At 74.1% G+C, this 109,453-nt stretch carries 109 protein-coding genes, 3 tRNA genes and 1 riboswitch (2 of these 113 running past the window's edge); of the genes, 65 read left to right on the top strand and 47 right to left on the bottom strand.

All coding sequences use genetic code 11. The annotated features are described in order from the left end of the window. The 9 genes from BDZ31_RS18845 to BDZ31_RS18805 form a co-directional block, all read left to right on the top strand. Nucleotides 1-3,723, top strand: partial view of a DNA polymerase III subunit alpha gene (locus tag BDZ31_RS18845; RefSeq protein ID WP_183344000.1) — the 3' portion only. The gene continues 246 nt to the left of window position 1, outside the view; the window shows 3,723 of its 3,969 coding nt (coding positions 247-3,969); the start codon falls outside the window, past its left edge; the stop codon is at nt 3,721-3,723. Between the two features lie 89 nt (nt 3,724-3,812). Continuing rightward, on the top strand, nt 3,813-4,310 hold the full coding sequence (locus BDZ31_RS18840; RefSeq protein WP_221243173.1) for a cytochrome c: 498 nt from the start codon (nt 3,813-3,815) through the stop codon (nt 4,308-4,310). Between the two features lie 140 nt (nt 4,311-4,450). Then, nucleotides 4,451-4,798, top strand: coding sequence for a TraR/DksA C4-type zinc finger protein (locus tag BDZ31_RS18835; protein ID WP_183343998.1), 348 nt, complete (start codon nt 4,451-4,453; stop codon nt 4,796-4,798). Nucleotides 4,799-5,212: 414 nt separating this feature from the next. Then, entirely contained in the window at nt 5,213-5,776 is a 564-nt protein-coding gene (locus BDZ31_RS18830) for an RNA polymerase sigma factor (protein ID WP_183343996.1), read from the top strand. Then, complete coding sequence (locus BDZ31_RS18825; RefSeq protein WP_183343994.1) at nt 5,773-7,236, top strand: hypothetical protein; 1,464 nt, start codon at nt 5,773-5,775, stop codon at nt 7,234-7,236. Before BDZ31_RS18830 ends, BDZ31_RS18825 begins: the two co-directional genes overlap by 4 nt. A gap of 47 nt (nt 7,237-7,283) precedes the next feature. After that, a riboswitch (cyclic di-AMP (ydaO/yuaA leader) is annotated at nt 7,284-7,425 on the top strand. Between the two features lie 6 nt (nt 7,426-7,431). Beyond that, nucleotides 7,432-7,695 (top strand): hypothetical protein, encoded by a 264-nt coding sequence (locus BDZ31_RS18820; RefSeq protein WP_183343992.1) that lies wholly within the window; start codon nt 7,432-7,434, stop codon nt 7,693-7,695. Nucleotides 7,696-7,887: 192 nt separating this feature from the next. Next, nucleotides 7,888-8,436 (top strand): carboxymuconolactone decarboxylase family protein, encoded by a 549-nt coding sequence (locus BDZ31_RS18815; protein ID WP_246345486.1) that lies wholly within the window; start codon nt 7,888-7,890, stop codon nt 8,434-8,436. 32 nt (nt 8,437-8,468) lie between these two features. After that, nucleotides 8,469-8,882 carry a winged helix-turn-helix transcriptional regulator gene (locus BDZ31_RS18810; RefSeq protein ID WP_183343988.1) on the top strand — a complete coding sequence of 138 codons (414 nt, stop codon included), beginning with the start codon at nt 8,469-8,471 and terminating at the stop codon, nt 8,880-8,882. Nucleotides 8,883-8,929: 47 nt separating this feature from the next. Continuing rightward, nucleotides 8,930-10,273, top strand: a complete 1,344-nt coding sequence (locus BDZ31_RS18805; protein ID WP_183343985.1) for a glutamine synthetase family protein — start codon at nt 8,930-8,932, stop codon at nt 10,271-10,273. Here the strand turns inward: BDZ31_RS18805 and BDZ31_RS18800 are convergent. Then, nucleotides 10,270-12,429: an MMPL family transporter gene (locus BDZ31_RS18800; RefSeq protein ID WP_343075638.1), complete on the bottom strand. Its 2,160-nt coding sequence runs from the start codon at nt 12,427-12,429 to the stop codon at nt 10,270-10,272. The two genes, BDZ31_RS18805 and BDZ31_RS18800, sit on opposite strands and share 4 nt — an antisense overlap. Before the next feature lie 200 nt (nt 12,430-12,629). After that, nucleotides 12,630-14,024, bottom strand: coding sequence for an FAD-dependent oxidoreductase (locus BDZ31_RS18795; RefSeq protein WP_183343983.1), 1,395 nt, complete (start codon nt 14,022-14,024; stop codon nt 12,630-12,632). 242 nt (nt 14,025-14,266) lie between these two features. Here BDZ31_RS18795 and BDZ31_RS18790 point away from each other — a divergent pair, with 242 nt between their 5' ends. Further along, nucleotides 14,267-14,560 carry a hypothetical protein gene (locus tag BDZ31_RS18790; protein ID WP_183343981.1) on the top strand — a complete coding sequence of 98 codons (294 nt, stop codon included), beginning with the start codon at nt 14,267-14,269 and terminating at the stop codon, nt 14,558-14,560. Here BDZ31_RS18790 and BDZ31_RS18785 read toward each other — a convergent pair. After that, a complete protein-coding gene (locus BDZ31_RS18785; protein ID WP_183343979.1) occupies nt 14,535-15,200 on the bottom strand; it encodes a TetR/AcrR family transcriptional regulator in 666 nt (221 codons plus the stop codon). The genes BDZ31_RS18790 and BDZ31_RS18785 overlap by 26 nt on opposite strands. A gap of 20 nt (nt 15,201-15,220) precedes the next feature. On the opposite strand from BDZ31_RS18785, the gene BDZ31_RS18780 reads away from it, so the two are divergent. After that, nucleotides 15,221-15,661, top strand: a complete 441-nt coding sequence (locus BDZ31_RS18780; RefSeq protein ID WP_183343977.1) for a hypothetical protein — start codon at nt 15,221-15,223, stop codon at nt 15,659-15,661. A gap of 75 nt (nt 15,662-15,736) precedes the next feature. Here the strand turns inward: BDZ31_RS18780 and BDZ31_RS18775 are convergent, their stop codons facing one another. Next, nucleotides 15,737-16,108, bottom strand: coding sequence for a PIN domain-containing protein (locus tag BDZ31_RS18775; RefSeq protein WP_183343975.1), 372 nt, complete (start codon nt 16,106-16,108; stop codon nt 15,737-15,739). A gap of 6 nt (nt 16,109-16,114) precedes the next feature. Then, nucleotides 16,115-18,115 (bottom strand): thioredoxin domain-containing protein, encoded by a 2,001-nt coding sequence (locus BDZ31_RS18770; protein ID WP_183343973.1) that lies wholly within the window; start codon nt 18,113-18,115, stop codon nt 16,115-16,117. A gap of 75 nt (nt 18,116-18,190) precedes the next feature. Here BDZ31_RS18770 and BDZ31_RS18765 point away from each other — a divergent pair, with 75 nt between their 5' ends. Next, entirely contained in the window at nt 18,191-18,583 is a 393-nt protein-coding gene (locus tag BDZ31_RS18765) for a Rid family detoxifying hydrolase (protein WP_183343971.1), read from the top strand. A 10-nt stretch (nt 18,584-18,593) separates the two neighbouring features. Beyond that, a complete protein-coding gene (gene ilvA, locus BDZ31_RS18760) occupies nt 18,594-19,823 on the top strand; it encodes a threonine ammonia-lyase (protein WP_183343968.1) in 1,230 nt (409 codons plus the stop codon). A gap of 58 nt (nt 19,824-19,881) precedes the next feature. On the opposite strand, the gene BDZ31_RS18755 is transcribed toward ilvA, so the two are convergent. Continuing rightward, nucleotides 19,882-20,625 carry a gamma-glutamyl-gamma-aminobutyrate hydrolase family protein gene (locus tag BDZ31_RS18755; protein ID WP_183343966.1) on the bottom strand — a complete coding sequence of 248 codons (744 nt, stop codon included), beginning with the start codon at nt 20,623-20,625 and terminating at the stop codon, nt 19,882-19,884. A gap of 149 nt (nt 20,626-20,774) precedes the next feature. On the opposite strand from BDZ31_RS18755, the gene BDZ31_RS18750 reads away from it, so the two are divergent. Continuing rightward, the gene (locus BDZ31_RS18750; RefSeq protein WP_183343964.1) at nt 20,775-22,424 is read left to right on the top strand and encodes a GMC family oxidoreductase; all 1,650 of its coding nucleotides are present in this window, start codon (nt 20,775-20,777) and stop codon (nt 22,422-22,424) included. Between the two features lie 23 nt (nt 22,425-22,447). On the opposite strand, the gene BDZ31_RS18745 is transcribed toward BDZ31_RS18750, so the two are convergent. Then, nucleotides 22,448-23,956 (bottom strand): acetate--CoA ligase, encoded by a 1,509-nt coding sequence (locus BDZ31_RS18745; RefSeq protein ID WP_183343962.1) that lies wholly within the window; start codon nt 23,954-23,956, stop codon nt 22,448-22,450. Nucleotides 23,957-24,136: 180 nt separating this feature from the next. Here BDZ31_RS18745 and BDZ31_RS18740 point away from each other — a divergent pair, with 180 nt between their 5' ends. From BDZ31_RS18740 to BDZ31_RS18720, 5 genes are all read left to right on the top strand, one after another. Beyond that, a complete protein-coding gene (locus tag BDZ31_RS18740) occupies nt 24,137-25,831 on the top strand; it encodes a methyl-accepting chemotaxis protein (protein ID WP_343075630.1) in 1,695 nt (564 codons plus the stop codon). Nucleotides 25,832-25,969: 138 nt separating this feature from the next. Next, a complete protein-coding gene (locus BDZ31_RS18735) occupies nt 25,970-27,172 on the top strand; it encodes an acyl-CoA dehydrogenase family protein (protein ID WP_183343960.1) in 1,203 nt (400 codons plus the stop codon). 183 nt (nt 27,173-27,355) lie between these two features. Beyond that, nucleotides 27,356-29,455 carry a methyl-accepting chemotaxis protein gene (locus BDZ31_RS26090; protein ID WP_183343958.1) on the top strand — a complete coding sequence of 700 codons (2,100 nt, stop codon included), beginning with the start codon at nt 27,356-27,358 and terminating at the stop codon, nt 29,453-29,455. 192 nt (nt 29,456-29,647) lie between these two features. Further along, nucleotides 29,648-31,732, top strand: coding sequence for a HAMP domain-containing methyl-accepting chemotaxis protein (locus BDZ31_RS18725; protein WP_183343956.1), 2,085 nt, complete (start codon nt 29,648-29,650; stop codon nt 31,730-31,732). A 140-nt stretch (nt 31,733-31,872) separates the two neighbouring features. Continuing rightward, nucleotides 31,873-32,250, top strand: coding sequence for a hypothetical protein (locus BDZ31_RS18720; RefSeq protein ID WP_183343954.1), 378 nt, complete (start codon nt 31,873-31,875; stop codon nt 32,248-32,250). A 12-nt stretch (nt 32,251-32,262) separates the two neighbouring features. On the opposite strand, the gene BDZ31_RS18715 is transcribed toward BDZ31_RS18720, so the two are convergent. Together BDZ31_RS18715 and BDZ31_RS18710 are read right to left on the bottom strand one after the other, a co-directional pair. After that, entirely contained in the window at nt 32,263-32,520 is a 258-nt protein-coding gene (locus BDZ31_RS18715; protein WP_183343952.1) for a hypothetical protein, read from the bottom strand. Between the two features lie 5 nt (nt 32,521-32,525). Next, entirely contained in the window at nt 32,526-32,999 is a 474-nt protein-coding gene (locus BDZ31_RS18710) for a hypothetical protein (protein WP_183343950.1), read from the bottom strand. An 83-nt stretch (nt 33,000-33,082) separates the two neighbouring features. On the opposite strand from BDZ31_RS18710, the gene BDZ31_RS18705 reads away from it, so the two are divergent. The 3 genes from BDZ31_RS18705 to BDZ31_RS18695 all read left to right on the top strand — a co-directional run bounded on the left by BDZ31_RS18705 (nt 33,083) and on the right by BDZ31_RS18695 (nt 37,216). Continuing rightward, the gene (locus tag BDZ31_RS18705; RefSeq protein WP_221243171.1) at nt 33,083-34,120 is read left to right on the top strand and encodes an agmatine deiminase family protein; all 1,038 of its coding nucleotides are present in this window, start codon (nt 33,083-33,085) and stop codon (nt 34,118-34,120) included. A 63-nt stretch (nt 34,121-34,183) separates the two neighbouring features. Continuing rightward, the gene (locus BDZ31_RS18700) at nt 34,184-35,098 is read left to right on the top strand and encodes an HpcH/HpaI aldolase/citrate lyase family protein (protein WP_246345484.1); all 915 of its coding nucleotides are present in this window, start codon (nt 34,184-34,186) and stop codon (nt 35,096-35,098) included. 174 nt (nt 35,099-35,272) lie between these two features. Continuing rightward, nucleotides 35,273-37,216, top strand: coding sequence for a PKD domain-containing protein (locus tag BDZ31_RS18695; protein WP_183343946.1), 1,944 nt, complete (start codon nt 35,273-35,275; stop codon nt 37,214-37,216). Between the two features lie 106 nt (nt 37,217-37,322). Here BDZ31_RS18695 and BDZ31_RS18690 read toward each other — a convergent pair whose 3' ends face one another. After that, a complete protein-coding gene (locus tag BDZ31_RS18690; protein ID WP_183343945.1) occupies nt 37,323-38,369 on the bottom strand; it encodes an aldolase/citrate lyase family protein in 1,047 nt (348 codons plus the stop codon). 123 nt (nt 38,370-38,492) lie between these two features. Here BDZ31_RS18690 and BDZ31_RS18685 point away from each other — a divergent pair, with 123 nt between their 5' ends. Continuing rightward, a complete protein-coding gene (locus BDZ31_RS18685) occupies nt 38,493-39,023 on the top strand; it encodes a MaoC family dehydratase (protein WP_183343944.1) in 531 nt (176 codons plus the stop codon). 83 nt (nt 39,024-39,106) lie between these two features. Further along, complete coding sequence (locus BDZ31_RS18680; RefSeq protein ID WP_183343943.1) at nt 39,107-40,954, top strand: phosphoenolpyruvate carboxykinase (GTP); 1,848 nt, start codon at nt 39,107-39,109, stop codon at nt 40,952-40,954. Between the two features lie 100 nt (nt 40,955-41,054). Here the strand turns inward: BDZ31_RS18680 and BDZ31_RS18675 are convergent, their stop codons facing one another. Beyond that, nucleotides 41,055-41,774, bottom strand: a complete 720-nt coding sequence (locus BDZ31_RS18675; RefSeq protein ID WP_183343942.1) for a TetR/AcrR family transcriptional regulator — start codon at nt 41,772-41,774, stop codon at nt 41,055-41,057. Between the two features lie 79 nt (nt 41,775-41,853). Here BDZ31_RS18675 and BDZ31_RS18670 point away from each other — a divergent pair, with 79 nt between their 5' ends. Next, on the top strand, nt 41,854-42,588 hold the full coding sequence (locus BDZ31_RS18670; RefSeq protein WP_221243169.1) for a DUF5701 family protein: 735 nt from the start codon (nt 41,854-41,856) through the stop codon (nt 42,586-42,588). A gap of 1 nt (nt 42,589) precedes the next feature. On the opposite strand, the gene BDZ31_RS18665 is transcribed toward BDZ31_RS18670, so the two are convergent. Both BDZ31_RS18665 and BDZ31_RS18660 read right to left on the bottom strand, forming a co-directional pair. Further along, nucleotides 42,590-42,970: an FKBP-type peptidyl-prolyl cis-trans isomerase gene (locus BDZ31_RS18665; protein WP_183343941.1), complete on the bottom strand. Its 381-nt coding sequence runs from the start codon at nt 42,968-42,970 to the stop codon at nt 42,590-42,592. 44 nt (nt 42,971-43,014) lie between these two features. Beyond that, a complete protein-coding gene (locus BDZ31_RS18660; protein ID WP_183343940.1) occupies nt 43,015-43,587 on the bottom strand; it encodes a hypothetical protein in 573 nt (190 codons plus the stop codon). Between the two features lie 62 nt (nt 43,588-43,649). Here BDZ31_RS18660 and mobA point away from each other — a divergent pair, with 62 nt between their 5' ends. Next, nucleotides 43,650-44,255 (top strand): molybdenum cofactor guanylyltransferase, encoded by a 606-nt coding sequence (gene mobA, locus BDZ31_RS18655; protein ID WP_183343939.1) that lies wholly within the window; start codon nt 43,650-43,652, stop codon nt 44,253-44,255. On the opposite strand, the gene BDZ31_RS18650 is transcribed toward mobA, so the two are convergent. After that, a complete protein-coding gene (locus BDZ31_RS18650) occupies nt 44,206-45,336 on the bottom strand; it encodes a flippase-like domain-containing protein (protein WP_183343937.1) in 1,131 nt (376 codons plus the stop codon). The genes mobA and BDZ31_RS18650 overlap by 50 nt on opposite strands. A 73-nt stretch (nt 45,337-45,409) precedes the next feature. Here BDZ31_RS18650 and BDZ31_RS18645 point away from each other — a divergent pair, with 73 nt between their 5' ends. Continuing rightward, on the top strand, nt 45,410-46,429 hold the full coding sequence (locus tag BDZ31_RS18645; protein ID WP_183343935.1) for a thioredoxin domain-containing protein: 1,020 nt from the start codon (nt 45,410-45,412) through the stop codon (nt 46,427-46,429). Between the two features lie 21 nt (nt 46,430-46,450). Here the strand turns inward: BDZ31_RS18645 and moaA are convergent, their stop codons facing one another. The 4 genes from moaA to BDZ31_RS18625 form a co-directional block, all read right to left on the bottom strand. Continuing rightward, on the bottom strand, nt 46,451-47,443 hold the full coding sequence (moaA, locus tag BDZ31_RS18640; protein ID WP_183343933.1) for a GTP 3',8-cyclase MoaA: 993 nt from the start codon (nt 47,441-47,443) through the stop codon (nt 46,451-46,453). 47 nt (nt 47,444-47,490) lie between these two features. Continuing rightward, the gene (locus BDZ31_RS18635; protein ID WP_183343931.1) at nt 47,491-48,366 is read right to left on the bottom strand and encodes an alpha/beta fold hydrolase; all 876 of its coding nucleotides are present in this window, start codon (nt 48,364-48,366) and stop codon (nt 47,491-47,493) included. A gap of 96 nt (nt 48,367-48,462) precedes the next feature. Beyond that, nucleotides 48,463-48,624 carry a hypothetical protein gene (locus tag BDZ31_RS18630; protein WP_183343929.1) on the bottom strand — a complete coding sequence of 54 codons (162 nt, stop codon included), beginning with the start codon at nt 48,622-48,624 and terminating at the stop codon, nt 48,463-48,465. 59 nt (nt 48,625-48,683) lie between these two features. Then, nucleotides 48,684-50,033 carry a glycerophosphodiester phosphodiesterase family protein gene (locus tag BDZ31_RS18625; RefSeq protein WP_183343926.1) on the bottom strand — a complete coding sequence of 450 codons (1,350 nt, stop codon included), beginning with the start codon at nt 50,031-50,033 and terminating at the stop codon, nt 48,684-48,686. A gap of 208 nt (nt 50,034-50,241) precedes the next feature. Here BDZ31_RS18625 and BDZ31_RS18620 point away from each other — a divergent pair, with 208 nt between their 5' ends. Beyond that, nucleotides 50,242-52,248, top strand: a complete 2,007-nt coding sequence (locus tag BDZ31_RS18620; RefSeq protein ID WP_183343924.1) for an HtaA domain-containing protein — start codon at nt 50,242-50,244, stop codon at nt 52,246-52,248. A gap of 80 nt (nt 52,249-52,328) precedes the next feature. Here the strand turns inward: BDZ31_RS18620 and BDZ31_RS18615 are convergent, their stop codons facing one another. Together BDZ31_RS18615 and BDZ31_RS18610 are read right to left on the bottom strand one after the other, a co-directional pair. Continuing rightward, nucleotides 52,329-53,294: a GTP-binding protein gene (locus tag BDZ31_RS18615; RefSeq protein ID WP_183343922.1), complete on the bottom strand. Its 966-nt coding sequence runs from the start codon at nt 53,292-53,294 to the stop codon at nt 52,329-52,331. 10 nt (nt 53,295-53,304) lie between these two features. Next, a complete protein-coding gene (locus BDZ31_RS18610) occupies nt 53,305-55,344 on the bottom strand; it encodes a protein meaA (RefSeq protein WP_183343920.1) in 2,040 nt (679 codons plus the stop codon). Nucleotides 55,345-55,413: 69 nt separating this feature from the next. On the opposite strand from BDZ31_RS18610, the gene BDZ31_RS18605 reads away from it, so the two are divergent. Both BDZ31_RS18605 and BDZ31_RS18600 read left to right on the top strand, forming a co-directional pair. After that, nucleotides 55,414-56,286 (top strand): MBL fold metallo-hydrolase, encoded by an 873-nt coding sequence (locus BDZ31_RS18605; protein WP_183343918.1) that lies wholly within the window; start codon nt 55,414-55,416, stop codon nt 56,284-56,286. Between the two features lie 12 nt (nt 56,287-56,298). Continuing rightward, nucleotides 56,299-56,586, top strand: coding sequence for an ATP-dependent Clp protease adaptor ClpS (locus tag BDZ31_RS18600; protein WP_183343916.1), 288 nt, complete (start codon nt 56,299-56,301; stop codon nt 56,584-56,586). Nucleotides 56,587-56,600: 14 nt separating this feature from the next. Here the strand turns inward: BDZ31_RS18600 and BDZ31_RS18595 are convergent, their stop codons facing one another. Next, nucleotides 56,601-57,746 carry a calcium-binding protein gene (locus BDZ31_RS18595; RefSeq protein ID WP_221243168.1) on the bottom strand — a complete coding sequence of 382 codons (1,146 nt, stop codon included), beginning with the start codon at nt 57,744-57,746 and terminating at the stop codon, nt 56,601-56,603. Nucleotides 57,747-57,905: 159 nt separating this feature from the next. Further along, a complete protein-coding gene (locus tag BDZ31_RS18590; protein ID WP_183343914.1) occupies nt 57,906-58,817 on the bottom strand; it encodes an acyl-CoA desaturase in 912 nt (303 codons plus the stop codon). An 85-nt stretch (nt 58,818-58,902) separates the two neighbouring features. Between BDZ31_RS18590 and BDZ31_RS18585 the strand changes: the two genes are divergently transcribed. Both BDZ31_RS18585 and BDZ31_RS18580 read left to right on the top strand, forming a co-directional pair. Beyond that, a complete protein-coding gene (locus tag BDZ31_RS18585; RefSeq protein ID WP_183343912.1) occupies nt 58,903-60,084 on the top strand; it encodes a PucR family transcriptional regulator in 1,182 nt (393 codons plus the stop codon). Nucleotides 60,085-60,154: 70 nt separating this feature from the next. After that, nucleotides 60,155-61,666 carry an adenylate/guanylate cyclase domain-containing protein gene (locus BDZ31_RS18580; protein WP_183343910.1) on the top strand — a complete coding sequence of 504 codons (1,512 nt, stop codon included), beginning with the start codon at nt 60,155-60,157 and terminating at the stop codon, nt 61,664-61,666. Nucleotides 61,667-61,830: 164 nt separating this feature from the next. Here BDZ31_RS18580 and BDZ31_RS18575 read toward each other — a convergent pair whose 3' ends face one another. From BDZ31_RS18575 to ygfZ, 8 genes are all read right to left on the bottom strand, one after another. Next, nucleotides 61,831-62,193 carry a hypothetical protein gene (locus BDZ31_RS18575; RefSeq protein WP_183343909.1) on the bottom strand — a complete coding sequence of 121 codons (363 nt, stop codon included), beginning with the start codon at nt 62,191-62,193 and terminating at the stop codon, nt 61,831-61,833. 20 nt (nt 62,194-62,213) lie between these two features. Next, nucleotides 62,214-63,470 carry a crotonyl-CoA carboxylase/reductase gene (gene ccrA / locus BDZ31_RS18570; protein ID WP_183343907.1) on the bottom strand — a complete coding sequence of 419 codons (1,257 nt, stop codon included), beginning with the start codon at nt 63,468-63,470 and terminating at the stop codon, nt 62,214-62,216. 84 nt (nt 63,471-63,554) lie between these two features. Beyond that, nucleotides 63,555-64,529: a magnesium transporter CorA family protein gene (locus BDZ31_RS18565; RefSeq protein ID WP_183343905.1), complete on the bottom strand. Its 975-nt coding sequence runs from the start codon at nt 64,527-64,529 to the stop codon at nt 63,555-63,557. Nucleotides 64,530-64,585: 56 nt separating this feature from the next. Then, nucleotides 64,586-66,151: an MFS transporter gene (locus BDZ31_RS18560; protein ID WP_183343902.1), complete on the bottom strand. Its 1,566-nt coding sequence runs from the start codon at nt 66,149-66,151 to the stop codon at nt 64,586-64,588. Beyond that, nucleotides 66,148-66,636, bottom strand: a complete 489-nt coding sequence (locus tag BDZ31_RS18555) for a MarR family transcriptional regulator (protein WP_221243167.1) — start codon at nt 66,634-66,636, stop codon at nt 66,148-66,150. The genes BDZ31_RS18560 and BDZ31_RS18555 overlap by 4 nt, the downstream gene beginning before the upstream one ends. 176 nt (nt 66,637-66,812) lie before the next feature. After that, nucleotides 66,813-67,238, bottom strand: coding sequence for a hypothetical protein (locus BDZ31_RS18550; protein WP_183343900.1), 426 nt, complete (start codon nt 67,236-67,238; stop codon nt 66,813-66,815). A 326-nt stretch (nt 67,239-67,564) separates the two neighbouring features. Beyond that, a complete protein-coding gene (locus BDZ31_RS18545) occupies nt 67,565-67,804 on the bottom strand; it encodes a hypothetical protein (protein WP_183343898.1) in 240 nt (79 codons plus the stop codon). A 128-nt stretch (nt 67,805-67,932) separates the two neighbouring features. Beyond that, nucleotides 67,933-68,880, bottom strand: a complete 948-nt coding sequence (gene ygfZ / locus BDZ31_RS18540) for a CAF17-like 4Fe-4S cluster assembly/insertion protein YgfZ (RefSeq protein ID WP_183343895.1) — start codon at nt 68,878-68,880, stop codon at nt 67,933-67,935. A 61-nt stretch (nt 68,881-68,941) separates the two neighbouring features. On the opposite strand from ygfZ, the gene BDZ31_RS18535 reads away from it, so the two are divergent. Genes BDZ31_RS18535 through BDZ31_RS18520 form a run of 4 tightly spaced genes read left to right on the top strand, consistent with a single transcriptional unit; the run spans nt 68,942 to nt 72,095 of the window. After that, entirely contained in the window at nt 68,942-69,631 is a 690-nt protein-coding gene (locus BDZ31_RS18535; RefSeq protein ID WP_183343893.1) for a metal-dependent transcriptional regulator, read from the top strand. Next, nucleotides 69,628-70,932, top strand: coding sequence for an Nramp family divalent metal transporter (locus tag BDZ31_RS18530; protein ID WP_183343891.1), 1,305 nt, complete (start codon nt 69,628-69,630; stop codon nt 70,930-70,932). Before BDZ31_RS18535 ends, BDZ31_RS18530 begins: the two co-directional genes overlap by 4 nt. Nucleotides 70,933-70,943: 11 nt before the next feature. After that, nucleotides 70,944-71,306 carry a hypothetical protein gene (locus tag BDZ31_RS18525; RefSeq protein ID WP_183343889.1) on the top strand — a complete coding sequence of 121 codons (363 nt, stop codon included), beginning with the start codon at nt 70,944-70,946 and terminating at the stop codon, nt 71,304-71,306. 57 nt (nt 71,307-71,363) lie between these two features. After that, a complete protein-coding gene (locus BDZ31_RS18520) occupies nt 71,364-72,095 on the top strand; it encodes an SDR family NAD(P)-dependent oxidoreductase (RefSeq protein WP_343075629.1) in 732 nt (243 codons plus the stop codon). Between the two features lie 131 nt (nt 72,096-72,226). On the opposite strand, the gene BDZ31_RS18515 is transcribed toward BDZ31_RS18520, so the two are convergent. Further along, nucleotides 72,227-72,877, bottom strand: a complete 651-nt coding sequence (locus tag BDZ31_RS18515; RefSeq protein WP_183343884.1) for a hypothetical protein — start codon at nt 72,875-72,877, stop codon at nt 72,227-72,229. Between the two features lie 231 nt (nt 72,878-73,108). Here BDZ31_RS18515 and BDZ31_RS18510 point away from each other — a divergent pair, with 231 nt between their 5' ends. The 15 genes from BDZ31_RS18510 to BDZ31_RS18440 all read left to right on the top strand — a co-directional run bounded on the left by BDZ31_RS18510 (nt 73,109) and on the right by BDZ31_RS18440 (nt 86,241). Then, a complete protein-coding gene (locus tag BDZ31_RS18510; protein WP_183343882.1) occupies nt 73,109-74,176 on the top strand; it encodes a Gfo/Idh/MocA family protein in 1,068 nt (355 codons plus the stop codon). A 24-nt stretch (nt 74,177-74,200) separates the two neighbouring features. Then, nucleotides 74,201-76,450 carry a 5-amino-6-(D-ribitylamino)uracil--L-tyrosine 4-hydroxyphenyl transferase CofH gene (cofH, locus tag BDZ31_RS18505; RefSeq protein WP_183343880.1) on the top strand — a complete coding sequence of 750 codons (2,250 nt, stop codon included), beginning with the start codon at nt 74,201-74,203 and terminating at the stop codon, nt 76,448-76,450. Between the two features lie 73 nt (nt 76,451-76,523). Beyond that, nucleotides 76,524-76,790 (top strand): hypothetical protein, encoded by a 267-nt coding sequence (locus tag BDZ31_RS18500; protein ID WP_183343878.1) that lies wholly within the window; start codon nt 76,524-76,526, stop codon nt 76,788-76,790. After that, complete coding sequence (locus BDZ31_RS18495) at nt 76,739-77,962, top strand: GAF domain-containing sensor histidine kinase (protein WP_183343876.1); 1,224 nt, start codon at nt 76,739-76,741, stop codon at nt 77,960-77,962. Before BDZ31_RS18500 ends, BDZ31_RS18495 begins: the two co-directional genes overlap by 52 nt. After that, nucleotides 77,959-78,591 carry a response regulator transcription factor gene (locus BDZ31_RS18490; protein WP_183343874.1) on the top strand — a complete coding sequence of 211 codons (633 nt, stop codon included), beginning with the start codon at nt 77,959-77,961 and terminating at the stop codon, nt 78,589-78,591. Before BDZ31_RS18495 ends, BDZ31_RS18490 begins: the two co-directional genes overlap by 4 nt. 203 nt (nt 78,592-78,794) lie before the next feature. After that, a complete protein-coding gene (locus BDZ31_RS18485; RefSeq protein WP_183343872.1) occupies nt 78,795-79,658 on the top strand; it encodes an acyltransferase domain-containing protein in 864 nt (287 codons plus the stop codon). Then, on the top strand, nt 79,651-80,670 hold the full coding sequence (locus tag BDZ31_RS18480) for a beta-ketoacyl-ACP synthase 3 (RefSeq protein ID WP_183343870.1): 1,020 nt from the start codon (nt 79,651-79,653) through the stop codon (nt 80,668-80,670). Before BDZ31_RS18485 ends, BDZ31_RS18480 begins: the two co-directional genes overlap by 8 nt. After that, nucleotides 80,652-81,404: a 3-oxoacyl-ACP reductase FabG gene (gene fabG, locus BDZ31_RS18475; RefSeq protein ID WP_183343868.1), complete on the top strand. Its 753-nt coding sequence runs from the start codon at nt 80,652-80,654 to the stop codon at nt 81,402-81,404. The genes BDZ31_RS18480 and fabG overlap by 19 nt, the downstream gene beginning before the upstream one ends. A 30-nt stretch (nt 81,405-81,434) precedes the next feature. Continuing rightward, nucleotides 81,435-81,680 (top strand): acyl carrier protein, encoded by a 246-nt coding sequence (locus BDZ31_RS18470; protein ID WP_183343865.1) that lies wholly within the window; start codon nt 81,435-81,437, stop codon nt 81,678-81,680. After that, on the top strand, nt 81,680-82,885 hold the full coding sequence (locus tag BDZ31_RS18465; RefSeq protein WP_183343862.1) for a beta-ketoacyl-[acyl-carrier-protein] synthase family protein: 1,206 nt from the start codon (nt 81,680-81,682) through the stop codon (nt 82,883-82,885). Before BDZ31_RS18470 ends, BDZ31_RS18465 begins: the two co-directional genes overlap by 1 nt. After that, the gene (locus BDZ31_RS18460; RefSeq protein ID WP_183343860.1) at nt 82,882-84,321 is read left to right on the top strand and encodes an acyl-CoA carboxylase subunit beta; all 1,440 of its coding nucleotides are present in this window, start codon (nt 82,882-82,884) and stop codon (nt 84,319-84,321) included. Before BDZ31_RS18465 ends, BDZ31_RS18460 begins: the two co-directional genes overlap by 4 nt. Continuing rightward, nucleotides 84,318-85,145, top strand: coding sequence for an enoyl-ACP reductase FabI (gene fabI / locus BDZ31_RS18455; protein WP_183343858.1), 828 nt, complete (start codon nt 84,318-84,320; stop codon nt 85,143-85,145). Before BDZ31_RS18460 ends, fabI begins: the two co-directional genes overlap by 4 nt. A 45-nt stretch (nt 85,146-85,190) precedes the next feature. Further along, nucleotides 85,191-85,409, top strand: a complete 219-nt coding sequence (locus tag BDZ31_RS18450; RefSeq protein ID WP_183343856.1) for an AbrB/MazE/SpoVT family DNA-binding domain-containing protein — start codon at nt 85,191-85,193, stop codon at nt 85,407-85,409. Continuing rightward, nucleotides 85,406-85,801 (top strand): PIN domain-containing protein, encoded by a 396-nt coding sequence (locus tag BDZ31_RS18445; RefSeq protein WP_183343853.1) that lies wholly within the window; start codon nt 85,406-85,408, stop codon nt 85,799-85,801. Before BDZ31_RS18450 ends, BDZ31_RS18445 begins: the two co-directional genes overlap by 4 nt. 77 nt (nt 85,802-85,878) lie before the next feature. Continuing rightward, nucleotides 85,879-86,241 carry a nuclear transport factor 2 family protein gene (locus BDZ31_RS18440; RefSeq protein WP_183343851.1) on the top strand — a complete coding sequence of 121 codons (363 nt, stop codon included), beginning with the start codon at nt 85,879-85,881 and terminating at the stop codon, nt 86,239-86,241. 92 nt (nt 86,242-86,333) lie between these two features. On the opposite strand, the gene BDZ31_RS18435 is transcribed toward BDZ31_RS18440, so the two are convergent. From BDZ31_RS18435 to npdG, 5 genes are all read right to left on the bottom strand, one after another. After that, nucleotides 86,334-87,326 carry a hypothetical protein gene (locus BDZ31_RS18435; RefSeq protein WP_183343849.1) on the bottom strand — a complete coding sequence of 331 codons (993 nt, stop codon included), beginning with the start codon at nt 87,324-87,326 and terminating at the stop codon, nt 86,334-86,336. A gap of 142 nt (nt 87,327-87,468) precedes the next feature. After that, complete coding sequence (gene cofE, locus BDZ31_RS18430; RefSeq protein WP_183343846.1) at nt 87,469-88,233, bottom strand: coenzyme F420-0:L-glutamate ligase; 765 nt, start codon at nt 88,231-88,233, stop codon at nt 87,469-87,471. A gap of 6 nt (nt 88,234-88,239) precedes the next feature. Continuing rightward, on the bottom strand, nt 88,240-88,911 hold the full coding sequence (gene cofC / locus BDZ31_RS18425; protein WP_183343844.1) for a 2-phospho-L-lactate guanylyltransferase: 672 nt from the start codon (nt 88,909-88,911) through the stop codon (nt 88,240-88,242). Between the two features lie 37 nt (nt 88,912-88,948). Next, nucleotides 88,949-89,905, bottom strand: a complete 957-nt coding sequence (gene cofD, locus BDZ31_RS18420) for a 2-phospho-L-lactate transferase (RefSeq protein WP_183343842.1) — start codon at nt 89,903-89,905, stop codon at nt 88,949-88,951. Continuing rightward, complete coding sequence (gene npdG / locus BDZ31_RS18415) at nt 89,896-90,582, bottom strand: NADPH-dependent F420 reductase (RefSeq protein WP_183343840.1); 687 nt, start codon at nt 90,580-90,582, stop codon at nt 89,896-89,898. Before npdG ends, cofD begins: the two co-directional genes overlap by 10 nt. Nucleotides 90,583-90,672: 90 nt before the next feature. Between npdG and BDZ31_RS18410 the strand changes: the two genes are divergently transcribed. After that, nucleotides 90,673-91,614, top strand: coding sequence for a hydroxymethylglutaryl-CoA lyase (locus tag BDZ31_RS18410; RefSeq protein ID WP_183343838.1), 942 nt, complete (start codon nt 90,673-90,675; stop codon nt 91,612-91,614). A gap of 73 nt (nt 91,615-91,687) precedes the next feature. Further along, entirely contained in the window at nt 91,688-92,920 is a 1,233-nt protein-coding gene (locus BDZ31_RS26085) for a prolyl oligopeptidase family serine peptidase (protein WP_183343836.1), read from the top strand. Nucleotides 92,921-92,972: 52 nt separating this feature from the next. On the opposite strand, the gene BDZ31_RS18400 is transcribed toward BDZ31_RS26085, so the two are convergent. Both BDZ31_RS18400 and BDZ31_RS18395 read right to left on the bottom strand, forming a co-directional pair. Next, nucleotides 92,973-93,752 (bottom strand): enoyl-CoA hydratase/isomerase family protein, encoded by a 780-nt coding sequence (locus BDZ31_RS18400; protein ID WP_183343834.1) that lies wholly within the window; start codon nt 93,750-93,752, stop codon nt 92,973-92,975. A gap of 10 nt (nt 93,753-93,762) precedes the next feature. After that, nucleotides 93,763-94,251, bottom strand: a complete 489-nt coding sequence (locus BDZ31_RS18395; RefSeq protein ID WP_183343832.1) for a DUF1707 SHOCT-like domain-containing protein — start codon at nt 94,249-94,251, stop codon at nt 93,763-93,765. A gap of 105 nt (nt 94,252-94,356) precedes the next feature. On the opposite strand from BDZ31_RS18395, the gene BDZ31_RS18390 reads away from it, so the two are divergent. Further along, nucleotides 94,357-95,808 (top strand): hypothetical protein, encoded by a 1,452-nt coding sequence (locus BDZ31_RS18390; protein ID WP_183343830.1) that lies wholly within the window; start codon nt 94,357-94,359, stop codon nt 95,806-95,808. A gap of 213 nt (nt 95,809-96,021) precedes the next feature. Next, a complete protein-coding gene (locus BDZ31_RS18385; protein ID WP_183343828.1) occupies nt 96,022-96,600 on the top strand; it encodes a hypothetical protein in 579 nt (192 codons plus the stop codon). Between the two features lie 60 nt (nt 96,601-96,660). On the opposite strand, the gene BDZ31_RS18380 is transcribed toward BDZ31_RS18385, so the two are convergent. Continuing rightward, nucleotides 96,661-98,061 (bottom strand): hypothetical protein, encoded by a 1,401-nt coding sequence (locus BDZ31_RS18380; protein WP_183343826.1) that lies wholly within the window; start codon nt 98,059-98,061, stop codon nt 96,661-96,663. A gap of 123 nt (nt 98,062-98,184) precedes the next feature. Between BDZ31_RS18380 and BDZ31_RS18375 the strand changes: the two genes are divergently transcribed. Beyond that, on the top strand, nt 98,185-98,994 hold the full coding sequence (locus BDZ31_RS18375) for an inositol monophosphatase family protein (RefSeq protein WP_221243165.1): 810 nt from the start codon (nt 98,185-98,187) through the stop codon (nt 98,992-98,994). Nucleotides 98,995-99,012: 18 nt separating this feature from the next. Here BDZ31_RS18375 and BDZ31_RS18370 read toward each other — a convergent pair whose 3' ends face one another. Continuing rightward, the gene (locus BDZ31_RS18370; protein ID WP_183343822.1) at nt 99,013-99,411 is read right to left on the bottom strand and encodes a PPOX class F420-dependent oxidoreductase; all 399 of its coding nucleotides are present in this window, start codon (nt 99,409-99,411) and stop codon (nt 99,013-99,015) included. An 81-nt stretch (nt 99,412-99,492) separates the two neighbouring features. On the opposite strand from BDZ31_RS18370, the gene BDZ31_RS18365 reads away from it, so the two are divergent. Beyond that, nucleotides 99,493-99,575: transfer RNA gene (locus tag BDZ31_RS18365), tRNA-Leu, on the top strand. Between the two features lie 166 nt (nt 99,576-99,741). Next, the gene (locus tag BDZ31_RS18360; protein ID WP_183343820.1) at nt 99,742-100,836 is read left to right on the top strand and encodes a hypothetical protein; all 1,095 of its coding nucleotides are present in this window, start codon (nt 99,742-99,744) and stop codon (nt 100,834-100,836) included. Nucleotides 100,837-101,089: 253 nt separating this feature from the next. Here the strand turns inward: BDZ31_RS18360 and BDZ31_RS18355 are convergent, their stop codons facing one another. Next, complete coding sequence (locus tag BDZ31_RS18355) at nt 101,090-102,487, bottom strand: aldehyde dehydrogenase family protein (protein WP_183343818.1); 1,398 nt, start codon at nt 102,485-102,487, stop codon at nt 101,090-101,092. A 160-nt stretch (nt 102,488-102,647) separates the two neighbouring features. Here BDZ31_RS18355 and BDZ31_RS18350 point away from each other — a divergent pair, with 160 nt between their 5' ends. Further along, nucleotides 102,648-103,595, top strand: coding sequence for a quinone oxidoreductase family protein (locus BDZ31_RS18350; protein ID WP_183343816.1), 948 nt, complete (start codon nt 102,648-102,650; stop codon nt 103,593-103,595). 4 nt (nt 103,596-103,599) lie between these two features. On the opposite strand, the gene BDZ31_RS18345 is transcribed toward BDZ31_RS18350, so the two are convergent. Further along, on the bottom strand, nt 103,600-104,154 hold the full coding sequence (locus tag BDZ31_RS18345) for a hypothetical protein (protein WP_183343814.1): 555 nt from the start codon (nt 104,152-104,154) through the stop codon (nt 103,600-103,602). Nucleotides 104,155-104,201: 47 nt separating this feature from the next. On the opposite strand from BDZ31_RS18345, the gene BDZ31_RS18340 reads away from it, so the two are divergent. Both BDZ31_RS18340 and BDZ31_RS18335 read left to right on the top strand, forming a co-directional pair. Further along, nucleotides 104,202-104,288: transfer RNA gene (locus tag BDZ31_RS18340), tRNA-Leu, on the top strand. A 78-nt stretch (nt 104,289-104,366) separates the two neighbouring features. After that, nucleotides 104,367-104,705, top strand: a complete 339-nt coding sequence (locus BDZ31_RS18335) for an ArsR/SmtB family transcription factor (RefSeq protein ID WP_183343812.1) — start codon at nt 104,367-104,369, stop codon at nt 104,703-104,705. Nucleotides 104,706-104,861: 156 nt separating this feature from the next. Here BDZ31_RS18335 and BDZ31_RS18330 read toward each other — a convergent pair. From BDZ31_RS18330 to BDZ31_RS18315, 4 genes are all read right to left on the bottom strand, one after another. Further along, nucleotides 104,862-104,932 (bottom strand) — tRNA-Trp (locus BDZ31_RS18330). A 9-nt stretch (nt 104,933-104,941) separates the two neighbouring features. Further along, nucleotides 104,942-105,190: a helix-turn-helix domain-containing protein gene (locus BDZ31_RS18325; protein WP_183343810.1), complete on the bottom strand. Its 249-nt coding sequence runs from the start codon at nt 105,188-105,190 to the stop codon at nt 104,942-104,944. A gap of 31 nt (nt 105,191-105,221) precedes the next feature. Continuing rightward, nucleotides 105,222-105,464 carry a helix-turn-helix transcriptional regulator gene (locus tag BDZ31_RS18320; RefSeq protein WP_183343808.1) on the bottom strand — a complete coding sequence of 81 codons (243 nt, stop codon included), beginning with the start codon at nt 105,462-105,464 and terminating at the stop codon, nt 105,222-105,224. 276 nt (nt 105,465-105,740) lie between these two features. After that, nucleotides 105,741-105,953, bottom strand: coding sequence for a hypothetical protein (locus BDZ31_RS18315; protein ID WP_183343807.1), 213 nt, complete (start codon nt 105,951-105,953; stop codon nt 105,741-105,743). Between the two features lie 187 nt (nt 105,954-106,140). On the opposite strand from BDZ31_RS18315, the gene BDZ31_RS18310 reads away from it, so the two are divergent. The 4 genes from BDZ31_RS18310 to BDZ31_RS18295 all read left to right on the top strand — a co-directional run bounded on the left by BDZ31_RS18310 (nt 106,141) and on the right by BDZ31_RS18295 (nt 109,156). Continuing rightward, entirely contained in the window at nt 106,141-106,875 is a 735-nt protein-coding gene (locus tag BDZ31_RS18310) for a PadR family transcriptional regulator (RefSeq protein ID WP_183343806.1), read from the top strand. 110 nt (nt 106,876-106,985) lie between these two features. Beyond that, nucleotides 106,986-107,714 (top strand): N-acetylmuramoyl-L-alanine amidase, encoded by a 729-nt coding sequence (locus tag BDZ31_RS18305; RefSeq protein ID WP_183343805.1) that lies wholly within the window; start codon nt 106,986-106,988, stop codon nt 107,712-107,714. Between the two features lie 73 nt (nt 107,715-107,787). After that, nucleotides 107,788-108,138 (top strand): MmcQ/YjbR family DNA-binding protein, encoded by a 351-nt coding sequence (locus BDZ31_RS18300; RefSeq protein WP_183343804.1) that lies wholly within the window; start codon nt 107,788-107,790, stop codon nt 108,136-108,138. Nucleotides 108,139-108,304: 166 nt separating this feature from the next. Next, on the top strand, nt 108,305-109,156 hold the full coding sequence (locus tag BDZ31_RS18295) for an SDR family NAD(P)-dependent oxidoreductase (RefSeq protein ID WP_343075628.1): 852 nt from the start codon (nt 108,305-108,307) through the stop codon (nt 109,154-109,156). A 65-nt stretch (nt 109,157-109,221) separates the two neighbouring features. Here the strand turns inward: BDZ31_RS18295 and BDZ31_RS18290 are convergent, their stop codons facing one another. Then, nucleotides 109,222-109,453, bottom strand: the end of a protein-coding gene (locus BDZ31_RS18290) for a hypothetical protein (RefSeq protein WP_183343803.1). It continues 380 nt past the right edge of the window; only the last 232 of its 612 coding nucleotides appear in the window; its start codon lies off the right edge, out of view; the stop codon is at nt 109,222-109,224.

Genomic DNA, 109,453 nt, shown 5'->3' with positions numbered 1-109,453 from the left:
GACGAGCGCGGATGGCGCAGCCTCTGCCGGCTCCTCACGCTCGCCCATGCGCACACGCGCGGGGACGAGCCGCCCGTGCGCACACACGGGCGGGAGCCGGGAGACCTCTCGCGCGCTGAGGGGAGCGCGAGGAGGGGGCGCACGGGGGACCCGGGAGCGGGGACGCTCGCTCCCGGGGTGCGCCTGGACGGGGAGGAGGGGTCGCTCCTCTCGGTCCCGAGCGGCACGCGCCCGGCCGGGGGGCGTCCGACCAGGCGGGAGGACCCGCTCGTCGCGGCCGCGCTGCCCGGTCCCCGCACCGGCTCGGCCCCGCGGATCCGCACCCGCCAGGCGACCCAGCCGTTCGTCTCGCTCGACCAGGTCGCCGCCCACGCGGAGGGGCTCGTCTGCCTCAGCGGCTGCGCGAGCCACGGCGTCCACGACCTCGACGGCCTGCGCTTCCTGCGCGCCGCCTTCGGCCGCGACAACCTCTACGTCGAGCTGCAGCGGCCCTACCTGCGCGACGACCGCGCCCGCAACCGCCGCCTCGCCGGTCTCGCGCGCGAGCTGGAGCTGCGTTGCGTGGCGACCGGCAACGTCCACGCCCACGCGCGCTCGCGCGGGCCGTTGCAGGACGCGCTCGTCGCGGTCCGCCTGCACACGACGCTCGACGCCTCCGAGCCCGGGCGCCGCGGCAACTTCAGCCACGTGCTCGCCTCGCCGCGGGCGATGGCGGCCCGCTTCGCCGCCGACCATCCCGACGCCGTCGCCGAGACGGCGCGGCTGGCCGACCGGCTGCGCTTCGACCTGACCCAGGGGCTCGGCTACCGCTATCCCGGCTCCGAGGACGAGACCGCGACCCGCAGACTGGCCGAGCTGTGCGGCGAGCGCCTCGCCGAGCGCTACGCGACCGTCGGCGCCGCCCACCGCGCGGAGGCGCGAGCGCGCCTGGAGCAGGAGCTGCGGATCATCGACAAGCTCGGCCTCGCCGGCTTCTTCCTGCTCCACCGCGACATGCTCGAGCTGGCGCGCGAGGTCGCCGTCGAGGTGCGCGGCCACGACACCGCCCGCGCGCTGCTGCCGCCGGGGCGGGGGCGCGGCTCCTCGGTCTCCTCGATCGTCTGCTACCTGACCGGCCTCTCGCACGTCGACCCGGTCGCCAACGACCTCTTCATCGGCCGCTTCCTGAACGAGGACCTGCAGGCGCTGCCGGACATCGACCTCGACTTCCCGCGCGACGTGCGCGCGGCGTTGATACCGCGCATCCACCAGGTCTTCGGCGCGGAGAAGTCGGCGCTGGTCGCCGCCTTCCCGACCTACCGCGCGCGCGGCGCGATCCGCGAGCTGGGCAAGGCGCTCGGCCTGCCGCCGGGCGAGATCGAGCGGGTCGCGCGCGGCTCGGAGGGCTGGTCGGCGCGCGACGTCGCCAGAGACGTCGCCTCCGCGCTCGGCGAGCGGCGGCTCGCGAGCGGCCGCTGGGCGTGGCTGGCGCGGCTGGCGGAGGAGGCGCACGGTCTGCCGCGCCACCTCTCCCAGCACTCGGGCGGGATGGTCGTCGCGACGCGTCCGCTGAACGAGTGCTGCCCGATCGTGCCGGCCGCGATGGAGGGTCGCCAGATGGTGCAGTGGGACAAGGACTCCTGCGCCGACGCCGGCTTCCTCAAGATCGACCTGCTCGGCCTCGGGATGCTGTCGGCGGTCGAGCGGGCGGTCGAGGCGATCGCGCGGACGCGCGGCGAGCGGATCGACCTCTCGCGGATCGACTACGACGACAGGCCGACCTACGAGGCGATCCAGAACGCGGAGACGACCGGCGTCTTCCAGATCGAGAGCCGCGCGCAGATGGCGTCGCTGCGGCGCACGCGGCCGTCGAACTTGCAGGAGCTGACGATCCAGGTCGCGATCGTGCGGCCGGGGCCGATCCAGGGCGGCGCGGTCAACCCCTACATCGATCGCCTCCAGCGCAAGCGCGCCGACCCCGACTACGAGATCCCCTACGAGCATCCGTCGCTGGTCGGGCCGCTGAGAGAGACGCTCGGGACGATCATCTTCCAGGACCAGGTGATCGAGGTCGCGATGGCCTTCGCCGGCTTCTCCCCCGGGGAGGCCGAGGGGCTGCGGCGGGCGATGAGCCGCAAGCGCTCCGAGGCGGCGATCGAGGCCCACCACCGCAGATTCGTCGCGGGCGCGATCGCCCGCCACGGCGTCAGCCCGGAGCTGGCCGAGCGCGTCTTCCAGATGGTCCGCGGCTTCTCCGGCTTCGGCTTCCCGAAGGCCCATGGCGCCGCCTTCGGCCTGCTCGCCTACCAGTCGACCTGGCTGCGCGTCCACTACCCGCAGGAGTTCCTCTGCGCGCTGCTGAACGAGCAGCCGATGGGCTTCTACCCGCCCGACGCGCTCGTCCACGAGGCGCAGCGGCGCGGGATCGAGGTGCTGCCGCCGGAGGTCAACGCGAGCGAGGTCGAGTGCACGATCGAGCTGCCGCCGGCGCCGGCCGCCGGCGTCGAGGGCCTGCTGGCGGAGCGTCCGCCCGGCGCCGACGGCCTCGTCGTCGCCGACGGCCTCCGCTTCGCCCCCTCCGCCGACACTCGTTCCCCGGACCCCTTCGCGGCGCCCAGCACCGCACCACCCGCCGCCCCACCGCCCGCCGCGACGCCCGCCGCCGCGCCGCCCGCCGCCCCACCGCCCGCCGCGACGCCCTCCGCCGAGGCCGCGCCGTCCGCTGCGCCGCCCGCCGCGACGCCCTCCGCCGAGGCCGCGCCGTCCGCCGCGCCGCCCGCCGCGACGCCCTCCGCCGAGGCCGCGCCGTCCGCCGCCGGCAGCACGGGCGAGCGTGCCGCGGCGCCGCGTCCGACCGTCCCCGCCGGGGCCGCGGTCGCGCCGCGCGTGCGGATCGGGCTCGGCTACGTGCGCGGCGTCCAGGCCCACGACGCCGAGGCGCTCGTCGCAGCCCGCCACGCCGTCGGCGGCCGCTTCGCCGACCTCGGCGACCTCGCCGCCCACGCGGGCGCCGGCCGTCCGGCGCTGGAGGCGCTCGCCTGGTCGGGCGCCTGCGACGCGCTCGCCGGCGGCGACCGCCGCACCGCGCTGTGGCGGCTCGGCGTCGCGGTGCCGGGGCGGCCGGTGCCGGGCGGGACCCAGCTGGCGCTGCCGCTGGAGCTGCCGTCCTCGCCGCGGCTGAACCCGCTGACCGCCTGGGACGGGATGCTCGCCGACTACGACGCGACCGGCATGACCGTCACGACCCATCCGCTCAGACTGCTGCGCCCGAGCCTCCCGCGGACGGTCGTCAGCAGCCGCGAGCTGGCGTCGCTTCCGCACGGGGCGCGCGTGAAGGTCGGCGGGATGGTCGTCGCCCGCCAGCGGCCCGGCACCGCCTCCGGGATCGTCTTCCTGCTGATCGAGGACGAGCACGGGACGGTCAACCTCGTCGTGCGGCCGGAGCTGTACGAGCGCAGCCGCCTGACCGTCCGCACCGAGCCGCTCGTGCTCGCGGAGGGCGTGCTCGAGCGCCATCCGGCCGCGGGCGGCGGCATCAGCGTCCTGCTCGACCGCATCGGCCCGCTCGAGGTGCCCGACGGACGGATGGGCAAGGTCATCGCCAAGGACTTCTCGCCGCTCGACGAGGCCGAGCGCCACGCGATCGAGGTCGAGCGCGCGGCCGCCGGCGCGGGCGGTGGCCGCAGCGACTTCCGCGCCGTCGCGCCGGAGGTCATGAACTTCGGCCGCGGGCGCTCCCGCTGACCGGCCGCCGCCGGCCGCCGTGCCGGTGGTCGCCGACGTGACAGTTCACCCTTCCATTCCGTGGTGCGGAGCGGATAGGGTCGCTTTCCATGCTCGCAACGGCGGCGTTCATCGCATTCTGGGTCATCGTCGGACTGGTGCTTTTCCTGCTCGCGCTGCGAGGCGGACCGCGCGGCATGCGCGCGACGCTGCAGTCGCAGAGCCGCGCCGGGAACCGCACCGCGCTGATCGGCTTCTCGGTCTTCTACATCGCGGTCGGGGTCGCGGTCCCGGTGCTGCTCGGCATCGGCAACAGCGACAGCGCGGACGCCCACATAAACGGCCAGACGGTCCAGCTCACCCAGCAGGAGAGAGAGGGCCGCGAGCTGTTCGGCGCGAACTGCGCCAACTGCCACACGCTCGCGGCCGCCAGAGCCTCCGGCCAGGTCGGCCCGAGCCTCGACGTGCTCAGACCGCCGGCCGAGCTGACCTACGACGCGATCGTCAGAGGGCGCCAGCGCGGCGGCGGCACGATGCCCGCCCGCCTGCTCGAAGGCTCCCAGGCCGAAGCCGTCGCCGCCTTCGTCGCCGCGACCGCCGGCCGCTGACCCGGTAGCGGGCGCGTCCGCGCGAACAGCCCGTCGCCGCAGCCCTTCCGGTAGCGGGCCGTCCGCGCGAGCAGCTCGTCGCCGCGACCGCCGGCCGCGGCCTCCGGTAGCGGGCGCGTCCGCGCGGGTAGCACCAGGCCATGGACACCGCGCATGCCCGTGAGCTGCTGGCGCGCGAGCGCGCCCGCGTCGAGCGCGATCTCGCCGCTCTCGCGGAAGGCGACGGCCAAGCCGAAGAGCTGGCGCACTACGACCAGCACCTGGGCGACGTCGGCACCGAGACCTTCGAGCGCGAGCGTGACGAGGGGATCGCCGAGCGGCTGCGCGCGGAGCTGGCCGCGATCGAGCGCGCCGAGCGGCGGATCGAGGACGGCAGCTACGGCCGCTCGATCGAGAGCGGCGCGCCGATCCCCGACGCCCGCCTCGAAGCGATCCCGTGGGCCGAGCGCACCGTCGAGGAGCAGGCCGCCCGCGACCGCCGCGGCTGACCGCCCGACGCGCCCCAGCCGAGCCTCCGCACCCACTCACCGCGCACTCAGCCGCGCATGTCTCCGCCGCGCCGCGTGCACTCATCCACCGCGGGTCGCGCATCTCACCACCGCGTGCCGCACTTTTCGCCGCCGCGCCGCGCGCACTCATCCACCGCGGGTCGCGCATCTCACCACCGCGTGCCGCGCATGTCGCCGCCGCGCCGCGCGCACTCATCCACCGCGCGCCGCGCATCTCACCACCGCGTGCCCCGCATGTCGCCGCCGCGCCGCACGCGCAGCCACTGCGCCCGCGCATCTCGACTGCCGCGCCAGGGACCTCGACCACCGCGTCATGTCATGACACGGCCGGCCGTGTCATGACATGACGTCGTCGCCGTCACAGCGACCGCCGCTCGCGCCATGTATGTGGTGATGGGGACGAACGACCGACGCGACGACGCGCAGCTGCTGGCGGCGGCGGCCGGGGGAGACCGCGCCGCCTTCTCGGCCTTCTACCGTCGCCACCTCGGCGCGGTCCTCGCCGCACTGCTGCGCGAGACGCGCGACCGCGAGCTCGCTGCCGACCTCGCGGCGGAGGTCTTCGCGACGGTGCTGCTGGCCGCCGACGCCTACCGCCCCGAGCATCCGACCGCATTGCCGTGGCTGTGCGGGATCGCGCGCAACAAGGCGCGCGAGTCGCGCCGCCGCGGGCGCGCGCAGGACCGGGCCCGGCGGCGGCTCGGCATCCCGCGCGAGGCGATCGCGGAGGACGACCTCGACCGCGTCGACGAGCTCGCCGCCCACGACGGACGGCTGCTCGCGCTGCTCGACGAGCTGCCCGAGCAGCAGCGGGCGGCACTGCGAGCCCGCGTGATCGACGAGCGCGACTACGCGGAGATCGCGCGCGAGCAGGGCAGCTCCGAGGCCGCGGTGCGCCAGCGCGTCAGCCGCGCTCTCGCGTGGCTGCGCACCCAGACGACCACGGAGCGACGATGAGCGGCTACTTCGAGCGTATCGAGCACCACCTGCTGGACGCGGTCGAGCGCCCCGCCGCCACGCGCGAGCGGCTCCACGCTCCCTGCGGTCACGCGACGCACGAACCCACGGCCTCCGACTCCGGCACCGCCGGCGTCCGCGCGACCGCGCGTGCCACCCGCGCTCGCACCGCCGCCGCCCGCGCCGCCCGCACCGCCGCCGCGCGTGCCACCCGCGCTCGCACCGCCGCCGCCCGCGCCGCCCGCACCGCCGCCGCGCGCGCCACCCGCGCCCGCCCCGCTCGCGCCCGCGCGACCGGCCGCCCGGCCCGCACGCGGGTCGCGACCGCGACCGGCCTCGTCGCGCTCGTCGCGATCGCGGCGGTCGCCGCGCTGTGGGGCGGCGGCGCTCCGCCGGAGGAGCACGCCGCGCGCGACCGGCCGGGCACGCTGCCCGCGCTGCTCGGCGTGCTGCGACGCGACCAGCGCGCCGGCGACGCCCCGCCGCGCGTGGTCGCTGCGGCGCGAGCGGCGGCGCGGAGGGCGGACCCGCCATATCGGGGCACCGTCGAGGCGGCCGCCGTCCGCCGCGTCGCCGCGATCCCCGCGGCCGGCGGCCACCGCGTGTACCTCGCGCCTGTGCAGCCGGCGGCGGGCACGGCGGGCACCGGCGGCGATTCCGCCTCCGACGACGGCGAGGCGGCCGGCGCGACGGCAGCAGCCGACCGGTCGGCTGCGTCCCCGACGGCCGCGCTCGTGATCCTCACCGACGCCCGCGACCGGCCGGTCCAGTACCCGTACGGCGTGACCCGGACGGCTCTGGGCGACGGGCGCGCCTGGTACGTCGCGTGGGGCCTGCGCGCCGGGCCCGGCGACCACGACGACCGCGACGACCGCGACGACGGCGGCCGGATGCGCTCGCTCCAGGTGCAGCTGGTCCCGGACGGGGTCGCCTCCGTCGCATACCGCTACCCGGCGGAGCGGTACGGTCCGAGCCGCTCGCCGGAGCGCACCGTGCGGGTCACCGTCACGGGCAACGCCGCCGCCACGGTGCTGCGCGGATCGCTCGCGAGCCGCTACCCGGGGGAGGCGGTCCTGCGCGACGGCGCGGGCGAGGTCGTCGACCGGGCCGTCCCGGTCGTCCGCGGCCGCGGCCCCGTCGCGCCCGCAGCGGTCTGCCGCGGCGCCGAGCTGCCGGCGAGACCGAGCGGCAGACCGCGGATAGGCATCGGCGCGGTGACGCTGCGCGAGCTCTGCGAGCAGGCCGGCCTCCCGCAGCGGGCATACCGCCGCGACAGCGACTACGTGCTCGCGCTCTTCGCCGACGGGACCGTCGTCGGAGCGCCCCGCGGCGACGCGATCAGCTCCGTCTGGCACATGGAGCCGGGCGGCAGCTTCCCGCCGTCGTTCACCGACCTGCTGCCGCCCGCGAAGAAGCTCGGGCACTACCCGGCACGGCCTTCCGACCGCCGCTCTCCATAAGATCGACTGAATGCCGGCAAAAAGCCGCAGCCCGTTGGTAGGATCGCCACGTCACGCCGCTGAATTCCCGTCTGCCGCGCGGGAAGCGGGGGACCCACGACATCGGGGCGAATCGCGCGAGGTGCGCGTAGCGCCGCTCTTTCGGCGCGAGCCCGTCAGCTAACCCCGTAAGCCCGAGAAAGAGGATCGAACCAGATGCCAACCGCACAGGCTCCGCCGCGACGCGGCCAAGCCGACTCACAGCAGGGCGAGCGCCGTACGATCGTCATCAGGGGCCAGGTCGCGCCGCCCCCGACGCGCCGCCACGACTACGAGTACGAGACCCGCGCCCGGCGTCATCGCCCCCGCAGCGCGAGCGACCGCCTCGTCGGCAGCCGCCCCGACCGCGCCGCGATGTGGGCGGTGCTGATGGGCGTCTTCCTGATCGCCGTCGCGATCATCACCGCCTCGGGCGCCTGACGGCCGCGCACCGAGAGCGCATACCTGGCGCACATCAAACCGTGATCCGCGGTTTAGGTGGCGACCGTATAAGGAGCTGCACCCGATCGCTCCAACCGAGCACGCTCCCCCTCACAGTGTCGCGCCGGGTGCCTCTCCAAGCACCGCCCGGCGCGCCCTCCGGACGCCCCTGGTGATGCCATGAAGACGCCGATGAGCCGGTTCCAGATCCACGACGAGCTGACCGCCCCGGAAGCCTCGGTCCCGATCCTCAAGGGCGCGCTCGCCACCGGCGGGCAGCTGCCCAACTTCGTCGGCGCGCTGGCCGGCTCGCCGGCCGCCCTGCGCGGCTACGCCCGCTTCCGCTCAGAGCTGCGCCACGGCCATCTCGACCCGGCGACACAGGAGCGGATCGCGCTCGCGGTCGCCGAGCACCACGGCTCGGAGCCGGGCGTCGCGATGCATGCGCGCACCGCCCGCGCCGCCGGGCTGGGCCTCGACGAGGTCGCGCTCGCACGCGAGTTCTCCTCCGCAGACCCGCGCGAGGAGGCGCTGCTCCAGTACCTGCGGGCGCTCGTCGTCGAGGGCAGGCCGCCGATGCACCTGCACGAGGCGGCTCGCGAGGCCGGCTGGGGAGACGAGGAGATCCTCGAGGCGATCGCCGTCGTCGCGCTGGAGTCGCTGGCGGCGATGGTGAACGTCGCCGGCGAGGTGCCGGTCGACGGCTCGGTCGAGGGCACGCGCACGCTCGCCGCCGCCTGACGCAGCGCCCGAAACGCCGTACCATCGATCGCATGGCGGTCGAGCACGAGCAGCGATCCGCGGCGCGCCGTGCGCCGAGCGCGGCGGCTGCCGAGCCGGCGGCCGCCGTGCCCGCGGCCGCCTGCTGCCCTCAGTACCACGAGGCGATCGAGTTCCTCGGCAAGCGCTGGACCGGCGCGATCGTGCGGGTGCTGATGCACCGCTCGCCGCTGCGCTTCACCGAGATCGCCCACGCCGTCCCGCAGCTGTCGGACCGGCTGCTGTCGGAGCGGATGAAGGAGCTGGAGGCGCGCGGCGTCGTCGTGCGCACGGAGCTGCCGGGGCGCCCGCCGCGGGTCGAGTACGCGCTGACCCCGATGGGCCGCGAGCTGGAGCCGGCGCTCGGCGCGCTGGAGGCGTGGGCGCAGCGCTGGCTGCCCCCCTGTGGCGACGAGCGCGCGGAGTAAGCTCCGTGGCCCGTCGCAACGCCGATCCCGCACCAGGAGCCCCGACCATGACCGACGCCGCCACGCCGCTGACGCCCGACGACGTGCTGCGTCTCGTCCAAGAACGCGACATCCGCTTCATCCGGCTCTGGTTCACCGACATCCTGGGACAGCTGAAGGCGTTCTCGATCAACTCCAGCGAGCTGCCGGACGCCTTCGAGGGCGGGATGGGCTTCGACGGCTCCTCGATCACCGGCTTCAATGCGGTCGAGGAGTCGGACATGATCGCGATGCCCGACGCGAGCACCTTCGCCGTGCTTCCGTGGCGGCCGGAGGAGCAGGGCGTCGCGCGCATGTTCTGCGACATCCAGACCCCGGAGCAGACCCCGTACGAGGGCGATCCCCGCCACGTCCTGCGGCGCGCGCTCGAGCGCGCGAAGGCGCTCGGCTTCGACGACTTCATGGTCGGCCCCGAGCTGGAGTTCTTCTACTTCAAGGACACGAAGGACCCGACGCCGCTCGACGAGGGCGGCTACTTCGACCTGACGACGCTCGACGCCGGCTCCGACCTGCGCCGCGAGACGGTTCTCGCGCTCGAGCAGCTCGGCATCCACGTCGAGTACACCCACCACGAGGTCGGCCCCTCCCAGCACGAGATCGACATGCGCTACGCCTCGGCGCTGAAGATGGCCGACGACTGCATGACCTACCGCATCACGGTCAAGGAGTACGCGCGCAAGTACGGCCTCCACGCGAGCTTCATGCCGAAGCCGCTGTTCGGCGAGAACGGCTCGGGCATGCACACCCACCTGTCGCTCTTCAAGGACGGCAAGAACGCCTTCTACGACGCCAACGACCAGTACTACCTGTCCGACGTCGGCAAGGCGTTCATCGCCGGCCAGCTGCGCCACTCGCGCGAGATGAGCGCGATCTTCGCCCAGTGGGTCAACTCCTACAAGCGGCTCGTCCCCGGCTACGAGGCGCCGACCTACCTCGCCTGGTCGCGCCGCAACCGCTCGGCGCTCGTGCGCGTGCCGATGTACCACCCCGGCAAGGAGCAGACGACGCGGATGGAGCTGCGCTGCCCCGACCCCGCCTGCAATCCGTACCTGACCTTCGCGGTGCTGCTGCAGGCCGGCCTGGAGGGGATCGAGCACGGCTACGAGCTGCCGGAGCCGATGGAGAAGAACCTCTACCACCTCGCGCCCGACGAGCGGCGCCGGCTCGGCATCGAGCAGCTGCCCGAGACGCTCGGCGAGGCGATCGAGCTGACGGCCGACTCCGAGCTGGTGCTGCGCACGCTCGGCGAGCACATGTTCAACCGCTTCGTCGAGATCAAGCGGCAGGAGTGGGACGACTACCGCGTGCAGGTCACGCAGTGGGAGCTCGACCGCTACCTGCCGATCCTCTAGGCCGCGCCGCCGGAGCCTGAGCCGGCCGTCTCGGCCGCGGCCGGCTCCGGACCCTCCTCGCGCTCGTCGTCGGGCCGCGCGGCGCGGTGAGCGAGCGCCGACGGCCACCAGACGCGGTCGCCGACGTCGAGCGCCAGCGCCGGCACGAGGATCGAGCGCACGACGAAGGTGTCGAGCAGGACGCCGATCGCGATCGTGAAGCCGATCTCGGTCAGCACGACGAGCGGCAGCACCGCCAGCGTCGAGAAGGTGCCGGCGAGCACGATCCCGGCCGAGGTGATGACCGCGCCGGTGACCGCCAGCCCGCGCACGACGCCGAGCCGCGTCCCGTGGGCGTGCGCCTCCTCGCGCACCCGCGCCATCAGGAAGATGTTGTAGTCGACCCCGAGCGCGACCAGGAAGATGAACGCGAACAGCGGCAGCGCCGGGTCGATCCCGTCGAAGCCGAACACCTCCATGAAGAAGAAGGCGCCGATCCCCAGCGCGGCGGCGTAGGAGAGGATCACCGTCGCCATCAGGAGCAGCGGCAGCAGCAGCGCGCGCAGCACGGCGGCGAGGATCAGGAAGACGACGACGAGCACGATCGGGACGATCAGGCGGTTGTCGCGCGCGGTCGACACGCGCAGGTCGCGCTCCTCGGCCGTGGGCCCGCCGACGAGCACCGCGTCGCCGCCGGCGGCCTTGACGGCGCCGCGCAGCGGCTCGATCACGTCGAACGCCCGCTCGCTGTAGGGCTCGGCCTCCAGCGTCACGTGCAGCAGCGTCCCCTCGTCGGGGTCGCGCTCGACCGGCAGCACGGCGGCGACCCCGTCGACGCCGGCGGCCGCTCTTCCGACCGCCGCGACCCGCGCCGCGCCGGCCGCCGGGCCGCCGCCTCCGGGCGGCACGATCACGTTGGTCGGCGCGTTGGCGCCGGCCGGGAACGACTGCGCGATCAGCTCCTGGCCCTCGACCGACTCGACGTCGCCGCGGAAGGCGTTGCCGCTCGTGAGGTCGGAGTTCATCTGCGTCAGGCCCAGGCAGAGCACGAGCAGCGCGACGGTCGTGCCGATCCAGACCCGTCGCGGGCGCGGCCGGATCCGCTCGCCGAGCCTGCGCCAGAGGCCATGCGTCTCGTCGGTGCCGGCGTCGCCGAAGTGGGGGACGAACGGCCAGAAGGCGCGCCGGCCGGTGATCGCCAGCAGCGCCGGCAGCAGCGTCAGCATCGCGAGCATCGCGAGCGCGACGCCGAAGGCGCCGACCGGGCCGAGGCCCGCGGTCCCGTTGACCTCGGCGAGCGACAGGCACAGCAGCGCGGCGATCACCGTCATGCCGGAGGCGAAGACGGCGGGGCCGGCGCGGCGCAGCGCGATCGCGGCCGCCTCGTGCTTGTCCTCGTGGCGGCGCAGCTCCTCGCGATAGCGGGCGACCAGCAGCAGCGCGTAGTCGGTCCCGACGCCGAAGACGAGCACCGACAGGACGCCCGAGGTCTGGCCGTTGATCGTCACGCCGGCCTTCGCCAGCCAATAGCCGATCCCGCGCGACAGCACCTCGGCGAACAGCACGGTGACGAGCGGGATCGCCCAGAAGATCGGGCTGCGGTAGATCAGGATCAGCAGCACGAAGACGAGCGACGCGGTCGCCAGCAGCAGCGTGCCGTTGATCTGCTCGAAGACCTTGACGGCGTCGGTCGAGAAGCCGGCCGGGCCGCTGACCTTCACGACCAGGCCGGCCGGCACGCCCTCCGCGACACGGTCGCGCAGCTCGTCGGTCGCGCCTATCAGCAGGTCCTCGTCGACGCGGTCGCTCGTGTCGATCGAGGCGATCAGCAGGGCGGCGCGGCCGTCTCTGGAGGGGATCGCCGGCGGGATCGGCGCCGTCGCCGGCGGCGGATCGGCGTTGAGCGAGGCGCGGTCGCGGGCGATCGCCGCACGGTCGGCGGCGGTCAGCCCGCCGTCGCGGTGGTAGACGATCACCGCCTGCGCCCGGTCGCCGGAGGGGAAGCGGTCGACCGCCTCGAGTGCCTGGACCGACTCGGCCGAGCCCGGCAGGAACGAGACGGGATCGTTCTCCTCGACGTCGGTCAGCTTGCCGGCGAACGAGCCGAAGGCCGCGACGAGCGCGACCCAGACCGCGACGACCGCGAACTTCGCGCGGTGACCGGCGGCGAGCGTCAGCAGGGAGCGGGCGGTCGAGATGGCGCGATGCTACCTGCGCCGGTCGGACGAGATGCGCGATTTCTGTGCCATGCGCCCAGTTGGCGCATCATCGTACGCGGGGCGCGGGGCGCGGGGCGCGGGGCGCGGGGCGCGGGGCGCGGGGCGCGGGGCGCGGGGCGCGGGGCGCGGGGCGCGGGGCGCGGGGCGCCGGCGCGCGGCTACCTGGGCGCCGAGGCGCCGTGCGCGACGTCGAGCATCTCCGGCACGCGCACGAGCTTGACGCGCGGCCGGCTGTGGGGCTCGCCGAGCGCGCGCTCGTGGGCGTCGATCGTCTTCCACCCCTCCCACGTGACGAGGTGGGGGATCCGCTCCTCCAACCACGCGGCGACCGCCTCGCCGTCGGCCAGCTCGGGGTCGGGCTCGCCGAGGCGGCCGGCGTCGCGGTCGGCGAGCAGCAGGTCGACCGTCTCGTGGGCGTCCTTCTTGTTGGTGCCGATCACGCCGCTGGGCCCGCGCTTGATCCAGCCGACGGCGTACTCGCCGCGCGCGGGGCTGCCGTCCGCCTCGACGACGCGGCCGCCGTCGTTGCGGATCAGGCCGCGCCGCTCGTCGAACGGCACCTCGGGGATCGGCACCCCGCGGTAGCCGATCGAGCGCAGCACGAGCCCGCAGGGGATCTCCTCGGTCTCGCCGGTGGCGACGGCGCGCAGGCCGCCGCGGCCGTCGGGCTCCAGCGCGTTGCGCACCACGCGCAGGCCGGCGACCGCGTCGTCGGCGTCGCCAAGGATCTCCAGCGGGGAGCGCAGGAATCTGAGGACGACCCGGTGGCTCTTGCCGGTCGGTCTGCGGCCGGCGTACTCCCACAGGATCTCGACGTTTCTGCGGTGGATCGCGTCGGCGGCGTCGGAGGCGATCCAGGCGGCGCTGTGCTCGTCGAGCTCGACGTCGGCCGGGTCGACGATCACGTCGGCCCGTCTCAGCTCGCCCAGCTCCAGCAGCTCGGGGTTCGTGAAGGCCGCCTGCGCCGGGCCGCGGCGACCGAGCACGACGACCTCCCGCACCCGCGCCTGCGCGAGCGCCTCGATCGCGTGGTCGGCGGTGTCGGTCGGCGCCAGCTCGTCGGGGTCGAGCACGAGCATCCGCGCGACGTCGAGCGCGACGTTGCCGTTGCCGACCACGACCGCCCGCTCGGCGCTGAGGTCGAACTCGCGCTCGGCATGGTCGGGATGGCCGTTGTACCAAGCGACGAACTCGGTCGCGGCGTGCGAGCCGACGCGCTCCTCGCCGGGGATCCCGAGCCGGTTGTCGGTCGGCGTGCCGGTCGCGTAGACGACCGCGTGGTAGCGCTCGAGCAGCTCTGCGCGGCGGACGTCGGCGCCGAGCTCGACGCCGCCGAAGAAGCGGAACGACGGGTGTCTCGCCGTCCGCTCGTAGGCGCGCGTGACGCTCTTGATCTTCGGGTGATCGGGCGCGACGCCGAAGCGGACGAGCCCGAACGGCGTCGGCAGCAAATCGTAGAGGTCGACCTCGAACCCAGCTCTCAACAGGAAGTCGCTCGTGTAGAACCCGGCCGGGCCGGCCCCGACGATCGCGATGCGCTGAGCTGAGGGCATGCGTCCAGCCTAGTCCACGCGGCAGACCGGCTGGGAGATCTCCTCGCCGCAAGCGAGCCGGAGGCGATCGTTCAACCCGCGCGGTTCTTCATTGACGAATGAACGATCGTCCACACTGAACTTGACTGAGGAGTGTCGATGTGACAGAAATGATGCTGTTCGGGGGTCTTTGAGCGGGTTCGCCCCCGTGCGTTTCGCGACCGCACGGGACGTTTCTACACATCAATCATCAGGGGGTTCCGATGAGGAATCGTTGGAAGGCGCTGCTCGCCGGCGTCGCGGCCGCGTGCGCCTTCGCCATCCCGGCGACCGGTGCCCAGGCGGCTCAGATCGGCCAGATCTGCCACGTCGGCACGGCGTATTGGGTGTCGTCGATACCGTCGTACGACGTGAGATATTCGATGTACATCCTGGGAACCGGCGCCGGTTTCCGCGTCCTGGGCTACAGCGGCGACTTCTACTACGGTCGTGGCAACGCGCTACCGGAGGGGTACTTCCCGCGGCTCAACATCAACCAGAGCTCCTGCTACTGGTAGACCGGCGGGACGGGGTGGCGAGGCTCTCTCGCCGCCCCGCCGAGGGGCCGTCGCGCAGCAGCGCCCGCGCCGCCGCGGCGACGTCGCCGGCGAGCCAGCGCGGGAGCGGCGCGCCGTCGCCGCGGACGTGGCGGCGGACGGCGGCGGCCGGGAGGTCGACGACGGCGCGCGTCACGCGCTCCAGTGCGCGGGCGTCGGCGCGGCCGTAGCGGTCGCGGGCGATCTGCCGCAGCGCCGCCTCCAGCGGCTCGTTGCCGCGATAGAGGCGTTCGCGCAGCGCGCCGTCGTCGCCGTCGAGCAGGTCGCTGCGGCGGACGGCGAGCAGGAGGCGAGCGTCTTCGGGCTGGTCGGCGGCGAAGGCGAGCACGGTCTCGGCGAGCGCGACGCCGGCCTCGACGGGATCGTCGGAGTGGGCCGCCACGGCGGCCAGCGCGACCGCCTGATAGCGCTCCAGCGCACGGAACCACGCCGCCGCGAGGAGGCCGTCGCGGCTGCCGAAGCGGTGGTAGAGCGTCCCGACCGGGGCGCCGCTCGCGTGCGAGATCGCCGCGACCGAGGCGGCCCGCGGGCCCTCGCGGAGCACGAGCGCGCGGGCCGCATCGAGGATGTCGTCGGTCGAGTGCTTGCGTGGCGGCGCCATTAATGGAACGATCCTTCTATATGGAGCGATTGCCCTACATCGATGAGCATGCCAGGATCGTCGGCGGCTCGCGCGAGCAGGTGTGGCGCGCGCTGGTCGACACGGTGCGGCGCGAGACCGCCGGCGGCGAGCCGCTCGCCCGCCTGCTCGGCTGCGAGCAGACCGCCGGCTCGCGGCCGTTCGAAGGCGAGCCGGGGCAGACGATCCCAGGCTTCCGCGTTGCGGAGGCGGAGCCGGGCCGCCGCCTCGCGCTCCGCGGCCGCCACCGCTTCGCCGACTACCAGCTGACCTTCCTGCTCGACGACGACGGCCGCCTGCGCGCGCTCACCCACGCCGACTTCCCGGGGTTGAGGGGGCGCGTCTACAAGGCGCTGGTGATCGGCACCCGCGGCCATGTCGTCGCGACGCGCCACCTGCTCCGCGCCGTCGGCCGCCGGGTCGCGGCGCAGCGGCCCGGCTGAGCGGCGCTCGCCTCCCGAGGCCGGTGGGGCTGCCGGCCGCCGGCGCAGCGTCGCTGAGCCGGCGCCCGCCCTCGCTCACCAGACCGTGCGCTCCGGGTCGAAGCGCCGCAGCGCCTCGTCGCGTGTCACGAGCGTCCCGGCGCGGGCGCGGGCGGTCGCGTAGATGAAGCGATCGGCCGGATCGCCGTGGAAGCCGTCGCGGCCGAGCTGCGCCGCTCGCACGGCGACGTCGGCGTCCGGGGCGAGCGCGCGCAGACGGTCGTCGGCCGCGAGCGCGGCGCGGACCCACTGGGCGGCCGGTCGGTCGAGCGCGATCCGGCCGCGCTCCGCGAGCATCGCGACCTCCCAGCAGCTGAGCGTGCTGACGGCGAGGTCGACCGCCGAGGAGATCGCCTCGGCGGCCGCCGGCGACAGCCGCTCCGGCGTCGACGCCCACCACAGCCACACGTGCGCTCAGCGCAGCAGCGCGGCCAGCTCGCCCGACGAGGTCACCGGGGCGCGGCAGGCGAACCGCTCGCAGACGTAGGCGGCGGCGCGGCCGTCGAGCGCGTGCCGGCCCTCCAGCAGCGGGACGGCCGAGCGCTCGACCGCGCCGCCGGCGTCGGCGCCGACCGCGCCGGCGAGCACGACCCGCGGGCGGAAGGCGCCGCGGAGCGTGCGCAGCAGCGGCACGGCGCTCTCCGGCGGCCCGACGACGGCGACCTCGTGGACCTCGCCGAGCTGGAGGTCGATCGCCGCGAGCAGGTTGGCGAACGCCTGCGGGTGGTTGGCGGCGAGCGGGTGCAGCAGCGCGATCACGCCCTCGGCGGCCTGCTCGTAGCGCGCCTCGCCCGTCAGCCGCGCCAGCCGCAGCAGCGCGACGGCGGCCGCCGAGTTCCCGGACGGGATCGGCGTGTCCTCCAGGTCCTTGCGGCGCGTGACGAGCCGCTCGTGGTCGTCGGCGGTCATGAAGAAGCCGCCGTTGACCGGATCGGCGAAGTGCTCGATCGTCGCGTCGGCCAGCTGGCGCGCGGCGACGAACCAGCGCTCCTCGAAGGTCGCCTCGTACAGCGTCAGCAGCGCGCCGGTCAGGTAGGCGTGGTCCTCCAGGTAGCCGGGCAGCGTCGCGCGCCCGTCCTTCCACGAGCGCTTCAGCCGCCCGTCCTCGCCGCGCGACTCGCGCAGCAGGAAGTCGGCTGCGCCGCGTGCGGCGTCGAGCCAGTCGTCGCGCTCGAGCGCCGCGCCGGCCTCGGCCAGCGCCGCGATCGCCAGCGCGTTCCACGACGTCAGGCGCTTGTCGTCGAGGCCGGGCGGGACGCGCTCGGCGCGCGCCGCCAGCAGCCGCGCTCTGATCTCCGGCAGCTCGCGCGGAGCCGGGATCCCCGGCCGCGCGCGCACGAGGATGTTCGTCCCCTCCCAGTTGCCCTCGGCGCTCGCGCCGTACCAGTCGAGGGCGACCTCGTACAGCCGCTCGTCGTCGAGCGCCGCCTGCAGCTGCTCCAGCGACCAGACGTAGAACTTGCCCTCGACGCCCTCCGAGTCGGCGTCGAGCGCGGAGTAGAAGCCGCCCTCCGGCCCGCGCATGTCGCGCAGCAGCCAGTCGAGCGTGTCCTCGACGACCCCGCGCAGCTCGGCGTCGCCGCTGACCTGCCAGCCGTGCAGGTAGGCGCGCGCGAGCAGCGCGTTGTCGTAGAGCATCTTCTCGAAGTGGGGGACGACCCAGGCGGCGTCGACGGTGTAGCGGGCGAAGCCGCCGCCGACCTGGTCGTGGATGCCGCCGTCGGCCATCGCGCGCAGCGCGTCGAGCGCGACCGTCTGCTCGTCGCGCCGCAGCAGCAGCTCGATCGCCGAGGGCTGCGGGAACTTCGGCGCGCCGCCGAAGCCGCCGTGGACCCCGTCGGCGTTGGTGCGCAGGGTGGCGACCGCGTCGTCGAGGATGCCGGGGTCGACCATCGCGCCCGACGGCCGCAGCTGCCCGGCCGCCGACAGCCGCTCGACGACCGCCGCGCTCTGGGCGACGATCTGCTCGCGTCTGTCGCGCCACGCCTCGGCGATCGCCTCCAGCACCTGTCGCCAGCTCGGCAGCCCGTGGCGCGCCTGCGGCGGGAAGTAGGTGCCGGCGTAGAACGGCACCTGCTCGGGCGTCGCGAAGGCGTTCAGCGGCCAGCCGCCGTGGCCGGTCATCGCCTGCACCGCGTCCATGTAGATCGCGTCGACGTCGGGCCGCTCCTCGCGGTCGACCTTCACGCAGACGAACAGCTCGTTCATCAGCGCCGCGATCTCCGGGTCCTCGAACGACTCCCGCTCCATCACGTGGCACCAGTGGCAGGCCGAGTAGCCGATCGAGACGAGCAGCGGCACGTCGCGCTCGCGCGCCTCCGCCAGCGCGGCCGGCCCCCACGGCCGCCAGTCGACCGGGTTGTCCTTGTGCTGCAGCAGATACGGCGAGGTCTCGTTCGCGAGCGCGTTGGGCATGCCGCGAGGCTACCCGTCGTCCGCGCGCCGACGCGGGTACCGTGCGTTGCAGGACCCGACCACCAGGAGCGAACCTTGTCCAACCAGCGCGAGCCCGTCACCGCGATCGGCGCCCCGGCCGCCGTCGGCCCCTACGTCCACGCCGTCAAGGCGAACGGGATGCTGTGGTGCTCGGGGCAGATCCCGCTCCACCCGGAGACCGGCGAGCTGGTCGGCGAGACGGCGGCCGAGCAGGCCGGCCGCTGCCTGGAGAACCTGCAGGCCGTCTGCGCGGCCGCCGGCGCGACGCTCGCCGACGCCGTCAAGATCACCGTCTACCTCGTCGAGATGGACGACTTCGCGGCCGTCAACGACGTCTACGCCTCCTTCTTCGAGCAGGACCCCCCGGCGCGTGTCGCCGTGGCGGTCGCGAGACTGCCGCGCGGCGCGCGCGTCGAGATCGACGCCGTCGTCGCCCTGCCGGCCTGAGGACGGGGAGATGGCCAGCACGCGCGCCGTCGACCTCGAGCGGATCCGGCGCGCCGCGGTCGCCGACGACGACGTCGTGCGCGAGACGCCGGTGCTCAGCTCGCGCACGATCAGCGAGCGGGTCGGCGCGACGGTCGCGCTGAAGGCGGAGAACCTCCAGCGCACCGGCTCCTTCAAGCTGCGCGGCGCGCTCGCGAAGATCTCGGCGCTCGACGCGCGCTCCGCGGCCGCCGGCGTCGTCGCCGGCAGCGCCGGCAACCACGGGCAGGCGGTCGCGTACGCGGCGCGAGCGCGCGGGATCGCGTGCGAGGTCTTCATGCCGCTGAGCGCGCCGAACCAGAAGATCGACGCCTGCGCGGAGTTCGGCGCGACCGTCCGCCTCGTCGGCGCGAACGTCGACGAGACGCTGACGGCCGCGCAGGCCCGCGCGCGGGAGGCGGGGATGACCTTCGTCCACCCGTTCGACGACCGCGACGTGGTCGCCGGCCAGGGCGGGGTGGGGCTCGAGCTGGCGCGGCAGGTGGGCGACCTGTCGCTGATCGTCGTCCCGGTCGGCGGCGGCGGGCTCGTCAGCGGCGTCGCGATCGCGGCCAAGTCGATGCGGCCGGGGATCCGCGTCGTCGGCGTCCAGGTCGACCGCTGCGCGCCGGTCCCGGACTCGCTGGCGCACGGCCGGCCGGTCGAGTTCGCGGGCGGCGGCCCGACGATCGCCGACGGCATCGCCGTCAAGCGCCCCGGGGCGCTGACGCTCGAGCTGATGCGCGAATGGGTCGACGAGGTCGTCGTCGTGCCGGAGGACACGGTCGCGGAGGCGATGGTGCTGCTGCTGGAGCGGGCGAAGCTGGTCGTCGAGGGGGCCGGCGCGGTCGGCGTCGCGGCGCTGCTCGGCGGGCAGGTCAGACCGGCGCCGACCGGGACGACCGCGGTCGTGCTGTCGGGCGGCAACGTCGACCCGGGCGTGCTGTCGCTCGTCGCGCGCCGCCACGAGTCGCAGGCCGGCCGGCGGCTGGTCGTGCTGACGCGGCTGCCCGATCGCCCCGGCGCGCTCGCGGCGCTGCTCGCGCTGATCGGCGAGCAGTCGGCCAACCTGCTCGACATCACCCACGTGCGCGAGGGGATCGACCTGCACGTGCGCGAATCGGCCGTCCAGCTCGTGTTGGAGACGCGCGGCCCGGCGCATGCCGCCGAGGTGCTGGCGGCGATCGGCGACGCCGGCTACGAGACGCGAACGCTCGCGTAGCGAGCGCGGCCGGGCGCAGGCGCGGGCGAGGGCTCGCGCCCGCTCGGCCGGGCGGCGATCAGGCGGCCGCGCGCGCGGCGCGGCGGGCGCGGGCGTGGTCGACGAGGGTCGCGATCAGGCGGCTGGTCTCGTCGGCCTCGGGATGCCACTGGACGCCGAGCACGAACTCGCGGTCGGGGGCCTCGATCGCCTCCGGCAGCTCGTCGATCGTCGCCCAGCCGCTGACAGTCAGCCCGTCGCCGATGCGGCCGACGCCCTGGTGGTGGTGGGACTTGGTCGCGTGGACGGTCTCGCCCGCGGCGCGCGCCGCTACGGAGCCGGCGGCGAGGCGGACGTCGTGGTCGGCGCCGTCGAAGGTGCCGATCGCCTTGCGGTGCTCGTGATGGCCGAACTCCTCCGGCAGGTGCTGGCGCAGCGTGCCGCCGCAGGCGACGTTGAGCAGCTGCATCCCGCGGCAGATGCCGAGCAGCGGGATGTCGCGCTCGACGGCGCGACGGGTCATCGCCAGCTCGAAGGCGTCGCGCTCGGGGACCGTCTCGACCGTCTCGGCGTGGCGCTCGGCACCGTAGGTTGCCGGGTCGATGTCGGCGCCGCCGGCGAGCATCAGCCCGTCGACGAGGTCGAGCGCCTCGTCGGGATCGGCGGTCAGCGCCGGGTCGGGCGCGAGCATCAGCGCCATCCCGCCGGCGCGGCGGATCTCGTCGAGGTAGTTGGTCGGCAGCAGCGCCGCCTGCTGGTCCCAGACGCTCCAGCGGGCTCTCTCGAGGGCGGTGAGGATGCCGATGACGGGTCGCGAGGCCATGGGAACCAGCCTAGCCGCACGCCGCCGCGGATCGCGTCCGGGCGGCGCCGATCGCCATCCGCCGCGGGCGACGGTTCAAAGGTGACGCAGGCGTCATCTTCCGCTACGGTGGAGCGCCGGAGCACCATCCCACCCGGAGGGAATCGCTGATGGAGGAGAACGGTCGCGCGTTCGACTACGACTGGCTGGTCGTCGGATCGGGCTTCGGCGGCAGCGTGTCGGCGCTGCGCCTGAGCGAGAAGGGCTACCGCGTCGGCGTGCTCGAATGCGGCCGCCGCTTCCTCGACGGCGACTTCCCGAAGACCAACTGGAACCTGCGGCGCTACTTCTGGATGCCGCGGCTGGGGATGAAGGGCTTCTTCCGCATCTCGACGTTCAAGGACGTGACGGTCCTGAGCGGCTCCGGCGTCGGCGGCGGCAGCCTTGGCTACGCGAACACCCTCTACGTCCCGCCGAAGCCGTTCTTCGACGACCCGCAATGGAGCGGGCTGAACGACTGGGAGCGGGCGCTCGCGCCGCACTACGCCGAGGCGCAGCGGATGCTCGGCGTCGCGATGACCGAGACCGACGACCCGGCCGACACGCTGCTGCGCGAGCTGGGGGAGGAGCTGGGCGTCGGCCACACCTACAGAAAGACCCCCGTCGGCGTCTACTTCGGCGAGCCGGGGAGGACCGTCGCCGACCCGTACTTCGGCGGCGAGGGGCCGGAGCGGACCGGCTGCACCCACTGCGGCCGCTGCATGGTCGGCTGCCCGGTCGGCGCGAAGAACACGCTCGTCAAGAACTACCTCTGGTTCGCCGAGCGCAAGGGCGCGGAGGTCACCCCCGACCGGACCGTGATCGACATCCGGCCGCTGGGCGCGGCCGACGGCTCCGACGGATACGCGGTCACCCACGAGCGCTCCGGCGCGTGGGGCCGCAAGGACCGCCGCACGACGACGGCGCGCGGCGTGGTCGTCGCCGCCGGCGCGCTGGGGACCAACAGACTGCTGCAGCGCTGCCGCCTCAACGGCTCGCTGCCGCGCCTCTCCGCCCGCCTCGGCGAGCTGGTGCGCACCAACTCCGAGGCGATCCTCGCCGTCACCGTGCCGAAGCGCTACGGAGACGAGCTGACGAGACGGGTCGCGATCACCGGCTCGATCTACCCCGACCCGAACACGCACATAGAGACGGTCACCTACGGCGACGCCGGCGACGCGATGAACGCGATGTTCACGCTGCTGGCCGGCAACGGGACGCGCCTCACGCGGCCGCTCAAGCTGCTGGGCCGGATCGCCCGCCACCCGGGCAGGTTCCTGAAGATCATGTGGCCGAACGGCTGGGCGCGGCGGACGATCATAGTGCTGGTGATGCAGACGCTCGACAACGCGATCTCGCTCCGCCCGCACCGGCTGCCGGGCGGCGGCGTGCGGCTCCAGACCGAGCAGGACCCGAACAGACCGAACCCGACCTTCATCCCGATCGCCAACGAGACGGCCGAATGGCTGGAGCGACGGACCGGCGGGATCGCGCAGAGCTCGGTGCTGGAGGCGATCGACATCCCCTCGACCGCCCACATCCTTGGCGGCGCGGTGATCGGCGGCGACGCGACGCGGGGCGTGATCGACGCCCGCCAGCGGGTCTTCGGCTACGACAACCTGCTCGTCTGCGACGGCGCCGCGGTCCCGGCCAACGTCGGCGTCAACCCGAGCCTGACGATCACGGCGATGACCGAGCACGCGATGAGCCAGATCCCGCCGGCCGGGGCGCCGGCCGCGGCGTCGCCGGAGGCGGCCGAGCCGCTCGCCGGCGCGGCGTAGCCGGCCGGCGCGGCCCGGCGCGGTCAGCCGCGCTCGCGCAGCAGGGCGCGGCGGATCTTGCCGCTGGAGGTCTTCGGCAGCTCGTCGGCGAAGTCGACGCGGCGCGGGTACTTGTACGGCGCGGTCTCGCGCTTGACGTGCTCCTGCAGCTCGCGCGCGAGCGCCTCCGAGGCCGTCGCCTCGTCGCGCAGGACGATCACGGCGCGGACGATCGCGCCGCGCTCCTCGTCAGGCGCCGCGACGACGGCGGCCTCGGCGACCGCCGGATGGGCGACGAGCGCCGACTCGACCTCGAACGGGCCGATCCGGTAGCCGGCCGAGATGATCACGTCGTCGGTGCGGCCCTCGAAGTACAGCCAGCCGTCGTCGTCCTGGCGGACGCGGTCGCCGGTCCGCCACGGCGCGCCTGCCGACCGCCGGTCAGGAACGTCGAGCGCGACCGACCGCGGCGGCACCAGCGGCGAGCGCGCGGCGGTCGCGCCGACGTCGGCGTCGCCGAGGTAGCCGAGGAAGAAGGTCGGCACCGTCGCCGGGTCGGCGACCAGCTCGCCGTCGTCGATCCGCAGGTCGACGCCCGGCAGCGGGCGGCCCATCGAGCCGGGGCGCGGCGGCTCGCCGAGCGGCGCGCCGGTCAGCTGGCCGGTCTCGGTCTGGCCGTAGCCGTCGCGGATCGTCACCCCGGTCGCCTCCTCCCAGACGCGCAGGACCTCGGGGTTGAGCGCCTCGCCGGCGGCGACGAGGCCGCGCAGCGCCGGCAGCGCGGAGAGCGTCGCCCGCTTGGCGATCACGCGGTACTCGGTCGGCGCCATGCAGAGCACGTTCGCGCGCTCGCGCGCGAGCAGCTCGAGCCGCTCGTGCGGGTCGAAGCGGCCGTCGTGGAGCAGCGCGGCGGCGCCGCGCAGCCACGGCGCGATGAAGACGTTGCGGGCCGACTTCGACCAGCCGCTCGCGGCCGTGCACCAGACGAGGTCGCCGGGGCGCGCGTCGAGCCACCGCTCGGCCTGGAGCGCCTGGCCGGCGAGGTAGCGCTGGCCGTGCAGGACGCCCTTCGGCTCGCCCGCGGTGCCGGAGGTGAAGGTGATCAGGCAGGGGTCGGCGGGGCTCAGCTCGACGGCGTCGACCGGCGGTCCGGAGAAGAGCGAGGGGTCGGGGATCGTCAGGACGGCGCAGTCCGGTCTCGCCGCGGCCAGCTCGGCCGCGTTGCGCTCGTCGCAGACGATCAGCCGCGGGCGTGCGTGGTCGAGCCGCAGCCGCAGGTCCTTCGCGCGCAGCTGCTCGGTGCACGGCAGCACGACGGCGCCGATGCGGAAGCAGGCGACCATCGTCAGCACCCACTCGGGGCGGTTGCCGACGATCGTCATGACGACGTCGCCGCGGCCGACGCCGCAGCGCACGAGCGTGCCGGCGAGGCGCGCGGCGCCGTCGGCGACCGCTCCCATCGTCCATTCGCGCCGGCCGCCGTCGCGGCGCAGCTCGACCAGGGCGGGCCGCTCCGGCGGCGCCGCATCGACCACGTCGCGCGCGAAGTTCATCGGGGCGGGAGTCTGACAGCGACGCGCTCCGAAGCACTCCGATCGACATTTCCTGATCGTTCAGCATCTCTGGCGCGTGGGCACTCGCCGAGCTGCCGATCTACCGGGGCGACGTCGCGGCCTCGGCAGGGGAGGCCGCCCGTATGGCGTCATCGGCACACCACGAGGTGGGGAGGCGTTGTGAAATCCAGCATCCGTCTGAAGCTGCTCGCCGGCTTCCTGTCCGTCGCCGCGCTGATGGTCGCGCTCGGCGTCGTCGCGCTCGAGCGGCTCGGCGCCGTGGAGCAGGCCGCGCGCGGCAGCGGCTCGGACGCCGCCGTCCACGACGCGATCGCCAGCGGTCGCACGTGGACGTTCGTGCTGCTCGTCGTCGGCGTCACCGTCGCGGTGGCGGTCGCGCTCCTGCTCGGCCGCTCGATCGCGGGCGGTGCCAGGCAGCTGCTCGCGGCGGCGCGCGGGATCGCCGAGGGCGACGTCAGGCAGCGGGTCGAGCTGCGCTCGGCCGACGAGCTCGGACAGACGGCCGAGGCCTTCCGCGCGATGATCGCCTACCTCGACGAGATGGCCGCCGCCGCGCGCTCGATCGCCGCCGGCGAGCTCGACGTCCGCGTCGCGCCGCGGTCCGAGCGCGACGCGCTCGGCACCGCGTTCGCGGCGATGGGCGCGGAGCTGCGCGAGGCGCTCGGCGACCGCTCCTGCCTGGAGGCGCTCGTGCGGCGGATGGAGTCGATGAGCAGCCATTGCATGATCGACCTGCAGGGCGCGCTGGAGGCGTCCGCCCACGGGGACCTGACGGTCGCAGTCACCCCGGTCACGTCGCCGATCGCGGCCGAGGAGGGGCGCGCGCTCGGCCGCCTCGGCGGGATCTTCAACGAGATGCTCGCGCGGGCGCAGGGCTCGATCGACGCCTACAACGCGATGCGCGCGAGAGTCGCCGAGCTGCTGAGCCGGATCTCGCAGGAGACGCAGGCGGTCGCGGCCGCCTCGCAGCAGATGGCGACGACCGCCGAGGAGTCGGGCCGCGCCGTCGGCGAGATCGCCAACGCCGTCGGCGAGGTGGCGGCCGGCGCCGAGCGGCAGGTCCGCACGGTCGGCGCGGCGCGCGCGCTCAGCGAGGAGGTCGTCTTCGCGACCCGCGCCTCCAGCGACGACGCCGGCGAGACCGCGCGCGCCGCGGCCGACGCGCGCGCGGTCGCGGCCGACGGCGCCGCGGCGATCGCGCGCGCGACCGAGGGGATGCGGGCGCTCGAGCGGATGTCGGAGGGCGTGACCGCGGCGATGCGGGCGCTCGGGGAGAAGTCCGACCGCATCGGCGGGATCGTCGAGACGATCACCGGCATCTCCGAGCAGACCAACCTGCTGGCGCTCAACGCTGCGATCGAGGCCGCCCGCGCCGGCGAGCAGGGCCGCGGCTTCGCGGTCGTCGCCGAGGAGGTGCGCAAGCTGGCCGAGGAGTCGCAGGAGGCGGCGGCGAGCATCGCGGGCCTGGTCGCCGAGATCCAGCGCGAGACGAGCGCCGCGGTCGAGCGGGTCGAGCGCGGCGGAGCGGAGATCGAGCACGGCGTGGAGACGGTCGCGGCGGCGCGCGGCTCGTTCGAGCTGATCGGCGCCTCGGTCGAGGGGATGAACGAGCGCGTCGAGCGGATCGCCGCCGCGATCGCCCAGATCGCGCGGCGGACGGAGGGGATGGAGGGCAACATGGCCGAGGTCGTCGCGGTCGCCGAGCAGTCGTCGGCGTCGACCGAGCAGGTCTCGGCCTCGACCCAGCAGTCCTCGGCGGCGACCCAGGAGGTCGCCGCCTCCGCTCAGCAGCTCGCCCGGACCGCCGTCGAGCTGGAGCGGCTGGTCGGGCAGTTCACGCTCGCCGCCGCCTGAGCCGGCGACGCGGCGCGCCGGCGCGCCGGTCGCCCGGCGCGCCGGCGTCGCTCCGCTTTCCGATGTGGGGGTTCCGGCGCGTGCCCGGAGCTATCCTCGCCGAGCTGAGATTTCCCCGGACCCGGAGCGTTGAGACGAATGGCCGCAGTGATCGACAAGACCGACGAGCAGAAGGCGATCTGCGAGATGGTGCGGCAGTTCGCCGACGAGCAGATCATCCCCAACGCCGAGCGCTACGACCACGCCGACGAGTTCCCGGAGCCGATCGTCGAGCAGATGAAGGAGCTCGGCCTCTTCGGCGTCACGATCCCCGAGGAGTACGGGGGCATGGGGCTCGACCTGACGACCTACGCGATGATCGTCGAGGAGCTGTCGCGCGGGTGGATCTCGATCTCCGGGGTCATCAACACGCACTTCATCGGCTCCTACCTGCTGATGAAGTTCGGCAACGAGGAGCAGAGACGGAAGTACCTGCCGCGGATGGCGACCGGCGAGATCCGGGCCGCCTTCTCGCTGTCGGAGCCCGAGCTCGGCTCCGACGTCGCCGCGATCAAGACGGCCGCCAAGAAGCTCGACGACGGCGCGTACGAGATCAACGGCCAGAAGATGTGGGTCACCAACGGCCTGCGCTCCGATCTCGTCTTCGTGCTCGTCAAGACCGACCCGAACGCCGAGAAGGCCCACCGCGGCATGACCTGCTTCATCGCCGAGAAGGAGGCCGGGGTCGCCGAGAACACCGGCGCGTACAAGGGTCTGAACGTGCCGCCGCAGCTGAGAAAGATGGGCTACAAGGGCGTCGAGTCGACCGAGCTGGTCTTCGACGGCTACCGCTGCCCGGCCGAGAACATCCTTGGCGGCGAGGCTGCCGGCCTCAACAAGGGCTTCCCGCAGATGATGGACGCGCTCGAGCTCGGCCGCGTCAACGTCGCCGCGCGCGGCGTCGGCATCGCGCAGCGGGCGCTGGAGCTGGCGCTGCGCTACTCGCAGGAGCGCAAGACCTTCGGCAAGCCGATCGCCTTCCACCAGGCGATCCAGTTCAAGCTCGCCGACATGGCGACCCAGGTCGACGCCGCGCGCCTGCTGACCAACCGCGCCGCGCGCATGAAGGACGCCGGCGAGCGCTCCGACATCGAGGCCGGCATGGCGAAGCTGTTCGCCTCCGAGGCCGGCCGCTTCTGCGTCGAGGAGTCGTTCCGCATCCACGGCGGCTACGGCTACTCCAGAGAGTATGAGATCGAGCGCCTCTACCGCGACGCGCCGCTGCTGCTGATCGGCGAGGGCACCTCCGAGATCCAGCGGATGGTGATCGGCAAGAAGCTGCTCGAGCGCCACAAGATCTGAGCGCGGCGAGCGCCGCCTCGATCGCAACGGGACCGCCGATCGGCGGTCCCGCGTCGTTGTGGGGTTAAACACGTCCGTTCGTCTGCCGATGACGGCGGTTGACCCCCAACCGCGGCGGTGCACCAGGCATCGGCGCGACGCGCGCGTGGCCCGGCGCGCGCGTGAGACCCAAGGAGAACCGTCGTGAAGCTCAACGTACGCACGAAGCTCTTGGGCAGCTTCCTCGTCGTCGTCGCGCTGATGCTGGCCGTCGGCGGCGTCGCGATCGACCGCATCTCGGAGATCCACGGCGTGACGCAGACGTTCGGCAGCGACACGATCCCGAGCGTGCGCACCGCCGGCGAGGTCGACGCGGCGATCAACCGCGTCCGCAAGGACCAGCTGCGGCACGTCACGACGGCCGCGCTCCATCCCGACGACGACGCCGTCGTCGCCGACGCGTCCGGCGCGGTCGACGACGGGCTCGCCCAGGTCGGAGCGGGGCTCGAGCGCGCCCGCAGGCTGGCGGTCGCGCCGGCCGACCGCGCAGCCGTCGAGCGGCTGCAGCGGGCGTGGGACGACTACGTCGGGGCGTCGACCCCGGCGGGCGCGCTGGCGCGGCAGAGACGGTACGAGCCGGCGCTGAGAACGCTGACCGAGGGCCGCGCCGACCGCGCCTACGACGAGGTGAAGGCGGGGCTCGAGACGCTCGCCGCGCGGCAGACGGCCGACGCCGAGCGCCAGGAGCGCCGTGCCGACGACGTCGTCACCTCCGCCCGCACGACGACGATCGCGCTGCTCGCCGCCGCGACGGTCGCGGCGATCGGCCTGGCGCTGCTGCTGTCGCGCGGGATCGTCGGGGGCGTCTCGCAGCTGCTGCGCGCGGCGCGGGGGATCGCACGCGGCGACGTCCAGCAGCGTGTCGAGATCGCCTCGCGCGACGAGATCGGGGCGACCGGCGCCGCCTTCGGCGCGATGGTCGCCTACCTCGAGGAGATGGCGGAGGCGGCGTCGGCGATCGCCGACGGCGACCTGACGGTCCGCGTCGAGCCGAAGTCCGACAGAGACGCGCTCGGGATCGCCTTCGCCGCGATGAGCGACGAGCTGCGCGAGGCGCTCGGCGACAGATCGTGCCTGGAGGCGCTGACGCAGCGGATGGACTCGCTCGGCGCCAACTGCATCGCCGGGCTGGAGGCGGGACTGACGGCCGTCGCGGCCGGCGACCTGACCGTCGAGGTGACGCCGGTCACGAGCCCGATCGCGGCGGGCGACGGGGAGGCGGCCGGCCGCCTCGCCGACTACTTCAACGCGACGCTGGCGAGAACGCAGGCGTCGGTCGTCAGCTACAACGCGATGCGCGACAGGCTCGCCGCGATGCTGCGCGAGATCGCGGCGGAGTCGCAGACGGTCGCGACCGCGTCGCAGCTGATGGCGACGACCTCGGAGGAGTCGGGGCGGGCGGTCGGGGAGATCGCGAGCGCGGTCGGGGAGGTGGCCGCGGGCGCCGAGCGCCAGGTCCGCACCGTCGCCGTCGCGCGCGGCCTGACCGAGGAGGTCGTCGCGGTCACGCGCACCTCCAGCGACAACGCCGACGAGACCGCGCGCGCCGCCGAGGAGGCGCGCGTGATCGCCGAGCAGGGGGCCAGCGCGATCTCGCGCGCGAGCGAGGCGATGGAGGCGGTGCGCTCCTCCTCGGCGGAGGTCACCGGCGCGATCCGGTCGCTGGGCGAGAAGTCGGGGCAGATCGGCGGGATCGTCGACACGATCACGGGGATCGCGGAGCAGACGAATCTGCTGGCGTTGAACGCGGCGATCGAGGCGGCGCGGGCGGGCGAGCAGGGGCGGGGCTTCGCCGTCGTCGCCGAGGAGGTGCGCAAGCTGGCCGAGGAGTCGCAGGAGGCGGCCCGCTCGATCGCGGCGCTGATCGAGCAGATCCAGCGCGAGACCGGCCAGGCCGTCGAGGTCGTCGAGAGCGGCGCCGAGCGGACGCGGGACGGCGTCGCGACGGTCGAGCAGGCGCGCGCGTCGTTCCAGCGGATCGGCAGCTCGGTCGAGGACGTCAACGGCCGCGTCGCGCAGATCGCGGCGTCGGTCGGCGAGATCGCGCAGCGCGCCGCGCAGGTCGAGCGCAACATGGCCGAGGTGGTCTCGGTCGCGGAGCAGTCGTCGGCGTCGACCGAGCAGGTCTCGGCGTCGACCCAGCAGACCTCCGCCTCGACGCAGGAGATCAGCGCCTCCGCCCAGGAGCTGGCGCGCACGGCCGAGCAGCTCGACCGGCTGGTCGGGCAGTTCACGCTCGCGTGAGCGGACGGGAGCGGCCGCTCGCCGCGAAGGCGCGCTGACACACGCGCGCGTTCATGGCGTGCGGACGCTCCGCGTGCGACCGATCACCTGAGCGACAGCTCGACCCCCGCGTGTGGCACGCCCGCGGGAGGCAGCGGTCTGCCGCCTCGCGGTCGCGAAGGGGCGGACGGCCCCTGCGCTTGGAGGCAAGCAATGAAGTTCACTGTGAGGACGAAGCTGCTCGGCGGCTTCCTCGCCGTCGTGGCGCTGCTGGTGGTCGTCGGCGTCGTGGCAATCGGCAAGCTCGGCTCGATCAACGCGGTCACCGACGAGCTGACCGGCAACGGCGTCCCGAGCCTCGAGGCCGTCGGCGAGATCAACGGCAGAATCAACGCCTACCGCAAGGATCAGCTGCGGCTGGTACTGACGGCGGTCGAGAGACAGGCGGAGCGGCGCGCGTTCCTCGACGACATCGCCGCGGGCGCGCGCGTGATCGACCGGGAGGCGAGACGGCTGACCGCCCTGGCGGACTCCGAGGAGGACAGGGCGCTCACCGCGTCGTTCGCGCGAGCGTGGCAGAGCTACGTCGACGCGACCGCGTCGATCGACGCCTCGACGCCGCCGGCCGAGGGCGTCGGCGTGGTCACGGGCGCCGGCAAGGAGCCGTTCGACGCGGCCGAGGCGGCGCTCGAAGGCGTCGCGAGATTCCAGAGCGAGCTCGCCGCGACGCAGGGCCGCCAGAGCGACGAGACCGTCTCGTCGGCCCGCTCACTGATCGTCGCGCTGCTCGTCGTCGCCGTGATCGTCGCGGTCGCGATCGCGCTGCTGCTGTCGCGCCAGCTCGCCAACGGCCTCGGCCAGATGGTCCGCGCGGCGCGCGGCATCGCGGTCGGCGACGTCAGGCAGGAGGTCGCGATCCGCTCGCGCGACGAGCTCGGCGAGGCGGCCGAGGCGTTCAGGACGATGATCGCCTACCTGGAGGAGACGGCGGCCGCGGCCCGCTCGATCGCCGCCGGCGACCTCGACGTCGAGGTCGCGCCGAAGTCCGACGCCGACGCGCTCGGGCACGCCTTCGCGGAGATGAGCGCGCAGCTGCGCGAGGCGCTCGGCGACAGATCGTGCCTGGAGGCGCTGGTGGCGCGGATGGAGTCGCTCAGCGCCAACGACCTGACGGCGCTGGAGGCCGCGCTGGAGGCGGTCGCGGCCGGCGACCTGACCGTCGACGCCCCGACGACGACCGCCCCGCTGGAGGCCGAGCAGGGCCGCGCGATCGGCCGCCTCGCGGAGATCTTCAACCTGATGCACGGCCAGATCGCGGCGTCGATCGTCGGCTACGACGCGATGCGCGAGAAGGTCGCCGCGATGCTGCGGCAGATCGCGAGCGAGACGCAGGCGGTCGCCGCCGCCTCCCAGCAGATGGCGACGACCTCGGAGGAGTCGGGGCGGGCGGTCGGGGAGATCGCGAGCGCGGTCGGGGAGGTGGCCGCCGGCGCCGAGCGTCAGGTCCGCACCGTCACCGAGGCGCGGCAGCTGACCGAGGAGGTCGTCGCCACGACCCGCACCTCGACCGCCGACGCCGAGCAGACGGCGCGTGCGGCCGAGGAGGCGCGCTCTGTCGCCGAGCAGGGCGCGAACGCGATCTCGCTGGCGACCGACGCGATGGAGGCCGTTCAGGCGTCGTCGGCCGACGTCACGGGCACGATCCGCTCGCTCGGCGAGAAGTCGGGGCAGATCGGCGGGATCGTCGACACGATCACGGGGATCGCGGAGCAGACGAATCTGTTGGCGTTGAACGCGGCGATCGAGGCGGCGCGGGCCGGCGAGCAGGGGCGGGGCTTCGCCGTCGTCGCCGAGGAGGTGCGCAAGCTCGCGGAGGAGTCGCAGGAGGCCGCCTCCTCGATCGCCGGCCTGATCTCCGAGATCCAGCGCGAGACCGGCCGCGCCGTCGAGGTCGTCGAAAGCGGCGCCCAGCGGACGCAGGACGGCGTCGCGACGGTCGAGCAGGCGCGCACCTCGTTCCTGCAGATCGGGGCCTCGGTCGAGGACATGAGCGGCCGCGTCGAGCAGATCGCCGCCGCGGTCGGCGAGATCTCCGAGCGCGCGCTGCGCGTCGAGGAGAACATGGCCGAGGTCGTCTCGGTCGCGGAGCAGTCGTCGGCGTCGACCGAGCAGGTCTCGGCCTCGACGCAGCAGACCTCCGCCTCGACGCAGGAGATCGCCGCCTCCGCCCAGGAGCTGGCGAAGACCGCCGAGGAGCTGGAGCGGCTCGTCGGCCAGTTCACGCTGACCTCGGCCTGACCCCGGCCGGGCACCACCTTGGCGCGCGCCGTCCGCGCGGCGCGCGCCGAGCCGCGCGCGGGGCCGGCCGATCCCCCTCCGGTCCGGCCCCGCGCGCTCCGCATCGCGCCGCTGGCGCCCGCGCAATAGACTCCCCGCTCGTGAGCTCGGCGAAGGACACGAGAGCGCTGATCGACCAGGCGGTGAGAGAGTTCCTCGCGCAGGTCCCCGCGCTCGCGCCGCTGAAGCTGGTCGCCGGCCTCGAGCTGCGCGGCCGCGGCGACATCCAGATGTACCGCGTCGAGGTCCCCGGCCCGGTGATCGTCAGAGACATCGCCAGCGACGCGAGAGTCCGGATCGAGGTCCCGCGCGCCCGCTTCAACGAGCTGGTCGCCGCCGGGACGATCAGAGCCTGGCGCGAGGCGATCGCCCACGGCGACGTCAAGATCACCGGCGTCGAGCAGATCATCAGACTGATCGCCAACGTCGTCGCCAAGCAGGAAGAGCGCACCCGCACCCGCAGAGCCCGCTCGGCCTGAGCGCGGTTCCCTTCAGCCGCCCGTCGCCGACGCGCTCGTACGTTCGGCCGCCCGCCGCGCCCGCTGTGCACGCACGGCACGGTCGTAGGGCTGCTCGACTGGCATGCGGCCGATGATGCGGTCATGCCAACGTCTCCAGCGGCTGAACTGCTCCCACTCGACACGAGGGATGTACGGCCGGCGATCGTCGCGCCAGTACAGCGCTGCGATGAGATCGCGCTGTCGCGCGATCTCATCGTCGGTCCAGTCCTCCGGATCTCTGAACGGCATCGACGTCACCCTACGAGCGCGGCGAGGGCAAGTCCACACAGCATCGCGAGCGTTCCGCACACGATCACTGTGAAGATCCGGTGGAGCAGCTCGAACTCAGCTTCCAGCTGACTTGCGCGCATGGCGAACATGTCAATCATCTCCTTCGCGTAGGCATCGTCATCGTTCTCGTCGATGGCTTCGAGACGGCGTGCGATCGCCCGGGCCTCGACATCGACCACTGGCGTCCGCCGAAGCAGCAGTGCCATCGCGCCGGAGAGCGCAGCGCACAGTCCTGTCATCGCGCAGACGATTGCCAGGCGGGAGAGCGGATGAGCTGCAGCGGCGACGAACGACGGCCCGGAGAGCAGGGTCAGCCCCAGTCCGCCCGCCGCGAGAATCGGGGCGACGCGGCCGCGCAGCTCGCTCGCACGGCGTTCGTGCGCGTCCAACGTGCGCAGCGAGAGGGCGTAGAGGTCGGTGAGCGGCGACGGCGGCACAGCTCGGGACGGTACGGGCCGGCTTGCGGCACGTGGGACGCCGATCCCGCCGATCGTGCGCAGCCGCGGCTAAGGTGGGGCGCATGAAGCGAGGGACGGAGCAGCGGGCGGCGCTGACGATGCCGCCGGAGTGGGCGCCGCACGAGCGGACGCTGGTCGCGTGGCCGGCGCGGCGCGAGACGTGGCGCGACACGTCGATCGAGGCGGCGCGCGAGGTCCACGCCGAGGTCGTCGCGGCGATCGCCGCGTTCGAGCCGGTGCTGCTGGTCGCCGACCCGGCCGACGCCGACGACGCGCGGCGGCGGGTGCCGGCGAGGGACGTCGAGGTCGTCGCGCTGCCGATCGACGACTCGTGGCTGCGCGACAACGGCCCGATCGTCGTCGCCGGTCGCGACGCCGGCGGCGCGCCGATCCGCCGCGGCGTCGACTTCCGCTTCAACGCCTGGGGCGAGGCGTTCACTCCCTACGACCGCGACGCCGCCGTCGCGGCGCGGCTGCTGGAGCTGCTGGAGATCCCGCGCGTCGCGGTCGACATGGTGCTGGAGGGCGGCTCGATCGCCGTCGACGGCGTGGGCCGGCTGATCACGACCGAGCAGTGCCTGCTCAACCCCAACCGCAACCCCGACATGTCGCGCGAGCAGATCGAGGCGCGGGTGCGCGAGGCGCTCGGCGTCGGGCAGGTCGTCTGGCTCGGCGACGGCCTCGTCGAGGACGCCGACACCGACGGCCACGTCGACAACATCTGCGCCTTCCTCGGCGAGGGCCGCGCGCTGCTGCAGACCGTCCCCGGCTCCGACGACCCCAACCACGCCGCCGCGTGCGACAACGCCGCGCGCCTGCGCGCGGCCGGGATCGACGTCGTCGAGTTCGACCTGCTGCCGCGCACCACGCGCGCCGACGGGACGCCGATCGCGATCCCGTACACGAACTTCTACCTCTGCAACGGCGCCGCGATCGTGCCGCTCGCTCAGCTCGACCCCGACATGGACGAGGAGGCGCTGCGCCGCCTCGGCGAGCTGCTGCCGGGACGGCAGGTCGTCGGCGTCCCCGGCCGCGTGCTGGCGCTCGGCGGCGGCGGCGTCCACTGCATCACGCAGCAGGTCCCGGCGGCGCCGCTCTGAGGCCCCGCCGCGCCGCCCGTCAAACGGGGCCAGCGCGCGATTCGCTCTGCCAGCATGCGGCGCATGAATCGATCCCGACGCAGCTGCCACGCCGTTCCCGGCTCCAACGAACGCTTCCTCCAGAAGGCCACCGGCCTCGACGCCGACGAGGTCTTCCTCGACCTCGAGGACGCCGTCGCGCAGAGCGAGAAGGCGAGAGCGCGCGGGCAGGTGATCGCCGCCCTGCACGACCTCGACTTCGGCGAGAAGACGGTCGTCGTGCGCGTCAACGGGACCGACACGCCGCACTACTACCGCGACCTGATCGACGTCGTCGAGCAGGCCGGCGACAAGCTCGACGCGATCATGCTGCCGAAGGTCCAGACCCCCGGCGACGTCGAGATGACCGACAAGCTCATCACGCAGATCGAGCTGGCGAAGGGGTTCGAGGTCGGCCGCATCGGCATCGAGGCGCAGATCGAGGACGCGAAGGGCCTGATCGCCTGCGAGGCGATCGCGACCGCCTCGCCGCGGATGGAGACGCTGATCTTCGGCCCGGGCGACTACTCGGCCGCGATCGGCATCCCGATCACGACGATCGGCGGCACCCCCGACGGCTACCCGGGCGACCACCTCAACTACCTCTACTCGAAGCTCGTCGTCGCCGCCCGCGCCGCCGGCATCCAGGCGATCGACGGCCCGTACGGCAACGTCAAGGACGAGGAGGGCCTGCGCGAGCGCGCCCGCATCGCCCGCGCGCTCGGCCTCGACGGCAAGTGGACGATCCACCCGGGCCAGATCGAGATCGTCAACGGCGTCTTCAGCCCCTCGCGCGAGGAGTGGGAGCGGGCCGAGCAGATGCTCGCCGCCTACCGCGAGGCGGCCGACGAGGGCGGCCGCGGCGCGGCGATGTTCGACGGCGAGATGATCGACGAGGCGAACCGCAAGATGGCAGAGCGCATCGTCGAGGCCGGACGCGCCGCAGGCTACGCCGCCTGAGCGCCGCCGCCCGACGGGGCGCGCCGCGCGGCGGGGACGGCCGCGCGGCGCGCCCCTCCACCGGCCGCGCGGTGACGCGACGCCCCGGCCGGTCGAAGCGGGCCAGGCGCCGCGTTCCGCCGCGCGATCGGCGAAAGTAGTGCGTCGTTCACTCACCGGAGCTTGGAGGCAACGATGGGATGGAGGATGGGCGCGGTCGCGGGGACCGCGGTGGTCGGGGCGCTCGCAGCGGCTGCGACGGCGCACGGAGCGCCGGGACCGGTCGACGTCGAGGAGCTGGCGCGGGCCGACGGCGGCCTGCAGGTCGGCGCCCACGTCTCGCCGACCGGCGAGCAGTACGTCGTCTACCGCGGCGGCGGCGGCTCGGACCGCGCGCTGCGCGTCCGCGTCCGCGCGCCGGGCGAGGGGTTCGGCCCGGTCGAGGAGCTGTCGCGGACGGCGAACGCGGAGATGCCGGCGATCGCGTTCGCGCCCGACGGCGCGGCGTACGCGATCTGGGGCGTCGCGACCACCGGCGCGCGGGCGCAGGCGAGCATCCGGCCGGCCGGCGGCCGCTTCGGGGCGATCGTCGATGCCGGGGATTGCGGGCGGTTCGTCGACGTCGCCTACACCGTGACCGGCAGACTGGCGCTCGCCTGCTCGGTCTCGAGAAGCGGGAGCCAGCCGGACTCGGCGGCGACCGGCCTGCGCGACGGGATCGGACAGATCAGACCGTCGAGCTACTTCTTCCCCGACGTCTTCGACCCGTTCATCCGGCCGCAGGTGAGCGCCGGCGCCGACGGGACGGTCGCGTTCGCCGTCGCGATGTTGGCGACGACGACCAGCCCGCCGCCGAGCAACGAGACGACCACGGTGCGGGTCGGCGTCCGGCGGCCCGACGGCAGCTCGGTCAACCCGCTGCTCGTCGCGCAGGCGACCGAGCCGAGATGGCTCTACCACGGCGGCACGAAGGTGCTCGGCGACGGCACGGTGCTGACGGTCGTCGGAGGCAGCGACGGCGCGCAGGTCCACCGGCTCGCCCCCGGCGGGACGGCCTTCGCGCTCGAGCGCAGACTGCCGGGCACGGAGGCGCTCGCGGCCGGGACCGACGCCTCGGGAGCGCTCCATCTCGCGGTCTTCGAGGAGATCGCGCCGATGGTCTCGCGCGACAGCGTCGTCGTCCGCGGCGCCGACGGCACCTACTCCGACCCGATTCAGGTGCCGACCGGCACCGGCTGGGTCACCGACCTGCTCGCCGCGCCGGACGGGACCGAGCACGCCGTGATCGAAAGCGCGACGGGCATGAGCGTCGCCACCCGCCCGCCGGGCGCGGCCGCCTTCGATGCGCCGATCCCGCTCGCGGGGGCCGACGTCAACGACGTCAGCGCGGCGCTCGTCGGCGACCGCGACCTGCTCGTCGCCTGGACGACGTCGGGCGGAGCGGACGGTCGCGTGCTCGTCGGCGGGATCGACGGCGGCACGCCGCCGCGGCTGGCCGGCGTCCGCGCGCCCGCGACGCTGGTGGCCGGGGAGCCCGGCGCCTTCGCGGCGACGGCGAGCGACGCGATGGGCATGCGCAGCGTGACGTGGAGCTTCGGCGACGGCGCGTCGTCGGCAGGCGGCGCCGCAGAGCACGCCTACGCCGCGCCCGGCACGTACACCGCGACCGTCACCGCCGTCGACCGCGCCGGCAACGTCGCGCAGGAGGCCCGCACGGTGCGCGTCGTGCTGCCCGCCGGCGAGGGCGGCAGAGGCGGGGGCGGTGGGGGCGGCGGCGCCGTGCCGGTCGACCGCACCGCGCCGAAGCTGCGCGTGACGGCGCCGAAGCGGATCGCCTTCTCGGCGCTGGCAAAGAAGGGGCTGCGGCTGAAGGTCCGCTCAGACGAGCGCGCGACGGTCACCGCGACCGTCGTCGCCCGCGCCCGCCGCGCGACGATCGCGCGCGTCGGCGACCTCACGCTCGCCGAGCGGACCGTGCGACGGATCGCTGCGAACCGGGCCCGGACGCTCGCGCTCAAGCCGGCGCGCCGGCTGCTCGGCAGACGCCGGGCGCTGCGGCTCGCCGTCCGGATCATGGCGACCGACGCCGCCGGCAACCGCGCGACGGTCTCGCGCTCGCTGCGCGTGCTGCGGCGCTGATCCCGCACGCGGGGCGCGCCGCGCGGCGGGGACGGCCGCGCGGCGCGCCCCTCCACGGCCCTCCGAGCGACGGCCGCGGCGCTCGCCGCGGCCGTCGCCGAGCGGGCTAGAGCCCGTACGCCTCGGCCAGCTCGGGGTCGCGCTCGGCCAGCGACTTGGCGAGCGTGACCATCACCTGCGCCTGCTTCCAGGTCGCGTCGTCCTGCATCTTGCCGTCGATCATGTGGACGCCGCGGCCGTCCGGGATCGCGTCGATCACCTTCTTGGCGAAGGCGACCTCGTCGGGGTCGGGCGAGAAGACCTTCTTCGCGATCCCGATCTGGACCGGGTGCAGCGACCACGTGCCGACGCAGCCGAGCAGGAAGGCGGCGCGGAACTGGGCCTCGCAGCCGGCGACGTCCTTGATGTCGCCGTAGGGGCCGTAGTAGGGCAGGATGCCGGTCGCCGTGCAGGCGTCGACCATGCGCGCGAGCGTGTAGTGCCACGGATCCTGCTGCGCGGAGGCGCGCGGCGCCTCGGGGTTCGCGGGGTCCGGGTCGTCGAGCACGCGGTAGCCGGGGTGGCCGCCGCCGACGCGGGTCGTCTTCATGCGGCGAGAGGCGGCGAGGTCGGCCGGGCCGAGCGAGATCCCCTGCATCCGCGGCGAGGCCGACGCGATCTCCTCGACGTTGGCCATGCCGAGCGCCGTCTCGAGGATCGCGTGGATCAGGATCGGGCGCCGGACGCCGGCCTTCGCCTCCAGCTGGGCGATCAGGCGGTCGGCGTAGTGGATGTCCCACGGGCCCTCGACCTTCGGCAGCATGATCACGTCGATCTTGTCGCCGGCCTCGAGCACCGCGGCGGTGATGTCGTCGAGCACCCACGGCGACTCGAGCGAGTTGACGCGGGTCCACAGCGTCGCCTCGGGCGCGAGCGACTTCGCGATCTCGACGAGCCCGGCGCGCGCGGCCTCCTTGCGGTCGGCCGGGACGCCGTCCTCCAGGTTGCCGAGCACGACGTCGGCCTGCTGGGCGATGTCCGGCACCTTCGCCGCCATCTTCTCGTTGCTCGGATCGAAGAAGTGGATCATCCGCGACGGCGTCGCGGGGACGTCCAGCAGCGGCTGCGGGGCGCCGTTGGCGAGGGGCTTCAGGAAGTCACGGGGATTGCGCACGGGGTCGATCTCCTGTTGGGGCCGGACTGAAGCCGATCGTAGGCATCCGGCGTTCATTCAGACCCCGATACGCCATCCTTCGCGGCCATCCGCAACCCCGGACCCGCACGACCAGGAGCAGCGATGAGCGAGACGACCACCAACCACGTCGACACCGACCAGGCGACCCGCGAGGCCTCCGGCGCCCACAGCTACGGCCGCTACTTCGAGGAGTTCGAGGTCGGCGCCGTCTACAAGCACTGGCCCGCCAAGACGGTGACCGAGGCCGACGACCACCTCTTCTGCCTCATCACGATGAACCACCACCCGCTGCACATCAACGACGTCTACGCGTCGCAGGCGCAGCAGGGCAGAAACGTCGTGGTCGGTCCCTACGTCTACTCCTTGGCGCTCGGAATGTCCGTTTCGGACATCTCCGGCAAGGCGATCGCGAACCTCGCGACCGAGGGGCTCAGCCACCCGAACCCGGTCTTCCACGGCGACACGCTGTTCGCCGAGACCGAGGTGCTGGAAGCGAGAGAGTCCCGCTCCAAGCCCGATCGCGGGGTCGTCAAGGTGCACACGCGGGTGCTCAACCAGGACGGCGTGCTGGTCGCCGAGTTCAGACGGCTCGTGCTCGTGCCCAAGAAGAACCCCGGGCAGACCGCCTCGTAGCACCGAAAATCTGGCGCCTTCGGAGGCTCGCGGGAGCCGTCGCGCGGAAGCAGGTTTCCGTTTGCGATGGAATACTGCCGCGGATGCCCCGCGAGCCAACCGAGGGAGTGCACGTGAGCATCACTGAAACCGACGCCCCGCTGACCCGCCACGAGAGACTGCTGGCCTGGGTCGACGAGGTCGCCGCATTGACCCAGCCCGATCGCGTCCACTGGTGTGACGGATCGGCCGAGGAGTACGACCGCCTCTGCCAGGAGCTGGTGGACGCCGGGACCTTCGAGCGCCTGTCGGACGCGAAGCGTCCGAACTCTTACCTCGCGCTGTCGGACCCGGGCGACGTCGCCCGCGTGGAGGACCGGACGTTCATCTGCTCGGAGTCCGAGGAGGACGCCGGCCCGACCAACAACTGGCGTGCGCCAACCGAGATGCGCGCGACCCTGGAGCCGCTGTTCCGCGGCTGCATGCGTGGTCGGACCATGTACGTCGTCCCGTTCTCGATGGGGCCGCTCGGCTCCGACATCGCCCACATCGGCGTCGAGCTGACCGATTCGGCCTACGTCGCCGTCTCGATGCGGATCATGACCCGCATGGGCGCCGGCGCGCTGGAGGTGCTCGGCGACGACGGCGAGTTCGTCCCCTGCGTCCATTCGGTCGGCGCGCCGCTGGCCGAGGGCGAGAAGGACGTCGCCTGGCCGTGCAACGCCGACAACAAGTACATCGTCCACTACCCCGAGACGCGCGAGATCTGGTCGTTCGGCTCCGGGTACGGCGGCAACGCGCTGCTCGGCAAGAAGTGCTTCGCGCTGCGGATCGCCTCGGTGATGGCCCGCGACGAGGGCTGGATGGCCGAGCACATGCTGATCCTCAAGCTCACGTCGCCGGAGGGCGAGGTCAAGTACGTCACCGGCGCCTTCCCGTCGGCATGCGGCAAGACCAACCTCGCGATGCTGATCCCGACGCTCGAGGGCTGGACGGTCGAGACGATCGGCGACGACATCGCGTGGATGAAGTTCGGCGCCGACGGCCGCCTCTACGCGGTCAACCCCGAGGCCGGCTTCTTCGGCGTCGCGCCGGGCACGTCGCAGAAGACCAACCCGAACGCGATCGCCACCGCCGCCGAGAACGCCATCTTCACCAACGTCGCCAGAACCGACGACGGCGACATCTGGTGGGAGGAGATGACCGACGAGCCGCCGGCGCATCTGATCGACTGGCACGGCAGAGACTGGACGCCGGAGTCGGGCACGCCGGCCGCCCATCCGAACGCCCGCTTCACCGTTCCCGCCGCGCAGGACCCGGCGATCGCGCCCGAGTGGGAGGACCCGGCCGGCGTGCCGATCGACGCCTTCCTGTTCGGCGGCCGCCGCTCCAGCGTCGTCCCGCTGGTCCACGAGGCCTTCAGCTGGGAGCACGGCGTCTACCTCGGCGCGACGATGGCGTCGGAGACGACCGCCGCCGCGACCGGCGCCGTCGGCAGACTGCGCCGCGACCCGTTCGCGCAGCTGCCGTTCGCCGGCTACCACATGGGCGACTACATGGGCCATTGGCTGAAGATCGGCGAGCGCGAGGGCGCCAAGCTGCCGAAGATCTTCTACGTCAACTGGTTCCGCAAGGACGCCGACGGCCGCTGGCTGTGGCCAGGCTTCGGCGAGAACAGCCGCGTGCTGAAGTGGGTCTTCGAGCGCTGCGCCGGCACCGGCGAGGGCGTCGAGACGCCGATCGGCATCCTGCCGACGCCCGCGTCGCTCGACACGGCCGGCCTCGAGATCAGCGACGCCGACCTCGGCGAGCTGCTGAAGGTCGACGTCGAGGAGTGGAAGGCCGAGCTGCCCGACGTGCGCGAGTTCCTCGCCAAGTTCGGCGACCGCCTCCCGGCCGCCGTCGCCGCGCAGGTCGACGCGCTCGAAGCGCGCCTGAACGCCGCCTCCTGACACGCACCCGCCCCGGCACACGGCCGGGGCGGGCCCTTCGCTGGCCCTGTCGAGCGGTTCCGGCGGGCACGAGGGCGGCCGAGCGCGTCGCGCGGCCGCGTCAGCGGCCTGCCAGCAGCTCCGCGAGCCGCCGCAGCTGCTCGGCGTAGCGCTCGGCGAACTCCGGCGAGTCGGGCTCGAGCCCCGTCCAGCGGCGCACGTCGGCGGGGAAGACGACCGATGCGGCGGCCGCGCCCTGCAGCGCCAGCAGCACGAACGCCGGGTCGAGCTGCTCGGCGATCTCGCCGGCTCGCTGGCGGCGGCGCAGGTCGGCGAGCTCCTCGGGCTCAGCGTCCGGATCCTGGCCCCAGTCGGGCTCCGGCGCGTCCTCGATGCACTCGCGCACGAACAGCCGCGTCAGCTCGCGCTGCTCGACCGTCTCGCGCGCATAGCGGGCGGCCAGCTCGCCGAGCGGGATGTCGGGATCGGCGAACTCCCGCTCGCGCTCCAGCCAGCGGTCGGCGAGCGCCTGGTAGAGCCCGTCCTTGCCGTCGAAGTGGTACGAGATCAGCTGCTTGTTGACGCCGGCGCGGGCGGCGATCTCGCTGACCCGCGCGCCGGCGCGCCCCTTCTCGGCGAACTCGGCCAGCGCGGCGTCAAGCAGCGCCTGCCGCGTGCGCTCGGGATCGCGTCTGGCGTCGGCCGCTCGCCGCCGACCCCTCACCCCGCCGGCTGCCCGCTCCGGGCCGCCGCGCGTGCTCTCGCCGCCGTGCTCGCCGCCGGTGCCGTCGCGCTCGCCACGACCCCGCTGCTCGCCCGGCTCTCTGCTCGTCGCGCTCATCGCCGCGCAAGCCTACCGCCACAGAAGGCTTTCAACCATCCGGTTGACAAATTCATCCAGTTGGATGAAACTCTTCGGCATGCCGATCGAGACGATGGAGCAGCGCAGCGCGCCGACCGCCCTGACCGCCCCGGCCGCGCCGAGCCTCGACGAGCTGGCGCTCGAGCTCGACCGCCAGCTCGACACGCTGGTCGCCCGCGGGGCGCCGTGGGCTGCGGCGATGACCGACGGGCAGTTCCGCGCCCACCTGGCGCCGCTGGCCGACCGCCTGCCGGAGGTCGCGGCGACGATCGCGCGGACGCGGCGCGAGCGGGACCCGCTCGCCGCGGACGACGGCCCGCCGCGGCTCCCGTTCGTGCTCGTGGTGGGCGGCGAGCTGCTGAGCCCGCAGCGGGCGGCCGGGCTGGTGCGGCGCGATGAGCGACGGCTGATCGTCTCGATGCTCGACGACGAGGCGTTCGCCGCGTTCCGGCCGATCGAGACGGTGCGCCTGCCGCCCGGCGGCGCCTACCTGCTGGTCGACGTCGACGCCGGCTGGGCGACCCGGAACGACCCGCCGGACACGGCGCTGCCGAGGCTGCAGGAGGCCGGCCGCTCGCCGTTGACCGTCGAGGAGGGGATCGCGGTCGCCACCCACCGGCCGGAGGTGGTCGCGACCAACGCCGGCTTCTCGCTGCTCGGCTCGCGCCGCGGCGACCGCAGAGTGACGGCGCTGTGGATCAGCAGAGGGGCGCCGAAGCTCGGCTGGTGCTTCGCCGGCGTCCCGCACACGTGGCTCGGCTCGGCCTCGTGCGCGGGACGGCTGGGGATGTGAGTCAGCGCACACCGATCAGGTCGACGACGAAGACGAGCGTCTCGTCGGGCCCGATCACGCCGCCGGCGCCGCGCTTGCCGTAGCCGAGCATCGGCGGGATCGTGATCCGTCGGCGGCCGCCGACCTTCATCCCTCTCACGCCCTCGTCCCAGCCCTGGATCACCTGGCCCTTGCCGAGCGCGAACTTGAACGTGTCGCCGCGATCCCAGGAGGCGTCGAACTGTCTCCCGTTCGACCACGCGACGCCGACGTAGTGGACCTCGACGATCCTGCCGGCGACGGCCTCCTCGCCGTCGCCGACGACGAGGTCGTCGAGCTCCAGCTGGTGGGACGGCGGGGTGTCGGCCGGGACCTCGACGGTCGGCTTCTCGTGCGTGCTCATGGGCGGCACGATAGCCAGCCGGTCGCCCCGGCCTCGCCGACCGCTCAGTGCACGTCGTCGGCCGAGGAGGCCGGCGGGCGCGACTCCTCGGCGAGCGAGGTGATCGCGAGGTTGCCGCGCGCGGCGACCTCGAGCACGTCGGTCGCCTCCTCGCTGGAGCGGGCGTACAGCTCGACCAGCAGGTGGACGACGATCTGGTCGTCGTCGTGCTTGTGGAAGCGGACGTGGGTGAAGAACTCGCGCGTGCCGTGGTCGCCGAAGGCGGCGTAGGAGAGCGCGTCGCCGGCCTCGGGGCCCGAGCAGGTCTCGACGTCGTCGGCGTCGACCGTGACGGTGCAGGAGGCGACCCACGGGGTGCCGGCGACCATCCGCTCCCAGCGGTCCTCGACCGGCTCGACGCGGCCGTTGTGGAAGCCGAGGTGGGGCTGGTCGTGCATGCAGTCGAGGCATTGCACGACGGCCTCCTGCATCTCGTCGACGACCTCGGCGCGCTCGCCCGTGGAGGGATCGATCCTGTGGATCCCCTCGTAGTGGACCTGGACCTCCAGGTTCTGCGACCAGCACCGATAGCAGCGCAGCCAGGCCCGGACGGTCTCCTGATCAGTGGAACCTTCCATCGCCACTGATTCTATGCTGCCTCGTGCGGCGGGAGCACCCGCCCGGGACCAGGAGCTGCGCGATGGGCCAGGAGAACGCACCGATCGGCGTCGTGCTGGCAGGGGGCAGAGGGCGGCGGATCGGCGGCGGGAAGGCGACGGTGGAGCTGCACGGGCGGCCGCTGCTCAGCTACCCGGTCGAGGTGCTGCGCGCCGCGCTCGGCGAGGTCGCCGTCGTCGCGAAGGCCGACACCGAGCTGCCGCCGCTGCCGGACGTCCCGATCTGGATCGAGCCCGACGAGCCGCGCCACCCGCTCGCCGGCATCGTCCACGCGCTCGCGGCGGCCGAGGAGCGGCCCGTGCTCGTCGCCGCCGGCGACCTGCCGTTCCTCACCGCCGAGCTGGTCGGACGGCTCGCCCGCGCCGACGCGCACGGCCGGCCGGCGGTCGTGCCGCGCGCCGGCGGGCGGCTGCAGCCGCTGCTGGCGCGCTACGAGCGCGCCGCCGCCGCGCCGCTCGCAGCGGCGCTGCGCAGGCCCGACGGGGCGCTGACGGACGCGGTTGAAGCGCTCGCCCCCAAGGTCGTCGAGGTCGCCGACGAGCGCGCCTTCTTCAACGTCAACCTGCCCGAGGACCTGCTCACCGCGGCGGCGCTGATGGATCGGCCGGACGATCGAGCTTCGCGATGACGCGGCGGTGGCCGAGCGCGCCGACGAGGCCGAGCGGCAGCGGCAGCCAGTACGAGAACAGCCGGTAGGCGAAGGTCGCCAGCACGGCGTCGCCGGGGGAGACGCCGGCGAGCGTCAGCATGCCGGTCAGGCCGGCCTCGACGAAGCCGAGCCCGCCCGGGGTCAGCGGGATCTGCGCCAGCACCTGCGCGGCGCAGAAGGCGAGCAGGACGAGGCCGGGGCTGGGGGAGGCGCTGACCGACGCGAGCGCCGCCAGCAGCGTGCCGAAGTCGAACGCCCACCGCCCGACCGTGCTCCCGAGCGCCCGCTTCCAGCGCGGCCCGAAGGTCGCGAGGATCCGGTCGCGCTCGCGCAGCAGCCGCGCCGGCAGGCCCGTCAGCTGCGGCGCGCCGCGCCGCAGCCGATTGCGGATCCGCTGCACCGTCCTGCCGACCCACGTCAGCAGCCCGTCGCCGGCGAGGCTGACGGCGCCGAGCGCCGCCAGCACGACGAAGACGGCGATCCCGATCAGCGCGACCTCGACGAGGTTCTGGTCGACGCCGCCGCGCAGCAGCGTCGGCAGCGCCAGCACCGGCAGCGCCAGCACCATCGCGAACGTGAGCAGGTTGACGACCGTCAGCCCGCCGACCGCCTTCTCCCTCGCGACGCCGGCCTGCACGAGCATCCGGTACTGGAGCGCGGCGCCGAGCGCCCCGCCGCCGGGCGCGATCTTGGCGAGCGCGTTGCCGGCCAGCTGCGAGGTGATCACCGGCGCGAGCGCGACCGGCCGCAGCGCCAGCCGCTGGAGGAACCAGAGGCAGGCGAGCGAGGCGCCCTGGAGCGCGAGCATCGCCAGCAGCCACAGCGGCTCGAAGCGGCGCACGTCTCTCCACGACGCGAGCACGTCGAGCAGGCTCGGCGCGACGAGGTAGAGCGAGATCCCGGTGACGCCGAGCCAGACGCCGGTCTGCATCAGCCGGCGCCGCTGGGAGGGGTCGGACTCCTCGCGCTCGGCGTGGGCCAGCTCGCGCTCGACGTCGACGTGCTCCCCGATCGCCCGCTCGAGCCGATCGCCGAGGTGGTCGTGGTGGTGCTCGCTCACGACGCAGTCGTTCCCGCGTTCACGGACGGATCACATCACGCCTGGCGGTTGGCCGGTCGAGTAGCCTCACTCCATGCGTCCCCGCCTCCTGTCCGCGCTCGCGGTCCTCTGCGTCGCTCCCGCGGCCCTCGCCGGCTGCGGCGGGAGCGGCGAGGGCGGCGGCGCGACCTCGCCCAACGCAAGAGCGGCGCCGGCCTCCGCGCCCGAGATCGAGCGCGCCCAGCGCCCGACCGCCGCCGAGTTCCCTTCGGCAGAGGGCAGAACGCTGCGCGAGCTGGCCGACACGATGAGACCGGGCCCGGAGGCGGCGCTCGCGACCTCGCTCTACACCCCCGGCGAGAACCGCATCGCGTTCGGCCTGATCGACGCCGAGAACGCCTTCGTCTACGGCAGAACGGCCGTCTACGTCGCGAGAAGGCCGAACGGCCCCGCGAGCGGGCCGTTCCTGGCGCCGGCCGACTCGCTGGAGGTGCGCACCGCCTTCCGCAGCCAGACGAGCAACAGCACGCCGGGCGAGCTGAAGGCGATCTACCACGCCGACCTCGACCTGCCGACGCCCGGGCGCTGGTTCGTGCTGACGGCGACGAGAGTCGGCCCCGACCTCTACGGCGCGACCGCCGACGTCAACGTGGTGCGCCGGTCGGAGGTGCCGGCCGTCGGCGCGCCGGCGCCGCGCGTCGACACGCCGACGCTCGCCTCGGCCGGCAACGACGTCTCCAAGATCGACACGCGCACGCCGCCGACGACGATGCACGACGTTAACCTCAGAGACGTGCTCGGCAGAAGACCGGTCGCGCTGCTGTTCGCGACGCCGGCGCTCTGCCAGTCGCGCGTCTGCGGGCCGGTCGCCGACATCGCCGAGCAGCTGAAGGCCGCCTACGGCGACGAGGTCGACTTCATCCACAACGAGGTCTACGTCGACAACGACCCCGACAGGGGCCTGCGCCCGCAGCTGACCGCCTTCGGCCTGACGACCGAGCCGTGGCTGTTCACGATCGACGCCGACGGCAGGGTCGCCGCGCGGCTGGAGGGCGCCTTCGGGGTCGACGAGTTCCGCGCCGCGGTCGAGGCGGCGCAGCGCGGCGCGAGCTGAACCGGCGGGCGCGGCGGCGCCTCAGCCGCCGATCGCGCTCATCGTGCGGGCCGGCTGGACGTAGCCCGGCTCGTTCACGTGGTGCTTGAGCTCCTTGCGCCAGACGGCGTCGCGGACGATCCGCTCCAGCTCGTCGTCGGAGGCGCCGGCGCGCAGCGGGTCGCGCAGGTTGGTCTCGCCGAGCGAGAAGAGGCAGGTGCGGAGGTTGCCCTCGGCCGTCAGCCGGATCCGGTTGCAGTCGGCGCAGAACGGCTCGGAGACCGGGTTGATGAAGCCGATCCGGCCTCTGCCGTCGGCGAAGCGCCAGACGCGCGCGGTCGCGGAGGCCTCGCGCTCGACCGGCTCCAGCGGGAACTCGGCGGCGATGATCGCGCGCAGCTCCGCGCCGGTGAGGACCTGCTCGCGGGTCCACGTGTGGTCGGCGTCGAGCGGCATGAACTCGATGAAGCGGACCTCGTAGGGATGCTCGCGGGCGAAGCGCGCGAACGGCAGCGCCTCCTCCTCGGTGAAGTCGCGCAGCGCGACCGCGTTGACCTTGATCGGATGGGCCTGCGGGAAGCGGCCGAGCGCCTCCAGGCCGGCGAGGACCCTCGGCAGCGCGTCACGGCGCGTCAGCTCGTAGAAGCGGTCGCGCTGGAGCGAGTCGATCGAGACGTTGAAGCGGTTGACGCCGGCCTCGACCAGCGCGGCGGCGTCGCGCTCCAGCAGATAGCCGTTGGTCGTGACCGACAGGTCGCGGACGCCGGGGATCGCCGCCAGCATCGCCGCCAGCTGCGGGAAGTCGCGCCGCACCAGCGGCTCGCCGCCGGTCAGGCGCACGTCGTGGACGCCCATCTCGCTCAGCAGCCGCACCAGCCGCGCGATCTCCTCGAACCGCAGCAGCGCGTCGCGCTCCAGCCACGGCAGCCCCTCCGCCGGCATGCAGTACTGGCAGCGGAAGTTGCAGCGGTCGGTGACCGAGACCCGCACGTCGCCGATCAGCCGTCCGTGCCCATCTCTCAGCGGCTCGCGCATGGATGAAGCGTAGCCCGTACGGGCCGCCGCATCCATGCGCCGTCCGCTCAGGCGCCGAACAGCTCGCGCGCCCGCTGGACGACGAGCGCCGGCCGCTCCTCGGGGAGGAAGTGGCCGGTGTCGTCGACCCACTCGATCTCCATCGTCGGCGCGTAGCGGTGGTGCTCGTCGGTGCGGGCGCCCTGGAGGATCGGGTCCTTGGTGCCCCACAGCAGGCGCGTCGGGACGGTCAGCGTCTTGTCGTGGTGGACGCCGCTGAGCAGCGGCTTGGCCTCGTGCAGCAGGAAGGAGCGGTAGTACTGCGCGCTCGCGAGCGCGTGGTCGGGCTGCCGCAGCACCTCCACGAACTGCTCCAGCTCGTCGTCGCTGTAGCGGCCGTGAGCGCGCGCGACGGTCAGGACACGGCGCGTCAGCTCGCCCTGGCGCATCAGGCCCTGGCCGAGGCCGGGCGTCGCGAGCACGACCTGGTACCAGAACTGCATCAGCCGTCTGAGGCTCGGCCGCTCGGCCGGCGGCCAGACGTGCGGGATCGAGCAGCCGAGGTAGGCGCTGATCCGCTCGGGGGCGGTCAGGCAGATCAGGAAGCCGGTGAAGGCGCCCCAGTCGTGGCCGATCAGCGCGACCCGCTCGAGCCCGAGCGCGTCGAGCAGCGCGATGTTGTCGTCGGCCAGCTCCTGCTTGACGTAGCCGCGGCGGGGCGCCTCGCTCCAGCCGAGCCCGCGCAGGTCGGGCGCGATCACGCGGTGGTCTCTCTGCAGCTCGACGAGCACGTCGCGCCACATCCACCAGTGCTGGGGCCAGCCGTGGAGCAGCAGCACCGGCGGCGCGTCCTGCGGACCGCCCTCGGCGACGTGGAGCCGGATCCCGCGCACCGCCACGTCGCGGTGGGAGATCCCTTCGACCTGCGGCATCGTGACGGGCATCGGCCGAGGGTAACTGGCCGGCTGGCCAGGATGCGCCGCTTTCGCGCGCCGGCCGGGGCGCGCCGGCGGGTTCGGCGCGAACCGGCGGCGGCGCGCTCAGGCGTCGCGATCTCTGAACAGCATGATCGCGACGAGCACAGCCGTGAAGGCCATCGTCCCGAACGTCAGCGCCGTGCCGAGGTTGGCGGCGCCGAGCAGGCCGGCGAGCGCGCTGACGACGGCGAAGACGGCGATCAGGAGCAGCAGGTCGCGAGCCACGAGCCGCATTCTGACGATCGGGCCGCGCCGGCGCGGCGCGGCCCGATCGCGGCGTCCGCTCAGCGCCCGGCGAGCGCGAAGGTGCGGGTGTCGGTGCGCGACGCCTTCACGACCGCTCTGACGGTCACTCCTCTGCGACTGGAGCGGACGAGCGCGGCGCCGCGCTTGGAGAGCTTCAGCCGGCCGAAGGAGGCGATCCGCCCGGCCGGGACGCGCACCGACCCGGAGGCGAGCCGGACCGGCTTCCCGCGTGCGCCTCTGCCGGCGGCGCGGCCGGTCAGCGCCACCTTCACGCTGCACGCGCCGCGCAGGTCGCCGTAGCGCTGGAGGCGCACCGCGATCCGCCCGCCGCGCGGCTCCACGACCTTCGAGGCGCGCACGCGGCAGCCTCTCGGCGGCGCCTTCGGCTTCGCGCAGCCGTCGCTGCCCGGGGCGCCGCCCTGGCCGCCGGTCCGCGGCAGGCCGCGCCGCTCCAGGAAGGCCTCGTACCTCGTCGGCTCGGCCGTCATCACGCCGTCGACGCAGAGGTCGGCGAGCATCCCGTAGACCTCGTCGTTCTCCTCGGACTTGTCGAGCCAGACGTGGACGGCGTAGCCGGCTCTGCGGGCCTTCTCGACGTGCTCTCTGGTGACGACGTCGAGCGTGACCGGCCCGAACGAGTACCTGATCGGGATCTGCAGCGCCTTCGTCCCTCTCGGCGCCGGCTGCCCGCCGAGCAGGAAGCCGGAGATGCCGTCGACGCCGGGCGCCACGTCGATCTTCGGCGCCTTCTGGTGGAAGCGGTCGACGGCGACCTGGTCGAAGGAGGCGACCAGCACGTCGCTGCGGCCGGCCTTCTTCAGGTAGGCGGCGAGCAGGTCGGCGACGCGCAGCTTCTCGTCCTGCGTCTTGCCCTTTATCTCGATGTTGATCGGGACGTCGGGGAAGGCGCTGAAGACCTCGGCGAGCGTCGGGATGCGGAAGTCGTCGGCCTCGAAGCCGGCCGGCGCCGCCTTGCGGCCGGTGCGCACGCCGCGGTACGGGTAGTCGGCGGCCGGGCGGCCTCTGACGGCGTTGTGGCCGGGGACGAACCAGTGCGCGGCGTCGAGCCGGCGCACCTGCGCGAGCGTCATCGCGGCGACGCGGCCGCTGCCGTTGGTGGTGCGGTCGACGGTGTCGTCGTGGATCGCGACGAGCTGGCGGTCCTTCGTCGCGTGGACGTCGAGCTCGATCATGTCGCCGCCCTTGGCGAGCCCGTCGTGGTAGGCGAACAGCGTGTTCGAGGGCGCCTCGTTCTCGCCGCCCTGGTGGATCTGGTTCAGCACGCGCATGCCGAGCCACTGGTTGTCGGCCGCGGCGGCGGTGCCGGCCGGGAGCGCGCAGCCGGCGGCGGCCGCGAGCAGCGCGAGGACGTGCCTTCCTCGTGTCACGCGTCGGATCTCCTCGGTGGAACTGTGGCGATGGGTTTCGGACTGTAACGGTGGGACCGGAGGGGGGAGGCGGGTCGATCGAGCGCGACGCTGGCGCGCAGAAGGTCCTTGACCGTCGATGTCAAGGCGCCTTTGCGGATGGCGCGCTACTGTTCGGGTCCCCTAATTAGGGCGCCCTAAGTAGCTCTCTGTCGGAAGGAACCTCCCCATGGCGTCAACCGAACGACGACGGCCCCGCACGCTCGGCGCGCTGGTCGTCGCCGCGGTCGCCGTCGGCGCGACCGCGCCGGCCGCGTGCGCGGCGACCGCGCCCGCGAGCCCGGCCGCGACCGCCGCGGCCGCCCGCGGCACCACGACGATCACGCTCGCCGGCCCCGCCGCGAAGGCGCTGCGCGCCGGCGGGGTCGAGCTCGCCGCGACGCGGCCGGCGCGCGCGAACGCGAAGCGGATCGCGCTGCCCGTCAAGCGGACCGCGAGGAGCAGCGGACGGCCGCTGCTGGTCCACGGCGGCGCCGTGCGGCTGCGGGCCGGGAGACGGACCGTCCGCCTGACCGCGCTGCGGACCGCCGTCGGCGCGCGGTCGAGCACGGTGAGCGCGAAGGTCGGAGCCCGCCGCGTCTCGCTCTTCACCGTCGCCACCGGCGCTCGCGCCGTCGACGCGGCCGCGGGCGCCGTTCGCGCCCGCGGTGCCGCCGTGCGCCTGACGAAGCCCGGTGCGAAGGCGCTGAAGCGCGGCCTGCGGCTCTCGCGCCTCCCGGCCGGCCGGATCGGCCGCGCCGCGGTGCAGGCGAAGCTCCCGGCGACCAGAGCGCCCGCGCCGGCGCCCACGCCCGCTCCGCTTCCGGCACCGGCGCCGCCCGCGCCCAAGCCGCCCGCGCCGACCCCGCAGCTGTGCCCGTCCGCGGCGCCGGCCCCGACGCCGGTCGACGGCATCGGCCAGACCGTCTGGAGCGGCAAGCGAACCTGGATCGACTACGTCCTGCGCCACTGGCCCGGCCCCGGCCCCGCCTCGACCGGCTGTGTGCTGGCGACCGGCGGCGCCAGCCAGGTCGACCCCGCCGATCGCTACCGCTGGCAGTTCACCGCAACCTCGGTCGCCGGCGCCGACGGCAGCGCGGTCACGCTGCAGCACAAGGGCGCGCTCGAGTTCCGTGCGCCGGGCCACTTCATCTCGACGACGATCGCCGACCCGACCTTCACGCTGTCGGGCGACCGCCTCAGCGGCACCGTCGTCGCCGACGGCGCGTCCAGCGGCGAGATGGCCGACGCGATGCGCGACGGCTACCAGGCGCCGAGACCGTTCAGCCGCGTCCAGCTGCTCGACCTCGACCTCGCGCACGCAATCGTCGAGGTCGGCGACGACGTCGTCCGCTACCGCGACGTGCCGGCGACCGTCTCGGCCGACGGGGCGGCGATCCTCTCCTACCCGGCCGGCACCGACTGGGGCAGCTTCAGCTTCGAGCTGCCGGCCGACCTGTCGAGCGTCGTGCCGGCCGTGCGCTGGAGACTGCGCAAGAGCTTCGTCGACTACATGCTGCGCGAGTGGTCGTCGATGGACGTCGAGAAGCCGTACGAGCGGTTCGGCCGCGTCGCCGCGAGCGGCGGCGCCGTCGCCGGCGTCTCGGTCGGCAGCGCCGACGCGCCGGAGACGACCGTCACCTCCTACGTCTGGAGCGGCAACCGCGCCGACGACAGACCGTCGAGAGCGAGCGCGGCGTTCGTCTCCTCGCCCGACCACGACTACCAGGCCGACAAGACCGACGGGACCGCGCCGGCCTACCAGGCGCAGTTCGCGACCCGCGCGGCGACCGTCAACGCCAACGGCGAGACGGTCGTGCAGCTCGGCGGCCGGATCGCCCTCCAGATGCCGGCCCACTTCATCGACGTCGAGTTCGACGCGCCGCGGATCGTGATCGCCGCCGACCGCGCCAGCGCGAAGCTCCTCAGCGACGGGCACGACAACGGCTCGATCGACTGCGCGACGAACCCCGCGTGCGAGAACAGAAAGAACGCGTGGGACGGCATGCACGTGCTCGACCTCGACCTCTCGACCGTCACGCCGACGAGCGCGACCGCCGCCGACGGCACCCCGCTGACCGTCTGGAGCGAGGTGGAGACGTCGATCACCGAAGGGGCGGCGAGACCGCTCAACTACGGCGCCGGCGAGAGCTACGGCCGGTTCACCTTCGCCGTCCCGACGGCGCTGCTGCCGTAGCGCCCGCGCGCGAGTTCCCGGCGCCGCGCCGGGGAGCCGCCGACGGCCGCGGTCGCGGTGTCGGTCCGCCGCGCAGCCGCTCAGCCGGCCGCGGCGGCCGCGCGCTCGGCCAGCGCCCGCTCCAGCGAGCCGACGTCGAGCGCGGGGTCGGTCGTCGCCAGCCACTTCTCGGCGGCGCGGCGGCCGCCGAGCGCGCGCAGCCCGCGCGCGCCGTGCTCCTCGACGAAGTCGGCGAGCGCGTGCAGCCGGCGGGCCTGCAGCCGGCGGCTCGGCACGTCGGTCGCGCCGCGGTGGGCCTCCAGCGCGTCGAGCAGTCTGTCGATCCCCTGCGCCGGCGGCAGCGAGCTGACGGCGACGACGGCGGTGCCGCGCGCGCCGAGCGAGCGCAGCGCGGCGTGCAGGTCGCGCCGGGCGCGCGTGGCGACCTGGCCGAGGTCGGCCTTCGTCACGACCAGCACGTCGGGGATCTCCATGATCCCGCTCTTGATGAACTGGAGCGTGTCGCCCGAGCCGGGCTGCACGACGACGGCGACCGTGTCGGCAACCTCGGCGATCTCGGTCTCCGACTGGCCGACGCCGACCGTCTCGATCACGACGACGTCGAAGGCGGCCGCGAGCGCGTGCGCGGCGGCGCGGGTCGCCGGCGCCAGCCCGCCGAGCCGCTCGCCGGCCGCCATCGAGCGGATGAAGACCGCGCGGTCGGCCGGGTCGACGTCGATCCGGGCGCGGTCGCCGAGCAGCGCGCCGCCGGAGCGCTTGGAGGAGGGGTCGACCGCCAGCACCGCGACCGACCTGCCGCGCTCGCGCCACCCGTGCAGCAGCGCCGACAGCAGCGTCGACTTGCCGGCCCCGGGCGGCCCGGTGACGCCGACGAGGTGGCCCGGCGCCTCGCCGCCGAGCGCCGCGGGGGAGACGGCGGCCAGCAGCGCGGCGATCGCCTCCTGGTCCTTCGGAGCGCGCGACTCGACGAGGTTCAGCACGGCCGGCGCGACGGTCAGGTCGCCGTCGCGCAGCCGTCTGGCCAGGGCAGCGGGATCGACGGCCACGACGGGACCGCTACCGCCGCGACAGCGAGCCCTTGGGCGAGCTCTCGCGATCGGATCGCGAGCCGCTGGCGAGCAATCCGACGATGTCGCGCATGATCTGCGTGATGTTGAAGTCCTTCGGCGTGTAGACCGCCGCGACCCCCGCCTCGCGCAGCGCCTGCTCGTCGGAGGGCGGGATGATCCCGCCGACGACGACCGGCACGTCGCCGGCGCCGGCCTCGCGCAGCGCCTCCAGCACCGACGGGATCAGCTCGCGGTGGGAGCCCGACAGGATCGACAGCCCGACGACGTGGACGCCCTCCTGCACGGCCGAGGAGGCGATCTGCGACGGCGTCAGGCGGATGCCCTCGTAGACGACCTCCATGCCGGCGTCGCGCGCCGCGACGGCGATCTGCTCGGCGCCGTTGGAGTGGCCGTCGAGGCCCGGCTTGCCGACGAGGATCTTCAACCGCCGGCCGAGCGCCTCCGAGACGCGCTCGACCTCGTCGCGGATCTGCTCCAGCGCCGCGTCGTCGTCGACGCCCGCGCCGGCCGCCTCGCCGACGCCGGTCGGCCCGCGGTACTGGCCGAAGGCGTCGCGCAGCGCCTGCGCCCACTCGCCGGTCGTCGCGCCGGCGCGGGCCGCCGCGATCGTCGCCGGCATGATGTTCTCCTCGCCGGCCGCGACCCGCGCGACCTCGGCGAGCGCCGCGTCGACGGCCGCCTGGTCGCGACCGGACCGCCACGCCCGGACGGCCTCGCGCTGGTGCTGCTCGACCTCGGGGTCGACGGTCATGATGCCGCCGTCGCCGGAGGCGGTCAGCGGCGAGGGCTCGGTCTCGGTGAAGACGTTCTGGCCGACGACCTTCAGCTCGCCCGACTCGATCCGGCGGATCCGCTCGCGGTGCGACTCGACCAGCGCCGCCTTCATGTAGGGGACGGCCTCGACCGCGCCGCCGTGCTCGGCGACGATCGCCATCTCGGCGCGGGCGCCCTCCAGCAGCTCGTTCACGAGCCCGTCCATCACGACCGAGCCCTCGAAGATGTCGGGGTACTCGAGCAGGTCGGTCTCGAACGCGAGCACCTGCTGCAGGCGCAGCGCCCACTGCTGGTCCCACGGCCGCGGCAGGCCGAGCGCCTCGTTCCACGCCGGCAGCTGGAGCGCGCGGGCGCGCGCGTCGCGGCCGAGCGTGACGGCGAGCGCCTCGAGCACGATCCGCTGGACGTTGTTCTCCGGCTGCGCCTCGGTCAGGCCGAGCGAGTTGACCTGGACGCCGTAGCGGAAGCGGCGCTGCTTGGGGTCCTCGACGCCGTAGCGCTCACGCCCGAGCTCGTCCCACAATCTGCCCATCGCGCGCAGCTTCGCGTGCTCCTCGATGAAGCGGACGCCGGCGTTGACGAAGAACGAGATGCGGCTGAAGACCTTCCCCATCAGATCCTGCGGCACGCGCGCTCTGACCTCGTCGAGGACGGCGATCGCGGTGCTCATCGCGTAGGCGATCTCCTGCACCGGCGTCGCGCCGGCCTCCTGCAGGTGGTAGGAGCAGATGTTGATCGGGTTCCACTTCGGAACCTCCTCGACGGTGTACGCGACCATGTCGGCGATCAGCCGCATCGAGGGGGCCGGCGGGAAGGCGTACGTGCCGCGCGACAGGTACTCCTTGATGATGTCGTTCTGCGTCGTGCCCTGGAGCTGCGCCGGCGCGACGCCCTGCTCCTCCGCGGTGACGATGTAGAGCGCCAGCAGCCAGGCGGCCGTCGCGTTGATCGTCATCGACGTGTTCATCTTGTCGAGCGGGATGCCGTCGAGCAGCGCGCTCATGTCGCCCTTGTGCGCGACCGGGACGCCGACCTTGCCGACCTCGCCGCGCGCCAGCTCGTCGTCGGCGTCGTAGCCGGTCTGCGTCGGCAGGTCGAAGGCGATCGAGAGGCCGGTCTGGCCCTTCGCCAGGTTGCGGCGGTACAGCTCGTTGGACTTCGCGGCGGTGGAGTGGCCGGCGTAGGTCCGCATCATCCACGGACGGTCCTTCTCTGCGAGCCGGTGGCTGGGTGTCGGGGCGTCCTCGCTCATCCCCCCGAGTGTAGGGTTCGCCCCCCTCGACAGGCCCCGATTCAGACGACCCGGGTAGGTCCCTCACACATGGAAGCGATCGACGTCCATCACCTCGGTATCGAGCGCGTCATCTGCGCCTGGAAGGCCGGCGACGTGCTCGTCGACCCCGGCCCCGAGCCGGCCCTGCCGACGCTGCTGGAGGCGCTCGGCGACTGGCGCCCGCGCGCCCTGCTGCTGACCCACATCCACCTCGACCACGCCGGCGCGACCGGCGCGCTGGCCGCCCGCTGGCCCGACGTCGAGGTCTACGTCCACGAGCGCGGCGCGCCGCACGTGATCGACCCCTCCAAGCTGATGGGCAGCGCAGGCCGCCTCTACGGCGAGGACAACATGAAGCGGCTGTGGGGCGACGTGCTGCCGGTGCCGGCCGAGCGCGTCCACGCGCTCACCGGCGGCGAGTCGCTGCCGCTGGCCGGCGGCATCCGCGTCGCCTACACGCCCGGCCACGCCTCCCACCACGTCGCCTACCTGCACGAGGAGAGCGGCCGCGCCTTCGTCGGCGACGTCTGCGGCGTGCGGATCCCGCCGTCGCGGCTGGTGATCGCGCCCACGCCGCCCCCCGACATCGACGTCGAGGCGTGGGAGGCCTCGCTCGACCTGATCGCCGACTGGAGACCGGCCAGCCTCGGCCTGACCCACTTCGGCGCGGTCGACGAGCCCGGCGCCCAGCTCGAGGCGGTACGCGCCTCGCTGCGCGACCTCGCCGGACTCGCCCGCCGCGGCGACGCCGACATGCTGGAGAACGCCGTCCGCGGCGCGATCGAGCGCGAGACCGACGGCCCCGCGACCGCCCAGGCCTACGAGGCCGCGGTGCCGCCGTCGCATCTCCACCTCGGCCTCGAGCGGTACTGGCGCAAGCGCGCCGAGCGCGAGGCCGACGCGGCGACCGGGCCGCGCTAAGGTCCGTCGGCGATGGGACAGACGATCGAGAAGCCGCGCGTCAGCGGCCCGGGCTCAGGGCTCGGCGGCAACTGGCGCGTGATCGTCAAGAACGACGACCACAACACCTTCGACCACGTCGCCCACACGCTCGCGCGCTACATCCCGGGCATCACGATCCCGGTCGGCTACCAGTACGCCGACCGGATCCACCACACCGGCCTCGCGATCGTCTGGAGCGGGGTCAAGGAGGTGGCGGAGCTGTACTGGGAGCAGCTCGCCGGCGCCGGGTTGACGATGGCCCCGCTGGAGCAGGGCTGAGCCGCCGGCTCGCCCTACCCCTTGACGGTGAAGGCGAGGTCGCGGCGGACGCCCTCGCCGCGGGTCGGCAGCGCGCTGACCGTCACGGCCAGCCCGCCGGCCCGCCGCGCGAGGCTGCGCGAGCTGGTCAGCGGCACGCGCCACGTCATCGTGCGGTTGCGCGCCAGGGAGACGCGCTTGGTCGCCATCGCGAAGCCGCCGGCGCGGGTCATCCGCAGCGTGCCGGCGCAGCCGGGGCCGTCGTTGGCGAGCAGGCCGATCGCCGTCTGGCAGCGGACGCGGACGACGATCGCGCCGCGCTGCAGCGGCAGCGTCGGCTTGACGCGGATCGTGCTGCGGTCGTTGTCCTCGCGGCCGGGGAACGGGTAGATCAGCGTCGGTATCGACATGCGGGCGCCGGCGCGCGGGCCGACCTGGCCCCGCTCGCAGTCGATCGACGGGTCGTCGCGCTCGTCGAGGATCACGGTGTCGCGGCCGCCGCCGCACGCGACCGACTGGGCGAGGCCGTCGCGCAGCTCGAAGCGGTCGGCGCCGGCGCCGCCCTCGATCTGCTCGACGTCGCGGGCGATCGTGTCGCCCTCGTCGCGGGCGCCGCTGGCGCCGTCGGCGCCGATCCGGACCGTCACGCCCTCGCGGCGCGGCCGCAGGTCGCCGTTGGCCGCGATCTGGTCGACGTAGGTGACGAGGTCCTCGTCGTCGCCGCCGCGCAGCACGTCGGCGCCGCCGCCTCCGCCGATCACGTCGCGGCCGGGGCCTCCGTCGATCACGTCGTCGCCGGGACCGCCGATCAGCACGTCGTCGCCCGGCCCGCCGATCAGCTCGGCCGGCAGCGCGGCGCGGATGCGGACGTCGCTGCCGCTCACGCCGGCGGTGACGCGGATCCTCGCGATCCCGTCGGCCTCGCAGTCGGCGCGGTAGCCGTCGGCGCTGACGGTGCAGGCCGAGCCGGGGGCGACGGCGATGCGGCTGCCGTTCTCGTCGAGCCGCAGCATGCGGCCCGACTCGGAGACGATCACGTTGATCGGGTCGCCGGCGTCACCGGCGTAGACGAGCGTGTCGCCGTCGATCGCGACGGTGCCGCCGGCGAGCGCCGGGGCGGCCGTCACGCCGCACGCGAGCATGGCGAGCGGGGCGGCGAGGCGGAGACGGGAGATTCTCATGTGAGGAGGAGAGGGTGCGGGTGCCGACGTGGGGGAGCGACACCGCCGCGGCCGGCCGTGGCCGCGGCGACGTCGACATGGTACGTGTCGGAACCGGCGGGAGAGGCGAAGGTTGCGGTCGGCGCCGGAGCCAGGTCCGGCGCCGGGGCGGGCGGGCCGCTACGCGGCCGCGAGCGCCTTCTCCTTGCGCTTCTGCTTCTCGGCGCTGACCGTTCTGACGTTCCAGACGAGGCCGAGCTTCTCCATCGCGTAGATCACCATCGCCGAGGGGTCGGCCGCTCTCTCCCAGCGCTTGAGGCCGTGGGAGGCGGAGGTCGGGAAGGCGTGGTGGTTGTGGTGCCACGCCTCGCCGAGCGAGGGGATCGCGAGCCAGACGTTGTTGGTCGACTGGTCCTCGATCTCGAAGCGGCGCTTGCCGAAGTAGTGGCAGACCGAGTTGACCGACCAGGTGACGTGGTGGATCAGGAAGATTCGCACCAGGCCGCCCCAGACGAAGCCGGTCAGCGCGCCCATCGGGTCGAAGCCGGTCAGGACGAATCCGAACAGCGCCGGCAGCGCGAGCGACAGCAGCACCCACACCGGGAACATCTTGTTGACCCAGCGGATCGCTCTGTCTCTGATCAGGTCGGGCGCGTAGCGGTGGGCCGAGGCGCGGCCGTGGTGCTCGCCGTCGAGCAGCCAGCCGACCTGCGCGTGCCAGAGGCCGTGGAGGGCGCCCTTCAAGCCGCCGTCGTGGCCGAGGTGGGGGCTGTGCGGATCGCCGTCCTCGTCGGCGAAGGCGTGGTGCTTGCGGTGGTCGGCGACCCACGTGATGACGCTGCCCTCGATCGCCATCGAGCCCGCGATCCCGAACAGCACGCGCAGCGGCTTGGAGGTCTCGAACGAGCGGTGCGTGAACAGCCGGTGGTAGCCGATCGTCACGCCGAAGCCGGTGAAGAGGTAGAAGCCGGCCATGATCGCGATGTCGGTCCAGCCGACGGCCTTGTTCCACAGCAGCACGATCGCCGCGAGGATGCCGAGGACCGGGAGGAAGACCGCGAGAAGGTTGTAGATGCGGGCAGGGCGGGTCATGGGATTGCACCCTATGACGGAATTCGCCCCGTGTCCTCGTCTGGCCTCAACGTATCGGTCGCCGGAAATTGTAAGGTCCTTACAAATGTCGAGCGATGCCTCGATCCTGCGCCCGTGGCATGAGCTGCCGCCGGAGGTGGCGGCGGTCCTGCGCCCGGAGCTGCCGGCGCTCTCGCGCGAGATCATCGACGCCGTGCGCGTCGAGGTGCCGTCGTACGCCCGCGGCCTCGAGGGGCCGTTTGGCCGCGGTCTGACCGCCGGCGTCGAGGAGGCGCTGCGCCAGTTCGTCGACGGGATCGAGGCCGGCGGCAGGATGCCACGCGCCCGCGTCTACGTCGACCTCGGGCGCGGCGAGATGCGCGCCGGCCGCTCGCTCGACACGCTCCTCAACGCCTACCGCGTCGGCGCGCGCGTCGCGTGGCGCCGGTTCGCGGCCGCCGGCGAGGCGGCCAGGCTGCCGCCGCCGACGCTCTACCGGCTGGCGGAGTCGATCTTCGCCTACATCGACGCGCTGTCGGCGAAGTCGGCCGAGGGCTACGCGCTGGAGCAGTCGGCGGCGGCCGGCGAGCGCAACGCCCGCCGCCAGCGGCTGGTGCGGCTGCTCGTGCGCGACCCGCCGGCCGACCCGCACGACGTCGAGGACGCGGCGCGCGAGGCCGACTGGCGGCTGCCCGAGGCGCTCGCCGTGCTCGCCTTCCCGGAGCAGGAGCGAGGCCGCGTCGTCGGGCGCCTGCCGGCCGACGCGATCGTCGAGCTGGTCGGCGACGTCGTCGTCGCGATCGTCCCCGACCCCGGCCGCTCGGACCGCCGCCGTCAGCTCGCGCGCGCCGTCGGCCCCCGCCACCACGCCGCGCTGGGGCCGTCGGTCCCGTGGCACGAGGCGGCGCTCAGCCTCGCGCGGGCGCGCGACGTGCTGGCGCTCGTCGCCGAGGATGCGGTCCCCGGCCACGGCGTCATCCGCGCCGACGACCATGCGGCGGCGCTGCTGCTGCGCAGCGACCGCCGGCTGGCGCAGGAGCTGATCGACGCGAGGCTCGCGCCGCTCGACGGGCTCCCCGCCGGCAGCCGCGCGCGCCTGCTGGCGACGCTCGCGGCGTGGATCGCGGCGCAGGGCCGGCTGCAGGTCGTCGCCGAGCAGCTGCACGTCCACCCGCAGACGGCCCGCTACCGGCTCGGCCAGCTGCGCGAGCTGTTCGGCGAGGCGCTCGACGACCCGCGCCAGCGGTTCGAGCTGGAGCTGGCGCTGCGCGCCGACGGGGCGCTGTAGCGGCCGCGCGCCGGCGTGGGCGGCGGCGAACTGCGGCCAGCCGCCGAGCGGCCGGATAGGTTCCTCACGGATGCCCCGCTCAGGCGCCTCCGTCAGCCGCCGCACCCGCTGGTTGATGATCGGCGCGATCGTGCTCGCGAACGCGATCGGCACGCTCGTCGTCGTCGCCTTCGCGCTGCTCGTGCTGCCGAAGCCCGACGGCGAGGTCGACGGCGGCGTGCTGGCGCTCAACCTCGGCCTCGCCGGCCTGTACGTGCTGATCGCGATCCCGGTCGGGGTCGTGTGGGGGAGACGGCTGGTCGAGGGCGGCCGCGACGGCACCGGCGCCTGGCTGGCCGCCGAGCGCGACCCCGACGCGGCCCAGCGCGCCCGCGTCCTGCGCGCGCCGCTGCGGATCACGCTGATGCAGCTGGCGCTGTGGATCCCGGCGGTCGTCGCCTTCTCTGCGATCGACGCGATCGTCTCGCCGCTGCTCGGCCTCGGCGTCGGGCTGACCGTCGCGCTCGGCGCGCTGACGGTCGCCTCCTTCTCCCACGGCCTCGCCGAGCTCGCGCTGCGGCCGGTCGTGGCGCGGGCGCTCCAGCACCACGCCCCCGAGCGCCGCGGCGTGCCCGGCGTCGCGACCCGCTGGCTGCTCGGCTGGACGCTCGGCACCGCGGTGCCGGTCTTCGGCCTGGTTCTGACGGGGATCGTCGCCTTCACGAACGTCGACATCACGACGACGAGACTGGCGATCGTGATCGTCGTGCTCGGGCCGATCGCGCTCGGCTTCGGCGCGCTCGTGACGCTGCTGGCCGTCTACGCGACGGTTCAGCCGATCCTCGTCATCCGCCGCGCGCTGCGGCGCGTCGAGGAGGGCGACTACACCGTCGAGGTCGCCGTCACCGACGGCAGCGAGATCGGCGAGCTGCAGTCCGGCTTCAACGCGATGGCGGCCGGCCTGCGCGAGCGCGAGCGGATGCGCGACCTGTTCGGCCGCCAGGTCGGCGCCGACGTGGCGAGGCAGGCGCTCGAGCAGGAGGTCCGCCTCGGCGGGGAGACGCGCGAGGTCGCCGTGCTCTTCGTCGACGTCGTCGGCTCGACGGCGCTGGCGGCGAGACGGCCGCCGGAGGAGGTCGTCGCGCTGCTCAACCGCTTCTTCGCCGACGTCGTCGACGCCGTCGAGGGCAGCGGCGGCTGGGTCAACAAGTTCCAGGGCGACGCGGCGCTGGCGATCTTCGGCGCGCCGCTGGAGCTCGACGACAAGGAGGCGCGCGCGCTGCGGGCGGCGCGCGAGCTGCGCGCGCGGCTGGCGGTCGGGTCGGCCGGGCTCGACGCGGGCATCGGCGTCTCCAGCGGGCTGGCGGTCGCCGGCCACGTGGGGGCCGAGCGGCGGTTCGAGTACACCGTGATCGGCGACGCCGTCAACGAGGCGGCGCGCCTGTCGGAGCTGGCCAAGCGGGAGCCGGGCCGCGTGCTCGCCTCCGGCGCGGCCGTCGCGCGCGCCGGCGAGGAGGCGGTCGCGTGGGCGCTCGACGGCGAGGTGACCGTGCGCGGCCGCTCCGAGCCGACGCGACTGGCGCGCCCGGCGGCGGCCGGCTGACCGCCGCGCCCCGCGGCGCCGCCGCGCCACGCGCCGCGCCGCCCGCGCCCTGCGCACGCCGCGCCCCGCGCACGCGCCGCGCCCTGCGCACGCCCCCTCAACGACGTCGCGCCCGCCCCGCACGCGGCGGGACGGGCGCGAACGCCAACGCTTGCGCGGTGGGGCTAGGCGGCCTCGTCGGCGGCGGGAGCCGGCGCCTCGACGGCGACCGGAGCCTCCTCGGCCGGCTCGACCTCGTAGCGGGCGATCACCTCGTGCCAGACGTACAGGACCGGCACCTGGTACCAGCCCGCGTATCTGGCGCGGAATTGGACCATCTCGGGGCCCTCCCAGAAGGTCTCCCAGGCCAGTCTCGACTCGAACCAGATCATGTGCGTGAATCTGTAGCGATCGTCGCGCGACTGGTGGATCTGGATCTCGGTCGCGCCGTAGCGCAGCGCGATCGGGGCGACCTCCTGCAGGGCGGCCGCGACTCTGTCCTGACGGAAGACCGTCGCGTACCAGGGGATGTGAACGACACCGGCCATAAGAACCTCCTGGTGGTGCGCTACGCGCCCACCTCTGCTCGGATCGCACCCGGACCGTCGGCGGTCTTGCCCTGTCCTTCGGCGGTCGCGCCGACGAGGATCGCGATCTTGCCGAGGTGCTTGTTGTCTCGGAGAAGCTGATGGGACTCCGCGACCTTGTCGAAGCCCATCGTCTGCCACAGCACCGGTCGGATGAGCGACTGCTCGATCAGCTCGTTGGCCTTCGTCGCCTCCCAGGCGTTCGCGAAGTGTGAGCCGATGATCTGCTTCTGCTTCATCCAGAGGTACCGAACGTCGAAGTCGAGCTGATAGCCCGAGGTCGCGCCGCAGATCACGACCTTACCGAACGGCTTGACGCAGAGGACCGACGTCGGGAACGTCGCTCTGCCGACGTGCTCGAAGACGATGTCGGGGGCGCCGCCGAGCTTCTCCTCGACCGCCTTGCAGAAGCGCCGCGACTCCTTGAAGCGGGCCTTCTCCTCCTCGGGCGACTCGCCGCCCCTGCGCATCATGCCCTTGAACTCGTTGCGGTCGATGTAGTCGACGGCGCCGAGCTGCTTGATCAGCTCGCCCTTCTCCGGCGAGGAGACGACGCCGACCGCCTGCGCGCCCGCGATCTTGCAGAGCTGGACGGCGAAGACGCCGAGGCCGCCGGCCGCGCCCCAGATCAGCACGCGGTGGCCCGGCTGCAGGCTCGCCTGGTCCATCAGCATGCGGTAGGCGGTGAAGTACGTGAGGCCGTAGGAGGCGGCCTCCTCCCAGGACAGGTGTCTGGGCTTGGGCAGCAGCTGCTGCGCCTGCACCTTCGTGAACTGGGCGAACGAGCCCCACGTCGTCTCGTAGCCCCAGATCCGCTGCGACGGCGCCGCCAGCGGGTCGAGGCCGTGGACCTCGGGATCCTCGTAGGAGGTCTGGTTGCAGTGGATCACGACCTCGTCGCCGGCCTTCCAGCGGGTGACGCCGGGGCCGACCTTCCAGACGATCCCGGAGGCGTCCGAGCCGCCGATGTGGTGACCGTACTCGGGGTGGTCGCCGTACTTCATCACCGAGACCGGCTCGCCGAGGGCGGCCCAGACGTTGTTGAAGTTGACGCCCGCGGCCATGACGCGCACGACGACCTCGAAGGCGCCCGGCTCCGGAGTCTCGATCTCCTCCAGCTGGAAGGCGTCTACCGGCTCGCCGAACCGCTCCTCGCGGATGACCCAGGCCGTCATCGTCGCCGGAAGCGTGCCCGGCTCGGTCTCGATGCTCGCGATCTGGCTCACGTCAACAGCCACTGAAACCTCTTCCCTCTCGTGGACGGACGGCCATGGTAGGTCCGGGCCGGCGCGATGGACGCCGGTTCCTGCGGACGCTGCCGTTCAGTCGAGGAAACGGGCGCGCTTGAACCACAGCACGAGCGCCAGCGCAGCCACGAGGCCGCCGCCGACGCCGAGCACGAGGAAGCTCGCGAACGACGTTATGTGGCGCACCAGCCAGCCGAAGTTCATCCCGAAGAAGCCGGTCAGCGCCGTGATCGGCAGGAAGATCGTCGAGACGAGCGTCAGCTGCTTCATCACCGCGTTCATGCGGTTGGAGGTCGTCGACAGGTAGACGTCCATCAGGCCGGTCAGCAGGTCGCGGTAGGAGTCGACGAGGTCCGAGAGACGGATCAGGTGGTCGTAGACGTCGCGGAACCAGTCGCGCGAGCCGAGCGACAGGCCGGGGAGGTCGGCGAGGTCCTCGATCGCGCGCTGCATCAGGTCGCGCTGGGGCGTGACGACCCGGCGCAGCCTGCCGAGCTGGCGCTTGAGCTGGAAGACCTCCTGCAGCTGGCGGTCGCTCGCCTCCAGCAGGATCGCGTCCTCGAGCGCGTCGATCCGCTCGTCGATCGCGTCGAGCAGCGGGAAGAAGGTGTCGGTCAGCGCGTCGACGATCCGGTAGATGACGAACTCCTCGCTCTCCGGCTCGCGCTCGGCAGCGAGCCGGCGCCGCAGGTCGTCGAGCGCGCCGCAGCGCCGCCGGCGGACCGTCACGACCCAGTCGCCGCTGACCAGCAGGTGGACCTCGACGAGCGCCGGGCTCTCGTCGTCGCTGCCGTCGCCGTCGTCGGGCCGGCCGCCGCCGTCGGCGACCGCGCCGTAGAAGACGAGCAGGAGCTGGTCGCCGTAGCGGTCGAGCTTCGGCCGCTGGTCGAACTCGCGCGTGTCCTCGACGGCGAGCGGATGCCAGCGGAAGCGCTCCGCGAGCGCGGTCAGCTGCTCGTCGCTCGGCGCGACGACGTCGAGCCAGAAGAACTCTCTGCTCGCCGTCAGCGCGTCGAGCCGGGCGTCGTCGATCGCATCGAGCACGTGCATGGCCGTCCGTCGCACGCTAGCGCGCGACGGACGGCCGGGCGCTCCCGTCGCCGGCGCTACGCGGCCGCCGGCTCGGGCTCGGGCTCGGGCGCCAGCTCGGGGACGGGCTCGGGCGCGGTCGGGCGGCCGCCGGAGATCAGCGCCAGCGCGACGAAGGCGCCGGCGATCGCGATCGCGCCGCTGATCTTCATGCCGGTGCCGAAGGCGGAGATGAAGGCGTCGCGGCTGGCCTCGACGATCTGCTGCGGGCCGCCGGCGACCCCACCGCCGCCCAGCGACTCGGCCAGCCTCTCGCGCGCGGGCGCGGGCAGCGACGGCAGCGCCTCGTCGAGCTTGGCGCTGCCGACGGTGGCGACGACCGCGCCGAAGATCGCGACGCCGAGCGAGGAGCCGACCATCCGGCCCATCGAGAGGACGCCGGAGGCGACGCCCGCCTTCGTGCGGTCGACGGCGTTCATCGCCGCGGTCGTCATCGGCGACATCACGAGGCCCATGCCGACGCCCATCAGCACGAACGAGGGCAGCAGGAAGCCGTAGCCGGTATCGGAGGTCAGGAACGACTGCCAGATCTGCGACGCGCCGGTGATCAGCATGCCGCTGACGAGCAGCGGCTTGGGGCCGATCGTGTCGGTGAGGCGGCCGGCGAGCGGCCCCATCACGATCAGCACGAGCGTCGTCGGCAGGAATCGCACGCCCGCCTCCAGCGCCGAGTACCCAAGGATGTTCTGCATGTACAGGGCGGTGAAGAAGAACATCGCCATCATCCCGAAGGAGACGATGAAGCCGACACTGGCGGCGCCCGCGAACTGGCGCGATCTGAAGACGGCGAAGTCGACCATCGGCGCCTTCACCCGCCGCTCGACGAGCGCGAAGGCGGCGAGCGCGGCGACGGCGAGCGCGAACAGCGCGAGGATCCGCGGCGAGCCCCAGCCCCAGCGGTTGGCCTCGATCAGGCCGAGCACGAGCGCGGTCAGGCCGACGGTCAGCGTCGCGATGCCGGCGTAGTCGATCGTCCGCCCGACCGTCTCGTCGCGCGACTCGCGCACGGCCGTGATCGAGACGGCGATCGCGGCCGCGGCGACCGGGAGGTTGAGGAAGAAGATCGCGCGCCAGGAGACGTGCTCGGTCAGGAAGCCGCCGACCACCGGGCCGATCGCGAGCGCGAGCGCCGAGACGCCGGCCCACGTGCCGAGCGCCCTGCCGCGCTCGTGCGGCGGGAAGGCGTTGGTGACGATCGACAGCGTCGCCGGCATCATCATCGCGGCGCCGATCCCCTGGATCGCGCGGCCGACGATCAGCGCCGTGTCGGTCGGCGACAGGCCGATCGCCGCGCTGGAGAGCGCGAACACCGTCACGCCGATCAGGAAGATCCTGCGCCGGCCGAAGATGTCGCCGAGCCGCCCGCCGACGACGAGCAGCACCGCGAGCGAGAGCGTGTACGCGTTGATCGTCCACTCGAGCGCGGCGAGGTCGGCGTCGAGGTCCTGCTGGATCGACGGCAGCGCGACGTTCACGACCGTGTTGTCGAGCATCAGCATGAACAGCGCGAAGCACATCGCTCCGAGCGTCCACCAGCGGCGGTTGTCCTCGGTCAGCCTGAGGGCTCTGATCCGTTGTGTCATCTGGAGGGGCCTTCCATCGACGGTTGGAGATCGAGCTGGTCGAGCAGCGGCGCGAGCGCCGCGGCGAGCGCGCGGCGCTGGTCCTCGTCGAGCGTCGCGGTGAACTCGGCCAGCAGCGAGACGTTGGTGGCGTGCAGCTCCCGGATCGCGTCGCGGCCGGCGTCGGTCAGGTGGACGCGCTTGACGCGGCGGTCCGACGGGCATTCGAGCCGCTCGACGTAGCCGCGCTGGTGGAGGCCGTCGACGGCGCGGCTGGCGGCGGCGAGCGAGAGGCGGAACTGGTCGCCGAGCGCCTTGACGCTCAGCTCGTCGTCGCGCTCGCGGGCGAGCAGGTGCAGCATCTTGAACTGCGTGATCGACAGCCCCATGTCGGCGAGCATCTGGAAGGTGTCGCGCGCGACCCGCTGGTTGAGCGTGAAGAACATCGCGTAGAGGTCGCGGGCGAGCGCCTTGGGGGTCGCGGAGCTGCCGGAGGTTGCTTGCACGCGATCAACTATTGCGCGCAATCGTGGATTGCGCAAGGGCAATCAAGATGAGAGCGTGCTCATGCGGCCGCGGCCTGGTGGCGGCGAGCGGCCGGAGGGGTGGCGGGTCGCGTGGCAGGCGCGACCGGCGGGGCCGCGCGTTCTGGCCGCGCGGCGAGCGACCGCTGGTGCGGCGGCTAGGGGAGGAGCAGGTCGGGCTGGGCGCTCGGGCGCTCTCTGCCGACGGTGAGCGTCGCCGCGCGCGGGCGCCCTCTGTCGGTGACCGTGACGAGGCAGTCGCCCTCGACGAGGTCGACCGACAGCCGCGCCGTCCCCTGCGGGTTGATCGGCCCGCTCGCCGTGTCGGTGTCGACGCAGGCGCTGCTCGTGCCGGCCGGCGCTTCGAGGCGGACGTCGCGCGAGCGGCTGCTGAGGTTGGCGACGGTCAGCGTCACCGGCCCCGCGCCGATCACCGCCGGCGACACGTGGACGCGCTTGTCGTTGACGCTCACCGAGACGTTCTGCGGTCTCGGCGGCCGGGGGTCGTTCGCATAGTCGTCGGACGATCCGCACCCGACGACCAGCATCGCGACGCACATCGCCCCCACCATCCGCTTCCGCATCGTGGTCCTGATCTCCTCTTCGCTTCCGATCCGCCCAGCCGGTCTCTGGCGCGTCGGCACGCACTCCTGTGACGGTGGCGGAACCCTACCCGACTGACCAGTCAATCGCGAGCGGTTCACTCACGCTTCACCGTCCAATTCGGTGTTTCACCAGGTATCTGTGTGCATCGACAGGGCGACGCCGCGACCGTGCGCGGGCCGCGCGCGCCCCTGGGCGGCCGTGGCGCGCCGGCGTTCGGTCCTGAAACGCGAAGAGGCACGGTCCCGGTCGTCGACGACCAGGACCGCGCCTCTTCGACCGGCCGCGCGGTGCGGCGGCTCGCAAGCTAGACGGAGGTGTTCCCGCCGGCGTCGCCCGCGGCGGCCCCGACGAGTCTCTGGCGCTCGGTGTCGAGCTCGTGCAGCTCATGCTGCAGACGCTCCCACGAGATCAGCTCGGCGTCCTCGTACTCGGGACCGGCGAGCTCGCTGATGCTGCTCCGGTAGTCCTCCCACGCCGTGCGCATGCGGTCGTCCAGCTCTCTGAGCTGGCGGTCGGTGTCGTGGTCGGCTGCGAACGTCGTCATCGGGCGCCTCCTTCCTTCGATGGTGCCCCCGTGCTGTGAGGACACTGTACCCGGGCTGGCGGTCGCGAACATCACCACCAACGGATGAACCAGGGATGGGTTGCGGCCAGCGGTGCGCCAGCGCGCGCTCAGAACGGCAGCTCGACGACCTCGGCGGTCGCCGCGCCGGCCTGGACGGTCGCGCCCGGCTCGGCCTCGCGGCGCACGAGCGCCAGCGCGATCGGCCCGTGCCGGGGCGAGCGCGCGACCCCGCCGACGGCGCCGACCCGTCTGCCGTCGAGCGTCAGCTCGGTCCCCGGCGCGACCGGCTCCGACAGGCGCAGCCCGCGCAGATGGCGGTTCGGCTTCCCCTTGTAGAAGAGGCGGGCGACCGTCTCCTGGCCGACGTAGCAGCCCTTCGTGAACGAGACGGCGCGCTCGTTGAGGCCGGCCTCCTGCGGGATCGTCGCGTCGTCGAGGTCGACCCCGTAGCGGGGCCGGCCGGCCTCGACGCGCAGCGCCTCGGCGACCTCCTCGTCGACCGGCGTCGCGCCGCGGGCCGCCAGCGCCGCCGCCAGCTCGGCGGTGCGGCCGCTCTCGACGATCAGGTCGACGCCGGCCCAGGTCGCGACCAGCCGCAGCGGGATCCCGTCGAGCTCGGCGGCGACGTGGTCGTGCTCGGCCGTGCCGAGCGACGCGGCGGCGTCGCCGAGCAGCGCGCGCGACTCCGGCCCGACCAGCGACAGCAGCCCGCGCTCCAGCGTCCGTCTGTGCAGCTCGACGTCGAAGCCGAGCGAGTAGCGGCGGATCATCGTGAAGAGCGCCTGCAGGGCGACCCGCTCGGTGTCGAGCAGGAGCTCGTCGCCGGCGTCGAGGATCCGCAGGTCGCCGAGCATCTTGCCCTTGTTGGTGAGGAAGGCGGCATAGGCGCCGCTGCCCGGCTCCAGCGCCTCGACGTCCTGCGTCACCTGCCCCTGGAGGAATCTCTTCGCCTCGCCGCCGGTCAGCGCGAGCTTGCCGCGCTCCGAGCGGTCGACGAGGCCGGCGCCGGCGCGCACCGCGCGCTCCTGCTCGCTCAGCTGCCCGGTCGTGCTCATGCATCTCACGATAGTGGCGGACGGCGCACGACCGGTTTTTTGGCGTGCCATAATCGAAGCCATGGTCTCGCCCGCGTCGCAGCCGCACTCGTCCGCCGTCGAGGACTACGCGAAGGCGATCTACGCGCTCGAGACGCGCGGCGGCGGCGAGGCCGTCACGACCAACGCGCTCGCCGACCGCCTCGGCGTGACGCCCGGATCGGCGTCGGGGATGGTGCGCAAGCTCGACGAGCTGGGGCTGGTCACGCACGTCCCCTACAAGGGCGTCGTGCTGACCGAGTCGGGCCGCAAGGTCGCGCTGGAGGTGCTGCGCCACCACCGGCTGATGGAGCAGTTCCTCGCTGAGTCGCTCGGGATGCCGTGGGATCGCGTCCACGCGGAGGCGGAGGTGCTCGAGCACCACATCTCCGAGGAGCTGGAGGAGCTGATCGCGGCGAAGCTCGGCAACCCGACCCACGACCCGCACGGCGACCCGATCCCGACCCGCGAGCTGGAGATCGAGGAGCGCGACAGCGAGAAGCTGTCGGCGCTGGAGCCGGGCGAGCACGGCACCTTCACGCGCATCTCCGACCAGGACCCGGCGATGCTGCGGTACCTCTCCGAGCGCGGCATCAGCCCGGGCGACCGCTTCGAGGTGGTCGACAAGCAGCCGTTCGACGGACCGCTGTTCGTCCGCTTCGGCGCCGACGAGGCCGTGCACGTGCTCGGCGGCGCCCTCGCCGCCGCGATGCGCGTCGAGGTAACGAGGTGAGCCCGCCGCCTCCGCCCACCTCCACTCCGGAGGGCAGGGCTGGGGCGGTCGCGCTGCCGGCGCTGTCGAAGCTCCAGCAGATCCGCTCGCGCAGGGGCCTGCGCGGAATCCTGCCGCTGCTGGGACCGGCCTTCGTCGCCGCGATCGCCTACGTCGATCCCGGCAACTTCGCGACGAACATCGACGGCGGCGCCAGCTACGGCTACACGCTGCTGTGGGTCGTCCTCGTCGCGAACCTGATGGGGATGCTGATCCAGACGCTGTCGGCGAAGCTGGGGCTGGCGACCGGCCGCAACCTGCCCGAGCTGTGCCGCGAGCGGCTGCCGCGGAAGGCGAGCGTCGGGCTGTGGATACAGGCCGAGCTGATCGCGATGGCGACCGATCTGGCCGAGTTCATCGGCGCCGCGATCGCGCTCAACCTGCTGTTCGGCGTCCCGCTCTTCACCGCCGGCCTGATGACCGGCGCCGTCGCCTTCGCGATCCTCGCGCTGCAGGCGAAGGGCTACCGCCGCTTCGAGCTGGCGATCTGCGGGATGCTCGCGGTGATCCTGCTCGGCTTCCTCTACGACGCGCTGAAGGTCGGGCCCGACGCGAGCGGCGTGCTGAGCGGGTTCGTCCCCGGCTTCGCGGGCGGCGACTCGGTCCTGCTCGCCTGCGGGATCCTTGGCGCGACGGTGATGCCGCACGTGATCTACCTCCACTCGGCGCTGACGCAGGAGCGGATCCCGGCCGAGGACGAGGAGGAGAAGCGCCGTCTGTTCCGCTTCCAGACGATCGACGTCGTGATCGCGATGTCGCTGGCGGGGATCGTCAACATGCTGATGCTGGTGATCGCGGCGTCGCTGTTCCACGGCTCGTCGCTCGGCGACGTCGACACGCTCGAGGGCGCCCACCAGGGCTTCGAGACGCTGATCGGCGGCGGCGCCGCGCTCGCCTTCGCGCTCGCGCTGCTGGCGTCGGGCTTCGCCTCCTCGTCGGTCGGCACCTACGCCGGCCAGGTGATCATGTCCGGCTTCATCGCCCGCACGATCCCGCTCGTGCTGCGGCGGCTGATCACGATGACGCCCGCGCTCGTCGTGCTGGCGCTGGGCCTCGACCCGACGCGCTCGCTCGTGATCAGCCAGGTCGTGCTGTCGTTCGGCATCCCGTTCGCGCTCGTCCCGCTGATCGTGCTGACCGGCGACCGCGACGTGATGGGGTCGCTCGTCAACCGCCCGCTGACGCGCGTCGCCGCCTGGGCGATCGCCGCGGCGGTGATCGCGCTGAACGTCTTCCTGCTCTATCAGACGTTCGCGGGGTAATCTTCGGCTCCATGCCTCTCGCCGACACCTTCCAGCAGATCGTCGACTCGCTGCCCGACGACTGGACCGACCTCGAGCTCGACCTGCGGATCGAGGACGAGTCGCGCTACATCGAGGCGGCGACCTACCTCGTCACGTGCAACGCCCAGCCGTACTCGAGACACGACTGGCACTGGCGGATCCTCTGCGCCCACCGCTTCGGCAACGCCGCCGCGGTCCCGGCCGTCCGCGCCGCGCTGAGACTGCTCGACCAGGCCGGGATCGTCGCCGAGCTCGCGCTGCGCGAGGTGCGCAGCGGCCGCGTCGAGGTGACGCAGATGTGGGGCCGGCCGGAGTCGGTCCGGCGCGAGTTCCGGGAGCTGCGCGCCCAGTAGGGCGCTTGCCAACGCCGTCCGAGACAGGGGGCTGATGCCGTCGTGGGTGTCGCAGTGGTGACAGGCGCTTCGAGCGGGATAGGCGAGGCGACCGCGCGGCGGCTCGCGCGCGACCCGCAGACGAGGCTGGTGCTGGTTGCGCGCCGCAGGGAGCGGCTCGACAAGCTCGCCTTCGAGCTCGGCGGCGCGACCGTCGTCGCCGTCGACCTGACCGACGACGACGCGCCGAGAGCGGTCCGCGAGGCGCTCGAGCGCGACCACGGCGGGCGGCTCGACCTGCTCGTCAACAACGCCGGCGCCGGCTGGGGCGGCTCGTTCGCGACGAGAGGGTACGAGGAGGTGCGCCGGACGATGGCGCTCAACTTCGACGCCGTCGTGCGCCTGACCGAGGAGCTGCTGCCGCTGCTGCGCGCCTCCGCGCCGTCGGCGATCGTCAACGTCGCCTCGACCGCCGGGCGGGTCGGGCGGGCGAAGAGCGGCGCCTACTCGGCGTCGAAGTTCGCGCTCGCCGGCTGGACCGACTCGCTCCATCTGGAGGAGAAGCGCGCCGGCGTCCACGTCGGGCTGGTGCTGCCCGGCTTCGTCGCGACCGAGGGCTTCCCGCAGGAGTCGCTCGTGAAGAGCCCGCTGACGCGCTGGATCGTCTCGACGCCCGACAAGGTCGCGCGCGCGATCCTCGACGCCGGGCCCGGCGGCAGGGCCGAGCGCTACGTGCCGCGGCCGTACGGCCTGGCAGCGGCGCTGCGCGTCGTCGCGCCGAGCCTCGTGCGGCGGGTGCTGTCGCGCTGAGGCGGGACGGTCGCGCGCGGGCCGTCGCCGGGAGCTCGCGCGCGGGCCGTCGCCGACGCCTCGACGGAGGAGCCGGCGAGGGGCGGTGCGCGGCGCGGTTCGACGCGCGGCGTGCGCGCCGCGCCGCCGGCTCAGGAGACGTGGTTGGTCTTCGCGGCGGCCGGCACGAGCCCGGCGTCGTAGCGCCGGTCGTCCTGCGGCAGCGCGCCGAGCTGGCGTCCCGGCGGGAACAGCCGCGTCGCGCCGGCGTCGAACGCCCGCTCGATGCGGCCGCGGTCGAGGCCGGGGAAGAGCGCCTGCAGGTCGCTGAGGCTGCTGGCCGGATCGGTCAGCGCCGACTCGTAGCTGCGCAGGAGCGCGCGCACGGCCGCGCGCGCGAGCGCGGGATCGTCCTCCAGCGCGGACCGTCTCGTCGCCAGCACGAGCGTCGGCGCGCGCTCGCCGTCGGGCTCGTTGGCGAGCGCCATGATCCCGATCAGCTCGTCGTCGTCGGTGAGCGCGCGCGCCGGCACGGCGGCGAACTCCGCTCTGCCGTCCTTCAGCGCCCGCGCGCCGGCGCCCGGCGATCTGCCCGGCTCGACGGCGAAGTGGACGCCCTCGGCGCCGTCGAAGTTGCGCTCGACCGCGGTCGCGATCGGCGCGTCGAGCGCCCGCGGTCTGCCGGCGAGCACGAGCCGCGCGTCGAGCTCGGGGCGGTCGGGGGTCGCTGCGCCGCCGCAGCCGGCCGCGGCGAGGGCGAGCGCGGCGAGCGCGGCGGCGGAGCGGAGGCGGGGGAGGCGCATACGCCCAGCAGCATGCCAGCCCGCCGCGACCCGCCGCCGCCCGCCCCCGCGCCCAGCGGACCGGCCTCCCCAGCGGACCGGCCTCCCGAGCGGACCGGCCTCCCCAGCGGAGCCGCCCCCGACGCCGACCCGCCCCCGACGCGGACCTCTGTCATCCGATGCACGCTCAGCCGGCATCGGATGACAGAGGTCGGCCTTCGGGGCTGGCGCGTGCGGGCTAGCATCGGAGCGATGGCGAAGCTGCGCACGGCGTTGATCGGCTACGGGCTCGCGGGCGAGGAGTTCCACGGGCCGCTGCTCGAGCGGGCGAACGGGATCGAGGTCGCGACCGTCGTCACCGGCGACCCGGAGCGGGCCCGGCGGGCGCGGGCGGCGCACCCCGACGCGCAGGTGCTCGAGCGCGCGGAGCTGGTCTGGGAGCGCGCCGCCGACCACGACCTCGTCGTCGTCGCCACGCCGAACGACAGCCACGTGCCGCTCGCGCGCAAGGCGATCGACCACGGCCTCCCGGTCGTCGTCGACAAGCCGCTGGCGGTCACGGCCGCCGACGCCGGCGCGCTCGTCGAGCACGCCGAGCGGGCCGGCGTGCTGCTGACCGTCTTCCACAACCGCCGCTACGACGCCGAGCAACGGGCGCTGCGCGCGCTTCTGGCCGACGGCCGCCTTGGGCGGCTGCTGCGCGTCGAGGCGCGGCTGGAGCAGTGGCGCGGCGACGCGGCGCGGACGCCGTGGCGGCGCTCGCAGGACCCCTCGGCCGGCGGCGGCATCCTGCTCGACCTCGGCTCGCACCTCGTCGACCAGGCGATCGCGCTGCTGGGCCCGGTCCACGCCGTCTACGCCGAGATCGACCGACGCGACGGCGGCGTCCCCGACGACGTCTTCCTCGCGCTGCGCCATCGCACCGGCGTCCGCAGCCACCTGTGGGCGGCCGATCGCGTCGCGCCCGGGCCGCGGCTGCGCGCCGTCGGCACCGACGCGGCCTACGTCGCGCACGAGCCCGACCCGCAGGAGGCCGCGCTGAGCGCCGGCCGCCCGCCGCACAGCGCCGCCCCGGACCACTGGGGGCGGCTGCTGACCGCTCCCGGCGACGTCGGCGAGGCGGTCGCCTGCCCGCCGGGCGGCTGGGAGTCGTTCTACCCGGCGGTCGCCGCCGCCGTCCGCGGCGAGGCCGATCCGCCGGTCGCGCCGCGCGACGCGCTCGCCGTCATGCTGGTGCTCGAAGCGGCGCGCGAGAGCGCCGAGCGCGGCCAGGTCGTCGAGCTCGGCGGCGCGCCGGCGACGCGGCGACTGCTTCCGTAGCGGCGCGGTCTAGACTGCCTCGGCATGGCGCGCCGGGTCACCTTCAGCCGCAATCTGACGCTCTCCCTCTCGCGCTCCTGCCAGTGCTACTGCAAGTACTGCGCCTTCTCGACCCACCAGGCGCATCTGCACGCGCCCAAGGAGGTCGAGCGGATCCTCGACGGCGCCGCGCGGCGCAACGTCAAGGAGCTGCTCGTGCTGACCGGCGAGAAGCCGGAGGTCAACCCGGTCGTCGCGAGACGGCTGGCCGACTACGGGCACGAGGACTTCACCTCCTACGTCGTGTGGGCGTGCGAGCGGGCGCTGGAGCGCGGGCTGCTGCCGCACACCAACCTCGGCGTCCTCAGCCGTGAGGACCTCGCCCGCCTGCGCGAGGTGACGGCGTCGCAGGGGCTGATGCTGGAGTCGATCTCCGATCGCCTGATGGAGACGGTCCACGCGGGCTCGCCGACGAAGCACCCGCAGCGGCGGCTGGAGACGATCCGCTGGGCCGGCGAGCTGAGAATCCCGTTCACGAGCGGGATCCTCGTCGGCATCGGCGAGAGCGAGGAGGAGCGGATCGCCTCGCTGGAGGCGCTGGCCGCCGTCAACGCCGAGTTCGGCCACATCCAGGAGATCATCCTCCAGAACTTCGTCCCGCACGACCGCTACTACGGCAGAGACGTCGGCGCGATCGCCGACGAGGCGGCGCGCGCCTACTGGCGCACCGGCGTCGCCGACGGCCGCCCCGACCTGCCGCTGCCGAGGTGGGCGACGCCGGTCACGGTCGAGGAGATGAAGCGGCTGGTGCGCGAGACGAGACGGCTGATGCCGGGCGTCGGCATCCAGATCCCGCCAAACCTCGCCGACTGGTGGGACGAGCTGATCGGCGCCGGCGCGACCGACCTCGGCGGCCTCTCCGCCAACGGCGACCACATCTCGCCCGAGCATCCCTTCCCGTCGCCCCATCAGGTCCGCAGGAGACTGCAGCGCAGAGGGATCGCGCTGACGGAGCGGCTGTGCGTCTACCCGCAGTACATCGACAGCGGATGGATGGCGCAGGGCGTGCTGGACGCGGTGAAGCTGAAGTACTGGTCGTTCATCCCGCGGCGCGGCTCGGGGCGGACGGAGGCGCCGTTCGCGATCAACGGCGATCTGGTCGGCCCCGCGGTCGAGAAGGCGCGGCATGGCGGCGCGCTCGACGAGCGGGAGCTGACGGCGCTGTTCGCGGAGCGGCGGCCGGAGGCGGTCGAGGCGATCCGGGTCGCGGCCGACGAGCTGCGGGCGGAGCTGGCGGGCGAGACGGTGACGTTCGTCGTCAACCGCAACATCAACATCTCCAACGTCTGCACGGTCGGGTGCGCCTTCTGCGGGTTCGGGCAGGGGAAGCGCTCGCCCGACGCCTACGAGCACTCCGAGGAGGAGTTCGTCGCGCGGGTGGAGGACGCGGTCGCCTACGGGGCGAGCGAGCTGTGCATCCAGTCGGGCATCCATCCCGACTGGGATCTCGAGGAGTACCTGCGCTGGCTGCGAGTCGCCAAGCGGGTCGCTCCGGAGATCCACCTGCATGCGTACTCGCCGATGGAGATCGCGCACATGCAGGACATCACGGGCCTGCCGCTGGCCGAGATCTTCGCGCGGCTGCGCGACGCGGGCCTCGGCTCGACGCCCGGCACAGCGGCGGAGGTGCTCCACGACGGGGTACGGGAGCGGATCAGCCCGAACAAGCTGCCGGTGGCGCGCTGGGTCGAGGTGATCGAGGCCTCCCACGCGGCCGGGCTGCGGTCGACGAGCACGGTGATGTTCGGGCACATCGAGGAGCCGTGGGAGCTGGCCGAGCACATGCGCGTGATCCGTCAGCTGCAGGAGCGGACCGGCGGCATCACCGAGTTCGTGCCGCTGTCGTTCATCCCGTTCCAGACGCTGCTGGGCCGCACGCACGGGGTCGCGGAGATCGACCGGGACGACAACCTCAAGCACACCGCCGTCTTCCGCCTCGCGCTCGGCCGCACGATCCGCAACGTCCAAGCCTCCTGGGTCAAGATGGGCCTGGACGCCGCCACCGAAGCGCTGCGCTGGGGCGTCAACGACCTCGGCGGCACGCTGATGGAGGAGAGCATCAGCCGCCTCGCCGGCTCCCAGCACGGCACCAAGCTCGACCCGCCGCAGCTGATCGACGCCGCCCACCACGCCGGCCGCCCGGCTGCCGAGCGCACCACGCTCTACGACATCCGCCGACGGTGGGAGATCGGCGAGCGGCCGGTCGCCGCGGCCGCCGCGCCGGCCTGCGGGTGACGCTCCCCCCGACCGGGGGGAATTGCGGCGCATCGGGTTCCCGGCGGGCGGGAGGAGGAGGAACCTCGCACCCGTGCCGTGCGAGACCGCCCACTTCCGTCCGGCCGACAGCGGCGTCCTCGTCGCCGCGGCGCTGGCCTGTCCGGTCTGCCTCTCCTCGGCCGTCAGGTGGTCGCTCCTCGGCGGGCGATACGATCGTCGGGCATCGTGCGCCTGCACGGCCTGCGGTCACGAACGTGACGTGTTCCTCACGCCAGAGCAGGCGCTCCGCCTGTCGCTGCATCGGACATGTCCGCTCGACCTGACGTTCCACTCGCCCGACCTGCTGACCGCGCTCTGAGCGGCGAGGCTCCGCTGCCGCCCCGGCCCGCCCACGAGCCGAGCCTGTTCGCCGGCGTCGAACCGCTCGAGGTCTTCGTCGACCTGCTCTCCGAGATCGAGAGCGACACGACCTCGAGCGAGTTCTACCACCGCATCTGCGAGGCGATCTGCCGTCTCACGACGATGCGCCGCGCGGCGATCTTCCTCTACGACGCCGGCCGCATGCGCGTCCGCGCCGTCGGCTCGCACGGCATCTCCTTCACGCGCCTGGCGAAGCTGCGGCCGACGCTCCACGACGCGCCGATCGCCCAGCGGGCGCTGCTGGAGGATCGCGTGATCGTCGTCAGCTCGGCCGAGATCGACAGAGAGGTCCCGCCCGACTACGCGAAGCTGCTCGGGATCACCTCGCTCGTCTGCACGCCGCTCGCCGCCGCCGGCCACCGCTACGGCGTGATCGTCGCCGACCGCGGCGCCGGCGACTTCGACCTCTCCGACGGCGAGCGCCACCTGATGTGGACGCTCGGCAAGACCGCCGCGCTCGCCGCGACCGCGCGCAACGCGACCCGCCAGCAGGAGCGGACCCGCCGCCTCGGCGAGCGGATCGACCTCGCGCGCGAGATCCACGAGCGCGTGATGCAGCGGCTGTTCGGCGTCTCGCTCGTGCTCAGCGCGCAGACCGACCTGACGCCGGAGCTGCGCGAGCGCTGCAGCGCGGAGATGGGCGAGGCGCTCGCCGACCTGCGCTCGGCACTGGAGCGGCCGCTGGCGCCGATGGCGTACGAGACCGGCACGACCCTGCGCGCCGAGCTCGACCGCCACGCGCGCGAGAGCCAGCTGCCGATCGTGCTGCGGTGGGACGAGGGCGTGCAGGTGCCGCGCAAGCTCGAGGGCCTCGCGCAGTCGGTCCTCGGCGAGGCGCTGCGCAACGTTCGCAAGCACGCCGACCCCTCGCGCGTCTCGGTCACGGTGCAGCGCGACGACGACACCTTCACGCTGGCGGTCCGCAACGACGGCGTCACCGGCGAGCGGCCGGCCGCCGGCAGCGGCGGCATGGGCCTGCGGCTCGCCGCCTTCGAGGCGCTCCAGCACAACGGCTTCGTCGAGTTCGGACCGGAGAAGGGCGCCGAGCCGCCCGGCTGGCGGGTCCGGCTCGTCGTCCCGATCCAGCCTGACCAGACGGAGGACGCATGAACGTAGGGGGCCTGCCGGCGGGAGTCGAGTCGGAGCGGCGGCTGCGAGTCCTCGTCGTCGACGACCACGACGTCGTCCACTGGGGCTTCCGCCTGCTGCTCGGCGAGCAGTCGTGGGTCGAGCGCTGCGTCGCCGCCAGAAACGCCGGCGAGGCGCTGGAGCTGACGAAGCGCTACCGCCCGCACGTCGCGCTCGTCGACCTGTTCGTCGGCGACGAGTCGGGCGCCGACATCTGCGAGTCGATCCGCTCCTCCTCGCCGGAGACGCGCGTGCTGCTGATCTCCGGCGCCGGCAGGATCTCGCCGCACGCGGCGAAGGCGGCCGGCGCGTCGGGCTTCGTCTCCAAGGACTGGGGCGCCCACGACGTCGCGATGGCCGTCCGCATGGTCGGTCTCGGCATGACGATGTTCCCGCCCCAGGCCGAGCAGCCCTCGACGCTGCTGTCCGAGCGCGAGCGGGAGGTGCTCGACCTGATCGCGACCGGCTCGACCAACCGCGAGATCGCCGAGCAGCTCTACCTCTCGCCGCACACGGTCAAGGAGCACACGAGCGCGCTCTACCGCAAGCTGAAGGCGCGCAACCGCGCCGAGGCGGTCCAGCGCGCGCAGCGCATCGGGCTGCTCGGATAGCGCACGTCAGGGCCCCGACGGGCCCGCGCCGGCGCGGCGACGCGCCGGTCGCCGCGGGCGGCGACCGCTGCGGCCCGCTGCTACACGCTTTCCCTGCAAATGTCACACGTGCCCCACGGGGGTCCGTCGCCTCCCCCCCGACCGGGGGGAACCGCCTTCTCGCAGGGTGGAAGGGGGCCATAACGCGCAGAAGGATGCTGCTCGTGAAGACGGCAGTTCTCTTTCCCGGGCAGGGCTCGCAGACGCCCGAGATGCGCGACCTCGTCGCCGCGCACCGCCCCGACCTGATCGAGCTCGCGCTGGAGGTCGTCGGCGACGACCCCTTCGCCCGCGTCGACGACGGCACCCGCTTCGCCCAGCCGGCGATCTACTGTGCCTCGGTCGTCGCCTGGGAGCGGCTGGCCGCCTCCGGCCTGCGGGCCGACGCGCTCGCCGGCCACTCGCTCGGCGAGGTCGCCGCGCTCGTCGCCGGCGGCGTGCTCTCGGCCGAGGACGGCCTGCGCCTCGTCGCCACGCGCGGCCGGCTGATGCAGGAGTCCGGCGAGCGCAAGGGCGACGGCTCGATGCTCGCGCTGCTGGGCACCGGCGCCGCCGAGCGCGCCGCACAGGTCGCCGAGCCGCACGGCCTCACCGTCGCCAACGACAACGCGCCCAACCAGGTCGTGCTGTCGGGCTCCAGAGCGGCCTTCGAGGAGGCGACCGCGACCGCCAAGGGGCTCGGGCTGCGCGCCGTGCCGCTGCCGGTCACCGGCGCCTTCCACTCGCCCTTCATGGCCGAGGCGGTGCCGGAGTTCCGCGCCGCGCTCGACGCGATCGACTTCGCCGCGCCGTCGATCCCCGTCGTCTCCTCGATCACGACCCAGCCGTTCGACGACGTCGCGCAGCGGCTCGCCGAGGCGCTGACGATGCCGGTCCGCTGGCGCGAGACGATCGTCGCGCTGAGCGACGACGGCGCGACCCGCTTCGTCGAGACCGGCCCCGGAAAGGTCCTCACCGGCCTCGTGCGGCGGACCGTCAGCGGCGTCGAGGCGCTGACCGCCGAGCAGCTGGAGGCCGCGAGTGCCTGAGCAGGCCCCGACCGCGGCCGGGATGCGCGCGCCGTCGCCGGCGCTGTCGCGCGGCGCCGCGATCCGCTCGGTCGCGGCCGTGCTGCCCGAGACGGTCGTCCACAACGACGCCGTCGCCGCGCGGATCGGCAAGAGCGACGACTGGATCTACACCCGCACCGGCATCCGCGAGCGGCGCGTCGCCAGAGACGACGAGCGGCTGGCCGACTTCGCCACCGAGGCCGGGCGGATCGCGCTCGAGCGCGCCGGCGTCGCCGGGCCCGAGCTCGACCTCGTGCTGGTCGCGACGATGACGCAGGACGAGATCACGCCGAACACCGCGCCGCTCGTCGCGCACGCGCTCGGCGCCGAGCGCGCCGGCGCGATCGACGTCGGCGCCGCCTGCACCTCGTTCCTGTCGGCGCTCGCGCTCGCCGCCGCCCAGGTCGAGAGCGGCCGCGTCGACAGGGTGCTCGTCGTCGGCGCCGACTTCATCAGCCGCATCACCGACCACGACTCGAAGGCGACGGCGATGCTGTTCGCCGACGGCGCCGGGGCGGTCGTCGTGACGCCGGCCGATCCCGCCGACGCCGACGAGGTCGGCTCGATCGGGCCGATCCTGCTGCACGCCGACGGCGCCGAGCCGGAGATCCTCTACGCGACGCGCGAGCGCGGCACGATCGAGATGGACGGCCACGAGACCTTCAAGCACGCCGTCAACAGGATGGCGGCGGTCACGCGCGAGGCCGTCGCGGCCGCCGGGCTCGAGCTCGGCGACATCGAGCTGTTCGCCTACCACCAGGCGAACGGGCGCATCGTCCGCGCCGTCGGCGAGCGGCTCGCGCTCGACCCGGCGAGGGTCGTCGACTGCATCGAGAAGACGGGCAACATGTCCGCCGCCTCCATACCGTTCGCGCTCGACGCGGCGCGCCGCGACGGCCGCCTGCGGCCGGGCGCGCGCGTCCTGCTGAGCGCCTTCGGCGCCGGCTTCACGTGGGGCGGCGGCGTCATCCAATGGGGAGGAACCCTTTGAGCACCACCGACCGCAGAGGCTGTGCCCTCGTGACGGGCGCCTCGCGCGGCATCGGCGCCGCGACCGCCAAGGTCCTGGCCGCCGACGGCTGGCCGGTCGGCGTCGGCTACAACAGCGGCGCCGCCGAGGCCGAGGCCGTCGTGAAGGAGATCGAGGCGGCCGGCGGCCGCGCCGTCGCGCTCGGCGGCGACGTCGCCGACACGGCTGTCCTCGACGCCCACTTCACGGCGCTGGAGGAGCGCTTCGGCACGGTGCTGGTGCTCGTCAACAACGCCGGCGTGCGGCGCGACGGACTGTCGCCGCAGATCAAGGACGACGACTGGGCGGCGGTGCTCGAGACCAATCTCGGCGCCGCCTTCCGCGCCACGCGGCGGGCGATCCCGCCGATGCTCAAGGCACGCCACGGACGGATCGTCAACATCGCCTCGGTGGTCGGCCTGCGGGCCAACCCCGGGCAGGCGAACTACGCCGCTTCGAAGGCCGGTCTCGTCGGGATGACGAAGACCGTCGCCGCGGAGGTCGCGCGCCGCGGGGTGACCGTGAACGCGGTCGCGCCAGGGCTGATCGCGACCGACATGACCGCGGACCTCGACGGCGAACTGTTGAAGGTCGTGCCGGCCCGCCGGCCCGGGACGCCGGAGGAGGTGGCGGCATGCGTCCGCTTCCTCGCCTCCGACGAAGCGGGCTACGTGACCGGCGCCACGCTCACCGTCGACGGCGGCATGTCCGCCTAGACCATCCCCAGCAAGAGGAGACACACGAACATGGCAACTGCAACCCCCGAAGCCGTCGAGAGCCGCATCGTCGAGGCGCTCGCCTCCTTCGGCCCCGACATCGAGCAGGTCACCCGCACGGCGACGTTCGAGGAGCTCGACATCGACTCCCTCGACCTCGTCGAGCTGGCGCAGATCGTCGAGGACGAGTGGGGCGTCGAGCTCAAGGGCGACGACATGAAGGGCCTCAAGACGGTCGGCGACGCGATCGACCTCGTGGTGGCGCGGGCGGCCTGATGAAGAGACGCGTCGTCATCACCGGTGTGGGTGCCGTGACCCCGCTCGGGGTCGGTGCCGAGCCGCTGCTGCGACGCTGGGCAGCGGGCGAGGTCGGCATCCAGGAGGGCGAAGGCGCTGCGCGCGACTTCGTCGCCAAGGAGCACCTGTCGATCAAGGAGGCCCGTCGCAACGACCGCTTCGCCCAGATGGCGATGGTCGCAAGCGACGAGGCGCTCGCGCAGGCCGGTTGGAACGGGGAGAAGCCGTACGCCCCCGAGCGGATCGGCTGCGTCCTCGCGACCGGCATCGGAGGCCTCGAGTCGCTCGAGGGCCAGCACGACAACCTGCGCGACAAGGGCGACAAGGCCGTCTCGCCGCTGTCGGTCCCGCTGTTCATGGTCAACGCCGGGACCGCCGCGCTGTCGATGCGCCACGACCTGCGCGGGCCGACCTTCCAGGTCGGCTCCGCGTGCGCGTCCGGCGGGCACGCGATCGGCACCGCGATGCGCATGATCCAGATGGGCGACGCCGACGCGATCGTCACCGGCGGCGCCGAGGCGACGCTCACGCCGCTGGCGCGAGCGAGCTTCGCGGCCGCCAGCGCGCTGTCGCCGACCGGCATCTCGCGCCCGTTCGACGCCCGCCGCGACGGGTTCGTGATGGGCGAGGGCGCCGGCGTGATCGTGCTCGAGGACGCCGAGAAGGCGGAGGCGCGCGGCGCGACGATCCTCGGCGAGCTGAAGGGCTACGCGACCACCTCGGACGCGTACCACATCACCGCGACGCTGCCCGAGGGCACGTACGCCTCGCGGGCGATGGACCTGGCGCTCGCCGACGCCGGCCTGACGCCGGCGGAGATCGACTACGTCAACGCCCACGGGACGTCGACCGAGCTCAACGACGCGGCCGAGACGACCGCGATCAAGCTGACGTTCGGCGACGCCGCCGGGCAGGTGCCGGTCTCGTCGCTGAAGTCGTCGATCGGCCATCTGCTGGGCGCGGCGGGCGCGGTCGAGGCGATCGCCACGCTGCTCGCGATCAACGAGCGCATCGTGCCGCCGACGCTCGGCCTGCAAGAGCCGGACCCGGCGCTCGACCTCGATTACGTGCCGGGCGCCGCGCGGGAGCTGACGCCCCGCAACGGGACGCCGAAGGCGCTGTCGAACTCGTTCGGCTTCGGCGGCCACAACGTAGTGCTTTGTCTGGAGGGAACCACCGCATGAGCGCAGTAGCAGCACAGACCGCGACCGACGAGCGGCTCAGCCCGCACGAGCGGCTCGAGCTGCTCTGCGACGAAGGCTCCTTCGAGGCGATCCGGACGGGCGTGATGTCGCCGAAGCTCGGCGGCCGCGCCCGGCCCGGAGACGGCGTCGTCGGCGGCCTCGGGCGCGTCGACGGCCGCCCCGTCGCCGTCTACGCGCAGGACGCGCGCTTCCTCGGCGGCTCGCTCGGGGCCGCCCACGCCGACACGATCCACCGCGTGATGCAGCTCGCCGGCCGTGCGCGCGTCCCGGTCGTCGGCTACATCGAGTCCGGCGGAGCCCGCATGCAGGAGGGCACCGCGGCGCTCGGCGGCTACGGCCGCATCTTCCGCCAGAACGTCCTGCTGACCGGCGTCGTGCCGCAGATCTCGATCATCGGCGGCCTCTCGGCCGGCGGCGGCTGCTACTCGCCGGCGCTGACCGACTTCGTCGTGATGACCGAGGACGCCGCGATGTTCCTGACCGGCCCGGGCGTCGTCAGGGACGTGATGGGCGAGGACGTCTCCGCGGCGGAGCTCGGCGGCCGCAAGGTCCACGAGAAGAACGGCGTGACCGACCTGGTCGCGACCGACGACACCGGCGCCGCCCACATGGCGCGCAGCCTGCTGTCGTACCTGCCCCAGCACGCGGGCGCCCGCCTCCCGCGGATCCTCGCGACCGACCCCGACTTCTCCGACCCGGGCGCCGCGGTCCCCTCCGACCCGCGCCAGGTCTACGACGTGCGCACGGCCGTGAAGGGGATCGTCGACGGCGGCTCGCTGATGGAGATCGCCCCGCGCTGGGCGAGATCGATCGTCACCGCCTTCGCGCGCATCGACGGCCGCCCGGTCGGCGTGATCGCCAACCAGCCGCGCTACATGGGCGGCGTGCTCGACACCGAGTCCTCGCAGAAGGGCGCCCGCTTCGTCGAGACCTGCGACCGCTACGGGATCCCGCTCGCCGTCTTCGTCGACACGCCCGGCTTCATGCCCGGCACCCGCCAGGAGCAGGCCGGCGTGATCCGCCACGGCGCCAAGCTCGTGCGCGCCTTCGCCCAGGCGACGGTGCCGCGCGTGACGGTCGTGCTGCGCAAGGCCTACGGCGGCGCGTACATCACGATGAACTCGAAGGACCTCGGCGCCGACCTCGCGTTCGCCTGGCCCGGCGCGGAGCTGGGCGTGATGGGCGCGCAGCCGGCGGTCAACATCATCCACCGCCGCGAGCTGGCGGCCTCCGAGGACCCGGCCGCGCTGAGAGACGAGCTGGCGGCCGCCTACGCCGAGGAGCACCTCGGCGCGCAGGTCGCCGCGGCGGCCGGCTTCGTCGACGAGGTGATCGAGCCGCACGAGACCCGCCAGCGGCTGGCGTGGGCCTTCGGCGCGATCGACGACCGTCGCGCGCTGAAGGAGATCGCGTGACGGCGCTCGAGGGGCGCCGGTTCCTGATCACCGGCGTCCTCACGAAGGACTCGATCGCGTTCGAGACGGCCCGCGTCCTGCAGGAGCAGGGCGCGGAGATCGTCCTGACCGGCTTCGGGCGCGCCCGCCGGCTGACCGAGCGGGTGGCGAGAAGGCTGCCGCAGCCGGTCGACGTGCTCGAGCTCGACGTCAACAAGGCCGAGGACTACGTCGCGCTGGTGGCCGACCTCGAGTCGCGCTGGGGCGCGCTCGACGGCGTCCTGCACGCGGTCGCCTTCGCGCCCGAGGACGCGCTCGGCGGCAACTTCATCAACACGCCGGCCGAGTCGGCGATCACCGCCTTCCAGACGAGCGCCTTCTCGCTCAAGGAGCTGGGGCGGGCGCTGAAGCCGCTGCTGGAGAAGGCGCAGGGCGGCGGCTCGATCGTCGGCCTCGACTTCGACGCGACCGTCGCGTGGCCGATCTACGACTGGATGGGCGTCGCGAAGGCGGCGTTGGAGTCGACCTCGCGCTACCTCGCGCGCGACCTCGGCCCCGCCGGGATCCGCGTCAACCTCGTCTCGGCCGGCCCGCTGAAGACGGTCGCCGCCGGCGGCATCCCCGGCTTCCAGACGCTGTCGGACGCGTGGGGCAGACAGGCTCCGCTCGGCTGGGACGTGACCGACCCCGAGCCGGTCGCCCAGACGATCTGCTTCCTGCTGTCGGACTGGTCGCGCGCGATCTCCGGCGAGATCGTCCACGTCGACGGCGGCTTCCACTGCATGGGCACCGCCCCGGCCGCCGCGGCCACGGCGGCCGCCGAGACGGCCTCGGCGGAGGCCTGACGGCTCCGATCCGTTCCCGGTGCGCCTTTACGCTACGGTAAAGGTGTGCCGAAGATCTCCTCCAAGCATCAGGTCACGCTCCCGGTCGAGGCGCTCGAGCGGGCTGGCATGCACGCCGGCGACGAGGTCAGCATCGAGGCCGAGGGCGCGGACCGCATCGTCGTGACCCGCATACCGCCGAGACCGGCCGACGCGCTCGGCATCTTCGACGGGTTGTACGAGCCCGGCCACCTGGAGAATCTGCGGGCCGGCGAGCGCGCGTGACCGCATGCGTCCTCGACACCGACGTGGTGATCGCGGCGCTCGACCGTCGCGACGCCCACCACGAGCGGGCTGCCGCGGCGCTCCTCGGGATGGTCGAAGCCGACACGCCGCGCCTGCTGTCGACGATCAACTACGCCGAGGCGCTCGTGCGTCCCGCCGAGGACGAGCGGACGCTGAGACAGGCCGTCGACGCGATCGCGTCGTTGGGCGTCCGCCTCCTCGCGCCCACGCCGGAGATCGCTCGCGCCGCGGCGCGCAACCGCGCGCTCGCGATCAGCCTCGCCGACGGCTTCGCGCTTGCGACCGCGCAGACCCACGGCGCCGCGATCGCGACCTTCGACAGACGTGCCCGCCGCGCCGCGGAACGTCTCGGCGTCGCGCTCGCGCTCTGATCGGCGCTCACACCGGATTCCTTCCGGGATGGGGCGTACCGTCGGGCGCAGGTCCGGCACCACCTCAGGAGGCAGAGATGAGCACCTCAGAGCTGCTCGACGTCGACGCCCTCAGACGGGCGATCGAGTCGGCCGACGCGGACGCGATGGCGAAGCTGTTCGCCGCCGACGCGACGGTCGTGATGATCGACCAGGAGCATCCCCCGAGCAGACCGCAGACGATCCAGGGCAGAGAGGCGATCCGCGCGATGCTCGACGACATCTGCTCGCGCGACATGACCCACGAGGTGACCCACCTCGTCGCCGGCGACAGCGGCGTCGCGTACACCGAGATGTGCAGATACGCCGACGGCACGAGAGTCGAGGTCGCGATGCTGATGGACGTCAGAGACGGCCGCATCACGCGCCAGGAGGGCGTGCAGGCGTGGGACACCGCGTGAGCTGAGGCTTGCTGGCACGGGCCGGCCGGCGCCCCGCCGCCTCCGACGCACCGCGCGCGGCCGGCGCCCCGCCGCCCGGAGCCGTCCGTCCGTCAGGGGTCCGAGAAGGGCTGGATCGCGATCCCGTGGTCGCGCTCGCGCATCCCCAGCTCGTAGGTCGCGCCGCCCTGGACGCTCAGCTCCAGCGGCGGAAGTCCTCGGCGCGCGACTCTCAGCCGCATGTCGGCGATCGCGCAGTGGGCGGTGTGGTGCTCGCTGCCGTCGGGGTCGCTGTAGAGCCAGCCGACGACGTCGCCGGGCGGCGCGCCGACGGCGGCGCGCACGGCGACGTCGTCGCCTCCCAGCCAGAGGGTCGCGCGCTCGGGCAGCTCGTCGACTCTCGTCGAGCGGACGCGGCGCAGGCCGCCGAGGCGGTGGCGTCTGCCGTCGATCGAGAGACAGCCGTTGGCGACCCACGGCGTCGTGCGTCTGCCGACCTTGATCCGCCCGACGATCAGGTCGATCCACGCCTCCGGCTGCTGCTCGAACGCGGTCCCGTGCAGCCAGATCCAGCGCTCGGCGTGCTCGGCGCCCCAGTTGTGGCCGACCATCCCCGGCCAGCGGTCGAGCGAGATCGTGCGGTCGCCGACCGTGACGGTCCCGCCGACGCGCAGCGCCGGCAGCAGGCTGAGCGCCTTCGTGCGCGGCAGCCGCGCGCGGTACATCCAGCCGCTCGGGAGGTAGGGGAAGGGCGCCTCGCCGCCCTCGAACTCCAGCTCCCACGACGCCATGCCGGGGATCTCGCCCGACGCCCCCTGCGCGCCGATCGTCGCCTCGCCGATCCGCAGCCAGGTCGCGACCGGTCCCTCGCCGCTGCCGGCGGCGAGCGCGTCGGGCGGCGGCGTCGCCTTCGCGGCGTGCGGGCCGCGCGCGTCGAACAGCGTGATCCACAGCGAGCCGACTGGCGCCTCGCCCGGCCGCTTGTGGACGGTGTAGCGCAGCCAGACCGCCTCGCGCGCGGCAGCGTCGCCGGCCTTCAGATAGAAGCTCTCGTAGCAGCCCCGCGCCGCGGGGACCGAGGGATAGCGCGGATCGGCCGGCTCCATCTTCCGCGACCGTACCAGCGAGCGAGGCGCCGCGGCGCCGGCCGGCTCAGCTCGACCGGCACTCCACGCGACCGCGAACAGACCTTTGTCATCCAATGCCTGCTCAGCATGCACTGGATGACAAAGGTCCCGATCAGGGGCGCTAGCGGAACAGGTCCTCGGCGGCGGGGCGCAGGAGCGCCTGCACGCCGGGGCCGTCGTCGTCGAGCGCATGGCGGCCGGGGAGTCCGCGGACGACCACCGCCGGCTGGCGCGAGTCCTTGCCGCGCGCGAGGTCGGCGGCGGCGGCCAGCTCGTCGGCGATCGCGATCCACGTCGCGCGCAGCTCGCGGCCGACGCTGTCGGCGCGGCCGCGCCAGTCCTCCAGCGGGGCGACGCCGGCGACGCCGATCGCGACGTCGACCTGGCCGTGGCGCCAGGCGCGGCCGAAGGAGTCGGTGATGACCACGCCGACGCGCGCGCCGGTCAGCTCGCGCAGGCGCGCCCGCAGCGCTCGCGCCGAGCCGTCGGGGTCGGCCGGCAGCAGGATCAGCGTGTCGGGGCCGCCGGCGGCGGCGTTGGAGGCGTCGACGCCGGCGTTGGCGCAGACGAAGCCGTGGTGGGTGACGCAGATCAGCACGCCGCGCTCGGCCCGCAGCAGCTCGCGCGTCTCGTCGAGCACGACCTGGACGTGGCGCGGGTCCTTGCCGTGGTCGGCGGCGAGCGCGACGGCGCGCTCGCCGGGCACCACGTCGTCGAGGCGCCGGACGCGCCCCTCGGCCTTCGAGACGGCCTTGTGGGCGACCACGAGCACATCGCCGTCGGCGAAGCCGCCGAGGCCGGCCGGCGGCCGGGCGGCGATCAGCTCGCCGAGGTCGGCGCCGGAGGCGATCTCCGGGAGCCCCTCGACTGCGGCGATCGACAGCACCGACGCTCAGCGCTCGGCGTTGGTGCGCATCAGCTGGTTGAGCATCCCGCGCGTGTGGGCGGCGCCGCCGCGGCGGGAGGCGACGACCGCTCTCAGCGCCTCCAGGTCCTCGGGCGTGTCGACGTCGAGTCCGAGCGACTCGACCTCGGCGACCTCGACCGCGACGCCGGCCTCCTCGGCCAGCACCTGGTGGCGGTGGGCGCTGTCGACGCCGAAGCTGGGGGCGAGCACGTCGGGCGGCGACAGCAGCAGCGCGTTGGTGCCGCTGCCGTGGCGGTCGGGCACGACGACGACGTAGCGGTCGGCGGTGCGCGGGCGGCCGAGCAGCGTGTCGAGCTCGGCGGGGTCGACCATCGGGGTGTCGCCGGCCATGCAGAGGACGCGCGTCGCGCCCAGCTCGCGGGCATGGGCGACGCCGCGCAGGACGGCTCTGTTCTGCCCGCTCTCGGCGGGGTCGTCGAGCGGGATCGCGTCGTAGCCCTCCGCGACCCGCTGGGCGCCGGGGTCGGCGGTGAGCACGAGGACTCTGTCGACGCCTCTGGAGCGCCGCAGCGCGGTCAGTACGTCGACGTACATGGCTTCGGCGAGGGCGCGGCGCGGACCGGCGGCCAGCCCGGGGTCCAGGCGGCCCTTGGCCTCCTCGAAACGCTTCACCGGCAGGATCGCAAAGGTGGACATCGGCCGAGAACGGTAACCCTTCGGGCCAATCGACCAATCAGCGGTGCCGCGCGCGGTCGCCGAGGGAGGCCGCGAAGGCGAGCGTCTCACGGGCCAGCGCGGCCCGTCCGGCGGCGTCGGCCATCAACAGCTCGGCACGATGGAATGCCAGCTCTGACGGGGAGATCGCGGGGTCGAGCGGCTCGTCGGCGACGATCCCGTCGAGCACCTCGCCGTACAGCGCGGCGACCCCGCTGGCCGACAGCGGCTGGCCGGCCCATTCCATGAACGCGGCGGTCGGGCCCTTGACGACCTGGCCGCCGACGATCGGGCTGACGGCGACGACCGGCGCGGTGCTGTCGCGCAGCGCCTCGCGCATGCCGGGCAGCGCGAGGATCGGCCCGATCGACAGCAGCGGGTTGGAGGGGCCGATCACGATCGCGCGCGCGCTCGCCACCGCCTCCAGCACCTCGGCGGTCGGGCGCGCCTGGGCCGCGCCGCGGAACTCCAGCCCCTCGACGGGGCCGGCCGCTCTGCCGACGATCATGAACTCCTGGAACGGCCGCTCGACGCCGCGGGCGCGGACGAAGGTGCGGACCGGCTCGTCGCTCATCGGCAGCACGCGCGAGCGGATCCCGAGCGCGCGCGTCAGGTCGGCGATCGCCTCCGTCAGGCGGTCGCCCGCCGCCAGCCGGCGGGCTCGCTCGATCCCGTAGGCGAGATCGCGGTCGCCGAGGTTGAACCAGACGTCGACGCCCAGCTCGCGCAGGCCGTCCATCACGTGGAAGGTGTCGCCCTCCAGCCCCCAGCCGCGCGCGTCGATCCGCCCGGCGAGCCAGAAGGCGACGAGGTCGGGGTCGGGCGAGACGTGCGCGCCGTATTGCTCGACGTCGTCGCCGGTGTTGGCGACGACGACCAGCTCCTCGGGGCGCTCCAGCACCGCCGCCAGCCCGGCGGCGAGCTTCGCGCCGCCGGTCCCTCCGGCGAGCGCGACGACGGGGCCGCTCAGCCCCATGCGCTGCCGTTCGGCAGGCCGCTGATCTTGAGGCCGGCCGTCGCTCTGTGGCGGATGTTGATGCCGATCGTGAGCGCGGTCAGCTGCTCGGTGATGCGGGCCATCTCGAGACGGCCGGCGTCGATCGGGCGCAGGCCGGGGATGCGGCCGACCAGCTCGGCGACGCGGGCCTTGGCGGCTCTGTCGTCGCCCGCGAGCAGCGCGTCCTCGTCGAGGGCGTGGTCGAGGTCGGCGAGGTGTCTGGCCGCGACCGTGTGCAGCCCGGAGACGACGGTCACGCCGGCCGGGACGAGCTCCTGGGCCTGCTGGGCGGCGGAGCCCTGCCAGACGTCCAGCACGCGGGTGGGGCGGCCGCCGACGGCGGTCGCGAGCGGGACGGTCACGTCGAGCAGGACCGTGCCGGCTCTCAGCGCCTCTCTCAGCGATCTCAGCGTCGCCGCCTGGCTGGCGAACGGCACGCTCAGCACGACCAGGTCGCTCGCGGCGGCCGCGTCGGGATTGGCGAGGCCGCGCACGTCGCCGCCCGCCACGACGCCGCGAGCGCGTTCCGCGGCCTCCTCGGCGCGCGCGCCGTCGCGGGAGCCGATCACGACCGGCACGCCGGCCTGCGCGAGACGGACCGCGAGGCCGAAGCCGAGATCGCCGGTCGCGCCGATGATGCTGATGGGGGAGGGCATGGCGAGCGAGTATATGAGCGCCTCCGCGACGCCGGCCCGTCGTGCCCGCGGGGGCGTTCGGCGTCCGCCGGGCCGGGCTAGACTCGCACCATGGCCGAGCTGCCGCAGCGGGTGCGGATCCGGGAGGTCGGGCCGCGCGACGGGTTCCAGAACGAGCCCGAGACGATCGACACCTTCGATAAGGTGCGGCTGATCGACCAGCTCGGCCGCAGCGGGCTGGGACGGATCGAGGTGACGAGCTTCGTCCGCCCCGACGTGATCCCCCAGCTCGCCGACGCGGCCGCCGTGCTGGAGGCGATCGACGTGCCGCCCGACGTCTCGCTGAGCGTGCTCGTCCCCAACGAGCGCGGCCTCGACCGCGCGCTCGAGCACCGCGACCGCTTCCACGAGGTGAGCGTCTTCCTGTCGGCGTCGGAGACCCACAACCGCCGCAACGTCAACCGCTCGGTCGCCGAGTCGCTCGACGGGTTGCGGCGGGTCCTCGCACGCGCGCGCGAGGCCGGGCTGCGCTGCGAGGGCGTGATCTCGACCGCGTTCGGCTGCCCGTTCGAGGGCTTCGTCGCGCCCGAGCGGGTCGCCGAGATCGCGCGCGAGCTGCGCGACGCCGGCTGCGACGAGGTCGGCTTCGGCGACACGACCGGGATGGCCAACCCCAAGCAGGTCGGCGCGCTGTTCCCGTACTGGCGCGACATGCTCGGCGCGGAAATCGAGCTGACCGCCCACTTCCACAACACGCGCGGCCAGGGCCTGGCCAACGTGCTCGCGGCGCTCTACGCGGGCGTCGACTCGTTCGAGTCGAGCTTCGGCGAGCTGGGCGGCTGCCCGGAATCGGGTCCCGCCCACCCTGCGACCGGCAACATCGCGACCGAGGACGTCGTCTCGATGCTGGAGGAGATGGGGATCGCGACCGGCGTCGACCTGCCGGCGCTGATCGTCGCGACCGGGATGGCGCGCGACGTGCTCGGCCGCGCGCTCGGCTCGCACGTCGCGACCGCCGGCCCGGTCGAGTGGAGAACGCGCGGCGCCGGCTGATCGCTCGCCATCCGGTGCGTCGGCGGCTATCGTCGCCGGTCGGAGATCCAGCCGAGATCGTGAGGAGCGGCCCGTGCATCGCCAGTTCAAGGACGACGACTTCCAGTTCGGCTTCGAGATCGCGCTCGGGTCGGTCTACCGGCAGGCGGCCGACGCGGGGGAGGTGGTGACGACCGCCGCGCGCATCAAGGACGGCGACGCCGACGCCTGGGTGCGCGAGTGGAGCGCGCTCGCCGACCGGGTTCGCGGCGAGGCGGAGGCGGCCGAGGCCGGCGGCTCGCGCGTCGCGGCGCTCGCCCACTTCCGCCGCGCGGCGACCTACTACGCGACCGCGCTCTACACGATCGCGAACAGCAGGCAGCGCGACCGGCGCGGCGAGCTGCGCGGGCTGCAGCTCGGCTGCTGGGAGAAGATCGTCGACCTCTCGCCGGTGCCGGGCGAGCGGCTCGCGATCCCGTACGAGGGCACGACGCTGCCGGGCTGGTTCTTCCGCGCGCCCGACGCGGCGCCGGGCGAGCCGCGGCCGCTGGTGGTCGTCAACAACGGCAGCGACGGCGCCAGCTCGCAGATGTGGGTGCAGGGCGGGGCGGCCGCCGCCGAGCGGGGCTGGCACTGGATGACCTTCGAGGGGCCCGGGCAGCAGTCGACGCTGTTCGACCAGGGGATCCCGTTCCGGCCCGACTGGGAGGCCGTCCTCACGCCGGTGCTCGACGCGCTCGTCGCGCGCGACGACGTCGACGCGGCGAAGGTCGCCGTGATCGGGATCAGCCAGGCCGGCTACTGGGTCCCGCGCGCGCTCGCCTTCGAGCACCGCTTCGCCGCCGCCGTCGCCGACCCGGGCGTCGTCGACGTCTCGACCTCGTGGACCGACCCGCTGCCGAAGTCGATGCGCAAGGAGATCGCGGATGGCGAGCGCGAGAAGTTCGACCGCAACATGCGCATCGCCGAGAAGCTCTCCGCCTCGACGCGGGCGCTGTTCGCGTTCCGCGGCGAGCCGTACGCGGTCGAGGGCGACTCCCGCTACGACCTCTACGCGCAGGTGCTGCGCTACAGACTCGGCGAGGAGGTCGCCCAGATCGACACGCCGATGCTGATCTGCGATCCCGAGGACGAGCAGTTCTGGCCGGGCCAGTCGCAGCAGCTCTACGACCGGCTGCCGGGGGAGAAGGAGCTGGTCCGCTTCACCGCTGAGGAGGGCGCGGCGCGCCACTGCGAGCCGATGGGCGGCGCGGTCCGCGACGCGCGCCTGTTCGGCTGGCTCGAGCGGAAGCTCGGGGTGGGCGGTCGGGACACGGCGGGCGTCTGACCGGCGTCGACCGGTCGCGGCGGGCGGCGGCCGACCGCCGCCCGCGGGCGCCTCAGCGGCCGCTGAACTGCGGCTGGCGCTTCTCGGAGAGCGCCTTCGCGCCCTCGGCGAAGTCGGCCGACTGCGCGCACAGCTGCTGGGCGGCGACCTCCTGCTCCAGCGACAGCGCCAGCGCCGGCTTCGCGACGCCGTCGAGCACGCGCTTGGCGAGCCCGACCGCGATCGGCGCGCAGGCGAGCAGCTCGTCGACCAGCTGCTGCGTCGCCGCGTCGAGCTGGTCGGCCGGCGCGACCCGCGTCACGAGGCCGATCCGCTCGGCCTCCTTGGCGTCGATCAGCTTGCCGGTCATGATCAGCTCCTTCGCGCGGCCGAGGCCGACGAGCGCCGGCAGGCGCGAGGAGCCGCCGACGTCGGGGATCAGCCCGACGCGCGTCTCCGGCATCCCGATGATCGCGTCGGCGGCGATCACGCGGAAGTCGGCCGCGATCGCCAGCTCGACGGCGCCGCCGATGCAGCCGCCGTGGATCTGCGCGATCACCGGCTTGGTCATCTCCTCGGCGAGGTTCCAGGCGTCGATGCACTCCTTGCGGAAGGCGCGCAGGTGCTCGGGCGTCTGCGCGACCGCGCCGAGCGCGCCGAAGTCCATCCCGGAGGAGAACATCGCGCCGGCGCCGCGCACCACGACGACGCGCACGGCGGTGTCGTTGGCCGCCTCCTTCAGCGCCGCGCCGATCGCGAGCACCAGCTCGCCGTGCATCGCGTTGCGCTTCTCGGGGCGGTTGAGGATCACGTGGCGGACCGCGCCGCGGTCCTCGGTCTCGACGAGTGCCATGCGGCGCAGGCTACCTGCGCCCGTGCCGCTCCCGCGCCTCTTCGCCCGGCGGCAGCGGAGGCGCGGCGCTGCCCTGGCCGATGGGGCGGCGCGCGGCGGCGGCGGGGCCGAGCTCCGACCACGTCACCATCCCGACGCGGATACCGGCGCCGAGCATCACCCAGATCGGCCAGAAGTGCCCGGAGGCGCCGGTCGCCAGCCAGATCGCGACCATCGCGAGCGACAGCAGCGCCCAGGAGCCGGCGCGGTGGAGCGCGCGGCGCTTCGCCCGTTCGCGCCGCGGGTCGTGGCCCGGGCGCGGGGGCGCCGCCGGCAGCGGCGGCAGGTCGCTCAGCAGCGCTCGCAGCTCGCTGACCGTTCTGGCGGCGTAGACGGCGTCGGTGCGCTCGTCGAGCTCCTCCGGCGTGATGCGGCCGACGGCGCAGTGGTCGCGCAGCGCGTCGGCGGCGCGTTCCCGTTCGGCGTCGGAGGCGCGGAGCGTCGGATCGTCGGGGAGCATCGTGCAGCCGATGGTACGGCGCACGGGCGCCGGACGCGAGCGGTCGGCCGACGGCGCCCCGGCAGCCCGCGGGAGCGCGCCGCCGACGCGGGTAGGCTGGCCGACATGGCCGAGACGACCGACCTGCAGGCGCGCGCCCGCGCGCTCGCCGAGCTGCTGCGACCCCATCCCCACCGCGGCGACCTGATCGGCGCCGGGGCCGTCCCGCTGACGGTCGCGCTGCTGCTGGTCAACGTCCGGCTCGACGCCTCGTGGGGGACGGGGATCTTCCTCGTCCTGACCGGTCTGGCGTGCGCGCTCGTGCTCGCGATGGGCGTGCTGGCTCCGCTGGAGCGCGAGCAGCCGCGCTCCTACCAGGTCGTGCTGCAGCTGTGCGGCCTCGTCCTGCTGTTCGTCGCGCTGCTGCGGCTGGCCCAGGTGCTCGGCGTCGACGAGCCGCTCGACTCGGCCGGGGCGAGCTTCTGGATGCTCGCGGTCGTCGCCTGCGCGGCGGCGTGGCTGGCGCGCGAGCGCCGCAGCGCGATCTGCACGCTGGTCGCGGCGGTCGCCGGGACGTTCGCGCTGCTGTCGTTCGTCTCGTGGGTCTTCTCGCCCGACGGTCCGGCGACGTCGCGCTGGGTGCTGCTGTTCGTCGCGCTCGGGCTGCTCGTCGGCGCGCTGCTGCTGCGCGACCGCCATCGGACCGAGTCGGTCTACCTGATCGACGCGGCCGGCTTCGCGGTGCTGGCGATCGGGCTCACCTACGTCGGCTCGCTGCTGTTCGGCTTCGCCGTCTTCGAGCGGAGCGACGGCCTCGTGCGCGGCCTCTTCGACGGGCCGGGCGCGTGGTGGAAGCTGGTGATCCTCGCCGGCGGCCTCGGCCTCGTCGCCTACGCCGGCGTCGACAGACAGCCGGGGCCCGGCTGGCTCGGCGTCCTCAACCTGCTCGTCTTCGTCGTGCTCGTTGGGCAGCCGGGCGAGGGCGGCGCCAGCCTCTGGTTCTGGCCGATGATCCTGCTGCTCGTCGGCGGCGCCATGATCGCCGCCGGCCTCCGCCCGCGCGAGCCGCTCCCGCCCGAGCCCGGCAGGGCCGACCCGGCGCCGGTCGTCCCCGTGACCCCGGCGTCCCCGCCGTCGCCGCCTCCGTCGGCGTCGCCGCCCGCCGCGGATCCGCCGGCCGAGTCGCCGCCGGCTGCCGCGTCCGGGCCGGAGCAGGCGCCGCGATCCGCGTCCGCGCCGGAGCAGGCGCCGGGCGCCGCGTCTGGGCCGGAGCATGCGTCGGGCGCCGCGTCCGCGCCGGATCGCCCGGGGGCCGCGTCGCCGCCTGGTTCGGCGCCGGCGTGGGATCGGCCGCCGGCTCCCGCTCCCGGGCCGGAGCAGCCGCCGAATGGCGCGGCCGCGCCCGACCGCTCGCCGGAGCCGCCGGCCGCGTCGCCGCCGGCCGAGCCGGCCGAGCCGGCCGCGCGGCCCGAGCCGGAGCCGCCGGCGAGGGGGTCGCTGTGGGCCCGCGCCGATCCCGGCGAGCAGCCGACCAAGCCCCACCGCCGGCCGCCGAGCGCCGGCGACGACGACGCCTGAGCCGCGGCCGTGGCGGCGCGGCCGGCTCCCGTCGGCTCCGCTCGGGCCGCCGCTGCCGAGTGGACGGCGTCGTCGCGGCGGCCGCCGCGACCGGTGCCCGGACACCGCCGGCGCTGGCTTGCGACGCGTCGCGAGCGAGCGGCCGCTGGTCGCGGCGGTGATCGCCGGCGCTCGACTTGCGGCGCGTCGCGCGGCGGGTATACGGTGCCCGACGTGGCCGAGCCCGACCACAGAGCGCTGCTGCAGGAGGCGATCCGGCACGAGGCGAGCGCGCAGCAGGCGCTGCTGCGCGGCGACGCGGCCGTCTCGCGCGAGCGGTTCGCCGCTGCCGCCGGTCTCTATCGCGCCTCGTGGGAGGCGGCGCCGCCGCGCTCGTTCGGCCGGTTGGTCGGGATGGCGAAGGCCGCGGTGCTGGCCGGGCACGGCGGCGAGGAGGCGGCGTACGTGCGCAGCGCGCTCGGCGACGCCTGCGACTCCCCGCCCGGCTGGTACGCGCTCGCGATCGCCGCGCTGATCCAGGGCGACGACGACACGGCCCGTCGCGCCGCCGCCGGCATGCGGACCGAGGACCCGGCCTTCAACCGCACCGCCGACGCGATTGACGCGCTCGCGCGGGACGACGCCGACGGCTACGCGGCCGCGGTGCGCGCGATCGTCGCCGACTTCGAACGGCGTGACCGGCACCTGACCGGCGTCGCCTTCGCGGACACCGCCGTGATGCTGGAGCGGCTCGCCAGAGCGCGCGGCCTCGCCGCCGCGCCGGCGTCGGCGCTGATGCCGACGCTCGGTTGAACCGGCCCGTCGCGGGATCAGTGGCGGTCTGTGTCCCGTATGGAGGACACAGACCACCACTCACCCCCGCTCGAGCTGGGCGTCGAGCAGCTCGACGAACGTCAGGAGGAGCGCGACGGCCGACGTCTCGTCGGGCGCCGCGAGCCGGATCGCCGGCAGCCGCCGCTGGCGAGCGCGCAGCGCTGCCCCGACGACGCGGCCGCCGCGCGCCGGTCCGGGGCCGAGCGCCCGCTCCTCGTTCGCGGCCGCCGCGGCGAGCGAGACCAGGCGTGGGTGGTAGGCGAGCGGCAGCAGCGCCGCGTCGCTCATGAGCCAGCGCGGCGGCCCGTCGGTCGCGGTCAGCTCGACGACGGCGATCGCCTCGCGCTCGGCGCGCCGCTCGCCCGCCCGCGCGGCACGGACCCGTCGCGCGCCCGCTCCCGCGCGACCGCCGAGGCGGGCGAGCGCCCGGCCCCCTGAGGGCGCCCTGTCGTCGGCGCCTGCGCCCGTTCCCGCACGGCCTCCGAGGCGGGCGAGCGCGCGGCGGCTCGTGGGCGCCGGGGCGTCGGCGCCTGCGTGGGCGAGGCGCCGTCGCAGGTGGGCGAGGAAGCCGACGGCCTGACCCTCGCCGGCGCCGGCGATCACGACGTCGACCGCGACGTTGCGCGGCGGCGCGGCGTCGAGCGCCCCGACGGCGGCGATCAGCGCGTCAGCCGGGCGGCGGTCGGGCGGCAGCGGGGTGGCGAGCGCGGAGTCGACCAGCAGCCCGACGGCCGCCAGCAACACCAGCGTGGGCGCGAGCTGGACGAGCCCGACCGCCGTCTCGCCGCCGTCGCCCGCGAGCCGCGCCGCCGCGCACGCCGCGACCGCCAGCAGCGCGACCGCGACCCACAGGAACGGCGGCCCCACGCGCAGCCGCGCCAACCGGTGCCGCAGCCCGCCGCGCGGCGCGTCGACGTGGGCGGTGAGGAGGAGCCGGACGCGCGACGACCGCGCGTCGGCCGCCGCGCCGGGCGCGGTTCCGGCCGCGGGCGCGTCGAGCGCGGCACGCGCGGCGGACGGGCTGGCGACGGCGGAGCCGGGCGCGGTTCCGGCCGCGGGCGCGTCGAGCGCGGCTGCGGACGGGCTGGCGACGGCGGAGCCGGGCGCTCCCGGCCCGCGCGGGTCGGGCGCGACGACGGTCTGCGTCGCCCGCTCCGGCGTCAGGCGGCGCAGCAGGAAGAGGCGGCCGGAGAGGTCGAGCAGGAGCGACAGCAGCGCGAACAGCGCCAGGCCGAGCCCGACCGCCGGCGCGCCGACCGCGACGACGCTGGCGGCGGCGCCGAGCCCGGCATGGAGCGCGTGGGCGAGCTCCCAGCGCGGCCGGACCCAGCAGGTCTCGACGGCGACCGCGCGCCCGCCGTCGCGCAGCCGCTCGGCCAGCCGCAGGTGGGCGCGCCGCTCGGCGTCGCTGCCGGGAAGCGGGATCGGCTCGTCCTCCATCGGCGAGCGATGATGCCAACCGCCGCCTCCCGCCGAGCCGGAACGACCGATCGGCCCTTCGCCGCGGCACCGACCGCCGGCGCCGCACGACGGCCGGCATGCGCGGCGTCCTACGCTTGCCTGGTGACCTCCTCCGCAGACGCATCCGCCATCCCCGCCCTCGAAGCCGAGCTGCTCGACGTCGCGCGCGCCGCGGCGCGCGCCTCGGCAGAGGTCCTGCTCGGCTACTACGGCGACGCCCCGGGCGTGCGCACGAAGTCGACCGACACCGACCTCGTCAGCGAAGCCGACCTCAACGCCGAGCGCGCGATCCGCGCCCTGCTGGCCGAGCGCCGTCCCGGCGACGCGATCCTCGGCGAGGAGGGCGGCGAGACGGCGGCGACGGGGGAGAGCGGCATACGGTGGGTCGTCGACCCGCTCGACGGCACCGTCAACTACCTGTTCGAGTATCCGCAGTGGTGCGTCAGCATCGCCGCGGAGGACGGCGACGGGACGCTCGTCGGCGTCGTCTGGGACCCGCTGCGCGGCGAGGAGTTCAGCGCGACCCGCACCGGGCCGGCGCTGCTCGACGGCAGGGAGCTGCGACCGGCCGCGAAGGAGCGGCTCGACTTCGCGCTCGTCGGCACCGGCTTCGCGTACGACCGCGACGTGCGCGCCCGTCAGGCCGAGGTCGTCGCCTCGCTGATCGCGCGCGTCCGCGATCTGCGCCGGGGCGGGAGCGCGGCGCTCGACCTCGCCTACGCCGCCGCCGGCCGCCTCGACGCCTACTACGAGCGCGGCATCAACCCGTGGGACTATGCCGCCGGCGTGCTGATCTGCGAGCGCGCCGGGTTGGCGGTGCGGGAGCTGGCCGAGCGCGACGGCCTGCCCTCCGGCCGCGTCGTCGCGCCGCCGCAGCTGCTCGACGAGCTGCACGGCCTCGTCACCGCGTAACCGGCCACGCCGCGCCGCTCAGCCGCCGCGGTAGTTGACCCGCTCGGGCTCGATCCGCACGATGATCCGCTCCTCGCCGGGCTGGCGGAACGGGTACTCGTCCTGGCCGAGGTACTTCTTCGCCATCGCGTCGATGTGCGCGTCGGCGCCGTCGGTCGTCTCCTCGGCGAGGCGCCCGCGGATCGACACGTACTCGTACTGGTTCTCGCGGTTTGCGATCGTCAGCGTCACGCGCGGGTCGCGTCTGAGGTTGGCCGGCCAGACGCGGCCCTTGGCGCTGTTGAGCACGACCGTGTCGCCCTCGACGTCGACCCAGACCGGCGCGACGTGCGGCGTGCCGTCTCTGCGCAACGTCGCGACGTAACAGAAGTTCGGCTCCTCCAGCAGCTCGCGGCTGCGTCCTTCCAGCTGCGCCATCGTCGGCTCCTCTCGCGTCGTTCGAGTGCGGGTTCTCCACGCCGATATGCCCGCGCCGCGTAGACTCGCATCTTCCCCCACGCGGCGGTGGCGGAATGGTAGACGCGGCGGCCTCAAAAGCCGCTGGGCGCAAGCCCGTGTGGGTTCGAGTCCCACCCGCCGTATGTACGACCTGCCGCGGGCCTCCGAGGTGGCGAGGCGCGCTCGACCCGCGTCATCCTCGCCACCGGATCGCTGGCGGGTCGGCGGGCGCGGCGCTCGCGGTCGCCGGCGCCAGATCGAGTGATACGTTGGCGCGCGGCCGCCGTTCCCTCGCAGGAGATCGAGACCGTGAGAGCCCGTGACCTGAAGCTTCCCCTCGTCCCGTTGCTGGTCGCAAGCGCGATCGGCGGATTCGCCGCCTCGCCGGCGATAGCGGGCGCCGCGTCGCCGGTGCGCGTGGTGGCGAGAGCGGTCAAGAAGCCGTTGACGACCAAGCCCGCGCGGACGACGATCACGGTCACGAACACCGGCAAGCGCCCGGTCAGCGGGCTGACATTGGCGGTGACGGCGCGCAAGGGGGTGCAGGTCACGCTCGCCGGCGCCAAGCGCGGGAAGCCGGCCCGCAGGCTGCCGGCGCTGAAGGCTCGCAAGCGGGTGCGGGTCGGCGTGAGCCTGCGGCGCGCGCGCGGCGGGCCCGCGCGCGGCACGCTGACCGTCAAGGTGACGCGGGGCGGCGGCCGGACGGTCGCGAAGGGCCGCCTGTCGTTCGGCGCTCCGGCCCGCGCCACGCCGAGAGAGCCGTCGAAGCCGACGCCGCCGGCGAATCCGAACACGCTCGAGGGGCGGTACTTCTGGGGCTCGCGCTACACGCTCTCGGGGATCGAGCAGAACACGCTCTGGTTCACGGGGCCGAACCTCGTCCACGTGGCCGAGACCGGGAGCGCGTGGCCGACCTGCACCGCGGTCAGCGAGACCTGCAAGTCGTACAGCTACGACGCCGCCAGCGGGCAGCTGACGATCGACGGCAAGCCGGCGACGCTTGCGGGGCGGAGACTGGAGCTCGACGGCGACAGCTACCGCGAGTTCGGCTTCCCGTCGGCCGGCGCCCGCTGGGACACGCGGCTCACCTACTCGAACTCCACCGGCGTCTGCCCGCTGTTCTGCAGCTACTACACCGAGAACATCACCTTCATGCCGGACGGCAACTTCGTCCGCGACTCGGTCTCCTCGGGCTCCGGGCCGGTCGTCGACTGGGCGGTCGTCCCGCCCGACAGCAAGGGCACCTACGAGATCCGAGCCGACCGCACCCTCCGCTTCGCCTTCGCGGACGGGAGAGAGCGGATCGAGACCGTCGGGTTGTACCTCAACGACGACGGCACGCTGCAGGCGCCCGGCGAGGGCGTCGTGCTCGGCGGCGACGGCTACTTCGACATCCGCGACTAGCCGACCTCCGCCGAGGCCGGCGACCGTCGGGCCGAAGGCGACGACCTCGAGCCCGAGCGGCAGCAGCCGGGCCTGCTCAACCGCGCCGCCGTCCACCTCCGCCGCGACGCGCCCGGCGTCGCCTCCGGCTACGTCCTGTCGGTCGTCTTCCTCGGCAACATCGCCGGCCCGGCGGCGGTCGGCTTCATCGTCCAGCACGGCTCGTACGCGACCGCCTGGGCGCTGTCGGCCGTCCTGCTGGCGCTGGCGGCGCTCACGGCAGGTCGTGCTGCACGTAGACGGTCTGGCTCTGGCTGAAGAACTCCAGCGCCGCTCTGCCCTGCTCGCGGTAGCCGGAGCCGGCGGAGCCCTTCACGCCGCCGAACGGCATGTGCGGGTCGGCGCCCGGGGTGGGGCGGTTGACGTGGACCATGCCGGCATCGATCCGCTCGACGAAGCGGAAGGCGCCGCGGAGGTCGTTGGTGACGATCGACGCCGACAGCCCGTACGGCGTCGCGTTCGCCTGCTCGATCGCCTCGTCGACCCCGCCGACCGGCAGCACCGCGCAGACCGGGCCGAAGACTTCGTCGTCGACCACCGTCATGCCGGGGCCGGCCTGCGCCAGCACGGTCGGCAGCACGAAGGCGCCGTGCTGCAGCTCGCCGTCGGGCGCGCGACCGCCCGCGACCGCCTCGGCGCCGGCGCCGAGCGCCTGCTCGATCGCCTCCAGCACCTCGCTCTGGGCCTCCTTGTCGACCAGCGGCGGGACGTGCGAGGCGGCGTCGAGCCCCGGCCCGGTCTTGAGCCTGTCGACCTCGGCGACCATCGCGGCCAGCAGCGGCTCGTAGAGGCGCTGCTCGACGATCACCCGCCGCGTCGCCGTGCACTTCTGCCCGGCGGCGCCGAAGGCGCCCGAGACCGCGATCGCCGCCGCCCGCGCGGGATCGGCGTCGGCCAGCACGACCAGCGGGTTGTTGCCGCCGAGCTCGCCCTGGAAGCGCGCGCCGCGCGCCTGCACCCGCTCGCGCACCGCGTCGCCGACGGCGTTGGAGCCGGTGAACGACAGCGCCGCGACGCGCGCGTCGTCGGCGAGCGTGGTGCCGACGTCGGCGCCGCCGATCACGACCTCGACGACGCCCTCCGGCAGCCCCGCGTCGCGCAGCGCGGCGACGAGCGCCAGCGCACCGCCCGGCGCGCGCGTCGACGGCTTCAGCACGACCGCGTTGCCGGCCGCGAGCGCCGGCGCCAGCTTCCACGCGGGGATCGCGATCGGGAAGTTCCACGGCGTCACGAGCGCGACGACCCCGAGCGGCCGCCGGCGCGTGTAGGCGAGCGTGCCGGGATCGCCGGCGTCGCCGGCCTCGCCGTGCGTCCGCTCGGCCTCGCCGGCGTGGAAGCGCAGCACGGCCGCGGCGCGCAGCGTCTCCGCGCGCGCGTCGGCGACGAGCTTGCCCTCCTCGCGGGTGATGTCGGCGGCGATCGCGTCGGCGCGCTGCTCCAGCAGCGCGGCGGCGGCGTGCAGCACCGCCGCGCGCCGCGGCCCGGGGGTGCGCCCCCACAGCTCGGCGCCGCCGGCCGCGCGCTCGCAGGCGGCCGTCACGTCGGCAGGGGTGTGCGTCTCGTACGTCGCGGCGATCTGGCGGACGTCGGCGGGATCGTGCAGGGTCAGCATGGCGGCCACGCTACCGGGCGCGCGGCCGCGATCGGGCGCGCGGGCGCGAACTCTGGCCATCGCGGCGAAGCCGGCCCCCCGCGCGGCGCCGCTGCGGCTGACCGCCCGGGGCCGGCGCGCGGCCCGGGGCGGAGCGGAGCCGCTGATATCGTCGCGCGCCATGCGAGCCGCCGTCGTCGAGGAATACGGAACGCCGCGCCTGCGCGACTTCCCGGAGCCGGTCGCGAGCGCCGGCGAGGTGGTCGTCGAGGTCGCCGCCGCGGGCGTCAACCCGGTCGACGTCAGCAAGGCGGCTGGGACCTTCTACGCCGGCAGAGCGAGAGTGCCGTTCGTCGCCGGCGGCGAGGGCGTCGGGCGGCTGGCCGACGGCCGCCGTGTCTGGTTCGACCAGCCCGTCCACCCGTTCGGCTCGATGGCCGAGCGCGCCGCGGTGCTCGAGTCCGGGCTGCTGCCCGTGCCCGACCGGCTCGACGACGGCGTCGCCGTCACGCTCGGGATCGCCGGGCTGGCGGCATGGCTGCCGCTCAGCTGGCGGGCGCGCGTCGAGCCGGGGGAGACGGTGCTCGTGCTCGGCGCGACCGGCGTCCTCGGCCGGATCGCGGTGCAGGGCGCGAAGCTGCTCGGGGCCGGCCGCGTCGTCGCCGCGGGCCGCGACGCCGAGGCGCTGGCGCGCGCCGCGGAGCTCGGCGCCGACGCGACCGTCCGCTTCGACGGCGAGGTCGCCGGAGAGGACCTGACCGACGCCTTCCGCGCCGCTGCGGGCGGCAGCGTCGACGTCGTGATCGACCCGCTGTGGGGCGAGCCGGCCGCAGCGGCGCTCGGCGCGCTCGGCCCCGGCGGTCGGCTGATCCAGATCGGCCAGTCGGCCGGCCCGCTGGCGTCGATCCCGTCGGCGGCGATCCGCGGGAAGCTCGCCGAGATCCGCGGCCACACGAACTTCCTCGTGCCGCCCGAGGAGAAGGCGGCCGCCTACGCCGCGCTGTGCGAGCACGCGCTCGCCGGAAGGCTGACGGTCGACGTCGAGCGGCTGCCGCTGTCGGAGGTCGAGCGCGCGTGGGAGCGCCAGCGCGCCGGCACCGGCGGCACGAAGCTCGTACTGGTGCCGTAGCCGCTCAGCGGCTCGCGCCGGTCGTCGTGCCGCGGCGGGCGCCGGGGCGCGTCGAGACTCTGCGCGGGGCGGCGCCCGACCACTGGGCGCGGCTCTTGGGCACCTCGACCTCGACGTGCCAGTCCTGGCGGAAGCCCTGTGCTGCGAAGGCGATCAGCAGCACCTGGACCGGGATCAGCAGGAAGGTGAGCATCGCGATCACCGACGACTCGAGGCCGTCGCCGCCGAAGATCAGCTCGGGCGTGGCGAAGCCGGTCTTGTCGCGCTCGAGCCATTCCGGCCCGGAGATCGCGGCGAAGATCAGCAGGATGATCGCCAGCGCCGCGGCGACCGGCAGCACGCCGCGGTTCCATCTCGCGACGAGGTAGGCCATCAGGAGGTACAGGCCGAGGTAGACGACCTGGTTGAGCTTGCTGCCCTGCAGGCCGCCCCAGCCGCCGAAGATGACCAGCGACATCAGGCCCGCGGAGACGAGCAGCAGCAGCACGACGATCGCGCGTGTCGTTCTCGAAGAGGTCTTCGCGCGATTCGGCCGGTCGATGACGTAGCCGTCCTCCATCCCGAAGGGACCCTACAATCCTGCGCGGTCGCGTGACGCACTTCCCCGCGGGCGTGGTGAAACGGTAGACACGCCGGCCTTAGGAGCCGGTTGGCCAGGTAGAGGCCTTGGGGGTTCGAATCCCTCCGCCCGCATCCGCGCCGGGCGCGCTCCCGGCGGCCGGTCCGCCAACGTGTGCGAGCGCCCGGGCGGGCGGCATAGAATGGAGAGCGATGGGCCCTCCGGACCACCCCGCCGTCGAGACGATCGAGCTGACCGCGGTGATGCACGCGCTCAGCGACGACGCGCGGCTCGCGGTCGTCCGCGAGCTGGCGTGCGGCGGCGAGCGGCCGTGCGGCTCCTTCGACCTCGGTGTCAGCAAGGCGACCGCCTCCCACCACTTCCGCGTCCTGCGCGAGGCCGGCATCACCGCGACCCGCATCGACGGCAAGCGCCGCCTGCTGTCGCTGCGGCGCGACGACCTCGAGACGCGCTTCCCCGGCCTGCTGACGGCGGTGCTGAACGCCGCCGCGACGCCGTCCCAGGCGCCCGACGCGCCGGTTCCGGCCTGAGCCGCGTCGCGGCTCACCGCGCCGCACCGCGCGGCGCCTGACCGGCGCGCCCGCTGCCCGCCGCGCCGTCGCGTGCAGTCGCGTTCCCGCGCCCGCTCGGGGGGCGCGCACGCGGAACGCGCGACGCCCCGGCGGGCTACCGGGGCGTCGAGAAGGCGGGGGACCGAGGAGTCGAACCTCGCGTTGCGGTTTTGGAGACCGCCGTGTTACCGATACACCAGTCCCCCGCGGGCGGCTCATTGTAGGTGGTCGGCGCCCCGCTCGTCGCTCCGTCCGTAGAGATCGCCGACGGAGACGCCGAGCGCCTCGGCGAGACGGGCGACGGTCGTCGCGCGCGGGTCCTTGTTGCCGCGCTCGATCTCGCTCAGGTGCTTGGGATGGATGCCGGCGGCGTTGGCGAGCGCCTCCTGCGACAGCTCGCGCTCGCGCCGCAGCTGGCGGATCGTGCGGGCGAGCGGATGGGGAGGAGTCTTGCGCGGCGACACGAACGTATGTTCGCATAGCTGGCTCGCCGTGTCACTCCTCCTGAAGGTGGAGGTCGACCCTCGTGAAGAACTCGCCGAGCGGCGCGTCGAGCCCGCCGAGCAGGCGCAGCGCGGTCGTGATGCTCGGGTCCTTGTTGGCCCGCTCGATCTCGCCGATGTGCTTCGCGCTGACGCCCGACATCGCCGCCAGCGCCTCCTGCGAGAGGTCGAGCTGGCGACGGTGGCGTCTCAGCGTTCTGGCGAACGCGCTGAGCTGTGGAGAGGCGTCGGGCATCGCGATCGGTGAAACCTCCTTCACCGGGGAGCCCGACACCACCCGCGATAGGCGGTGAACCACCATCTACCGGCGGTAAATCTCCACCTGTAGACGGTTTTCTTGGGTATAGTCGGCGATGCCACGGGCAGCGGTGCGGCCGAACTGCGCGCTCTTTCCCCCTCTGCGCGCACGACGCTCGGCACGCGAGCCTGTCCGGCATCCCCGTAAGCCGGCACCCCCCGGCGGCAGGGGCATCGAACGCCCCGGCGCGCGAGCGGCGGGGCGTTCGTGCGTCTACTCGCCGGCCCGTGCCCGTGCTCGCGCCCGCTCGGCGGCGCGGCGCAGGAAGCGGCGCTCCTTCGACCCGACCGGCGCCTTGCTCATCGCGTGGTGGAGCTGGGCCGCGCGGCGGGCCGCTTCGGCGTCGGGCTTCGGCGGCGGCGTTGGCTGCTGCGACGTCGGCATCTGGTCGTCATAACGCGACGGCGCGCGATGGGTTGCGGTCATCGACGTCGCTCCTTCGCGCCGATTCGCGTGCGAACCGGAGAGCGGCGCCACGCGTCGGTGCGCTCGCTGTCTTCGGGCCGGTCGGCGCGCGTCCGCGTGCGGACCTGTCTGGCCGCGGCCCCTTCACAAACCGAGTATCTCGATATATCGTCGATACATCACGAAAGGTCGAACAAGGGAGATCGGCATGCATCGCATGGCCGACTACGCCGCGCAGGGCGGCGGACACCGACACCACCGACACGGCTGCCATCGCGGCGGCTTCGACATCGCGGAGCTGTGGCGCGCGATGGCCGGCGGGCGCGGTCCCGGCGAAGGTCGCCACGGCGGCCACGGCGGGCCGGGGCGCGGGCTGCACGAGTTCGCGCGCGGCGGCTTCCCGTTCGGGCCGGGCGGCTGGGGCGGACCCGGCCGCGGCGGGCCCTGGGGCCGGCGCGGCGGTCGCGCCCGGCGCGGCGACGTCCGCACCGCGGCGCTGCTGCTGCTCGCCGAGGAGCCGCGCAACGGGTACCAGATCATGCAGGAGCTGGAGCAGCGCTCCGGCGGCGCGTGGCGGCCGAGCCCCGGCTCGGTCTACCCGGCGCTGCAGCAGCTCGAGGACGAGGGCCTGATCCGCTCCGGCGAGCAGGACGGGCGCAAGCTCTACGAGCTGACCGACGCCGGCCGGCAGTTCGTCGCCGACCGCGGCGACGACCAGCCGGCGCCGTGGGATCAGATGGCCGGCGAAGTCTCCGACGACGCCGTCGCGCTGATGCAGACGGCGCGCGAGACCGCGATGGCGCTGATGCAGGTCCTGCAGACCGGCAGCGAGGCCCAGCGCAAGGAGGCGCAGCGGATCCTCGCCGGCACCCGCCGCGACCTCTACCGCCTGCTCGCCGACGGCGACGACGGGCGCGAGGACGACGGCGAGGAGCAGGCGTAGCGTCCGGACCTCTGTCGTCCGGCCGTCGCTCAGCGACGGTTGGATGACAGAGGTCGCTCCGCCGCGCCCGGCGCCGCGTCCGGCGGCGCGGCGGGCGATAGGGTGGGGCGGTGCTGACGCTCGCCCCGCTGCTGGCCGCGCTGGCGGCGGCGTGGCCGACGCCCGCGCCGCCCGCGCCCGCCGCTCACACGGCGCAGGCTCCCGCGCCGGAGTCCGGCAGACCGTCTCCGGCGAGACCGAAGCCGACCGGGAGAGGCCCGGCCGCCGTCCCGCGGCCGGCGATCACGAGACGGTTCATCCCGCTGACGGCGCAGCGTCGGCGCGACACGGCCGCGTACGCCAAGCGCCACTACGGGCGCGCGACGACGACCGTCGAGCCGCACGCGATCGTCGTCCACTACACGGTCAACGACTCGGTCGACGCGACCTGGAACACCTTCGCGCCGAACGTCGCCGACCCGGAGCTGCGCGAGCGGCCCGGAACCTGCGCCCAGTTCGTCGTCGCCCGCAACGGGCGGATCGTGCAGCTGACGCCGGTGACCTTCCTCTGCCGCCACACCGTCGGGCTCAACTGGGCCGCGATCGGGATCGAGCACGTCGGCCGCAGCGACGCCGAGGTGCTCGGCAACGCGGCGCAGCTGCGCGCGTCGATCCGGCTGACGCGCTGGCTGCGCTGCCGCTACGGGATCGCCGTCCGTGACGTGATCGGCCATGCCGAGAGCCTCTCCTCGCGCTTCCACAGAGAGCGGGTCGCGGCGTTGCGCAGACAGACCCACGGCGACTTCCAGCGCTCGGCGATGCGCAGATACCGGGCGCTCGTGCGCGACGCCGGCTGCTGAGGGCCGACCGCGCTCGGGCGCCCGCTTCCCATCCGTCCAAGCCGCCGGCCGCCGCACGCGCGAAGATGGCCCGATGGTGACCGAGGACGACGCCCGCTCCTTCGCGCTCGCGCTGCCGGAGGCGACTGAGGGCGGCCACATGGGACATGCCGACTTCCGCGTCGGCGGCAAGATCTTCGCCGGCTTCCCGAGACCGGGCGAGATGTCGCTGCGGCTCGACGCCGCCGAGCAGGCGGCGGTCGTCGCGACGGCGCCCGCGACCTACGCGCCCGCGGCCGGGGCGTGGGGAAGGCAGGGCTGGACGATCGTGCAGCTCGCCGGCGCGGATCCGGAGGAGCTGCGCGAGCTGCTCGCCGAGGCGTGGCGATGGCGCGCGCCGAGACGACTCGCCGACGCGCTCGGCGGGGACGCGCGCGGCGCCTGAGCGGCGCGCTCCGCCGCGCGCCTCCCGCGGCGGCCCTGCCGCACACCTCCCGCGGCGGCCCTGCCGCACACCTCCCGCGGCGGCCCTGCCGTGCACCTCCCGCGGCGGCCCGTCCACCGTGCCCGATCCTGCGCGGCGCGGGGCGGCCGGGCGTAGGATCGGCGGCGTGAGCACTCCAGCGCCCTCCCGCATCTTCGCCCCCGGCCTGCTCGACGGGCAGGTCGCGCTCGTCACCGGCGGCGGCACCGGCCTCGGCCGCGCCGCCGCGACCGAGCTGGCCGCCTGCGGCGCGCAGGTCGTGATCGCCGGCCGCCGCGCCGAGGTGCTGGAGGCGACGGCGGCGAGGATCGGCGCGGCGGCGAGCGTCGTCTGCGGCGACATCCGCGACGAGGACGACGCGCGGCGGATCGTCGACACGGCGCTCGAGCACCACGGCCGCCTCGACCTGCTCGTCAACAACGCCGGCGGGCAGTACTTCGTGCCGGCCGAGGCGATCGCGACGAGAGGGTGGCAGGCGGTCTTCCGCCTCAACGTCGATGGCACGACGCGGATGGCCGAGCTGGCCGTCGAGCGGGCGATGCGGCCGGCGGGACGGGGGACGATCGTCAACGTCACGCTGTCGCCCCATCACGGCCTGGCGGGGATGACCCATTCGAGCGCCGCGCGCGCGGCGGTCGAGTCGCTGACGGCGGCGTGGGCGCGGCAGTGGGCGGCGGACGGGATCGCGGTCGTCGCGATCGCCGCCGGCCACTTCCAGACCGACGCGCTCGACAAGTACCCCGAGCCGGTGCGGGCCGGCGTCGCGCGGACGGTCCCGCTGCAGCGGCTCGGGCAGCCGCACGAGCACGGGTGGCTGGTCGCGCTGCTCGCCTCGCCGCTGGGGCGGGCGATGAGCGGGACGGTCGTGACGCTCGACGGCGCCCGCGACAACTGGTTCGGCCCGTGGCCGCCGCCGACGCTGACCGACGGCGACGGCGACGTGCCGACCGAGGAGCGCAGACCGGCGGCGACGCGGTAGCCCGCCGTCGCCGCGCGGTCGGCGGCCGCGCGAGCGGGCGCGCGGCCGGTGCGGTCAGCTCCCGCTCAGCAGGAGACCGTCAGGTGGAAGGCGCGGTCGGCGGCGACGCCGGCGCTGTCGGCGGTCGCGACCTCCACGCCGTTGACGTTGCCCGCCAGCGGCGAGGCGGCGATCTCGCCGGTGACCGGCGCGTCTCTTCTGTCGGCCGGCGGCGGGGTGATCGCGAGCGTCGCGGAGTAGGCGCACGCTCTCACGTCGGTGTCGAACAGCACCTGGTAGCGGCCGGTCGCAGTCTTG

Origin of the sequence: Conexibacter arvalis (genome assembly GCF_014199525.1) — a bacterium.
GTDB lineage: Bacteria > Actinomycetota > Thermoleophilia > Solirubrobacterales > Solirubrobacteraceae > Conexibacter > Conexibacter arvalis.
Note: the sequence above shows the minus strand (reverse complement) of the source record. Positions and strands in the feature narration are given on the sequence as shown.

Bases quoted from the DNA above. Each gene is read 5' to 3' on its own strand.
- BDZ31_RS18840 (WP_221243173.1), top strand. From the start codon at position 3,813: ATGCTCGCAACGGCGGCGTTCATCGCATTCTGGGTCATCGTCGGACTG.
- BDZ31_RS18835 (WP_183343998.1), top strand. From the start codon at position 4,451: ATGGACACCGCGCATGCCCGTGAGCTGCTGGCGCGCGAGCGCGCCCGC.
- BDZ31_RS18830 (WP_183343996.1), top strand. From the start codon at position 5,213: ATGGGGACGAACGACCGACGCGACGACGCGCAGCTGCTGGCGGCGGCG.
- BDZ31_RS18825 (WP_183343994.1), top strand. From the start codon at position 5,773: ATGAGCGGCTACTTCGAGCGTATCGAGCACCACCTGCTGGACGCGGTC.
- BDZ31_RS18820 (WP_183343992.1), top strand. From the start codon at position 7,432: ATGCCAACCGCACAGGCTCCGCCGCGACGCGGCCAAGCCGACTCACAG.
- BDZ31_RS18815 (WP_246345486.1), top strand. From the start codon at position 7,888: ATGAGCCGGTTCCAGATCCACGACGAGCTGACCGCCCCGGAAGCCTCG.
- BDZ31_RS18810 (WP_183343988.1), top strand. From the start codon at position 8,469: ATGGCGGTCGAGCACGAGCAGCGATCCGCGGCGCGCCGTGCGCCGAGC.
- BDZ31_RS18805 (WP_183343985.1), top strand. From the start codon at position 8,930: ATGACCGACGCCGCCACGCCGCTGACGCCCGACGACGTGCTGCGTCTC.
- BDZ31_RS18795 (WP_183343983.1), bottom strand. From the start codon at position 14,024: ATGCCCTCAGCTCAGCGCATCGCGATCGTCGGGGCCGGCCCGGCCGGG.
- BDZ31_RS18790 (WP_183343981.1), top strand. From the start codon at position 14,267: ATGAGGAATCGTTGGAAGGCGCTGCTCGCCGGCGTCGCGGCCGCGTGC.
- BDZ31_RS18785 (WP_183343979.1), bottom strand. From the start codon at position 15,200: ATGGCGCCGCCACGCAAGCACTCGACCGACGACATCCTCGATGCGGCC.
- BDZ31_RS18780 (WP_183343977.1), top strand. From the start codon at position 15,221: ATGGAGCGATTGCCCTACATCGATGAGCATGCCAGGATCGTCGGCGGC.
- BDZ31_RS18770 (WP_183343973.1), bottom strand. From the start codon at position 18,115: ATGCCCAACGCGCTCGCGAACGAGACCTCGCCGTATCTGCTGCAGCAC.
- ilvA (WP_183343968.1), top strand. From the start codon at position 18,594: ATGGCCAGCACGCGCGCCGTCGACCTCGAGCGGATCCGGCGCGCCGCG.
- BDZ31_RS18755 (WP_183343966.1), bottom strand. From the start codon at position 20,625: ATGGCCTCGCGACCCGTCATCGGCATCCTCACCGCCCTCGAGAGAGCC.
- BDZ31_RS18750 (WP_183343964.1), top strand. From the start codon at position 20,775: ATGGAGGAGAACGGTCGCGCGTTCGACTACGACTGGCTGGTCGTCGGA.
- BDZ31_RS18745 (WP_183343962.1), bottom strand. From the start codon at position 23,956: ATGAACTTCGCGCGCGACGTGGTCGATGCGGCGCCGCCGGAGCGGCCC.
- BDZ31_RS18735 (WP_183343960.1), top strand. From the start codon at position 25,970: ATGGCCGCAGTGATCGACAAGACCGACGAGCAGAAGGCGATCTGCGAG.
- BDZ31_RS18725 (WP_183343956.1), top strand. From the start codon at position 29,648: ATGAAGTTCACTGTGAGGACGAAGCTGCTCGGCGGCTTCCTCGCCGTC.
- BDZ31_RS18715 (WP_183343952.1), bottom strand. From the start codon at position 32,520: ATGCCGTTCAGAGATCCGGAGGACTGGACCGACGATGAGATCGCGCGA.
- BDZ31_RS18705 (WP_221243171.1), top strand. From the start codon at position 33,083: ATGAAGCGAGGGACGGAGCAGCGGGCGGCGCTGACGATGCCGCCGGAG.
- BDZ31_RS18700 (WP_246345484.1), top strand. From the start codon at position 34,184: ATGAATCGATCCCGACGCAGCTGCCACGCCGTTCCCGGCTCCAACGAA.
- BDZ31_RS18695 (WP_183343946.1), top strand. From the start codon at position 35,273: ATGGGATGGAGGATGGGCGCGGTCGCGGGGACCGCGGTGGTCGGGGCG.
- BDZ31_RS18685 (WP_183343944.1), top strand. From the start codon at position 38,493: ATGAGCGAGACGACCACCAACCACGTCGACACCGACCAGGCGACCCGC.
- BDZ31_RS18680 (WP_183343943.1), top strand. From the start codon at position 39,107: ATGCCCCGCGAGCCAACCGAGGGAGTGCACGTGAGCATCACTGAAACC.
- BDZ31_RS18675 (WP_183343942.1), bottom strand. From the start codon at position 41,774: ATGAGCGCGACGAGCAGAGAGCCGGGCGAGCAGCGGGGTCGTGGCGAG.
- BDZ31_RS18670 (WP_221243169.1), top strand. From the start codon at position 41,854: ATGCCGATCGAGACGATGGAGCAGCGCAGCGCGCCGACCGCCCTGACC.
- BDZ31_RS18665 (WP_183343941.1), bottom strand. From the start codon at position 42,970: ATGAGCACGCACGAGAAGCCGACCGTCGAGGTCCCGGCCGACACCCCG.
- BDZ31_RS18660 (WP_183343940.1), bottom strand. From the start codon at position 43,587: ATGGAAGGTTCCACTGATCAGGAGACCGTCCGGGCCTGGCTGCGCTGC.
- mobA (WP_183343939.1), top strand. From the start codon at position 43,650: ATGGGCCAGGAGAACGCACCGATCGGCGTCGTGCTGGCAGGGGGCAGA.
- BDZ31_RS18645 (WP_183343935.1), top strand. From the start codon at position 45,410: ATGCGTCCCCGCCTCCTGTCCGCGCTCGCGGTCCTCTGCGTCGCTCCC.
- moaA (WP_183343933.1), bottom strand. From the start codon at position 47,443: ATGCGCGAGCCGCTGAGAGATGGGCACGGACGGCTGATCGGCGACGTG.
- BDZ31_RS18635 (WP_183343931.1), bottom strand. From the start codon at position 48,366: ATGCCCGTCACGATGCCGCAGGTCGAAGGGATCTCCCACCGCGACGTG.
- BDZ31_RS18620 (WP_183343924.1), top strand. From the start codon at position 50,242: ATGGCGTCAACCGAACGACGACGGCCCCGCACGCTCGGCGCGCTGGTC.
- BDZ31_RS18610 (WP_183343920.1), bottom strand. From the start codon at position 55,344: ATGAGCGAGGACGCCCCGACACCCAGCCACCGGCTCGCAGAGAAGGAC.
- BDZ31_RS18605 (WP_183343918.1), top strand. From the start codon at position 55,414: ATGGAAGCGATCGACGTCCATCACCTCGGTATCGAGCGCGTCATCTGC.
- BDZ31_RS18600 (WP_183343916.1), top strand. From the start codon at position 56,299: ATGGGACAGACGATCGAGAAGCCGCGCGTCAGCGGCCCGGGCTCAGGG.
- BDZ31_RS18595 (WP_221243168.1), bottom strand. From the start codon at position 57,746: ATGAGAATCTCCCGTCTCCGCCTCGCCGCCCCGCTCGCCATGCTCGCG.
- BDZ31_RS18590 (WP_183343914.1), bottom strand. From the start codon at position 58,817: ATGACCCGCCCTGCCCGCATCTACAACCTTCTCGCGGTCTTCCTCCCG.
- BDZ31_RS18585 (WP_183343912.1), top strand. From the start codon at position 58,903: ATGTCGAGCGATGCCTCGATCCTGCGCCCGTGGCATGAGCTGCCGCCG.
- BDZ31_RS18580 (WP_183343910.1), top strand. From the start codon at position 60,155: ATGCCCCGCTCAGGCGCCTCCGTCAGCCGCCGCACCCGCTGGTTGATG.
- BDZ31_RS18575 (WP_183343909.1), bottom strand. From the start codon at position 62,193: ATGGCCGGTGTCGTTCACATCCCCTGGTACGCGACGGTCTTCCGTCAG.
- BDZ31_RS18565 (WP_183343905.1), bottom strand. From the start codon at position 64,529: ATGCACGTGCTCGATGCGATCGACGACGCCCGGCTCGACGCGCTGACG.
- BDZ31_RS18560 (WP_183343902.1), bottom strand. From the start codon at position 66,151: ATGACACAACGGATCAGAGCCCTCAGGCTGACCGAGGACAACCGCCGC.
- BDZ31_RS18550 (WP_183343900.1), bottom strand. From the start codon at position 67,238: ATGCGGAAGCGGATGGTGGGGGCGATGTGCGTCGCGATGCTGGTCGTC.
- BDZ31_RS18545 (WP_183343898.1), bottom strand. From the start codon at position 67,804: ATGACGACGTTCGCAGCCGACCACGACACCGACCGCCAGCTCAGAGAG.
- ygfZ (WP_183343895.1), bottom strand. From the start codon at position 68,880: ATGAGCACGACCGGGCAGCTGAGCGAGCAGGAGCGCGCGGTGCGCGCC.
- BDZ31_RS18535 (WP_183343893.1), top strand. From the start codon at position 68,942: ATGGTCTCGCCCGCGTCGCAGCCGCACTCGTCCGCCGTCGAGGACTAC.
- BDZ31_RS18525 (WP_183343889.1), top strand. From the start codon at position 70,944: ATGCCTCTCGCCGACACCTTCCAGCAGATCGTCGACTCGCTGCCCGAC.
- BDZ31_RS18515 (WP_183343884.1), bottom strand. From the start codon at position 72,877: ATGCGCCTCCCCCGCCTCCGCTCCGCCGCCGCGCTCGCCGCGCTCGCC.
- BDZ31_RS18510 (WP_183343882.1), top strand. From the start codon at position 73,109: ATGGCGAAGCTGCGCACGGCGTTGATCGGCTACGGGCTCGCGGGCGAG.
- cofH (WP_183343880.1), top strand. From the start codon at position 74,201: ATGGCGCGCCGGGTCACCTTCAGCCGCAATCTGACGCTCTCCCTCTCG.
- BDZ31_RS18495 (WP_183343876.1), top strand. From the start codon at position 76,739: ATGTCCGCTCGACCTGACGTTCCACTCGCCCGACCTGCTGACCGCGCT.
- BDZ31_RS18490 (WP_183343874.1), top strand. From the start codon at position 77,959: ATGAACGTAGGGGGCCTGCCGGCGGGAGTCGAGTCGGAGCGGCGGCTG.
- fabG (WP_183343868.1), top strand. From the start codon at position 80,652: ATGGGGAGGAACCCTTTGAGCACCACCGACCGCAGAGGCTGTGCCCTC.
- BDZ31_RS18470 (WP_183343865.1), top strand. From the start codon at position 81,435: ATGGCAACTGCAACCCCCGAAGCCGTCGAGAGCCGCATCGTCGAGGCG.
- BDZ31_RS18465 (WP_183343862.1), top strand. From the start codon at position 81,680: ATGAAGAGACGCGTCGTCATCACCGGTGTGGGTGCCGTGACCCCGCTC.
- BDZ31_RS18460 (WP_183343860.1), top strand. From the start codon at position 82,882: ATGAGCGCAGTAGCAGCACAGACCGCGACCGACGAGCGGCTCAGCCCG.
- BDZ31_RS18440 (WP_183343851.1), top strand. From the start codon at position 85,879: ATGAGCACCTCAGAGCTGCTCGACGTCGACGCCCTCAGACGGGCGATC.
- BDZ31_RS18435 (WP_183343849.1), bottom strand. From the start codon at position 87,326: ATGGAGCCGGCCGATCCGCGCTATCCCTCGGTCCCCGCGGCGCGGGGC.
- cofC (WP_183343844.1), bottom strand. From the start codon at position 88,911: ATGTCCACCTTTGCGATCCTGCCGGTGAAGCGTTTCGAGGAGGCCAAG.
- cofD (WP_183343842.1), bottom strand. From the start codon at position 89,905: ATGGGGCTGAGCGGCCCCGTCGTCGCGCTCGCCGGAGGGACCGGCGGC.
- npdG (WP_183343840.1), bottom strand. From the start codon at position 90,582: ATGCCCTCCCCCATCAGCATCATCGGCGCGACCGGCGATCTCGGCTTC.
- BDZ31_RS18410 (WP_183343838.1), top strand. From the start codon at position 90,673: ATGGCCGAGCTGCCGCAGCGGGTGCGGATCCGGGAGGTCGGGCCGCGC.
- BDZ31_RS18400 (WP_183343834.1), bottom strand. From the start codon at position 93,752: ATGGCACTCGTCGAGACCGAGGACCGCGGCGCGGTCCGCCACGTGATC.
- BDZ31_RS18395 (WP_183343832.1), bottom strand. From the start codon at position 94,251: ATGCTCCCCGACGATCCGACGCTCCGCGCCTCCGACGCCGAACGGGAA.
- BDZ31_RS18390 (WP_183343830.1), top strand. From the start codon at position 94,357: ATGGCCGAGACGACCGACCTGCAGGCGCGCGCCCGCGCGCTCGCCGAG.
- BDZ31_RS18380 (WP_183343826.1), bottom strand. From the start codon at position 98,061: ATGGAGGACGAGCCGATCCCGCTTCCCGGCAGCGACGCCGAGCGGCGC.
- BDZ31_RS18370 (WP_183343822.1), bottom strand. From the start codon at position 99,411: ATGGCGCAGCTGGAAGGACGCAGCCGCGAGCTGCTGGAGGAGCCGAAC.
- BDZ31_RS18355 (WP_183343818.1), bottom strand. From the start codon at position 102,487: ATGCTGACCCTGCACGATCCCGCCGACGTCCGCCAGATCGCCGCGACG.
- BDZ31_RS18350 (WP_183343816.1), top strand. From the start codon at position 102,648: ATGCGAGCCGCCGTCGTCGAGGAATACGGAACGCCGCGCCTGCGCGAC.
- BDZ31_RS18345 (WP_183343814.1), bottom strand. From the start codon at position 104,154: ATGGAGGACGGCTACGTCATCGACCGGCCGAATCGCGCGAAGACCTCT.
- BDZ31_RS18335 (WP_183343812.1), top strand. From the start codon at position 104,367: ATGGGCCCTCCGGACCACCCCGCCGTCGAGACGATCGAGCTGACCGCG.
- BDZ31_RS18320 (WP_183343808.1), bottom strand. From the start codon at position 105,464: ATGCCCGACGCCTCTCCACAGCTCAGCGCGTTCGCCAGAACGCTGAGA.
- BDZ31_RS18315 (WP_183343807.1), bottom strand. From the start codon at position 105,953: ATGACCGCAACCCATCGCGCGCCGTCGCGTTATGACGACCAGATGCCG.
- BDZ31_RS18310 (WP_183343806.1), top strand. From the start codon at position 106,141: ATGCATCGCATGGCCGACTACGCCGCGCAGGGCGGCGGACACCGACAC.
- BDZ31_RS18300 (WP_183343804.1), top strand. From the start codon at position 107,788: ATGGTGACCGAGGACGACGCCCGCTCCTTCGCGCTCGCGCTGCCGGAG.